79 protein-coding genes (1 of these 79 running past the window's edge) are annotated in these 88,462 nt (G+C 74.0%); 57 read left to right on the plus strand and 22 right to left on the minus strand.

The genetic code is table 11. The features are described 5' to 3' along the window. Positions 1-1,392 carry the 3' portion of a GTPase HflX gene (gene hflX, locus ACS5RC_RS14990; protein WP_478344662.1) on the plus strand. It extends 18 nt beyond the left edge of the window, so only the last 1,392 of its 1,410 coding nucleotides appear in the window; its start codon lies beyond the left edge, outside the window; its stop codon occupies positions 1,390-1,392. A gap of 9 nt (positions 1,393-1,401) precedes the next feature. Continuing rightward, the gene (locus tag ACS5RC_RS14995; RefSeq protein ID WP_478344663.1) at positions 1,402-2,667 is read left to right on the plus strand and encodes an adenylate/guanylate cyclase domain-containing protein; all 1,266 of its coding nucleotides are present in this window, start codon (positions 1,402-1,404) and stop codon (positions 2,665-2,667) included. A 28-nt stretch (positions 2,668-2,695) separates the two neighbouring features. Here the strand turns inward: ACS5RC_RS14995 and ACS5RC_RS15000 are convergent, their stop codons facing one another. Continuing rightward, positions 2,696-4,249 carry an OpgD/OpgG family glucan biosynthesis protein gene (locus ACS5RC_RS15000; RefSeq protein ID WP_478344664.1) on the minus strand — a complete coding sequence of 518 codons (1,554 nt, stop codon included), beginning with the start codon at positions 4,247-4,249 and terminating at the stop codon, positions 2,696-2,698. A 324-nt stretch (positions 4,250-4,573) separates the two neighbouring features. Between ACS5RC_RS15000 and glmU the strand changes: the two genes are divergently transcribed. From glmU to ACS5RC_RS15040, 8 genes are all read left to right on the plus strand, one after another. Beyond that, positions 4,574-5,959 (plus strand): bifunctional UDP-N-acetylglucosamine diphosphorylase/glucosamine-1-phosphate N-acetyltransferase GlmU, encoded by a 1,386-nt coding sequence (glmU, locus tag ACS5RC_RS15005; protein ID WP_478344665.1) that lies wholly within the window; start codon positions 4,574-4,576, stop codon positions 5,957-5,959. A 248-nt stretch (positions 5,960-6,207) separates the two neighbouring features. Continuing rightward, positions 6,208-8,034: a glutamine--fructose-6-phosphate transaminase (isomerizing) gene (gene glmS / locus ACS5RC_RS15010; protein ID WP_478344666.1), complete on the plus strand. Its 1,827-nt coding sequence runs from the start codon at positions 6,208-6,210 to the stop codon at positions 8,032-8,034. Positions 8,035-8,136: 102 nt separating this feature from the next. Beyond that, positions 8,137-8,412, plus strand: a complete 276-nt coding sequence (locus tag ACS5RC_RS15015) for a hypothetical protein (RefSeq protein WP_478344667.1) — start codon at positions 8,137-8,139, stop codon at positions 8,410-8,412. A 111-nt stretch (positions 8,413-8,523) separates the two neighbouring features. Next, positions 8,524-9,048: a GbsR/MarR family transcriptional regulator gene (locus ACS5RC_RS15020; RefSeq protein ID WP_478344668.1), complete on the plus strand. Its 525-nt coding sequence runs from the start codon at positions 8,524-8,526 to the stop codon at positions 9,046-9,048. 84 nt (positions 9,049-9,132) lie between these two features. Next, positions 9,133-9,498 carry a hypothetical protein gene (locus ACS5RC_RS15025; protein WP_478344669.1) on the plus strand — a complete coding sequence of 122 codons (366 nt, stop codon included), beginning with the start codon at positions 9,133-9,135 and terminating at the stop codon, positions 9,496-9,498. After that, complete coding sequence (locus tag ACS5RC_RS15030; RefSeq protein ID WP_478344670.1) at positions 9,495-9,953, plus strand: thiol-disulfide oxidoreductase DCC family protein; 459 nt, start codon at positions 9,495-9,497, stop codon at positions 9,951-9,953. Before ACS5RC_RS15025 ends, ACS5RC_RS15030 begins: the two co-directional genes overlap by 4 nt. Continuing rightward, positions 9,950-10,504, plus strand: coding sequence for a DUF4166 domain-containing protein (locus ACS5RC_RS15035; protein WP_478344671.1), 555 nt, complete (start codon positions 9,950-9,952; stop codon positions 10,502-10,504). Before ACS5RC_RS15030 ends, ACS5RC_RS15035 begins: the two co-directional genes overlap by 4 nt. A 162-nt stretch (positions 10,505-10,666) precedes the next feature. After that, positions 10,667-11,449 carry a DUF502 domain-containing protein gene (locus tag ACS5RC_RS15040; RefSeq protein WP_478344672.1) on the plus strand — a complete coding sequence of 261 codons (783 nt, stop codon included), beginning with the start codon at positions 10,667-10,669 and terminating at the stop codon, positions 11,447-11,449. Between the two features lie 254 nt (positions 11,450-11,703). Here ACS5RC_RS15040 and ACS5RC_RS15045 read toward each other — a convergent pair whose 3' ends face one another. Then, positions 11,704-11,988, minus strand: coding sequence for a hypothetical protein (locus tag ACS5RC_RS15045; protein ID WP_478344673.1), 285 nt, complete (start codon positions 11,986-11,988; stop codon positions 11,704-11,706). A gap of 292 nt (positions 11,989-12,280) precedes the next feature. Continuing rightward, entirely contained in the window at positions 12,281-14,422 is a 2,142-nt protein-coding gene (recG, locus tag ACS5RC_RS15050; protein ID WP_478344674.1) for an ATP-dependent DNA helicase RecG, read from the minus strand. Between the two features lie 422 nt (positions 14,423-14,844). Here recG and ACS5RC_RS15055 point away from each other — a divergent pair, with 422 nt between their 5' ends. The 4 genes from ACS5RC_RS15055 to ACS5RC_RS15070 all read left to right on the plus strand — a co-directional run bounded on the left by ACS5RC_RS15055 (position 14,845) and on the right by ACS5RC_RS15070 (position 20,546). Then, on the plus strand, positions 14,845-15,141 hold the full coding sequence (locus ACS5RC_RS15055; RefSeq protein WP_478344675.1) for an FAD assembly factor SdhE: 297 nt from the start codon (positions 14,845-14,847) through the stop codon (positions 15,139-15,141). 237 nt (positions 15,142-15,378) lie between these two features. Next, complete coding sequence (gene mfd / locus ACS5RC_RS15060; RefSeq protein ID WP_478344676.1) at positions 15,379-18,993, plus strand: transcription-repair coupling factor; 3,615 nt, start codon at positions 15,379-15,381, stop codon at positions 18,991-18,993. A 183-nt stretch (positions 18,994-19,176) separates the two neighbouring features. Beyond that, positions 19,177-19,593 (plus strand): carboxymuconolactone decarboxylase family protein, encoded by a 417-nt coding sequence (locus ACS5RC_RS15065; RefSeq protein ID WP_478344677.1) that lies wholly within the window; start codon positions 19,177-19,179, stop codon positions 19,591-19,593. Further along, positions 19,590-20,546, plus strand: a complete 957-nt coding sequence (locus ACS5RC_RS15070; RefSeq protein ID WP_478344678.1) for a D-2-hydroxyacid dehydrogenase family protein — start codon at positions 19,590-19,592, stop codon at positions 20,544-20,546. Before ACS5RC_RS15065 ends, ACS5RC_RS15070 begins: the two co-directional genes overlap by 4 nt. Before the next feature lie 131 nt (positions 20,547-20,677). On the opposite strand, the gene ACS5RC_RS15075 is transcribed toward ACS5RC_RS15070, so the two are convergent. Further along, on the minus strand, positions 20,678-21,916 hold the full coding sequence (locus tag ACS5RC_RS15075; RefSeq protein ID WP_478344679.1) for a methyl-accepting chemotaxis protein: 1,239 nt from the start codon (positions 21,914-21,916) through the stop codon (positions 20,678-20,680). Between the two features lie 263 nt (positions 21,917-22,179). Then, the gene (locus ACS5RC_RS15080; protein WP_478344680.1) at positions 22,180-23,346 is read right to left on the minus strand and encodes a patatin-like phospholipase family protein; all 1,167 of its coding nucleotides are present in this window, start codon (positions 23,344-23,346) and stop codon (positions 22,180-22,182) included. A gap of 388 nt (positions 23,347-23,734) precedes the next feature. Between ACS5RC_RS15080 and ACS5RC_RS15085 the strand changes: the two genes are divergently transcribed. After that, the gene (locus ACS5RC_RS15085; protein ID WP_478344681.1) at positions 23,735-24,784 is read left to right on the plus strand and encodes an HpcH/HpaI aldolase/citrate lyase family protein; all 1,050 of its coding nucleotides are present in this window, start codon (positions 23,735-23,737) and stop codon (positions 24,782-24,784) included. A 43-nt stretch (positions 24,785-24,827) separates the two neighbouring features. On the opposite strand, the gene ACS5RC_RS15090 is transcribed toward ACS5RC_RS15085, so the two are convergent. Continuing rightward, positions 24,828-25,820 carry a GlxA family transcriptional regulator gene (locus tag ACS5RC_RS15090; RefSeq protein ID WP_478344682.1) on the minus strand — a complete coding sequence of 331 codons (993 nt, stop codon included), beginning with the start codon at positions 25,818-25,820 and terminating at the stop codon, positions 24,828-24,830. A gap of 488 nt (positions 25,821-26,308) precedes the next feature. On the opposite strand from ACS5RC_RS15090, the gene ACS5RC_RS15095 reads away from it, so the two are divergent. Together ACS5RC_RS15095 and hspQ are read left to right on the plus strand one after the other, a co-directional pair. Continuing rightward, positions 26,309-27,016, plus strand: a complete 708-nt coding sequence (locus tag ACS5RC_RS15095; RefSeq protein ID WP_478344683.1) for a DJ-1/PfpI family protein — start codon at positions 26,309-26,311, stop codon at positions 27,014-27,016. 46 nt (positions 27,017-27,062) lie between these two features. Then, complete coding sequence (hspQ, locus tag ACS5RC_RS15100) at positions 27,063-27,434, plus strand: heat shock protein HspQ (RefSeq protein WP_478344684.1); 372 nt, start codon at positions 27,063-27,065, stop codon at positions 27,432-27,434. Between the two features lie 214 nt (positions 27,435-27,648). On the opposite strand, the gene ACS5RC_RS15105 is transcribed toward hspQ, so the two are convergent. Then, complete coding sequence (locus ACS5RC_RS15105; RefSeq protein ID WP_478344685.1) at positions 27,649-28,401, minus strand: invasion associated locus B family protein; 753 nt, start codon at positions 28,399-28,401, stop codon at positions 27,649-27,651. Positions 28,402-28,868: 467 nt separating this feature from the next. Between ACS5RC_RS15105 and ACS5RC_RS15110 the strand changes: the two genes are divergently transcribed. Together ACS5RC_RS15110 and ACS5RC_RS15115 are read left to right on the plus strand one after the other, a co-directional pair. Next, a complete protein-coding gene (locus ACS5RC_RS15110) occupies positions 28,869-30,167 on the plus strand; it encodes an AMP-binding protein (protein WP_478344686.1) in 1,299 nt (432 codons plus the stop codon). A gap of 280 nt (positions 30,168-30,447) precedes the next feature. Continuing rightward, on the plus strand, positions 30,448-30,792 hold the full coding sequence (locus ACS5RC_RS15115) for a hypothetical protein (protein WP_478344687.1): 345 nt from the start codon (positions 30,448-30,450) through the stop codon (positions 30,790-30,792). A gap of 176 nt (positions 30,793-30,968) precedes the next feature. Here the strand turns inward: ACS5RC_RS15115 and ACS5RC_RS15120 are convergent, their stop codons facing one another. Next, positions 30,969-32,186, minus strand: coding sequence for a UbiH/UbiF family hydroxylase (locus ACS5RC_RS15120; RefSeq protein ID WP_478344688.1), 1,218 nt, complete (start codon positions 32,184-32,186; stop codon positions 30,969-30,971). Positions 32,187-32,478: 292 nt separating this feature from the next. Between ACS5RC_RS15120 and ACS5RC_RS15125 the strand changes: the two genes are divergently transcribed. Next, a complete protein-coding gene (locus ACS5RC_RS15125; protein WP_478344689.1) occupies positions 32,479-32,781 on the plus strand; it encodes a zinc ribbon domain-containing protein YjdM in 303 nt (100 codons plus the stop codon). Here the strand turns inward: ACS5RC_RS15125 and ACS5RC_RS15130 are convergent. After that, a complete protein-coding gene (locus tag ACS5RC_RS15130) occupies positions 32,727-33,038 on the minus strand; it encodes a pentapeptide repeat-containing protein (protein WP_478344756.1) in 312 nt (103 codons plus the stop codon). The genes ACS5RC_RS15125 and ACS5RC_RS15130 overlap by 55 nt on opposite strands. Before the next feature lie 45 nt (positions 33,039-33,083). Here ACS5RC_RS15130 and ACS5RC_RS15135 point away from each other — a divergent pair, with 45 nt between their 5' ends. The 3 genes from ACS5RC_RS15135 (at position 33,084) to ACS5RC_RS15145 (ending at position 35,041) form a co-directional block, all read left to right on the plus strand. Beyond that, the gene (locus tag ACS5RC_RS15135) at positions 33,084-34,058 is read left to right on the plus strand and encodes a quinone oxidoreductase family protein (protein WP_478344690.1); all 975 of its coding nucleotides are present in this window, start codon (positions 33,084-33,086) and stop codon (positions 34,056-34,058) included. 13 nt (positions 34,059-34,071) lie between these two features. Next, positions 34,072-34,704 carry a bifunctional nicotinamidase/pyrazinamidase gene (gene pncA / locus ACS5RC_RS15140; protein WP_478344691.1) on the plus strand — a complete coding sequence of 211 codons (633 nt, stop codon included), beginning with the start codon at positions 34,072-34,074 and terminating at the stop codon, positions 34,702-34,704. 136 nt (positions 34,705-34,840) lie between these two features. Beyond that, positions 34,841-35,041 (plus strand): hypothetical protein, encoded by a 201-nt coding sequence (locus tag ACS5RC_RS15145; protein WP_478344692.1) that lies wholly within the window; start codon positions 34,841-34,843, stop codon positions 35,039-35,041. Between the two features lie 31 nt (positions 35,042-35,072). Here ACS5RC_RS15145 and rimO read toward each other — a convergent pair whose 3' ends face one another. Beyond that, positions 35,073-36,413 (minus strand): 30S ribosomal protein S12 methylthiotransferase RimO, encoded by a 1,341-nt coding sequence (gene rimO, locus ACS5RC_RS15150; RefSeq protein WP_478344693.1) that lies wholly within the window; start codon positions 36,411-36,413, stop codon positions 35,073-35,075. 313 nt (positions 36,414-36,726) lie between these two features. On the opposite strand from rimO, the gene pabB reads away from it, so the two are divergent. The 4 genes from pabB to ACS5RC_RS15170 are packed head-to-tail and all read left to right on the plus strand — an operon-like array spanning position 36,727 to position 40,013. Beyond that, positions 36,727-38,118, plus strand: coding sequence for an aminodeoxychorismate synthase component I (gene pabB, locus ACS5RC_RS15155; RefSeq protein WP_478344694.1), 1,392 nt, complete (start codon positions 36,727-36,729; stop codon positions 38,116-38,118). After that, a complete protein-coding gene (locus ACS5RC_RS15160; protein WP_478344695.1) occupies positions 38,115-38,723 on the plus strand; it encodes an anthranilate synthase component II in 609 nt (202 codons plus the stop codon). Before pabB ends, ACS5RC_RS15160 begins: the two co-directional genes overlap by 4 nt. Further along, positions 38,710-39,573, plus strand: coding sequence for an aminotransferase class IV (locus tag ACS5RC_RS15165; protein ID WP_478344696.1), 864 nt, complete (start codon positions 38,710-38,712; stop codon positions 39,571-39,573). The genes ACS5RC_RS15160 and ACS5RC_RS15165 overlap by 14 nt, the downstream gene beginning before the upstream one ends. A 5-nt stretch (positions 39,574-39,578) precedes the next feature. After that, complete coding sequence (locus ACS5RC_RS15170; protein ID WP_478344697.1) at positions 39,579-40,013, plus strand: DoxX family protein; 435 nt, start codon at positions 39,579-39,581, stop codon at positions 40,011-40,013. 532 nt (positions 40,014-40,545) lie between these two features. Here ACS5RC_RS15170 and mazG read toward each other — a convergent pair. Next, positions 40,546-41,382 (minus strand): nucleoside triphosphate pyrophosphohydrolase, encoded by an 837-nt coding sequence (gene mazG, locus ACS5RC_RS15175; RefSeq protein WP_478344698.1) that lies wholly within the window; start codon positions 41,380-41,382, stop codon positions 40,546-40,548. Between the two features lie 912 nt (positions 41,383-42,294). Between mazG and ACS5RC_RS15180 the strand changes: the two genes are divergently transcribed. Next, positions 42,295-43,413, plus strand: a complete 1,119-nt coding sequence (locus tag ACS5RC_RS15180) for a replication protein RepA (RefSeq protein WP_478344699.1) — start codon at positions 42,295-42,297, stop codon at positions 43,411-43,413. A gap of 238 nt (positions 43,414-43,651) precedes the next feature. Next, the gene (locus ACS5RC_RS15185; protein WP_478344700.1) at positions 43,652-44,494 is read left to right on the plus strand and encodes a hypothetical protein; all 843 of its coding nucleotides are present in this window, start codon (positions 43,652-43,654) and stop codon (positions 44,492-44,494) included. Between the two features lie 106 nt (positions 44,495-44,600). Here the strand turns inward: ACS5RC_RS15185 and ACS5RC_RS15190 are convergent, their stop codons facing one another. Together ACS5RC_RS15190 and ACS5RC_RS15195 are read right to left on the minus strand one after the other, a co-directional pair. Further along, complete coding sequence (locus ACS5RC_RS15190) at positions 44,601-46,658, minus strand: OPT family oligopeptide transporter (RefSeq protein WP_478344701.1); 2,058 nt, start codon at positions 46,656-46,658, stop codon at positions 44,601-44,603. A 124-nt stretch (positions 46,659-46,782) separates the two neighbouring features. After that, positions 46,783-49,008, minus strand: a complete 2,226-nt coding sequence (locus ACS5RC_RS15195; RefSeq protein WP_478344702.1) for a putative bifunctional diguanylate cyclase/phosphodiesterase — start codon at positions 49,006-49,008, stop codon at positions 46,783-46,785. A gap of 328 nt (positions 49,009-49,336) precedes the next feature. On the opposite strand from ACS5RC_RS15195, the gene ACS5RC_RS15200 reads away from it, so the two are divergent. From ACS5RC_RS15200 to ACS5RC_RS15215, 4 genes are all read left to right on the plus strand, one after another. Continuing rightward, the gene (locus tag ACS5RC_RS15200; protein WP_478344703.1) at positions 49,337-49,675 is read left to right on the plus strand and encodes a hypothetical protein; all 339 of its coding nucleotides are present in this window, start codon (positions 49,337-49,339) and stop codon (positions 49,673-49,675) included. Positions 49,676-49,794: 119 nt separating this feature from the next. Then, positions 49,795-50,742, plus strand: coding sequence for an aldo/keto reductase (locus ACS5RC_RS15205; protein ID WP_478344704.1), 948 nt, complete (start codon positions 49,795-49,797; stop codon positions 50,740-50,742). A gap of 154 nt (positions 50,743-50,896) precedes the next feature. Next, positions 50,897-51,568: an NADPH-dependent F420 reductase gene (locus tag ACS5RC_RS15210; RefSeq protein ID WP_478344757.1), complete on the plus strand. Its 672-nt coding sequence runs from the start codon at positions 50,897-50,899 to the stop codon at positions 51,566-51,568. A gap of 80 nt (positions 51,569-51,648) precedes the next feature. Next, complete coding sequence (locus ACS5RC_RS15215; protein ID WP_478344758.1) at positions 51,649-52,947, plus strand: NTP/NDP exchange transporter; 1,299 nt, start codon at positions 51,649-51,651, stop codon at positions 52,945-52,947. A gap of 37 nt (positions 52,948-52,984) precedes the next feature. Here the strand turns inward: ACS5RC_RS15215 and ACS5RC_RS15220 are convergent, their stop codons facing one another. Beyond that, positions 52,985-53,167, minus strand: a complete 183-nt coding sequence (locus ACS5RC_RS15220) for a hypothetical protein (protein WP_478344705.1) — start codon at positions 53,165-53,167, stop codon at positions 52,985-52,987. Positions 53,168-53,348: 181 nt separating this feature from the next. Between ACS5RC_RS15220 and ACS5RC_RS15225 the strand changes: the two genes are divergently transcribed. The 7 genes from ACS5RC_RS15225 (at position 53,349) to ACS5RC_RS15255 (ending at position 57,056) form a co-directional block, all read left to right on the plus strand. After that, positions 53,349-53,978, plus strand: coding sequence for a hypothetical protein (locus ACS5RC_RS15225; RefSeq protein ID WP_478344706.1), 630 nt, complete (start codon positions 53,349-53,351; stop codon positions 53,976-53,978). Further along, positions 53,975-54,397 carry a hypothetical protein gene (locus ACS5RC_RS15230; RefSeq protein ID WP_478344707.1) on the plus strand — a complete coding sequence of 141 codons (423 nt, stop codon included), beginning with the start codon at positions 53,975-53,977 and terminating at the stop codon, positions 54,395-54,397. The genes ACS5RC_RS15225 and ACS5RC_RS15230 overlap by 4 nt, the downstream gene beginning before the upstream one ends. A 242-nt stretch (positions 54,398-54,639) precedes the next feature. Then, positions 54,640-54,903 (plus strand): hypothetical protein, encoded by a 264-nt coding sequence (locus ACS5RC_RS15235; protein ID WP_478344759.1) that lies wholly within the window; start codon positions 54,640-54,642, stop codon positions 54,901-54,903. A 111-nt stretch (positions 54,904-55,014) separates the two neighbouring features. Then, positions 55,015-55,482, plus strand: a complete 468-nt coding sequence (locus ACS5RC_RS15240) for a DUF2934 domain-containing protein (RefSeq protein WP_478344708.1) — start codon at positions 55,015-55,017, stop codon at positions 55,480-55,482. Between the two features lie 249 nt (positions 55,483-55,731). Beyond that, the gene (locus tag ACS5RC_RS15245) at positions 55,732-55,998 is read left to right on the plus strand and encodes a hypothetical protein (RefSeq protein ID WP_478344709.1); all 267 of its coding nucleotides are present in this window, start codon (positions 55,732-55,734) and stop codon (positions 55,996-55,998) included. 9 nt (positions 55,999-56,007) lie between these two features. Continuing rightward, positions 56,008-56,700: an HAD family hydrolase gene (locus ACS5RC_RS15250; protein ID WP_478344710.1), complete on the plus strand. Its 693-nt coding sequence runs from the start codon at positions 56,008-56,010 to the stop codon at positions 56,698-56,700. A 137-nt stretch (positions 56,701-56,837) separates the two neighbouring features. Next, positions 56,838-57,056, plus strand: coding sequence for a hypothetical protein (locus tag ACS5RC_RS15255; protein WP_478344711.1), 219 nt, complete (start codon positions 56,838-56,840; stop codon positions 57,054-57,056). Between the two features lie 255 nt (positions 57,057-57,311). Here ACS5RC_RS15255 and ACS5RC_RS15260 read toward each other — a convergent pair whose 3' ends face one another. The 3 genes from ACS5RC_RS15260 to ACS5RC_RS15270 all read right to left on the minus strand — a co-directional run bounded on the left by ACS5RC_RS15260 (position 57,312) and on the right by ACS5RC_RS15270 (position 58,674). Then, positions 57,312-57,536: a hypothetical protein gene (locus tag ACS5RC_RS15260; RefSeq protein WP_478344712.1), complete on the minus strand. Its 225-nt coding sequence runs from the start codon at positions 57,534-57,536 to the stop codon at positions 57,312-57,314. 109 nt (positions 57,537-57,645) lie between these two features. Continuing rightward, positions 57,646-58,077 carry a hypothetical protein gene (locus ACS5RC_RS15265; protein ID WP_478344713.1) on the minus strand — a complete coding sequence of 144 codons (432 nt, stop codon included), beginning with the start codon at positions 58,075-58,077 and terminating at the stop codon, positions 57,646-57,648. A 216-nt stretch (positions 58,078-58,293) separates the two neighbouring features. Then, positions 58,294-58,674, minus strand: a complete 381-nt coding sequence (locus ACS5RC_RS15270) for a DUF6481 family protein (protein WP_478344714.1) — start codon at positions 58,672-58,674, stop codon at positions 58,294-58,296. 921 nt (positions 58,675-59,595) lie between these two features. Here ACS5RC_RS15270 and ACS5RC_RS15275 point away from each other — a divergent pair. The 5 genes from ACS5RC_RS15275 (at position 59,596) to ACS5RC_RS15295 (ending at position 68,218) form a co-directional block, all read left to right on the plus strand. Continuing rightward, positions 59,596-61,539 (plus strand): autotransporter assembly complex protein TamA, encoded by a 1,944-nt coding sequence (locus tag ACS5RC_RS15275; protein WP_478344760.1) that lies wholly within the window; start codon positions 59,596-59,598, stop codon positions 61,537-61,539. Then, positions 61,539-65,939 carry a translocation/assembly module TamB domain-containing protein gene (locus ACS5RC_RS15280; protein ID WP_478344715.1) on the plus strand — a complete coding sequence of 1,467 codons (4,401 nt, stop codon included), beginning with the start codon at positions 61,539-61,541 and terminating at the stop codon, positions 65,937-65,939. The genes ACS5RC_RS15275 and ACS5RC_RS15280 overlap by 1 nt, the downstream gene beginning before the upstream one ends. Positions 65,940-66,004: 65 nt before the next feature. Next, a complete protein-coding gene (locus ACS5RC_RS15285; RefSeq protein WP_478344716.1) occupies positions 66,005-66,601 on the plus strand; it encodes a DUF2975 domain-containing protein in 597 nt (198 codons plus the stop codon). Then, positions 66,601-66,837, plus strand: coding sequence for a helix-turn-helix domain-containing protein (locus tag ACS5RC_RS15290; RefSeq protein ID WP_478344717.1), 237 nt, complete (start codon positions 66,601-66,603; stop codon positions 66,835-66,837). The genes ACS5RC_RS15285 and ACS5RC_RS15290 overlap by 1 nt, the downstream gene beginning before the upstream one ends. 73 nt (positions 66,838-66,910) lie before the next feature. Beyond that, a complete protein-coding gene (locus tag ACS5RC_RS15295; RefSeq protein ID WP_478344718.1) occupies positions 66,911-68,218 on the plus strand; it encodes a peptide-binding protein in 1,308 nt (435 codons plus the stop codon). A gap of 121 nt (positions 68,219-68,339) precedes the next feature. Here ACS5RC_RS15295 and ACS5RC_RS15300 read toward each other — a convergent pair whose 3' ends face one another. Both ACS5RC_RS15300 and ACS5RC_RS15305 read right to left on the minus strand, forming a co-directional pair. After that, positions 68,340-68,753, minus strand: a complete 414-nt coding sequence (locus tag ACS5RC_RS15300) for an EF-hand domain-containing protein (protein WP_478344719.1) — start codon at positions 68,751-68,753, stop codon at positions 68,340-68,342. 278 nt (positions 68,754-69,031) lie between these two features. Then, positions 69,032-69,283 (minus strand): hypothetical protein, encoded by a 252-nt coding sequence (locus tag ACS5RC_RS15305; protein WP_478344720.1) that lies wholly within the window; start codon positions 69,281-69,283, stop codon positions 69,032-69,034. A 347-nt stretch (positions 69,284-69,630) separates the two neighbouring features. On the opposite strand from ACS5RC_RS15305, the gene ACS5RC_RS15310 reads away from it, so the two are divergent. Further along, complete coding sequence (locus ACS5RC_RS15310) at positions 69,631-69,987, plus strand: DoxX family protein (protein ID WP_478344721.1); 357 nt, start codon at positions 69,631-69,633, stop codon at positions 69,985-69,987. 19 nt (positions 69,988-70,006) lie between these two features. Here ACS5RC_RS15310 and ACS5RC_RS15315 read toward each other — a convergent pair whose 3' ends face one another. Continuing rightward, on the minus strand, positions 70,007-71,320 hold the full coding sequence (locus ACS5RC_RS15315) for an outer membrane beta-barrel protein (protein ID WP_478344722.1): 1,314 nt from the start codon (positions 71,318-71,320) through the stop codon (positions 70,007-70,009). Positions 71,321-72,218: 898 nt separating this feature from the next. Between ACS5RC_RS15315 and ACS5RC_RS15320 the strand changes: the two genes are divergently transcribed. Together ACS5RC_RS15320 and ACS5RC_RS15325 are read left to right on the plus strand one after the other, a co-directional pair. Further along, on the plus strand, positions 72,219-73,460 hold the full coding sequence (locus ACS5RC_RS15320; RefSeq protein WP_478344723.1) for an alpha/beta hydrolase: 1,242 nt from the start codon (positions 72,219-72,221) through the stop codon (positions 73,458-73,460). A 321-nt stretch (positions 73,461-73,781) separates the two neighbouring features. Beyond that, positions 73,782-76,025 carry a TonB-dependent siderophore receptor gene (locus ACS5RC_RS15325; RefSeq protein ID WP_478344724.1) on the plus strand — a complete coding sequence of 748 codons (2,244 nt, stop codon included), beginning with the start codon at positions 73,782-73,784 and terminating at the stop codon, positions 76,023-76,025. Positions 76,026-76,050: 25 nt separating this feature from the next. On the opposite strand, the gene ACS5RC_RS15330 is transcribed toward ACS5RC_RS15325, so the two are convergent. After that, complete coding sequence (locus ACS5RC_RS15330; RefSeq protein ID WP_478344725.1) at positions 76,051-77,682, minus strand: acyl-CoA synthetase; 1,632 nt, start codon at positions 77,680-77,682, stop codon at positions 76,051-76,053. A gap of 329 nt (positions 77,683-78,011) precedes the next feature. Further along, entirely contained in the window at positions 78,012-78,572 is a 561-nt protein-coding gene (locus tag ACS5RC_RS15335; protein WP_478344726.1) for a PAS domain-containing protein, read from the minus strand. 340 nt (positions 78,573-78,912) lie between these two features. On the opposite strand from ACS5RC_RS15335, the gene ACS5RC_RS15340 reads away from it, so the two are divergent. The 9 genes from ACS5RC_RS15340 (at position 78,913) to ACS5RC_RS15380 (ending at position 88,256) form a co-directional block, all read left to right on the plus strand. After that, positions 78,913-79,551 carry a division plane positioning ATPase MipZ gene (locus tag ACS5RC_RS15340; protein ID WP_478344727.1) on the plus strand — a complete coding sequence of 213 codons (639 nt, stop codon included), beginning with the start codon at positions 78,913-78,915 and terminating at the stop codon, positions 79,549-79,551. Then, positions 79,535-79,858, plus strand: a complete 324-nt coding sequence (locus tag ACS5RC_RS15345) for a ribbon-helix-helix domain-containing protein (RefSeq protein ID WP_478344728.1) — start codon at positions 79,535-79,537, stop codon at positions 79,856-79,858. Before ACS5RC_RS15340 ends, ACS5RC_RS15345 begins: the two co-directional genes overlap by 17 nt. A gap of 363 nt (positions 79,859-80,221) precedes the next feature. Continuing rightward, complete coding sequence (locus ACS5RC_RS15350) at positions 80,222-81,625, plus strand: septal ring lytic transglycosylase RlpA family protein (protein WP_478344729.1); 1,404 nt, start codon at positions 80,222-80,224, stop codon at positions 81,623-81,625. Between the two features lie 214 nt (positions 81,626-81,839). Further along, the gene (locus ACS5RC_RS15355; protein ID WP_478344730.1) at positions 81,840-83,069 is read left to right on the plus strand and encodes a D-alanyl-D-alanine carboxypeptidase family protein; all 1,230 of its coding nucleotides are present in this window, start codon (positions 81,840-81,842) and stop codon (positions 83,067-83,069) included. Positions 83,070-83,076: 7 nt separating this feature from the next. Further along, a complete protein-coding gene (gene tmk, locus ACS5RC_RS15360) occupies positions 83,077-83,760 on the plus strand; it encodes a dTMP kinase (RefSeq protein ID WP_478344731.1) in 684 nt (227 codons plus the stop codon). Beyond that, positions 83,750-84,814 carry a DNA polymerase III subunit delta' gene (locus ACS5RC_RS15365; RefSeq protein ID WP_478344732.1) on the plus strand — a complete coding sequence of 355 codons (1,065 nt, stop codon included), beginning with the start codon at positions 83,750-83,752 and terminating at the stop codon, positions 84,812-84,814. Before tmk ends, ACS5RC_RS15365 begins: the two co-directional genes overlap by 11 nt. 47 nt (positions 84,815-84,861) lie before the next feature. Then, the gene (metG, locus tag ACS5RC_RS15370; protein ID WP_478344733.1) at positions 84,862-86,421 is read left to right on the plus strand and encodes a methionine--tRNA ligase; all 1,560 of its coding nucleotides are present in this window, start codon (positions 84,862-84,864) and stop codon (positions 86,419-86,421) included. Positions 86,422-86,569: 148 nt separating this feature from the next. Further along, the gene (locus tag ACS5RC_RS15375) at positions 86,570-87,409 is read left to right on the plus strand and encodes a TatD family hydrolase (protein WP_478344734.1); all 840 of its coding nucleotides are present in this window, start codon (positions 86,570-86,572) and stop codon (positions 87,407-87,409) included. A 43-nt stretch (positions 87,410-87,452) separates the two neighbouring features. After that, positions 87,453-88,256, plus strand: a complete 804-nt coding sequence (locus tag ACS5RC_RS15380; protein WP_478344735.1) for an MBL fold metallo-hydrolase — start codon at positions 87,453-87,455, stop codon at positions 88,254-88,256. Positions 88,257-88,462: the final 206 nt, after the last annotated feature.

Below are 88,462 nucleotides of genomic sequence, written 5' to 3' on the forward strand. Positions count from 1 at the left end.
TCCGGCGAGGCCCGGCTCCAGGCGATGGCCGCGCCCGAGGGCGAGATCGCCGCCGCCACCCATACCCTGGTGGTCGGCCCCTACCTCGCCCGTCCGGTCCAGGGCGCCAGCCTGCCCGCCCGCTCGACGCAGGCCCGGATCGAGGAGGCCCAGGGACTCGCCGCCGCGATCGACCTCGACGTCGTCGAGGCGATGCCCCTCAGCCTGCCCCGCATCCGGCCCGCGACCTATCTGGGCAAGGGCCGCGTCGAGGAGATCGCCGGCCTGATCACGGCCCGCGAGATCGGGCTCGTGGTGATGGATTGCGCCCTCTCGCCGGTGCAGCAGCGCAACCTCGAGAAGGCCTGGGGCGCCAAGGTGATCGACCGCACCGGCCTGATCCTGGAGATCTTTGGGCGCCGCGCCTCGACGCGCGAGGGCACCCTCCAGGTCGAGCACGCGCACCTCGCCTACCAGAAGTCGCGCCTCGTGCGCTCCTGGACCCACCTGGAGCGCCAGCGCGGCGGCTTCGGCTTCCTCGGCGGCCCGGGCGAGACCCAGATCGAGGCCGACCGGCGCATGATCCAGGAGCGCATGACCCGGATCGAGCGCGACCTCGACGCCGTCACCCGCACGCGGGGCCTGCACCGGCAGAGCCGGGCGCGGGTGCCCTACCCGATCGTGGCGCTGGTCGGCTACACCAATGCCGGCAAGTCGACGCTGTTCAACGCCCTGACCAAGGCTCAGGTCGTCGCCCAGGACATGCTGTTCGCGACCCTCGACCCGACGGCGCGCGCCACCAAGCTGCCGCACGGCGAGACCGTGATCCTGTCCGACACCGTGGGCTTCATCTCCGACCTGCCCACCGCGCTCATCGCCGCCTTCCGGGCGACGCTGGAGGACGTGATCGAGGCCGACATCCTGCTGCACGTGCGCGACGTCTCCCACGTCGATTCCGAGGCGCAGGCCGAGGATGTCGGCGAGGTGCTGCGCGAGCTCGGCATCGAGACCACGGCCGAGCGCGTCATCGAGGTCTGGAACAAGGCCGACCTGCTCGACGCCGACGAGCGCAACCGGCTGCTCAACATCAGCCAGAAGGGCGCCGAGTCCACCGGCCGCAACGACCGCGACAGCGCGGCGCCCGTGCTGGTCTCGGCGCTGACCGGGGAGGGGCTCGGGGCCCTCACCGCCCGGATCGAGGCGCGGATCGCGCGGGCGCGCTCGACCTTCGCGGTGATCCTGCCGCCCGAGGACGGGGCCTCGCTGCACTGGCTCTACGAGAACGCCGAAGTGCTCGACCGGCGCATGGAGGAGGGCGGCACACTCCACCTCGCCGTGCGGATCGCCCCCGAGAAGGAGCCGCGCTTCCTCAACCGGTTCGGCGGCGCGCGCCGGCTCGCCCGGGCCGAGTAGGACGGGCGGATGCGCCTGCCGGTGCGCGCCGCGCCGCGCGACGGCCCGCACCACCTGCGGGCCGCGCGGCGCCTGATGCAGGCGGCCAATGGCGGGCGCCTGCTGGCGCTCCGCGTCGTCGTCGTGCTGGTGCTGCTGATGGCGGCGCAGGCCTATGACGGCTCGCTCCATGCCTTCAGCCACTGGATCATCCTGGCCCTCTACGCGGGCAGCTCCGCCTGGTTCGCGCTCGCCGAGCGGGGCGGGGGGCGCCGGGCCGAGCGCTACGCCTGGGCCGGCACGCTGCTGAACGCGGGGCTCGCCGTCTACGTCATCGTCGAGCACCTGCTCGGCGGGGCGGCGGAGGCGGGAGCGGCCGACGCCGTCTCGCGCCTGCCGGCCTTCCTGCTCCTGCTCCAGACGGCCCTCAGCGTGCGCGTCCGGCACACGGCCCTGTTCTCCGGCGTCGTGGCGGCGGCCTGGGGCGCGGCGCTGCTCATGGCCTATCTGCGGCCGGACGGGATGCTCGGCCCGCACGTCGATCTGGGCGAGCAGGGGGCGGCGCTCGTCACCTTCACGGCGGCGAGCCTCGTCGTCATCGACGGCGTCTCGCGCCTGCGCCGGGCCGTGAGCGACGCGCTGCGGCTGGAGCACGAGCGCACCCTGCTCGCCCGCTTCGTCCCCGACGACGTGGCCGAGGACCTCGCCCGCGAGGGCGGCCTCGGCGCGGTGCGCCGCCGCCATGCCTGCCTGATGATCCTCGACATCCGCGGCTTCTCGCGGATGAGCGCCGAGCACCCGCCCGAGGCGATGGTGGAGGCGCTGCTGGCGGTCCGGGCCCTGGCCCAGGCCGCCGTCGCCGAGCAGGGCGGGATCGTCGACAAATATGTGGGCGACGCGGTGCTGGCCCAGTTCGTGGTGGGCACGCCCGCCGACCAGGCGCGGGCGGCGCTCGCCTGCGCCCGGGCGATCCGGGCCCGCCTCGCCGACCTCAACCGGACGCGGGCGGGGCAGGGGCGCTTCACCCTCCGGGCCGCGATGGCCCTCCACGCGGGCGAGGTGCTGGTCGGCGTCTTCGACGACGGGGCGCGGGCGGAGTACACCGTGCTCGGCCCCGCGATGAACACGCTGGCGCGCCTCGAGGCCCGCGCCAAGGGTGCCGACCTCGACCTCGCGGTCTCGGCGGATTTCCTGGCGCTGGCCGCGCCGCCGTCGGACGTCGCCGTGGCGGCGGTCGAGGATGGCGGCGCGCCGGGCCTGTTCGCCGTGCGGGAGGGGCGGCGCGTGCCCGCCTGAGGCGACCGCTCGGGGACTGTGCGCCGCCTCAGGGCGTCCAGCGGTACAGCCAGGTCTCGCTCGCCGGCTGGCCGCCGCGGGCCAGCAGCAGGCGCAGCTCGCTGGCGCGCTCGCTGCCCGGGTCGAGTTCGAACAGGATGCGGGCGGCCTGCGCCTCGGGATCGCTGATCAGTTGCTGCCGGATGATGCTGCCGGGCGCCGCCGAGAGCACCACGTCGAGCCCGCTGGTGCCGGCCAGCGCCGCGCCCGCGAAATCCACCCGGAACAGGCGGCGCGTGCCGCCGCTGCCGCGCCCGCCGCGGCTCGCCACGACCCGGGCGAGGGGCCCCGGATCCGGGCAGTCCCGGCACCAGTGCTGCCGATAGGCGACCCGGGTCTCGGCCCCGGCCGGCAGCGCCGCCTTCGGCCGCCAATAGGCCAGGATGTTCTCGTTGAGCTCGGAATCGCTCGGGATCTCGAGGAGCGTCACCGCGCCCGCGCCCCAATCCCCGCCGGGCTCGAGCCAGAGGGAGGGGCGCCGCTCCCAGTGCGTCGCGTCGTCCCCGTACTCGCGGAAGGCGCGGGCGCGCTGCATCAGCCCGAAGCCCTTCGGGTTCTCGTCCACGAAGGCCGAGATCTGCAGCGTGTCGGGGTTGTGGGCCGGGCGCCAGATCCGCTCGCCGGTCCCGGTGCGGATTGCCAGCCCGTCCGCGGCGTGGACGCCGGAGCGCACGTCGTCGACGTTGCGGCGGTCGAGGGGACCGAACAGGTAGCTCGCCTGGCAGCCGCCGAGGCCGAGATGGTCGAGGGGCTGGCGGGCGAACAGGGCGGTCTCGACGTCGGCCAGCGTCGCCTCGGTCCCGGGTGTCACGGCGATCCGCATCGCCGCCACCGCGGATTCGGATTCGATCAGGGCGTGCAGCACCAGCGGGCCCTCGCGCCCCGGCCGCTCGACGTAGAAGGCGCGAAACAGCGGGAACTCCTCGCCACGGGCATCGGCCGGGCGGAGCGTCAGGGCGCGGGCGGTGACGCCGAGATCCTGGCCGAGGGCCGCGAGGCGGAAGAATGAGGCGCCCTGGAACACGCCGAGTTCGGTCAGCGCGTCGCCCGCGCCCCGCGCGCGCAGACGGAACCCCGAATAGCCGGCCTCCGCGGGCAGCTGGCCGAGATCGATCCCCTCCGCCTGGAACCGCGTGCGATCGTAGGGCAGGGGGCGGATCGTGCCGCCCTCCACCAGGAAGATCTGCACCGGGGTGGTGAAGATCGAGCCGCGATGCAGGGGTTCCAGGGTGAAGCCGAGCCCCTCCCCGTCCCAGACCGCGCGACCGGGCGCCGTGCGGATCGCCCCGTAGGCCTCGCGCCCGAGCGTCTTGAGCGCGGCCGGCAGATCGTCCGTGCGCGGAGCGACGTAAGCGGACTTCGCCCGCTCCCGGGCGAGGGAGACCAGGGTCTCGTGGTCGAAACGGGTGCCCTCGCCCGGCAGCGCGGCCGGCTCGGCGGCCGCGGCCGGCCCGAGCCCGAGCCCGGCGGCGAGGCCGAGCCCGGCGCCGAGCAGCGCGCGGCGGGTCGGATCGTGCGGGCGGCGGGCGGATCCTTCGTCCACGGGATCGGGAGCGGAGCGTGCGTCGGGCGGCAAACGGGACCTTTCGGGCGTAATGATCGAGCGGCGCTCGGGAGACGGGAACGCGCCTGCCGGTGCGTCTTATCGCGCCTGCCCCTGAACCGGCCATTAAGGGTGCGCTGCGAAGAGAAGTTGCACAAAAGGGGCCGCGCGGGCCGAGCGCCATGCAGGCCGTTACTTGCAGGGCAACGCCTTGCAGGCCGCGACTTGCCCGGCCCCGACTTGCATGCGCGGCGCGGACGGCCCATCCGTCGCGCGACGACGGGACGAGGCCCCGGGATGGACGGGGACGGCGAGGGAGCGAGGATGAGCGCAACCGAGAACCAGCGGCGCAGCCTGACCGCCATCGTGCTGGCGGCGGGCAAGGGCACGCGGATGCGCTCGAACCTGCCCAAGGTGCTGCACCGGCTCGCGGGGCGGACCATGCTGGGCCACGTCCTGGCCGCCGCCGAGGCCGCGGGCGCCGACCGGATCGCCGTGGTGGCCGAGCCCGGCCGCGACGACGTCGCCCGCGAGATCGCCGCCCAGGCGCCCGGCGCCCGGATCTTCGGCCAGGCCGAGCGGCTCGGCACCGCCCATGCCGTGCTCACCGCCCGCGCGGTGCTGGAGGCGGGCGACGACGTGGTGGTGGCCTTCGGCGACACCCCGCTGATCACCGCCGCCACCCTCGCGCGCCTGCGAGCGCCGCTGGCCGAGGGGGCCGCGGTGGCGGTGCTGGCCTTCGAGAGCGCGACGCCGGCGGGCTACGGCCGGGTCCTGACCGAGGGCGGTCGCGCCGATGGCCGCGTCCTGGCGATCCGCGAAGAGAAGGATGCGAGCGCGGCCGAGCGGCAGGTGCGCCTGTGCAATGCCGGGCTGATGGCGTTGTCGGGCGCGCACGCGCTCGCCCTGCTCACCCGCATCGGCAACGACAACGCCGCGGGCGAGTACTACCTGCCCGACGCGGTGGCGCTCGCGGTGGCCGACGGCCTGCCCGTCGCCGTGGTGGCGGTGGACGAGGCGGAGGCACAAGGGGTCAACGACCGGGTGCAGCTCAGCGCGGCCGAGGCGGTGATCCAGGCCCGGCTGCGGCGCACCGCCATGCTGGGCGGCGCCACGCTGATCGCGCCGGACACGGTTTTCCTGAGCTACGACACGGTGTTGGGGCAGGATGTTCTGGTCGAGCCTCACGTGGTGTTCGACACCGGCGTGAGCGTGGCGGACGGCTGCGTGGTCCACGCCTTCGCGCACCTGAAGGACGTGCGGCTGGAACCCGCCGTCAGCATCGGCCCGTTCGTGCGCCTGCGCGGCGGAGCGGTGCTGGAGGAAGGCGCCGCGATCGGCAACTTCGTCGAGCTGAAGAACGCCCGGATGGGGCCGGGCGCCAAGGCCGCCCACCTGACCTACCTGGGCGATTCCGAGATCGGCGCGAAGGCGAATATCGGAGCCGGCACCATCACCTGCAATTACGACGGCGTCTCCAAGCACCGCACCACGATCGGGGCGGGGGCCTTCATCGGCTCGAACTCGGCCCTGGTGGCTCCGGTCCGGATCGGGGCGGGCGCCTATGTGGGCTCCGGCTCGGTGATCACCGACGACGTGCCCGACGGCGCCCTCGCCCTCGGCCGTGGGCGGCAGGCGACGAAGCCGGGCTGGGCGGAGACCAAGCGCGCCGCCCTCCAGGCCGCCGGGAAGGCACCACCGAAAGATTAACCACGTGAGGCGGTTCGGCCGAACCGTTCAGTCTTTCGGTGAGATCTTGGGTCCAGCCTCGCGCGGGATCGGGGCCGCCCCTATCGCGGGGGGCTGGCCCCGGACCGTCCCGATCCGGTACAAGCGCGGCCGTCGCGCGGCCGGCCCGGTCCTTGCCGGGACCGCCGGATCCGTCTCGGGGCGGGCTCGACATCGCTGGAATCTGCGCCGTGGCCTGCCCGCGGCGCGCAACGTTGAGGGCGCGCGGGATGTGCGGCATCGTCGGTATCGTCGGGCGTGACGCCGTCGCGGACCAGCTGATCGAGGCGCTGCGGCGCCTGGAGTATCGCGGCTACGATTCGGCGGGCATCGCCACCCTGGAGCGCGGGCACCTGGAGCGCCGCCGGGCCGAGGGCAAGCTCGCCAACCTGCAGGCCCGGCTCGTCGAGGCGCCGCTCACCGGCGCCACCGGCATCGGCCATACCCGCTGGGCGACGCACGGGCGCCCCAACGAGACCAACGCCCACCCGCACGCCACCGCGCGGCTGGCCGTCGTCCACAACGGCATCATCGAGAATTTCCGCGACCTCAAGCAGGAGTTGCAGGCCGACGGGGTCCGTTTCGAGAGCGAGACCGACACCGAGGTGGTGGCCCGTCTCGTCAGCCGGGCGATGGACCGGGGCCTCGGGCCCGTCGAGGCGGTGGCCGAGAGCCTGCCGCGGCTGCGCGGCGCCTTCGCGCTCGGCTTCCTGTTCGCGGGCCATGACGGCCTGCTGATCGGCGCCCGCCACGGCGCGCCGCTCGCCATCGGGTACGGCGCGGGCGAGACGTATCTCGGCTCCGACGCCCTGGCGCTCGCCCCCTTCACCGACGCGCTCACCTATCTGGAGGAGGGCGACTGGGCGATCCTCACCCATGACGGCGCCGAGATCCGCGACGCCGCCGGCCGCGTGGTCGAGCGCCAGCGCCAGCGCATCGCCACGCAGGCCTACCGCATCGACAAGGGCAACCACCGCCACTTCATGGCCAAGGAGATCCACGAGCAGCCCGAGGTGGTGGGCCGCACGCTCTCCCATTACGTCGACCTCGCCAACGGCCGCGTCGCGCTGCCCGAGGCCCTGCCCTTCGACTTCGCCGCGCTCTCGCGGCTGACGATCACGGCCTGCGGCACCGCCTATTACGCGGGCCTCGTGGCGCGCTACTGGTTCGAGAGCCTCGCCCGGATCCCCGTCGAGATCGACGTGGCCTCGGAGGCGCGCTACCGCGAGGCGCCCCTGGAGCGCGACGGGCTCACCCTCGTCATCTCGCAATCGGGCGAGACCGCCGACACCCTCGCCTCCCTGCGCTACGCCAAGAGCCAAGGGCAGCACACCCTCAGCGTCGTCAACGTGCCGACCTCGACCATCGCGCGCGAATCCTCCGCCGTGCTGCCGACGCTGGCGGGCCCCGAGATCGGCGTCGCCTCGACCAAGGCCTTCTCCTGCCAGCTCACCGTCCTCCTCTGCCTCGCCATCCATGCGGGCCGGGCGCGGGGCGTGCTGAGCCCGGAGCGCGAGAAGGCGCTGATCGACGCGCTGATCACCGTGCCGGGCCTGATGGCCGAGGCGCTCGCCCGCGAGGGCGAGATCGAGGGGCTCGCCCGCGAGGTCTCGAAGGCGCGCGACGTGCTCTATCTCGGGCGCGGCACCAGCTACCCGATGGCGCTGGAGGGCGCCCTGAAGCTGAAGGAGATCAGCTACATCCACGCCGAGGGCTACGCCGCGGGCGAGCTGAAGCACGGGCCGATCGCGCTGATCGACGAGAGCGTGCCGGTGATCGTGATCGCCCCGCACGACGCGGTGTTCGAGAAGACCGTGTCGAACATGCAGGAGGTGGCCGCGCGCGGCGGGCGCATCGTGCTGATCGGTGATTCGAAGGGCGCGGCCGAGCACGGCCTGGAGACGCTGGCCACGGTGACGATGCCGGACCTCGACGCCACCGTGGCGCCGATCGTCTACGCGGTGCCGGTGCAGCTCCTCGCCTACCACACGGCCGTCTTCATGGGCAAAGACGTCGACCAGCCGCGCAACCTCGCCAAATCCGTCACGGTGGAGTGAGGCGGGCCGCGCGCTTCAGGTCCGGTTCAGCCGGGCCGGCCTAGCTTGGCTGGCCTCGCGGGACCGGCCGCCCGATCGGGTTTCGACGGCCCCGCACGAGGCGTGCCGCGCACCCGTCAGGACGCCATGCCCGCTTCCGCGCTCGCCAGACCCGCCCCGCGCGCCGTCGATGGATGCGCCGGGCGCCCCATGGCCGCCTTCCTGCGCAGCGTGATGCCGGCCCTCGACCGCGCCTTCGGTCTCGAGCCCGAAGCGGCCTTTCCCGACAGCATCGCGACCCTCGTCGCCCGGCTGCATGCCGGCCCGCTCGGCCAGCCGGCGCGTCCGGCCCCGCGGATGCCCGACTGGGCGGCCGGCGTGACGGCCGAGGCGGCCTGAGGCACGGCCCGACCGGACACGACCCCTGGACCTGATGCGGGGTCTCGAGGCGGGACCTTGACGTTCCTCTGCTTTCCGTTATTTCTGTCTTTACAGAAATTAGAGGACGCGATGCTGGTCAGTCCGGTCATGGAGCGCTTCATCCTGCACTGGGGCGAGATGGGCTCGCGCTGGGGCGTGAACCGCTCCGTCGCGCAGATCCACGCGCTGCTCTACCTCTCCCCGGAGCCTCTGCCCGCCGACACGATCGCCGAGGCGCTGACAATCGCCCGCTCCAACGTCTCGAACAGCCTCAAGGAACTCCAGGCCTACAAGCTCGTCGGCGTGGTGCATGTGCGGGGCGACCGCCGCGACCATTTCCGGGCCGAGGTCGATCCCTGGGAGATCATGCTGCGGATCGCCGAGGAGCGGAAGAAGCGCGAGATCGACCCCGCGCTCGCGATGCTGCGCGATTGCGTCGAGGAGGCGGACCGGAACGGCGCCGCCGACGCGGTCGTGCGTGCTCGCCTCGCCGCCATGCTGGGCTTCCTGGAGGAACTCGACGGCTGGTACGAGCAGGTCCGGCGCCTGCCCCGCGCGACGCTGTCCGGCATCGTGCGGCTCGGCGGGCGGATCGCCGGCCTGATCGGCCGGTAGGGCAGCGACCACCGCCCCGACCGGCGGGTCTTGCGGTCAGGGGTTTCTGTTTTTTCAGACAAGACGGATGAAAGGGAACAGCGTATGACCCCGGCACTCGGCTTTCTCGTCGCCCTCGCCACCGCGGCCGGCAGCGCCGGCCTGATCCTCGCCGTGCTCTGGCGCCCGCTCCTGCGGGTGATCACCGACCTGTGCGGGACGGAGGATCGCGGGCGGTTCTGGACCACCTATACGGGCGTGATGCTGGTGCTGGCGCCGATCCTGGCCGTGAGCTTCGCGATGCCGCCCGCGGGCGCCGGCTGGAGCGATCCCGCCTTCCTGCGGCTCTGCGTGTTCTGGTCGGCGCTGGCGCTCACCGTCGCGCTCGCGATCTTCGGCTACGCGCTCTGGGCGCCGAGCAACCGCCTGTTCCAGGCGCGCCAGGCCGCGGGCGAGAGGGCGCCCCGATGAGCCGCGAGATCCAGCCCTACGGCTACCGGACCGATCCGGCGGTGCCGGACTTCCCCGACGACCGGCCGATCATCGTCTATGACGGCGTCTGCGCCCTCTGCACCGGCTGGGTCCGCTTCGTGATCCGGCACGATCCCGCCGGCCGCTACCGGCTGCTGCCGGCGCAGTCGCCGCTGGGGCAGGCGCTCTACCGCCATTACGGCCTCGATCCCACGGTGTTCGAGACGAACATCCTGCTCGAGGACGGCCGGCCCTGGTTCAAGCTCGAGGGCTCGCTCCGCATGGCGCGGGGCCTCGGCCTGCCCTGGTCGCTCGCGGGCGGGCTCGGTTTCCTGCCGCGGCGGATGGGCGAGGCGCTCTACGATTCTGTGGCGCGCAACCGCTTCCGCCTGTTCGGCCGGCGGGCGACCTGCCACAGGCCGGACCCCGCCGACGCCCACCGGTTTCTCGGGTGAGCCCCCCGGCCTCGCTCTATCGCGAGCTCCTGGGCGCGGCGTGGGAGCGGCTGCCGCCGGCCGTCCGCGGGTTCCACGCGGAGGCCGGGCTCCGGACCTATCGGGGGCGCGCGCGCGTGGAAGTCGGTCCCGGCCGCCGCGGCCGGCTCGCCGCCCGGCTGTTCGGGCTCCCGAGGGCCGGGCTCGACGTCCCGGTCGCGGTCGCGGTCACGGTCCGCCGCCGCGGCGAGATCTGGCGGCGCAGCTTCGCCGGCCGGCCCTTCGTCAGCCTCCAGTTCGCCGGCCGCGGGGGCCGCCTGCTGTGCGAGCGCGTCGGCCCAATCACGGTCGGCAGCGCCCTCGCGCTCGAGGGCGACCACCTGCGCCACACGATCCGGCGCTGGTCCCTGTTCGGAATCCCGATGCCCCGGGCCCTGGCGCCCGGCGGGGCGATCGTCGAGACGGAGGCGGCGGGCCGCTACCGTTTCGACATCGCCCTGGCCCATCCCTGGACGGGGCCGATCATCCGCTACCGGGGCTGGCTCGCGGCGGAGGCCGAGGACAGCCGATGACCGGGCCGCATCCGCGGGCGGGCCGGCCGCCTCAGGCCCGCGTGCGGCGCAGGGCGCGGGGTGGCGCCGCGGCCCCGGCCTTGAGGCGGGCAAGCGCAGCCGCTACCTGTCGCAAACCGGCCCTCCGGGACTAGACCGGGCGGGCCTTCCGAAAGGGCAGTCGTGGCGCCACCCATCCCGCCCATCCCGCCGCCGACCCCGGACGAGCTGGCCGGCCCGCGCAAGCGCGTCAGCGCGCGGGGACGGCTGCGCACCTACTTCCTCACCGGCATCATCGTGGCGGGGCCCTTGGCCATCACCGCCTACATCACGTGGTGGTTCATCGCGCTGATCGACGGCTGGGTGAAGCCGCTGGTGCCGGCGAGCTACCTGCCGGACCATTACCTGCCCTTCTCGATCCCCGGTCTCGGCCTCGTCATCGCCTTCATTGCGGTGACGCTGCTCGGCTTCCTCACGGCCAACCTCGTCGGGCGCTCGGTCATCGAGTTCGGCGAGGTACTGCTCGCCCGCACCCCGGTGATCTCCGGGCTCTACAAGGGCCTGCGCCAGATCTTCGAGACGCTGTTCTCGGCCAACGGCACCTCGTTCCGCACCGTGGGTCTGGTGGAGTTCCCGGTGAAGGGCACATGGTCGGTGGTCTTCCTCTCGGCGCCGGCCGCGCCCGAGGTGCAGGAGGTGCTGCCGAAGGGAGCGGGGCAGGCGGGCGCCCACGACTATGTCGGGGTGTTCCTGCCCTGCGCGCCGAACCCGACCACGGGGTTCTTCTTCTACCTGCCGCGCAGCGCGATCATCGAGGTCGGGATCAGCGTCGACGACGCGGCCAAGCTGGTGATGTCGGCGGGGGTGATCCAGCCCGAGGATCCCCAGGCCCGCCTCCACGCCATGGCGGCCGCGCTGCGGGCGGGCCAGGAATCGAACCCGGCGGCGGAGCGGGAGGAGGCGTGAGGGGCGGTGTCCGGGGCGACAGCCTGTTCGTCTTGCAGGAAGACCGACCCTCGCACCCCGATCCGTCCCACCCGCACCCTCATCCTGAGGTGCGAGCCTTGCGAGCCTCGAAGGACGGCTCCAGGGATCGCGGTGCTGTCCGGAGCCCTCTTTCGAGGCCGCTCGCGCGGCACCTCAGGACGAGGGGGGTTGGACGGGATGCCGTCCGGCAAGGCCCCTCGAAGATCGGTCGGGGGCTCGGCCGCGCCGTCCGCTTACGAAGCGCTGGCGGTGACCACCGGGGCCTTGGCGATGGGAGCGTGGTGGCCGCCCATCCAGCCGGTCGCCGTCTCGGCGGCGAGCAGGAGCGCCAGGGCGAGGCAGAGGCCGTTGGCGGCCATGAAGAGCGGGCGCGTGGCGCTGCGCACGGCCTCGGCGACCGCGTCGGTCGCGGGCTGAGCCTTGGCGTCGAGCCCGTCCGAGATCGGCAGCAGCCAGGGCTCCTGAGCGGTCCAGCCCTCGGAAGAGCCCGGCAGGCGTAGGTACGATCCGTTCAGCATCGGCTGGCCCTCCGTCGTGTCGATCGATTGACCCTATCCGTTCAGGCAATCGTTCATCTTGAGTTAAGATTGGCGCCTGAACCATGCAAGGGATCATGCGCCTTTCGCGGCTCCGGCACAACCCGGAACATGAACGGCACCTGAACCACCCGGGCGCCAGGACCGTTCCGACGAGTGGATCCTCAGCGATTCACGAGGCCGTGACAGGGCCGGGACGCGGCGATTCCGAGGCAGCGGCTTTTCGTTCAAGCGCCGTTCAGCCGGGCTCGCCGCCACGCCGCGCCGCCGTGTCTCATCCGGCCTCCAGCAGGCGGATCGCGGCCTCGCGCTCGAACAGGTAGAGCAGCACCCGCAGCGCCCGGCCGCGCTCGCTCCGCAGGGCGGGATCGCGCTCGACGATCATCCGGGCGTCGTCCCTGGCGGCCTCCAGCAGGTCGCCGTCGCTCTCCAGGCGGGCGAGGCGGAAGGCCGCGAGGCCGGATTGGCGGGTGCCCAGCACCTCGCCCTCGCCGCGCAGGCGCAGATCGGCCTCGGCGATGCGGAAGCCGTCCTCGCTCTCGCGCATCATCTCGAGCCGGGCGCGCGCGACCTGGCCGAGGGGGCCGCGGTAGAGCAGCAGGCAGGAGGAGGCGGCCGAGCCGCGCCCGACCCGGCCGCGGAGCTGGTGGAGCTGGGCGAGCCCGAAGCGCTCGGCATGCTCGATCACCATGATGGTGGCCTCGGGCACGTCGACGCCGACCTCGACCACGGTGGTCGAGACGAGGAGGCGGGTCTCGCCGGCCGCGAAGCGGGCCATCGCGGCGTCCTTGTCGGGGCCCGCCATCTTGCCGTGGATCAGCCCGACGGCGCCGCCGAAATGCTGCTGCAGGTCCTCGAACCGGGCTTCCGCCGCGGCGAGGTCGACGAACTCGGATTCGGCGACGAGGGGACAGATCCAGTAGGCCCGCTCGCCGCGCTCGAAGGCGCGCGCGAGGCCCGCCACCACCTCGTCGATCCGGTCGACCGAGAGCGTCACCGTGCGGATCGGCTGGCGGCCCGCGGGCTTCTCGTCGAGCACCGAGACGTCCATGTCGCCGAAGAAGGTCAGGGCCAGCGTGCGGGGGATCGGCGTCGCGGTCATCACCAGGAAGTCCACCGCCTCGCCCTTGGCGCCCAGCGCGAGGCGCTGATGCACGCCGAAGCGGTGCTGCTCGTCCACCACCGCGAGGCCGAGATCGCGGAACTGCACGCTCTCCTGGAACAGGGCGTGGGTGCCGACCAGCACGTCGATCTCGCCCGCGGCGAGGTCGCGCAGGGTGGCCTTGCGCTCGGCCGCGCGGTCGCGCCCCGTCATCAGGCGCAGGCGCAACGGGCCGGCGAGGGGGCCGAGGCGCTCGAAATGCTGGCGGGCCAGGATCTCGGTCGGGGCCATCAGGGCCGCCTGCCGCCCGGCCTCGACGGCCGACGCCACGGCGAGCAGCGCCACCGCGGTCTTGCCCGAGCCGACATCGCCCTGGAGCAGGCGCAGCATGCGCCGGTCGGCGGCGAGGTCGGCCCGGATCTCGGCGACCGCGCGCGACTGGGCGCCGGTGAGCCCGAAGGGCAGGGCGGCCTCGATGCGGCGGCTCAGGGTGCCGTCGCCCGCATTGACCCGGCCCGCCTTGCGGCGCTGGCGGGCGCGCAGGAGGGCGAGCGCCAGCTGCGAGGCCAGCATCTCGTCGTAGGCGAGGCGCCGCCGCGACGGGGTGGCGGGGGCGGGCTGGAGCGGGTCGGCGGATTTCGGGGGGGCCTCGCTCGGACGGTGCTCGGCCGCGAGCGCCTCGGCGAAGGGCAGCCAGGCGTTCCGCCGCAGCCAGGCCGGATCCTGCCACTCCGGCAGCACCGGCAGGCGCTCCAGGGCGGCGAGCGCCAGCTTGCCGATCGCCCGCGAGGTCAGACCCTCGGTGGCGCCGTAGATCGGCTCGACGGCGGGCAGGGCCGCCAGCCCCTCCGCGTCGGTGATGCGGGAGGGGTGCACCATCTGGCGCTGCCCGTCCCAGAGGTCGATCCGGCCCGAGACGTAGCGGTGGGCGCCCAGCGGCAGCATCTTCTCGATGCGGGCGGCGGGCATGCCGAAGAACACCAGCGTCACGTCGCCGGTGGAATCCTCCACCACCACCCGGTGCGGGCGCCGCCCGGCCCCCGCCTGCGACGGGCGGTGGCCCACCACCGTGACCCCGAGCGTCACCGGCTCACCGGGGGGCGCCTCGGCGATCGAGCCCTTGAGCTGGCGGGGGACGCCCCCCTGCGGCAGGTGGAACAGCAGGTCGACGATGCGGGCGGGCTGCTCTGGGGTGCCGAGCAGCCGCTCGATCATCGGCGCCATCTTCGGGCCGACGCCGGGCAGCCCGCGCGCGGGCGCGAAGAGCGGGTCGAGCAGGCTCGGGCGGAGATCGGGCGCGCGGTCGTCTGTCATCGGTCGGGGAAGGGTAGGGGCGGGGCCTTAACTATCCGCTCGCGCGCCGCGCGTCGCGGGCGGCGTGGCCGCAGCGCGGGCGGAGGATCCCCGCATCACGGGATCCCGTGATACCGTGATGCGGGGATCACAGGCCTTGCGCCTCGGGCGCCCGTGTCTCGGGCATCGGCGCTTGCCCCTTCAGCCGCAGGCGCTTGCCCCTTCAGCCGCAGGCGCTCGGGTCTACAGCCGCAGGCGCTCGCCTCTTCAGCCGCAGCGCTTGCGCCGGCGCGCCGCCGGACCGACATGGAGAGAGCCGGTGCCGTCGCGGGGACCGGCCTGGGACCGGGTGCGGCATTTCCAGGCCGCGCCCCGGCCGCTAGATGGGACCGGTCGCGCCGATCCTCGCGCACCCCGTCGAGCCCCGATTCGGAAGGCAGGCCATGTCCGGTACCACCCGCACCAGCGCGGACCTCGATCCGCGCCGCCGCCGCACCCTCTATCGCTCCTGGCACCGCGGCATCCGGGAGATGGATCTGATCATGGGCCGCTTCGCCGACGCCGAGATCGGCACCCTCTCGGAGGCGGAGCTGACCGAGTTCGAGGCCCTGATCGAGGTGCCCGACCGCGACCTGTTCCGCTGGCTCACCGGCGAGACCGCCGCGCCGGAAAACTACGACACCGCGGTCTACCGGCGCCTCAAGGCGTTCCACAAGCACGACGCGCCGATCCACGGCTAGGACGACGGATAGCCGCCGCGCGGCCCCGCCGCGCGTCTCCCTCCCCCTCTGCGGGGGAGGGTGCCGAACGAAGTGAGGCGGGAGAGGGGACGAGGTTTCCGGACGGAGTGCTGTCGGCGCGGCAGGGCTCGTCCGGAAGCCGGGCTCCCCTCTCCCGACCCCTGCTGACGCAGGGGCCACCCTCCCCCGCAGCGGGGGGAGGGCAGCGCGGGAACGATAGAGACACCTTCGGAATCGATGGCCAAACCCCAGCCCAAACCCGCCGCCCCTGCCAAGCCGCCGGCCAAGCCGCCGGCCAAGCCGCCGACGGCGCGCTTCGCCCTGCCGAAATCCGCGCCCCTCACCCGGGCGCTGGAGGCGATCCGGGCCGGCGACAGCCCGGTGCTCTCGGGCGTGCCGGACGGGTTCGACGCCCTCGTGGTGGCCGATCTCGCCCGGGTGCTGAGCCGCGGGTTCGAGGGGCCGGCGGTGCTGGTGCACGTGGCGCGCGATTCCGGGCGCTCGGCGGCCTTCGTCAACGCGCTGCGCTTCGTCGCCCCCGAGATCGAGGCGATGAGCGTGCCGGCCTGGGATTGCCAGCCCTACGACCGCACCTCGCCGACCCCCGCGGTGAGCGCCCAGCGCATGACCGCGCTGTCGCGGCTGACCCGCTCCCGCTCCTCCGAGGAGACGCCCCGCATCCTCTGCACCACCGTGAACGCCCTGGTGCAGCGGGTGCCGCCGATGAAGCGGATCGCGGTCGAGACCTTCTCGGCGGCGATCGGCAACGTCGTGCCGATGGACACGGTGGTGGCCTGGGTCGAGGCCAACGGCTTCCTGCGCACGGGCACGGTGCGGGACACCGGCGAGTACGCCGTGCGCGGCGGCATCCTCGACCTGTCGCCGCCGGGCCTGCCGAACCCGATCCGCCTCGACTTCTTCGGCGACACCCTGGAATCGATCCGCGCCTTCGACCCGGAGACGCAGCGCACGGTGGGGCAGCTCCGCTCCCTCGACCTCGTGCCGATGAGCGAGGTCCAGCTCACCACCGAGACGATCCGGCGCTTCCGCCAGGGCTACCTCGCGAGCTTCGGCGCGGCCACCCGCGACGACCGGCTCTACGAGACCGTGAGCGAGGGCCGGCGCTACGCCGGGCTCGAGCACTGGCTGCCGCTGTTCCACGACCGGCTCGACACCCTGTTCGACTACGTGCCGGGCGCGCCCCTGGTGTTCGAGCCGCAGGTGGAGGAGGCGGTCGCCGAGCGCATCAACCTGATCCAGGACTATTTCCAGGCCCGCGAGATCGCGCTGAAGACCCCGCAGGCGGGTGTGGCGCCCTACAAGCCGCTGCCGCCGCGCGCGCTCTACCTCACCCCGAACGAGTGGGCGGAGCGGGTTTCGACCAATCGCGTCGCCCAGCTCAGCCCCTTCTCCGAGGCGGAGGGCGCGCGCCCGGTGATCGATTGCGGCGCCAAGGCCGGGCGCAGCTTCGCCCCCGAGCGGGCCAGCGAGAGCGCCAGCGTGTTCGACGCGGCCGTGGCCCACATCCGCGACCTCCAGGCCGCCGGCCACCACGTGGTGCTCGGCGCCTGGTCCGACGGCTCGCGCGACCGGCTCTGCGGCGTGCTCGCCGACCACGGGATGCGGAAGCCCGTGGCGATCACCCGCCTGTCCGACGTCTACGCGCTCAAGCGCGGGGCCGACGCGGCGGTGGCGGTCTGGGGGCTCGAGGCCGGCTTCACCGCGGGCGAGCTCGCCGTCGTCTCCGAGGGCGACATCCTGGGCGACCGGCTGGTGCGCCAGAAGCGCAAGGCCAAGCGGCCCCAGGACGTGATCCTGGAGGTGCAGGCGCTCCAGCCCGGCGACCTCGTGGTCCATGCCGACCACGGCATCGGCCGCTTCGTCGGGCTGAAGACCATCCACGCCGCGGGCGCGCCGCACGATTGCCTGGAGCTGCAATACACCGGCGGCCTGCTGCTGCTGCCGGTGGAGAACATCGAACTGCTCACCCGCTACGGCTCGGAGGATTCCGAGGTGGCGCTGGACCGCCTCGGCGGCGGCGCCTGGCAGGCCCGCAAGGCCAAGATGAAGCGCCGCATCCTCGAGATGGCGGGCGAGCTGATCAAGGTCGCCGCCCAGCGCTTCGTGCGGCAGGCCCCGCGCCTGCATCCACCCGAGGGACTCTACGGCGAGTTCGCCGCGCGCTTCCCCTTCGACGAGACCGAGGACCAGGCGGGCGCCATCGACGCGGTGCTCACCGACCTCAACGCGGGCCGCCCGATGGACCGCCTCGTCTGCGGCGACGTCGGCTTCGGCAAGACCGAGGTGGCGCTGCGCGCGGCCTTCGCGGCGGCGATCTCCGGCAAGCAGGTGGCGGTGATCGTGCCCACCACCCTGCTCGCCCGCCAGCATTACCGCACCTTCGCCGAGCGCTTCACGGGCCTGCCCATCCAGGTGGCCCAGCTCTCCCGCTTCGTCTCGGCCGGCGAGATGAAGCAGACCCGGGCGGGGCTCGCCGCCGGCACCGTCGACATCGTGGTCGGCACGCACGCGCTGCTCGCCAAGACCATCGCCTTCAAGGACCTCGGCCTGATCATCGTGGACGAGGAGCAGCATTTCGGCGTAGCGCACAAGGAGCGGCTGAAGGCGCTTCAGGCCGACGTCCACGTGCTAACCCTTTCAGCCACACCGATCCCACGCACGCTTCAGCTCGCCATGACCGGCGTGCGCGAACTCTCCATCATCGCCACCCCGCCAGTGGACCGGCTCGTGGTACGCACCTTCGTGACGCCGTTCGACCCGCTCACCATCCGAGAGGCGCTGCTGCGCGAGCGCTACCGCGGCGGCCAGTCCTTCTACGTGGTCCCGCGGATCGAGGATCTGGCCGAGGTGAAGAGCTTCCTCGACCGCGAGATGCCCGAGACCAAGGTCGCGGTGGCCCACGGCCAGATGGCGGCGGGCCAGCTCGAGGACGTGATGACGGCCTTCTACGAGGGCAAGTTCGACGTGCTGCTCTCGACGACGATCGTCGAATCGGGCCTCGACATCCCGACCGCCAACACCCTCATCGTGCACCGGGCCGACATGTTCGGTCTGGCTCAGCTCTACCAGCTGCGCGGGCGCGTCGGGCGCTCCAAGGCGCGGGCCTACGCCCTGTTCACGACGCCGGCCAACCGCACGCTCACGGCCCAAGCCGAGCAGCGCCTCAAGGTGCTTCAGAGCCTCGATACCCTGGGTGCGGGCTTTCAGCTCGCCTCCCACGATCTCGACATCCGGGGCGCCGGCAATCTGCTCGGCGATGCGCAGTCCGGCCACGTCAAGGAGGTCGGCTACGAACTCTATCAGCAGATGCTGGAGGACGCGGTGACGGCGCTCAAGGCCGGCATCGAGGACGTGCCCGAGGAGGCGTGGTCACCCACCATCGCGCTCGGCGCGCCCGTCACTATCCCGGAGAGCTACGTCGAGGATCTGGGCGTGCGTCTCGCTCTCTACCGGCGCCTCGCCACGATCGAGAACGACGCCGAGATGGAGAGCTTCGGGGCCGAACTGATCGACCGCTTCGGGCCGCTGCCGCCGGAGGTGGAGCAGCTCCTGAAGATCGGCACGATCAAGCTCCTGTGCATGGCGGCCAACGTCGAAAAGGTCGAGGCCGGGCCGAAGGGCGTCGTGGTGCATTTCCGCGACCGCAGCTTCGCCAACCCGCAAGGATTAGTGGCCCTGGTGGCCGAGCAGGCCTCTTTTGCCAAGGTGCGGCCCGACATGAGCGTGGTGTTCATCCGCGATTTGGCTACGATCCCGGCCCGCCTCAAGACCGCAACCGAGGTCCTGCGCAGCCTCGCGGGCATCGCCCGGAAGGCCAAAAAGGCGGCGTGATCCGGCCTGCGCTCGTCGGACCGGAGGCGGATCACGCAAGCCCAGACGGCGCTCGAGCGACACCCGGATCCGCCATCCCGGAGGGATCGTCCGGATCCGGCATGACGGGCCGCCTTCGGGGAAGGCAGGCCCGGATTTCCGCGATAGACTCTCTTGCAGCAGACAGCATGCGGGAGAACGCCGATGTCCGACGAGGCCCTGTTCGAGAAGGGGTTGCCGATCCGCCGCGCGGTGCTGGGGGCGGAGTATGTCGACGCCTCGCTGGCCGGGGCCGACGACTTCATGATGGCGTTCCAGCGCGCCACCACCGCCTGGGCCTGGGGCTGGGCCTGGGGCGATCCGGCCCTTGACCACAGGACGCGCTCGCTCCTCAACCTCGCGATGCTCACCGCGCTGGGCAAGCCAGCCGAGTTGAAGCTGCACGTCAAGGGCGCGCTGACGAACGGCATCACCGTCGCGGAGATCAAGGCCGCGCTCCTGCACGCCACTGCCTATTGCGGCATCCCGGCTGGCCTCGAGGCCTTCAAGGCTGCCCACGCGGTGCTCCTGGCCGAGGGTGCCCTCGACGCCGCGCCGACCGACGGCGGGCCGGCCGCATGACCTCCTGTCTCATCCTCGATGACTACCAGGATGCGGCTCTGCACTGCGCCGACTGGAGCCGACTCGACGGCCGCGTCGCGGTCGGGCGCATCGGCGAGCCGCTGGCGGATCCGGACGCCCTCGTCGCCCGGATCGCCGGGGCCGAGATCCTGGTGATCATGCGCGAGCGCACGCCGTTCCCGGCCGCGCTCTTCGCCCGGCTGCCGAAGCTGCGGCTCCTCGTCACCAGCGGCCTGCGAAACGCGGCGATCGACCTCGCCGCCGCGCGGGCGCACGGGGTCACGGTCTGCGGCACGGAGAGCGCCGGCGCGCCGCCCACCGAGCTGACCTGGGCGCTGATCCTCGGCCTCGCCCGGCACGTGGCGACCGAGAGCGCGGCGCTGCGAGGCAACGGGCCCTGGCAGTCGACGCTCGGCACCGACCTCGCGGGCGCCCGGCTCGGCCTCCTCGGCCTCGGCAAGATCGGCGCGCAGGTAGCGCGGATCGGGCAGGCCTTCGGCATGGATGTCGTCGCCTGGAGCCCCAACCTGACGGAGGCGCGGGCGGAGACCGCTGGCGTCGCGCTGGCACCCTCTAAGGCGGCGCTTCTAGAGACAAGCGACGTCGTCAGCCTGCATCTCGTGCTCGGGCCGACGACGCGCGACCTGATCGGGGAGGCGGATCTCGCCCGAATGCGGCCGACGGCGCTCCTGATCAACACCGCTCGGGCCGGCCTTGTCGATCAGGCGGCGCTCGCCCGGGCGCTTGCCGAGAACAGGATCGCGGGGGCGGGGCTCGACGTGTTCGAGACCGAGCCGCTTCCGGCCAACAGCCCCTTCCGCAACCTGCCGAATGTGTTGGCCCTACCCCATCTCGGCTACGTCACGCGGGCGAACTACCGCACTTACTTTACCCAGGCCGTCGAGGACATAGAGGCTTGGCTCGCCGGTGCGCCGATCCGGGTGCTGGGCTGACGAGAGCCCGGATCGGCCTCAGCGTCGGACCAGATCCTGTCGATCCGTTCGGGATGGCAGACCAAGTCTTCGCTCGAACGCCACGCGGGCCTGTTTGATACAGGGCCCGGCCGGATCGACCGGAGCCCGCCTTAGATCTTCTTCACCTCGGCGAGGAACAGGGTCACCGCGGTGGTGATCTCCGCCATCTGCCGTTCGAGCTGGGCCGTCGCCGCGATGGCGGTCTCGGCCGAAGTCGAGGAGCGCTCCGCGTTCACCGCCACTGCCTCGATACTGCGGTTCACACTCCCGGTCTGGTCGGAAGCGGTGCGGGCGCTACGACCGATCTCGGCGACGGTTGCGACCTGCTCCTCGGAGGCGGCCGCTACCGCGCTGGTGTTGCGGTCGACCGTGGCGATGACAGCGGCGATCCGGTCGATCGCCTGCACGGTCCCGGCCGTCGCACCCTGGACGCCCGTGATGTGCTGGGCGATCTCCGCGGTGGCGCGCGCAGTCTGGGAGGCCAACTCCTTCACCTCGGCGGCGACGACGGCGAAGCCGCGGCCGGCCTCGCCGGCGCGCGCCGCCTCGATGGTGGCGTTGAGCGCCAACAGGTTGGTCTGGGATGCAATGGCCGAAATCATGCTGACGACTTCGCCGATTTTCTGCGAGGTGTCGGACAGGGTCTGGACGCTCGCCCGCGCCTCGGACGCCTCCGCGACCGCCTTCTGGGTGGCCTGGCTGGTCTCCCCCATCTGGCGTGCGATCTCGTCGTTGGCGGCCGTCATCTCCTCGACGGCGGCGGCCACGGACTGCACGTTGCCGCTGGTGAGGCCCGCGCCCGCGGCGGCGCTCGCGGCGGCGGTCGAGGTCTCCTCGGTGGCCAGGCGCACGCTCTCCGAGGCGTCCCGCATCGCGTGGGTGGCCTGCGCCGTCGCGGCGGTCGCGCTGCCCATGCTGGCGTCGAAGCCGGTGATCGCGTCGGCCAGCGCCGTCACGTCGGCCCAGGACAGGACGGCGGCGACGTAGGCTCCGGCGCGCGAGCGGACGGCGCTGACATGCAGGTCGAGGGTCTTGGGTCCGAGCCGGATCTTGGTGCGCCAGGGCAGGCGCTCGGGCGCGGAGACGATGGCGCGCTGGTGGCTCGGGTTCTTGTGGAACACGTCCATGGACGTCCCCACCATGGCCTCGGGCCGGACGCTCGGGGGAAGGTAGGCCTGGAGGGTGCGCAGGGTCTCGACGCTGCGCGGGTTGGCGTAGGTCACCATCGCGGTCTGCGGGTCGAGCAGCAGGACGTTGACGGGCAACGCGTCGAGCACCGCCTCGAAATCGACGCCCGCCGTCTCGGCCTCGCGCTGAGCGATCTCTGTCTTTCGTGCAAATCCGAACATATGCCGACCCCCGATGTTTTCGGGTGTCATGGTAACGCAATACACGATTAACGAGTCGTTACGGCGGCAGCGAAATCAGTTTATTCTCAATTCCTGGTGGAGATATGAATGAGTACAACGAAAATTTGTGCTCAGGCCGGGAAAACGGCCCCGACCCGGTCCTCGGCGACGCCGGAAGACCCGCGAAACCAGTGCGTCGGCGGCCTGCCGCCGAGCCGGCCCGCTCGGGCGCGCAGCGCGTCGGCGCCGCGTCGGCGGTCCGGTCAGCGCTTGGCCAGCGCCTGCGTCTCGCCCTGGATGCCGGCGGAGGGCGTCGCGAAGGCGGTGCCGTCGCGGCCGAGGGCCTGGCCGTGGGCGTAGAGCGCCTGCATGTAGCGCTGGTCGAAGGGGCCGGGCGAGACGGTCTTGAAGCGGCCGTCGATCTCGGCGACCGCCAGGTCGATGCCCTCGCGGCGGCTGAAGGCGCCGGCGAGCGCCAGCCCGTCCTGGATCTGCGCCTTGATCGCCGCGGAGAGGGAGCGGCCGAGCACGGAGAGCAGGGAGCGCCGGGCCATCTCGAAGGCGGGCGTCGGGCTGTTGTTGATCACGAGGTAGATCGTGCGGGTCGGCATCCGCACCGGCGGCGTGCCGGCGAGCGCCGCGGTCATGGCCCGCTTCGGCGCGAGGTAGAAGGGGGCCGTGGTGCCGCCGTCGGCGTGCAGTTCCTGGATGGCCTTGCCGCCGGGCAGGCTCGCCTCGACCGGGACGGGCGGGAACACGCCCGGCACCGCCGAGGAGGCCAGGATGACGGCGCGGAACAGGTCGAGGGCCTTGGCCTCGCTGCCCTTCCGCTGGGCGGCCGCGGCGATGGCGCCCATGTCCCAGAGCACCGGGCGGCCGGTATCGATCTCGGTGGTGGCGACCAGCAGGCGCCGGCCCTTGGCCTGCTCGGCGGCGACCGCCCTGAGCAGCGGGGCCGTCACCGCCCGGTCGATGCGGCGCTTCAGCGGCCACGTGTCGGTGAGCGCCACGTCCGAGCCGCCGAATTCGAAGACGTCGGCCGCCGTGATGGTGGTGTAGGCCTCGCGCAGGGGGGCGTCGCCCGACCGGCCGATGAAGGCGAAGGGGGCGATCAGGGCGCCCGTGCTCACCCCCGTGACCACTCCGAAGGCCGGCCGCGTCCCGGCCTCGCTCCAGCCGGCGAGCAGCCCGGCCGCGAAGGCGCCGTCCTCGCCGCCGCCCGACAGGACGAGCCAGGGCTCGGAGGAGGCGGAGGCCTCGTCGAGCAAGGCCTGGAAGGCCTGCGGGTCGTCGCCCGCGATGCGCACCCCCTCGAGCCCGGCAGGCCGGGCCGCGGCCGCGTCCTCGGCCGTGAAGGCGATCCGCTCGGCGGGGGCCTTGCCAGTATTGGAGCCGGCAAACGCGCCCCCGTGGACGCTCGTAACCAGCATACAGGCCGTCGCGAAAACGGCGACTGACCGTCGCGTCGATCCGGACATGGCTAATTCCCGCTCTGAGAGCACCCGCCTCGTCCGAAGAACGCCAGCATGACTGGGCCAGTTCCCGGTTCGATCCGGTCTGCGCCCGGCGCAGACGCATCGCTGTGCGGCGGCGCACGGAGTCAGACTTCCGGATCCCGCGGCGTCCGCAGAAAAACTCGGTGTCGGAGGAAGAAAAATTCAGCGTCGCCGGGCCGGATCCGGCCCCGCCCGCACCAAGGCACAGCTTTACCCGGGGCCGGGCCCTGCCATAACGGGACCGAAGCCGAGCCCGTCCATCGGGACTCCGTCGGGACGTCCCAATCGGACGTCTCCATCGTGCCTTCTGGGAACCCGAGCCATGAAACTGCCGCGCCGCTTCTTCCAGCCCCTCGCCACGGGCGCCCCGGCCCCGTTCCGGGAGCTTCCGGTCAAGCTCGAGCGGATGATCCACTTCGTGCCGCCCCACAACGAGAAGGTCCGGGCCCGGGTGCCTGAGCTCGCCGGGACGGTCGACGTGGTGCTCGGCAACCTCGAGGACGCGGTGCCGCTGGATCAGAAGGAGGCCGCCCGGAAGGGCTTCGTGCAGATGGCGCGGGCGACCGACTTCGCCGCCACCGGCACCGGCCTCTGGACCCGCATCAACGCCCTCAACAGCCCCTGGATTCTCGACGACCTGTTCGAGATCGTCGGCGCGGTCGGCGACCGGCTCGACGTGGTGATGGTGCCCAAGGTCGAGGGCCCCTGGGACATCCACTACATCGACCAGCTGCTCGCCCAGCTCGAGGCCCGGCACGGAATCGGCAAGCCGATCCTCGTCCACGCCATCCTGGAGACGGCGGAAGGCGTGGCCAACGTCGACGCCATCGCGGCGGCCTCGCCGCGCATGCACGGCATGAGCCTCGGGCCCGCCGACCTCGCGGCCTCCCGCGGCATGAAGACCACCCGGGTCGGCGGCGGCCACCCGGAATACCGCGTCATCGCCGACCCGGCGGGCGAGGCCCCGCGCGCCTCGGCCCAGCAGGATCTCTGGCACTACACCATCGCGCGGATGGTCGACGCCTGCATGGCCAACGGCATCAAGGCCTTCTACGGCCCCTTCGGCGACTTCTCGGACGGGGCGGCCTGCGAGGTCCAGTTCCGCAACGCCTTCCTGATGGGCTGCGCCGGCGCCTGGACGCTCCACCCCAACCAGGTCGCCATCGCCAAGCGCGTCTTCGCGCCGGACCCGGACGAAGTCGCCTTCGCCGCCCGCATCGTCGCGGCCATGCCCGACGGCACCGGCGCGGTGATGCTCGACGGCAAGATGCAGGACGACGCCACCTGGAAGCAGGCCAAGGTCATCGTCGACCTCGCCCGCCTGGTCTCGGCCAAGGACCCGGACCTCGCGGCCGTGTACAAGCTCGACTGAGCCGGCCTCCGCGCGCGGCTCTTGGGCCGGCTCTTGGGTCGGCTCAGGGTCCGGCCGACGCGCCGAACCGGTCGCGATACTCCTGCGGCGTCGCGGCCAGGTGCCGGAGGAAGCTGCGCCGCAGCGTCTCCTCCGAGCCGAAGCCGCAGCGCTCGGCGATCCGCTTCACGGGCAGGCGCGTCTCGCTGAGATGGTGGCGCGCCGCCTCCAGCCGCAGGCGCTCCACCCCCTTGGCCGGCGTCAGGCCGGTGGCCGCGCGGTAATGCCGCCCGAGGCTGCGCGGGCTCATGCCCGCTTGGGCGGCCAGGGCCGGCAGGGAGAGATCGCGCGCGAGGTTGTCCCGGATCCAGGCGTGGAGCGCCGCGAAGCGGTCGTCGCCGGCCTGGAGGGCGAGGCTCGCGCTGAACTGCGCCTGGCCGCCCGGGCGCTTCAGGAACATCACGAGGTGGCGCGCCACGGCAAGCGCCAGATCCCGGCCGAGATCGGCCTCGACCAGGGCGAGGGTCATGTCGATGCCCGCGGTGATGCCGGCCGAGGTCCAGATCGCGCCGTCCCGCACGTAGATCGGGTCCGGCTCGACCCGGGCCCGCGGGTAGAGCCGGGCCAGCGCCTCGCATTGCGTCCAGTGGGTGACGGCGCGGCGACCGTCGAGCAGCCCCGCCGCGCCGAGCAGGAAAGCGCCGGTGCAGACCGAGGCGACCCGCCGCGCCCGCGCCGCCCGCGCCAGCACCCAGGCCAGCACCGCCGGATCGGCGCAGGCCGCCCGGATCCCGGGCCCGCCCGCGATCACCAGCGTGTCGAGGGGCGCCTCGACCGGGGGGAGGGGCTCGGCCACCAGCCGCAGCCCGGCCGAGGCGGTCAGAGCGGGATCGCCCACCGTCACCACCCGCGGCGCGTAGGGCGCCGGGATGCCCCCGGCGGTCGCGGAGACGTCGTTGGCCGTGGCGAAGACCTGAAGCGCGCCCGCCACGTCGAGGAGCTGCACCCCCGGGAAGGCGAGGATCTCGACGGGCCGGCTCGCGGATTCAAACATCATCCGTTCCCCTCAAGCTTGCCCTGCAAGGGCGCGGGTTCTGCCCTCCCCCCTCTGCGGGGAAGGATGTTCACACATCTCGGATGGAGCCCGCGCGCTTCCCTCTCCCCTCTGCGGGAGAGGGTGGCCCGCGAAGCGGGTCGGCCGGGACGAAGTCCCGCAGAGAGGGGAGCGACGGTCCAGGATCGCGCTCGGCATCGACGCCGGGCCTCGTCCGAGAGCCGGGTTCCCCTCTCCCGCCTGCTCCGCAGGCACCCTCCCCCGCAGAGGGGGGAGGGAAGAACCCACGCCTCTGCAGTGCAAGCCAGAGCGTGAACCCGTGATGTGTGAATCCGCTAGCCTCTGCGGGGGAGGGAAGCGCGGGCTTCATCCGCGATGTGCGAACATCATAGACGGGTCGGCGGTTCTGGCTGGAAACGAGGGGTGTTTGGCATTCTCGCCAGACGATGGCGGCTTAGGCTGCCCGTGTCCAGAACGCGAGAGGCCCAACCATGATTCCGATCGAGACCCCGCTCACCATCGGCTCCCTCCTGTTCGAGGGGGTGGACCAGATCGACCTGACCGGGCCGTTCGAGGTGCTGGCCCGGATCCCGAACGCCACCTGCCGGATCTACGGAGCGGGCACCGCGACGGTGCGGGACGTGAACGGGCTGCGGCTGACCCCGGACGCCGCCCTCGCGGACGCGCCCCCGCTCGACGTGCTGCACGTCCCGGGCGGCTTAGGACAGGAAGCCCTGATGGAGGATGAAGCGGTGCTCGGCTGGATCCGGCGGCAGGCCGAGGGCGGCGGCCACGTCCTCTCCGTCTGCACCGGCGCGCTGCTCTGCGGCGCGGCGGGGCTGCTGCGCGGCCGGCGCGCCACGACGCATTGGTCGGCGTTCCACCTGCTCCCGCATTTCGGGGCGATCCCGGTGAACGAACGGGTGGTGGTCGACGGGCGCTACACCTTCGCGGCGGGCGTCACGGCGGGGATCGACGGCGCCCTGCGGCTCGCGGCCGCACTCCGGGGCGACGACGCCGCCCGGGCGATCCAGCTCGCCATCGCCTACGCGCCCGAGCCGCCCTTCGACAGCGGCACCCCGGAGAGCGCGCCGCCCGCGATCCTGGCGCACGCGCGGGAGGCGGTCGCCGGGATCACCGCGCGCCGCGCCGCGACGGCGGAGCGGGTCGGCGCAGCCCTCGGCATCGCCGCCCCGTGACCGGAACCCGATGACAGCGGCACGACTTGCGCCTATCTGAGGCGGCATGATGGATCAGACGGTACCGATGGATCAGGCCGTGGCGGCCCCCGCCATCAGGACGGCGAAGTTCGGGATCGGGGCGGTGGTCCGGCACCGGATCTACCCGTTCCGCGGCATCGTGTTCGATGTCGACCCGGTCTTCGACAACACCGAGGAATGGTGGCTCGCCATCCCCGAGGCGGTGCGGCCCCGCAAGGACCAGCCCTTCTACCACCTGCTCGCCGAGAACGCCGAGACGGAGTACGTCGCCTACGTCTCCGAGCAGAACCTCGTGCCCGACACCTCCGGCGAGGCCCTGCGCCATGCGGGGATCGGCGAGATCTTCGTGCGCGACGACCGCGGCACCTACCGGATGCGCGACCGCACCGCGAACTGAGCACCCCCGCCCCGACGCGGGAACGGCCGGGCTCGCCGCCCGGCCGTTCCCGTTTTCCCGTGCGCCGCGTGCCCGTGCGCGCCAAGTACCCATGCGCGCCGTGGGCCCGCGGGAGGCCCCCGTCCGGGGAGCCTCTCGCCAGCCTCTCGCCAGCCTCTCGCCAGCCTCTTGCGCTCGAGATGCCCGAGGAGCCTTGCGGCTTACTGGCGCTGCCTTACGGCTTGGGCGCGGTGTTGGCGGTGCCGGCCTTCTCGGCCTCGAGCTTCTTGCGCATGTCCTCGCTGCGCTTCTCCAGCTCGGCCTGGAGCTTCTTCTGCTGCTCCTCGAGCACCTTCGGGTCCATGGCCGGGCCGTCGAAGGCCTTGCCGAAGCCGGTGAGCGGCACCGCGAAGGTGACCTCGCGCTGGGTCTGGTTCTGCACCGAGACGTTGAGCAGGGTGCCCTTCTTCATCGCGCCCACGACGCCCGCATCGACGCCCCCGGCCTCGGCGAAGCAGCCGTTCGGGAAGCAGACGGCGAACTTGCCGGGGGTGGCCGACTGGCCGTCGATGTTGAAGCGGATGCCCGGCTGCAGCAGCAGCCCGAGCGGCAGCAGGTAGCGCACCACGCGCACCTCCTGCTTGGTCTGCGGATTCTTCATCTCGTAGACGGCGACCGCGAGGACCGGCTGGCCCTGGTCGGACACGAAGTCGCGCGTGGTGTAGCAGATGTCCGTGCCCGAGCCCTGATCCTTGCCGCAGACCTTGGTCCAGTCGGCCTGGCCGGGCTCGGACTTGACGTTGATGATCTGCGGGCCGGTCTGGGCCGTCTGGTTGGTGGGAGCGGTGGGCGCGGGCGCCGTCGGGGCGGGCGCGGTCGGGGCAGGGGCCGCCGGCTTCTTCGGCTGGGCGAGCGCCGGACCGGCAAGGCCCGCGATCGCGAGAACGGCGGCGGCGCGCAGCAGGTGCGCAGGGCGATTGGCGGACATCGGCTTCAGACCCCTTGGGTTTGGCGTAAGGCTTCTCGGTTCGTCGGATGACGAGACCGTGACGCGGTCGTCGAGAGGGTGCCGCCGTTTCTGGCAGGCGCCGCCGGCCCGGGCAGGCGCCCCCCGGCGGGAGCATCCGGCTGCGAGCCTCGGCCGGCACCCGCCCGGCAGGACCGGGGGCGCCGCGCCCGAGAGAGGCTCCCGCCTCCCCGCGATGACCGGGCGGCCTGCTTTCCCGGCGGAATGAGGCGAAGACATGACACCGGTGCCAGGCCGCACACGATCGGGCGGCCGCCCGCCCGCTCCGTGAACGGGCGGGGGCGTTAGCCGGCCCTTAACCATGCCGATCCATGGTCGGCGCCGACGGGGCGATCGGCGGAGGGGCATCGGTGCAGGCGCAGCCCAGAATCGCCCGGGACCCTGCCGCGCCGCCGCGTCCTTCCATCCCGTCCGTCCCCGCGCGCCCCATGCCCATGCTCGCCCCGTCCCGCGCGCCCGTGCCCGTGCCCGACCGGCCGGTCGCCCCGGCGGCGCCGGGCCGCCGGGCCGGCCTCGCCGCCCTGCTGGCCGCCACCGCGCAGCGCCACCCGTCCCGCCCGGCCCTCGTCGACCTCGCCGACCGGACCGGCTGGTGCGGCCGCCCGGCCATGACCTGGACCTACGCCGCCGCCGCCGAGATCGCGGCCCGCCTCGCCCGCGGCATCCGCGCCTGGCGCCTGCCGCCGGGCAGCCGGGTCGGCCTCTGGTTCGCGGGCGGCGGCGAGGGGCTGGTCGCCCATCTGGCGGTGGAGGCGGCCGGCCACGTGCCCTGCCCGATGCCAGCCGCCTGGGACGAGGCGCAGGCGGTGGCCGGCGTCGAGGCCGCCGGCATCGCCGCCGTCCTGACGCACGGGCGCCTCGGCGGGCGCCGCCCCGCCGAGACCCTGCGCCGCGTCGCGCTCCAGGTCTTCGGCCTGCGCTACCTCGCCGCCTTCGGCCCCGACGTCCCCGACGGGGTGATCAACCTCGACGCGCTGGCGCTGGAGCGGGGCGGCCGGGACGGCGCCGGGGAGGCGGGTCCCGAGAGCGGCGGCGGCCTCGTGAGCTTCGCCGGGCGCGACCCGGCCCGGCCGGTCCACAGGCCCGGGGAGGCGCTGCTCGCGGCGATCGCCGCCCATCTCGCCTGCGCCCCCGTCGGCCCGGGCGAGCGCCTTCTCAGCCTGATGCCGCCCGACGACCTGCGCGGGCTCGTGACCGGCCTCGGCGCCGCCCTGATGGCGGGCGCCACCCTGGAGACCCTGCCGGCCTTCGACGCGCGCAGCTTCGCGTCGGCCCTCGTGGCCGAGGCGGACCCGCGCGCCCTGCACCTCGCGGTCCCGGCCTTCCTCGAAGCGGCCCTGCGCGATGCGCCCCTGCCCGGCTGCCTGCGCACCCTCACCCTGGCCCACCGCGCCCCCGGCCGGCTGACGGACCGCCGCCTGGAGCGGGCGCCCGGCTACCGCATCCTCGACGCGATCGCCCTCGACGAGGACGCCGTGATCACCCGCGGCCGAGGCGCCGACGACATCGCCCTCGCCCTGGCCGATCCCGCCGGGTTCGCCCTGCCCGCCGGGCTGCTCGAACTCGGGATCGGCCCCGGCGGCGCGATCGCGCTGCGCGGGCGGGCCTGCCGGGCCGCGCCGCTCCGCCGGGGCGCCGCGACGCCGCCCGAGGCGGAGACGTGGCGCGCGGCGCCCTACCGCGCGACCTTCTTCGCCGGAACCGCGACGAGCCTCATCCGGGCCTGAGCCGGGGCGCGCCGGCCCGCAAGGGCGATTTTCCCATCCGGGAGACCGCGATCCGCCCGCCGGCCGCGAGAGTCCTCGGGCCCGCGCCCGGAGCCGTCGGCCCGATCCTTGCACCGTTGCGGGGGATCGCGCGGCGGCGCGGAGGGTCGGTTCATCCCCGGCTCATCCGGCCGCCGGCATCTTCGCACTGCAAACAGGCCGGCGAACCAAATCGGGATCCGGCGTGTTATCGGCTCGGGCCTCTTCCCTCGAGGCTTACGATGGGGTACCGCTCAAGCTTATGGGTGCGCTGCAACAAGTCCTCGTGGTGGATGACGGCGTCCGGGCCGTGGACCACTCGCTCGCCGGCGAACTCGCCGCCCTCGGCTACGCCAGCGTCACGGCCTCGCTCGACGCGGCCGACGACGTGCTCGCGGTGATCGCGCGGCCCGCCGCCGTCCTGCTCCAGAGCCCGGCCCGCCGCGATGCGGGATATCGGCTGCGCGCCGCCCAGCTGCGCCGCCAGCTGCGCGGCCAGGGCATCCCGGTCATCGATATCGAGGCCGGCCGCACCCAGCGCTCGGGCGGCCCCGTCGACCTCCAGAGCCGCATCGGCGCCTACGTCCTGCAGGAACCGGAGCGCTAGTCCGGATTCTCCGGGGCAGCCCCGCCCGCGGATCACGCCGCCGGACCGGGCGTGTCCTCCGGATCATCGCAGGTTCGCCCGACCCGCCAGAGGGTCCATCGGCAAGGCCGGCTCCCGCGCGATCGACGCGCCTGATCCGCCGCCGCCAGGTCTGAAAACCCAGGATTTCCGTCCGGTCAGCCGGCCTTCCGCATCAGCTGCGGGGCGCCGAAGCGCGGCAGCACGCCCTCGCGCATCACGGCGCGGCGGAGCGGCCCGATCGAGGCCATCGCGATCAATCCGAGCCCGCGCAGGGCATCCACCGGCAGGAGCGCGGTGAGCAGGCTGCGGTTGAGGCCGTCCACCGCCGCGCTGCGGAGCGCCGCGTCGCGCCGACGGGCGCGGGCGAAGCCGGCGAGCGCCGCGCGGGAGCCGGGATCGCGACGGTCGGCCGCCGCCGCCAGCACCGCGTCGCGCAGCGCCGCGGCGTCGCGCAGGCCGAGATTGAGCCCCTGCGCGCCGATCGGCGGGAAGACGTGCGCGGCCTCGCCGATCAGGGCGAGGCGGTGGGCGACGGGGCTGTGCGTCGCCAGCCCCCGCATCGGCACCTGACCGCGCGGCCCGTCGATCCGCATGGCGCCCAGCATGCCCTGGGCCTGCCGCTCGACCGCGGCGGCGAGCGCCGCGTCGTCGAGGGCGGCGAGCGCGGCGGCCCGCTCGGTATCCGCGACCCAGACCAGGCTGGAGCGCTGGCCGGGCAGGGGGACCAGGGTGAAGGGACCCTGCCGGGTGTGGAACTCGGTGGAGACGTCCCGGTGCGGGCGCCCATGCGCCAGGATCGTGGTCAGCGCGGCCTGGGGATAGGACCAGTCGCGCACGCCGATGCCGCTGCCCGCGCGCAGCCGCGAGCCGGCGCCGTCCGCCGCGACGACCAGCCGGGCCGCCACCGCGCCGCCCTCGGCGAGCGCGAGCCGGGCCTCGGCCTCGCCCGCCTCGCAACCCGCCGCGTCGCTCTCGACCAGGGTGAGATTCGGGGTCGAGCGCGCCAGGGCCCGCAGACCCTCCACGAGGCGGACGCTCTCGACGTTCCAGCCGAAGGCGTCGAGGCCGATCTCGTCGGCATGGAAGCGCACCGGCGGCGGCCGGAACAGGCTGCCGGTGTCGTCGATGATCTGCAGCACGGCGAGCGGCGCGGCCTGCTTCGCCAGCCCCACCCAGGCGCCGAGGGCGTCGAGGAAGCGCACCGAGCCGTCGAGCAGCGCCACGGTGCGCCCGTCCGCCACCGGGGCGTGCCGGCCGACCAGCGCCGTGGCGATCCCCGCTTGCGCCAGCGCCAGGGCCGCCGCGAGCCCGGCCGCGCCCGCGCCGACGACGGCGACCTCGAAACGGGGGGCGGGGCTCTGGGTCTGGGGCATCGGTGTCTCGTGCGCCTCGGGAGCCGTCCCCGGACGGCCTCGGCAGGTCGTCCGCGGACGGGCTCCCGATCAAGTGGATCCCGGCCGCCCCGAAGGCAATGCGGCCGACCGCCCGAGCCCGCCGCCCGAGCCCATCGCCAGCCCGAACGGCCGGGCCGAACGACGGAGCCGAACGACCGGGACCGGTGCGGTCTCGCGGGTGCGGTCTTTGGGGGTGCGGTCTTTGCGGGTGGGCCCCTTGCCGGGCCCGCGCGGGCGCGACAAGGCTGCGGCGCTCACGGAAGGGACCGGCATGGCCGACGACGACGCCTACATCTACGACGAAGCGACCGGGGAGTGGCGCCCCGCCGCCGAGACGGCCGAAGCGCCCGAACCCGGCCGCACCGCGGTGCGCGACGCGGCCGGAAACCTGCTGGCCGACGGCGATTCCGTCAGCCTGATCAAGGATCTGAAGGTCAAGGGCGCGAACCAGACCCTGAAGCAGGGCACGGTCATCAAGGCGATCCGGCTCACCGACGATCCGGAGGAGATCGATTGCCGCTACGAGGGCATCAAGGGTCTCGTCCTGCGCACCGAGTTCGTGCGCAAGCGCTGAACCGGATGCGCCGAGCCGGCACGCTGCCGCGGCAGCCATGCCCCCTCCCGCGGGGCCGGCCTCGTGCCGCGCCCCGATGGCCTAGGCAGGGGGCGAACGGCCGGCGGGCCGACCGGCGCGGCCGTGGAGGCCTGTCCGGGGGCGCCCTGTCCGGCGGCAGGATCGGATCGCGCGCCCCGAAGGTCCGCTTGGCGAAGGTCCGCCTGGCGAAGGTCTGATTGGCGAAGGTCCGCTTGGCATTGCCCCGGGCGCGCGATCGGTTATCTCGGGGCGGGGACGAGACGCGAACAAGGAACGAGACAATGCCGAAGGCGATCCGGGTTGAGGAATACGGCGGTCCCGAGGTGATGCGCTACGTGGATGTCGCGCGGCCCGAGCCCGGCCCCGGCCAGATCCGCGTGCGACTGACCGCGATCGGCGTCAATTTCATCGACATCTATTTCCGCTCGGGCGCCTACAAGGCGGCCCAGTTGCCCTTCACCCCGGGCAAGGAGGGCGCGGGCATCGTCGAGGCGCTCGGCGCGGGCGTCACCGGGTTCGCGGTGGGTGACCGGGTCGCCACTGCCTCGGCCGAGGGCAGCTACGCCGAGGAGATGGTGGTGCCGGCCGCGGGCTGCGTCCACATCCCCGAGGGCATCGAGGACGCCACCGCCGCCGCGATGATGCTGAAGGGCCTCACCGCCGAGTACCTGCTCCACCGCACCTACACGGTGAAGCCGGGCGACACGATCCTGTTCCACGCCGCGGCCGGCGGCGTCGGCCTGATCGCCTGCCAATGGGCCAAGCACCTCGGTGCCACCGTCATCGGCACGGCGGGCTCGGCGGAGAAGGCCGACCTCGCCCGGGCGCATGGCTGCGACCACGTCATCCTCTACCGCGAGGAGGACGTGGCCAAGCGGGTGCGCGAGATCACGAACGGCCGGGGCGTGCCGGTGGTCTACGACGGCGTCGGCCAGGCGACCCTGATGGGCTCGCTCGACAGCCTCGCGCCGCTCGGCCTGCTCGCGAGCTTCGGCTCGTCGTCGGGCCCGATCCAGGGCCTCGATCTTGGGCTGCTGGCGCCGCGCGGCTCGCTCTACGTCACCCGGCCGACCCTGTTCACCTTCGCGAGCCAGCGCCCGGTGCTGGAGGCGATGGCCGAGAACCTGTTCTCGGTGGTGAAGAGCGGCGCGGTGAAGATCCCGGTCCACGCCCGGCGCAAGCTCTCCGAGGCGGTGCAGGTGCACACGGATCTGGCGGGCCGCGAGACCACGGGCTCGACCGTGATGCTGCCGTGATGCGGGGCCGCGGATGCCGCTGAGCGCGCGCGACGCGCTCGTCGTCGTCGACGTGCAGGTGGATTTCCTGCCCGGCGGCCGGCTCGCCGTGCCCGACGGCGACGCCGTCGTCGGGCCGGCCAACGCGCTCCTGCGCGCCGCCCGGTTCGCCGTGCTGACGCAGGACTGGCACCCGCCGGGCCACGCCTCCTTCGCCGCGAGCCATCCGGGCCGGGCGCCGTTCGAGACCCTCGCGATGCCCTACGGCCCGCAGGTGCTCTGGCCGGAGCACTGCGTGCAGGGCTCCCCCGGGGCCGCCTTCGCGCCGGGCCTCGACACCGACCGGGCATCGCTCGTCATTCGCAAGGGCGGCACGCGGGAGGTCGACAGCTACTCGGCCTTCCTCGAGGCCGACCGGACCACCCGCACGGGCCTCGCGGGGGCCCTGCGCGAGCGCGGCATCGGCCGCGTGGTGCTCTGCGGGCTCGCCACGGATTTCTGCGTGGCCTGGAGCGCGCTGGACGCCCGCGCGGCCGGGTTCGAGGCCGTGGTGGTGGAGGACGCGGTGCGGGGCATCGACCAGGGCGGCTCCCTGGCGCAGGCCTGGGCACGGATGGCCGAGGCGGGCGTCGGGCGGGCGCGGCGCGCCGATCTTCTGGCCGGCTGACGCGGCCTCGCGCGAGGCGGATCCGCCCTCCCGACGCGATCATCCGGATTCGCTTAGGACGGGGCGAACCGACGCAGCCGCGCGACCCGATCCCGCCTCGCGCGGTTGACCTCGGCACCCAGCCACAGGAGGCCGCATGTCGAGCAAGCACCTGAAGACCGACACCCCGAGCGACGCCGACCTCAAGGGCAATCCCGGCATCGGCGCCTCGAAGGGCATGACCGGCCGCGATCCCGAGGACATCCAGGCCGATTCGACCTTCGAGGGCGACGTCGAGAACGAGACCACGCCCGAGGGCGGGGTGGATCCGAACCACCGCCCGCGCAAGAACGCCTGATACGGACGGCCGAGCGCCGGGCGCGGGGTCCCTAGACCACGCTGCCGCGCAGATCGTAGGCGTCGGCCTGCTCGATCTTCACCGTGACGATGTCGCCCGGGCGGACCGGGCGGCGGAAGACGGCGTGGACGCTGCCGTCGATCTCGGGCGCGTCGTACTTGGTGCGCCCGACCGCGACGTTGCCGCCGACCGAATCGACGATCACCGGCAGGCGCTTGCCGATCCGGGCCTTCTGCAGGCGGGCGGCCACGCCCTGCTGCGTCTCCATGAAGCGGCGCTTGCGCTCGGCCTGCACCTCGGGCGGCACCGCGTTGGCGAGGCCGTTGGCGGTGGCGCCCTTCACCGGCTCGTAGGTGAAGCAGCCGACCCGCTCGAGCCTGGCCTCGCGGATCCAGGCGAGCAGCTCCTCGAACTCCGCCTCGGTCTCGCCCGGGAAGCCGACGATGAAGGTCGAGCGGATGGCGAGGTCGGGGCAGATCTCGCGCCAGCGCCGGATGCGCTCCAGCTGGCGCTCTTGGTTGCCGGGCCGGCGCATGCGCCTCAGCACGCTGGGCGAGGCGTGCTGGAGGGGCATGTCGAGGTAGGGCAGGACCTTGCCCTCGGCCATCAGCGGGATGACCTCGTCGACATGGGGGTAGGGGTAGACGTAGTGCAGCCGCACCCAGGCCCCGAGCTCGCCGAGTTCCTTGGCGAGGTCGTAGAAGCGGGCGCGCACCGTCCGGTCGCGCCACGGGCTCTCCGCGTAGCGGGTGTCGACCCCGTAGGCGCTGGTGTCCTGCGAGACGACGAGCAGCTCCTTCACGCCCGCCTTGACGAGCTTCTCCGCCTCCCGGAGCACGTCGCCCGCCGGGCGGCTGACGAGGTCGCCGCGCAGCGACGGGATGATGCAGAAGGTGCAGCGGTTGTTGCAGCCCTCCGAGATCTTCAGATAGGCGTAGTGCCGCGGCGTGAGCTTCACCCCCTGGGGCGGGATGAGGTCGAGGAAGGGATCGTGGGCGGGCGGCACCGCCTCGTGCACGGCCGCCACCACCGACTCGTAGGCCTGCGGACCGGTGACGGCGAGGAGGTTGGGGTACTTGTCGCGGATCTCGTCGGGCTGCGCGCCCATGCAGCCCGTGACGATGACCCGGCCGTTCTCGGCCATGGCCTCGCCGATGGCGTGGAGCGACTCCGCCTTGGCCGAATCGAGGAAGCCGCAGGTGTTGACGATGACCACGTCGGCGCCGTCGTGCTTGCGCGCCAGCTCGTACCCCTCCGCCCGCAGATGCGTCAGGATCCGCTCGGAATCGACGAGGGCCTTGGGGCAGCCCAGCGACACGAAGGAGATCTTGGGTGCGCCGGCCTTGGCACCGGGGGCGGGGGTGGCGGTCATGTCGGGCTCACGGCGGCCGCATCCCGCGGGCCGCTCTGGACCGGCACGGTGATCGCGACGAGACTTCGGAATCGGCCCCGATATAGCGACATCGCGCGGCGCATGCGAGCCCGGCCCGCGCGGAGGGGCCCGGCGGCCGCTCGACGGGGCCGCGCACCCGCGGCCCCGCGCAGGCCAGGGTCTCGACGGGCCGGGGCCTCGCGCATGCCAGGGGCGGCACCGTGCCGCTTCCCCCGGAGCGGCGCCTGTGCGAGGCGTGGATGCGAGCCGGGTGCCCGGCCCACCGGAAGCGAGGACCGGACCGGAAGCGACCATGTGGACCCGTGAGATCCCGTTCGTCGATCCCGTCGCGGCCGCGGCGCGGCTCCGGCACCTGCCGGGCCTCGCCTTCCTCGACAGCGCGATGCCGCACGCGACGCTCGGCATCCGCTCGATCGTGGCGGCCGATCCCTTCGCGCGCTTCCGCTATCGCGACGGCTCCGCCACCCTCGACGGCGCACCGGTGCCGGGCGGCCCGATCGCGGCCCTGCGCGCCGCGCTCGCGCCGTTTCGCCTCGAGCCGGAGGCCGGCGTGGCGTTTCCCGGAGGCGCCATCGGCTACTTCGCCTACGATCTCGGCCAGGCGCTGGAGCGCGTGGCGGCGCCCGCCCGGCGGGCCGGCCTCACCGACGACGCCGCCGTCAACCTCTACGACACGGTCCTGGAGATCGACCACGCCGCCGGCACCTGCCGGCTGGTCGCCACGGGCTTTCCCGAGACCGAACCGGCCGCCCGCGCCGCCCGCGCGGCGTCGCGGCTCGCCCGGTTCTCCGACCTGCTGGGGGCGGGCGACCTCCCCCCGGCCGCCCCGCTCCCCGCCCTGACCTGGCGCTCGAACTTCGACCGGGCCGGCTACGAGGCCGCCGTCGAGCGGGTGCGCGCCTACATCCGGGCCGGCGACATCTACCAGGCCAACATCGCCCAGCGCTTCGAGGCCGACCTGCCCGCGGGCTTCGACGGCTTCAGCCTCTACCGCCGCCTGCGCGAGACCAACCCGGCCACCTTCGGCGCCTACCTCGCCTTCGAGGGCCTGACCGTGGCGTCGAGCTCGCCCGAGCGCTTCCTGAAGCTCGAGCGCGGCGCCGTCGAGACCCGGCCGATCAAGGGCACGGCCCGGCGCGTCCCCGATCCCGAGGCCGACCGGGCGCTCGCCGCGGCGCTCCAGGCGAATCCGAAGGAGCGGGCCGAGAACATCATGATCGTGGACCTGCTGCGCAACGACCTCTCGCGGGTCTGCTCGGCCGGCAGCGTGCGGGTGCCGGTCCTGTGCGGCCTGGAAACCTATGCGGGCGTCCACCATCTCGTCTCCGTGGTCACCGGCACCCTGCGGCCCGGCCTCGACGCCCTCGACCTCGTCGAGCGCACGTTTCCCGGCGGCTCGATCACGGGGGCGCCGAAGATCCGCGCCATGGACATCATCACCGAGATCGAGGGGGACGCGCGGGAGCTCTATTGCGGCGCCATCGGCCGCATCGGCTTCGACGGCGGGCTCGACACCTCGATCGCCATCCGCACCGTGTTCATGGACGGGAAAACGGCCGTGCTCCAGGCGGGCGGGGGGGTGACCCTGCTCTCCGAGCCGGGCCCCGAATACGACGAGACCCTGACCAAGGCCGCGCGGGTCTTCCAGGCCTTCGGGCCCTCCAGCGGGGGTGCGGCGCCGTGATCCTCGTCATCGACAACTACGATTCCTTCGTCTTCAACGTGGTGCGCTACCTCGAGGAGCTCGGCGAGACGGTCCGGGTCGCGCGCAACGACGCCCTCGACGTGGCGGGCATCCGCGCGCTGGCGCCCGACGCCCTGGTGGTCTCGCCCGGCCCCTGCACCCCGGCGGAGGCCGGCATCTCGCTGCCGGCGATCCGGGAGCTGTCCGGGCAGGTGCCGATCCTCGGGGTCTGCCTCGGGCACCAGGCGATCGGCGCGGCCTTCGGCGGCCGGGTCGAGCGGGCCATCCGGCCCCTGCACGGCCAGGCGACGCCGGTCGCGCATGCGGGGGAGGGGCTGTTTCGCGGGCTGCCCGCCCCGATGCAGGTTGGGCGCTACCATTCCCTCGTGGTCGCCCCGGCGCCCGGCATGGAGCGCCATCTCAGCGTCGACGCCCGCTCGTCCGAGGGCGAGGTGATGGCGCTCTCGCACCGGCGGCACCCGACCTACGGCATCCAGTTCCACCCGGAATCCGTGCTGACCGAGGACGGCCACGCCATCTTCGCGAACTTTCTCTCGCTCGCCCGCGACTGGCGGGCGCGGACGGCGCCCGATGCTGTGGCATGACGGGCGGCTCGTCCCGGGCAGCACCGCCCCCTTCGACCTCGCGGATCGCGGCCTGAGCCTCGGCGACGGGGTGTTCGACACGAGCCTCGCAATCGGCGGACGCGTCGCCTTCGCGCAGGCCCACATCGCCCGGCTGGTGGCCGCCGCGGCCGCCCTCGGCTTCGCCCTCGATCCGGCCCGGATCGCCGAGGCCATGCGGGCGCTCGCCGGGACGGGCCCGCGGGTCGCGGTCCGCCTCACCGCGACACGGGGCAGCGGCCCGCGGGGCCTGCGGCCCCCGCCCGCGCCGCGCCCGACCCTCTACGGCCTCGCGGCGGAGAGCGCGGCGGCGACCGCCTTCGCCGCGGTGAGCCTGTGGCCGACGGACATCGCCCGCAACGAGACCTCGCCCGCCGCGCGGCTCAAGACCCTGGGCTATCTCGACGCCGTGCTGGCCGCCCGGGACGCGGCGGCGGCGGGGTTCGACGAGGCGCTGTTTCGCAACACGCGCGGCGCCGTCGCCTGCGCGGGGACGGGCAACCTGTTCGTCCTCGACGGCGACCGGCTGGTCACGCCGCCGCTCGCGGACGGCGTGCTCGGCGGCATCGTCCGGGCGGAGATCCTGGACCTGGCGGGATCCTGCGGGTTCCGGGCCGAGGAGCGCTCGCTCGGGCTGGACGAGGTCCGTGCGGCCGAGGCGGTATGCCTCACGAATTCCCTGCGCCTGATCGCCCCGGTCCGGGCGATCGGCGACACGGCGCTGGCCAGCGCCGGGCATCCGGGCGTGGCGCGGCTCGCGGCCGCGCTGCGCCGGCGCGTGGCGGAGAGCTGCGGCGTGCCCGAGGCGTCCGTGGCGGGCGGGGCGGCATGAGAGCCATGCCGGACGCCCCCCCCGGCCGGGTCTGGCTGGCCGGCGCCCTCGCGCTCCTCTACCTCACCGTCGGCGCGGTCCATCTCGCGAGCCCCGAGACGCTGATGCCGATCATGCCCGGCTGGGTGCCCGAGCCGCGCCTCGTCATCCTGGCGACCGGCCTCTGCGAGATCGCCGGGGCGCTCGCCCTGTCGAGCCGGCGCCTGCGCCCGGCGGCCGCGCTCGGGCTCGCCCTCTACGCGGTCTGCGTCACCCCGGCCAACGTCAAGCACGCCCTCGACGGGATCCACGTCGCCGGCATCCCGAATTCCTGGTGGTACCACGGTCCGCGCCTCGCCTTTCAGCCGGTGCTGGTCTGGGCGGCGCTCTACGCGGGCGGCTGGACCGGGTGGCCGTTCGGCAGGGCGGCGCCGGGCGGGCCGGCGGATCCGCCGGCCTGAGCCGGATCAGGTCCGGCCCGAGTCCATCGACCGAGTCCATCGACCGAGCCCGCCGCCGGGCACAGCATTCGATGGGGACGGCATGGTCAATCGTTAGCCATACGGGGCCGAACGGGGGCTTATCGGCTGGACAGGACCTGCCGGCTCGGATTCAGATCGAACGGCCCCGTCCCCGGCGGCGTTGCCGTGCCGTTCAGATCCTGACGAAGACCGGGCTCCATGCCGAAAGACCGCGACCCGCCCCGATCGAAACCTTCGCGGCCGAAGCGCGGGCCGGCGTCGCGACCCGATTCCGCAGCGGTGCCGCCCGAGCAGGTCGACGTCGAGCGCGCGATCGAGCGCGTCCTCGACCGGCTGCGGCCGAAGCCTCCCGCGGGGCCGGGCAAGCAGGCGCCGGGCAAGTAGCGCCCGCCAAGTCGGGCCCGCCAAGCAGCGCCGGCCGAGCCGTCATCGTCCGAACCCTCATCGCCCGAACTCTCTTCGGCCGGGCCGGCGCCGGCCTCCGCGCGCCGGCCCGTCGCCGGCCGCCGGATCACTCCCCCCGCTCCGCCCGCTTCACCGCGGCCCAGGCCGCCTCCATCGCGGCCAGATCGCTCGTCTCCAGCGCGCGGCCGTCGGCCCGCAGCCGGGCCGCCATCGCGTCGAAGCGGCGCTCGAACTTGTCGGTCCCGGCCCGGAGGGCCGCCTCCGGGTCGATGCCCGCGTGCCGGGCGAGGTTGGCGACCGAGAACAGGAGATCGCCGATCTCCTCGGCGAGATGGGCCCGGTCGCCCCGCGCGAGGGCCTCGGCCGCCTCCTCGGTCTCCTCGCGGATCTTGCCGACCACCTCGGCCCCGTCGGCCCAGTCGAAGCCGTAGGCCGCCGCCCGCCGCGAGATCTTCTCGGCGCGGGCGAGGGCGGGCAGCGCCCGGGCGACGCCGGCGAGGGGGCCGGGCGCGGGGCCGGCCGCGGGGCCAGACGCCTTGGCCGCCCGCTCCTGCGCCTTGATCGCCTCCCAGGCCGCCGTCACCGCCTCCGGATCCCGGGCCGGGCTGCCCGGCGGCAGCCGGTTGCCGGACGCATCGAAGACGTGCGGGTGGCGCCGCACCAGCTTGGCACCGATCCCGCGGGCGACGTCCGCGAAGGTGAAGGCGCCCGCCTCCTCCGCCATGCGGGCGTGGAAGACGACCTGGAGCAGCAGGTCGCCGAGTTCCTCGCGCAGCTCTCCGAGGTCGTTGCGGGCGATCGCGTCGGCGACCTCGTAGGCCTCCTCCAGGGTGTAGGGCGCGATGGTCTCGAAGCTCTGGGCGACGTCCCAGGCGCAGCCGCGCTCGGGATCGCGGAGCTCGGCCATCAGGCGGAGCAGGGTCTCCATCGGGGTCTCGCTCATGCGGGTCGTGGGCTCCTGAGGGGTAGGCGAGGGGGTGAGAGGCGCCGGGCTGTGGAGAAGGCCGGCTTATTCCCTTCATTCCATGGGTAAGAAGAGGGGATCAGGCTCGTTCTCCGAAGCGAACGCGGGACCGCCGCCTTAGGAGAACTATCAGTAGGGATTCTCAGAAGAGTCTGTTCTGAGGGTTATAGGAGGGGCCGAATTCTCCTGCTCCGCCAAGCACTAAGGGGGTGATCGCGTATCCGACTCTGCGCGGTTGCGCATCGGACTCTGCGCGGGAGCGTATCGGACTCTGCGCCCGAAATCCGGGTCGGCGTATCGGATTCGGCGCATCCGCGCATCGGATTCGGCGTGGATCGGGCCGCGGCGCGGTGCAGAGCGGGGACAACCCGGGGCCATGGGGGCGTATCGAACTCTGCGCAGGGTCGGCCCCGGATCCGGCCCGTATCGAACTCTGCGCGGGGGCGGGGAGGGGCCCGGGCCATCCCGCCCGGATCCCGCCGGCAGGGTCCCACGCCCGCCGGAGACGGCCCCGGCCCGCTCCGGCCTGCCGGGGGCCGCCCAGAGGTCGCCTGGAGGTCGCCCGGACGCCCGTCCGAGGCCGGCGCGGCTGCCGGGGAGCCCCGCGGCCTGCCCGAGGCCGCCCGGGCCTGCCGGAGGCCGCCCAGACCCGCCGGAGGCCACCCGGGCCCGCCGGAGGCCACCCGAGCCCGCCGCAGGCCACCCGAGCCCGCCGCAGGCCGACCAGACCCGCCGGCCGGCGCCCCGAGCCCGGGGCGGGAAGCGTGGAAAGCCGGGATAACCCCGCCCCCTCCCCCCGGCCGGGCGACTCCGGGGGAGCGAATCGTGCCACGCATCGGTGTTGCTGTGGGCGGGATCCGCCCCCCTTGAAGAGACGGTCGCCGGGCACCCGTGACGGGCATCGAGCAGAAACTGGCCGGCATCCGCGACGCCGACCTCCTGGCGGAGGTCGAGGCGGCCCGCGGCGGCTTCCTGTTCGCCCAGATCGTCGAGCACATCCTGCACCGCCAGCGCGAGCGCGACGCGGCGGCGGCCGTGCAGGACGCCCAGGCCGCCCGCCGCGCCCGGATGGGCCGCGACCAGCGCCGCCGCGACGCGGTGCGCCTGGTGATCGAGACCCAGCCCGCCGCCCCCGAGAACCTGCAGCACATCCACTCGGTGCTGGCGCTGTGCGGCCTGCCCTATCGCGACCCCGGCGCGGAGCGCGAGTTCAGCCGCAGCTACGGCCGCAACTCCCTGAGCCTCACGGCCGGGCGGCTCAAGAACCCCGTGACGGGCGCCTGGGAGCCCCAGGGGCTGCCCTACGGGCCCAAGGCGCGGCTGGTGCTCCTGCACCTCTGCACCGAGGCCGTGCGCCAGCGCAGCCCCAGCGTGGCGGTGGCCGACAGCCTGTCGGGCTTCATGAAGGAGATGGGCTTCGCGGTGACGGGGGGCGAGCGCGGCACCATCCGGCAGTTCAAGGAGCAGGTGCACCGGCTCGCCGCCTGCTCGATGCAGATCGGCCTCTGGGACGGGCGCGGCGAGGCCAGCACGCTCAACGTGCCGCCCTTCCGCAGCCTCGCCCTCTGGCGGCCCGCCGCCGGGCCAGGAGAAGGGCAGGGCGAGACCGCGTGGGCCCGCAACGTCGAGTTCCACCGCGACTTCTACGACAACCTGATCCGCCACGCGCTGCCCGTCGACATCCGGGCCGCCCGAGCCTTCTCGGGCTCGGCGCGCAAGCTCGACCTGCTGTTCTGGGTCGGCTACCGCCTGCGGGCGCTGCACCGGCCCCTGCGGCTGACCTGGGAGAACCTGCACGGCCAGTTCGGGGCCGAGAACGCCAGCATCCGCAGCTTCCGCCAAGCCTTCAAGGCCGACCTCGCCCATCTCTGCGAGGTCTTCCCGAAGCTGCCCCTCAGCCTCGACGAGGGCGGGCTGGTGCTGCAGCCGGCCGATCCCGGCGCCCTGCTGGTGCCGCCGCGCAAGGGAACGGCCGGAGGCGCGATCCAGGGAACGAAGGCCCGGGCCTGAATTCCCTCGGATCGACGGAATAGAGAGGCCTATTCCGAGCGGGAGCCCAGGGAACGACGCGTTTCGAGACCGCCTCGTCGCCCGACACAGAGCACCGCCGGAATATTCCAAGCGTTGCGCCGATTGTTCCCGGACCTCGAAATTCCCACTAAAAGAATGGAACATGGAGTCTTCTATCTTCCGTTAGAAGATCCGGTCTGCTAGGCTCTGCATTCCCTGAACCGGATTCCGAGTCGCGATGATTCTGTCGGATGCCGAGATCGAGGCTCGCCTGACCGAGCTGCGCCGACAGCGCGAGGCGCTCGACCGCGCCATCGCCGATCACCTGCTCTATCTCGAGCTCGGCCGCCGCCTGCGCGGCGCGGCGCCGGAGCCTGCCGCATGGTGGGATCGCGCGGGGGGCCAGGGCGTGGGCGAGCCGGGGGGCGACGCTCCGGCCTGGGAGCCGCCCCGGGCCCCGGCCTCCGCCGGGCCGGCACCCGCGCGTGCCGCGCCGGATCGCGTTGCGCCGAACCCCGTTTCGCCGGATTCCGTTTCGCCGGACTTGGCCTCGCCGGACTTGGCCTCGCGCCGCGTCGCCCGGCCGGGCTTCGCGCCGCCGAGCCCGGCCCCGCCGGCCCCCACCCAGGCCCACCCCGCTGCGGCCCGGTGGGCTCCGCATCCGGGCGCGGCCGATCCGGGCTCCGCCGGGCCGCATGCCGGCCCCGCCGCGGCCGATCCGATGGGCGCCCGACCGGTCCCCGGCGCCGCCCCGGGCCCTGCCTTCGATCCGTCCTCGAACCCGGGCGCCGCGGCGGCCGTGCCCCCGCCGGTGGCCTTCGAGGTGGATCCGGCGGGGGCGCGCCGCTACGGCCGCGCCCTGGTCGAGGCGGTGCTGGCGATCCTTGCCGAGGCGCGCCGGCCGATGCATGCGGGCGAGATCCTCGAGCACCTCGCCGCCCGCGGCTTCGGCGTGCCGGGCCAGGACCCGGTGGCCGCCCTCAACACCCGCCTGTGGAAGCGCGCCAGCCCCGGCGGCCCGCTCCGGCGCCTGGGCGAGGCGGTCTACGACCTCGCCGACCCGGACGGGGCGGATTTTTGAGGGGCGCGCCCGCAGGGGGCCCGGGCCGTCGCCGCGCGGAGATCGCCCGGATCGGGTGTGAGACCCGGCGCCCCTTATCCCGCGCGGCGGGCGCCCGGTCCCGGCCTCACGCCGGCGGCGCCCGCGAGACCAGGCGGTAGAACACCCCGAGGCCGGCTAGGAACACCGCGAGCCCGAGCCAGGTGGCCGACGGCCCGTCGAGGCCGGGGATCGCCAGGGCGCCGGAGCGGCCGGCCAGCGTGTCGGCGCCCGCGAGCCCGACGCCGACGCAGCTCTCGCCCACGAGGAAGCCCGAGGCCAGCAGCACGCCGCGGCGGCGGGCCCGCTCCACCGCCGCATCGACGGCCTTCGCATCCCGCGCCGCCGGGGCCTGCGTCTTCGGATCTCGCGCGCGGCGCAGGTGCCGCTCGGCGAGCCAGCCGAGGATGCCCCCGAGGGCGATCGTCATCTCGACGCTGAGCGGGAGATACATGCCGATGCCCACCGTGAGCGCCGGGAAGCTGATGCCCCGCGCCCGCAGCTTGGCCTCGACCAGGACGAAGACCGCGCCGAGCCCGAGCCCGATCAGCACCATGCGCCAGGGCAGCGAGCCCTTGACGATGCCGTCGGCGATCTGCGTCACCAGGGCGGCCTGGGGCGCCGCCATCGCGTTGCCGGGGTTCATGCCCTCGCGGGGTAGGGCGCCGACGAAGCCGTAGGCCTCGTAGAGCAGGGACATCAGGGGCGCGATCACGACCGCGCCCACCCCCACGCCGAGGATCAGCACCGCCTGCTGGCGCCAGGGCGTGGCGTCCACGAGCTGGCCGGTCTTGAGGTCCTGCAGGTTGTCGTTGGCGATCGAGGCGGTGGTGACGATCACGGCGGCCACCAGCAGGGCGGCGGCCACCACGAAGCGCTCGCCCTCCGGCCCCGCCGCCCGCCCGAGCAGCAGCGGCAGCAGCAGGGCCACCGCCATCGTGGTGATGATGCCGATTCCCGAGATCGGGCTCGAGGAGGAGCCGAGCAGCCCCGCGAGGTAGCCGCAGGCCGCCGCCATCAGGAAGCCGAAGAGCAGCACGAACAGGGTCGCGGCCGCCACCAGCGCCGGCAGCAGGGCCCCGAGCCGCGCGTCGGCGGCGAACCACCAGATCAGGCCCGCCAGCGGCAGGGCGAGGCCCGCCGCCGCCGCGGCGACCCAGGTGATCGGCAGGTCGCGCTCCTGGCGGGGCAGGTCGCGCAGGCTGCGCCCGCCCCCGGCTTGGCCCGCCGAGGCCAGCGCCGAGCGGATGCTGGCGAGGATCGGCCCGGCGAGCGAGCCCACGGTCCAGACCCCGCCCACCGCGATGATGCCGGCCCCGATCAGCCGGACCTCGTCGGCCCAGACCCGCTGGGCCAGCTCGGCCGGGCCCGCGCCTGCGGGGTCGGCCAGCGCCGTCAGCGCCGGCACCGCGATGCCCCAGGCGATGACGACGCCGGTGAGCACCGCGAGGCAGGCCCCGATGCCCACGAGGTAGCCGACGCCGATCAGGGCGAGGGAGAAGCCGGTGCCGAGGCCGAACACCGCCCCGCCCGCGCTCAGCGCCGTGCGCACCCCGTCGGCCAGCACCCGGAAGCCGCTGGTGGCGAGGCCGATCGCCCCCGCCCCGGCCGCGGCCCAGAGCAGGGTGGCGAGCCCGCGCGCGCCCGCCTCCCCGTGCTCCTGGCCGGTGCGCAGCACCTCGGCGGCGGCGACGCCTTCCGGGTAGGGCAGGCTCTCGCCCATCACCAGGGCGCGGCGCAGCGGGATCGAGAAGGCGACGCCGAGCAGCCCGCCGATCAGGCAGACGGCCGCGGTCTGCCAGAACGGGAAGCCGTGCCAGTGCCCGATCAGCACCAGCCCCGGCAGGACCAGGATGACGTTGCACAGGGTGCCGGCGGCCGAGGCCTGGGTCTGCACGATGTTGTTCTCGAGGATGCCGGCCCCGCCCATGAGCCGCAGGCAGCCCATCGAGATCATCGCGGCCGGGATCGAGGACGAGAACGTCATCCCGGTCTTCAGGCCCATGTAGACGTTGGCCGCCATGAACACGACCGTGATCGCGGCGCCGAGGGCGAGGCCGCGGGCGGTGATCTCCGCGGCGTCCCGCGGGCGGGCGTCCCGCCCGTCCGTGGGGGCGCGGTGAACGGGCGGCGTCGGCTGGTCCATCGCGCTCCGGGAGCAGGCGGGGCGCCCGGCGCCCCCTCAGGCGTCGGCCTGTCCGGCAACAACCTGCAAGGGGCAGGCCCGTTCCGGCCGAGGGGGAGGGGCCGAGGGGGAGGGCGGCGCCCGCTCAGCCGGCCGCGGCGCGGCGCGCGCCCTGCCGGCCCCCGCGCAGTCCCGCCTGCCCGCGCCCCTGCAGCGCCTCTTCCCAAGCCTCTTCCCAAGCCTCTTGCCGCGCCTCTTGCCGTGCTTCCTGCCGAGATTTCTGCCGCGTCTCCCGGACGCAGGCCGCGGCATCGGCCTGCGCGATCCACGCGAGGGCGCGGGCCGGGGGCAGGGCGGGGGCGTAGTGATAGCCCTGCAGCACCGGGCATCCGAGCCGCCTCAGGGCCTCGACCTGCGCCGGCGTCTCGACGCCCTCGGCGACGACGCCGACCGCGAGGGCGCGGGCGAAGGCCAGGATCGCCCCGGTCAGGGCGAGATCCTGGCCCTCGGGGCCCGAGCCGGCCCCGCCGCAGATCCCGCCGATGAAGGTCTTGTCGATCTTGAGCGCGTCGAAGCGGATCGCCCGCAGGGCGCCGATCGAGGCGTAGGCCATGCCGAAATCGTCGATGACGATCGCCACGCCCATGGCCCGCAGCGCCGCGACCTCCGCCCCGGCGCGCCCGGCGACTTCCGCTCCGCCGCGCTCGGCCGCGTAGGCCGCCTCCTCGGTGATCTCGAGGGCCAGCCGGCGCCCGCCGAGCCCGTGCCGGGCCAGCGCCTCCGCCACCGCCTCGGCCACCATGCCGGTGCCGAACGCCTCCGGCGGGACGTTGATCGAGACGACGACGTCGCCGTGGCCGGCCGCCTCCAGAGCCGCGGCCATGCGGCAGCCCTGGCGCAGGACGTGGCGGAGGAGCGCCCGCGACAGGCCCGCGGCGGCGGCGGCCGCGACGGCGTCGGGCGGGGCGATCCGCCCGAGCTCCGGATGGCTCCAGCGCAGCAGCGCCTCCACCCCGCAGGGCCGCCCGGTATCGGCCGCGACCTGGGGCTGGAACCAGACCTCGACCGCGTCCGCCGCCAAGGCATCCTCCGCCAAGGCATCCTCCGCCAAGGCATCCTCCGCCAAGGCATCCGCCGCCAAGGCGTCCGCCGCCAAGGCGTCCGCGAGGGCCCGCGCGATCCCGGCGCCGGCCCTGGGACCGTGGTGCCGGGCCTCGCTGAAGCGCTGCCACGTGCCGCGTCCCGCGGCCTTCGCCGCGTAGAGCGCGAGATCGGCGCAGATCTGCAGGTCCTTGAGATTGCGCGCGTCGCCGGGACAGCGCGCGACGCCCACGCTCGCGCCGGCCCGCAGGGCGTGGTCCGCGACGGCGAAGGGCGCGGCCATGTCCCGCACGATCCGCGCCGCGATGGCCGCGTCCGCCTCCCCCATCGCCTCCCGGAAGACCAGGACGGCGAACTCGTCGCCGCCGAGGCGCGCGGCCATGTCCCCGGGTCCCAGCACCCCCCGGAGGCGGCGCGCCGCCTCGACCAGCACCGCGTCGCCCGCGGCGTGGCCGCAGCTGTCGTTGACGGCCTTGAAGCGGTCGAGGTCGATCAGCACCACCGCGAGCGTGCCCTCGCCCCGCTCGGCCCGGGCGAGCAGCGCCGCGAAGGCCCGCTGGTAGGCGGCGCGGTTGGCGAGATCCGTCAGGGGATCGTGGCTGGCGGCGTGGTCGAGGCGCCGCAGGGCCTCCTCGGCGGCGATGTTGGCCCGGGTGAGCGACGCGGCGAGGTGGCGGGCCTCGTGCTTCAGCCGCGCCGCGGTGAGGTAGTCCCGCTCCGCCCGGCCCGTGGCCCGCACCATCAGCACGGTCAGGAGCAGCATGTTGACGGCCATCAGCTGCGATTGCAGCGTCCCGAGGCCGAGGAGGACCAGAACCAGCAGGGCGCTGCTGGGCAGGATGAAGGCCAGGGTCGCCCCGCGGTTGGTGGTGCTCTGGATCACCGAGCCCGCGTTGATCCCGCAGAAGGCGAGCCCGGTCGCGACGGTGTAGGCCTGCCCCGCCGCCGCGCAGACGGCCAGCATCCAGGTCCAGCACAGGCCCGACAGCAGGGCGCCGATCCACGAGGCGATCAGGACCCGGTGCGGCGCCCGCTCGGCGACGCCCTGCGCCCTCTGGATCCCCGCGAGGGCGAGGCGCCCGGCGACGATCGCCGCGTTGAGCCCGACCCAGCCCAGGATCTGGCCGTGGTCCAGGGCGTCCCACATCATGACGGCGTAGGAGGCCGAGACGAAGACGTTCGACAGGAGCGTGAGCGGCAGCGCGGACAGGAAGGCCGCGACCTGATCGCGCCGCACGAGGAGGTCAACACTCTCTGGTTGTACCAGCATATCTATGCAGCCGACGATTACAGATCTGCGACGGGAAGCCGCGATATTGGACGCTCCGGAAAAGGTATTTCCAAGATCTTGACGAAAACCGAAGGTAGCCGACTTAATTGTCCGGCGCGGCGTGTCCGCGGTCTTGCGCCGCGGCCCGGGCGGGCCCGGGGACCATCTCGACGGGGGCCGCCTGGGGTCCACTCGACGGGCCCCGCCGGGATCCATCTCGACGGGCGCGCCCGGGGTCCGTCTCGACGGACCCCGCGGGAGCCTGTACCCCGGCAGCCCGGACATCCGCCCGTACCCGCGCCCGCACACCCGCCCGGAACACCCGCCGATGAAGCAGCTGGAGGCCATCATCGCCTGGACGCCCGCCCGCTGGGCGGAGCTGCGGCCCGACACCGCCGGGCAGGTCGCGGTGGTGGCTCTGCCCGACCCGGAGGGCGCGGCCAGGCGCTTCATGATGCGGGCGGGGGCGAGCTCCTCGGCCCTGCAGGCGCTCTCCGAGGAGGCCCGCATCGCCCGCCTGTTCATCGACTTCCAGACCCTCGTGGTGCGCGACGGCCTCGACCCGCAGGCGGTGCACCGGGCCTTCCTGGCCATCGACGAGTACCGCTGGCGCATCGCCCCCGACACCGAGGGTGCCGAGTTCGAGGATCCGCCCGAGGAGGATTGAGCCGCTCACGCGATCGGCATCGGCCTTTTTCCCGGCGGCCGGGGCCACCTTTCGGAACGATGCCCTAGTTGAGCCTTCCCGACACCCCTGCAACCGGGGGTTACGAAGGGAGGCCCGCCGTGCCGTCGACATCACCCCCGTCCCGGCCCCTGTCCCGCCGGGCCCTGCTGGCCGCGGGCACCCTCCTGGGCGCCGGGGCCCTCGCGCCGCTCGCGGGCCGGGCCGCCTTGGCCGAGGACGCGCTGATCCGGCGCCCGATCCCGAAATCGGGCGAGACGCTGCCGGCGATCGGCATCGGCACCTCGCGCCGCTACGAGGTCGAGCCGACGCCGGAGGCCGTCGCGCCGCTCGAGGCGGCGGTGCGCCGCTTCGTGGCGCTCGGCGGCTCGGTGATCGACACCGCCCCGAGCTACGGCACCGCCGAGGACGTGCTGGGAAAGATCCTCGCCAAGGGCGACCTGCGCGAGAAGGTGTTCCTGGCGAGCAAGGTCGACACCACCGGGGCGGAGGCGTCCCGCGCCGAGATCGCCCGCTCCCTGGCCCGGCTCGGCGTCGCGCGGCTCGATCTGATCGCCGTGCACAATCTCATCGACACCGCGAACAATCTCGCGGTGCTGCGCGACCTCAAGGCCGCGGGCAAGACCCGGTATGTCGGCGTCACGGTCTGGCGCGACGGGCAGTTCGACGGGCTGGAGCCGGTGATGGCGCGCGAGCCCCTCGACTTCGTCCAGGTCAACTACGCCATCGACAACCGGGCGGCGGCCGAGCGCATCCTGCCGCTCGCCGCCGACAAGGGCATCGCCGTGATGATCAACGTGCCGTTCGGGCGCGACCGCCTGTTCAAGGCGGTGCAGGGCAAGGCGGTGCCCGATTTCGCCCGGGCCTTCGGCTGCGAGACCTGGCCGCAATTCTTCCTGAAATACGTCCTCGGCCACCCGGCCGTGACCTGCCCGATCCCCGGCATGGCCAAGGTCGCCTACGTCGAGGACAACCTCGCCGCCGCCCGCGGGCGCCTGCCCGACCCGGCCGAGCGAACAGAGATGGAGCGCTTCATCGATGCGGTATGACGATCTCGTGCGCCCGGTCCCCGAAGCCTCGGGGCGCGGGCCTGCGCCGCAGGGGCGGCGGCGCGCAGTCGCGCTTGGCGCGGTTGCCGCGCCCGCCCGCAAGCGGGGGGGCGGGGGGCTCACCCGCCGCATCCTGCTCGCCGCCGCCGGCGTGATGCTCGCAGGCCCCGCCGCGGCCGAGCCGATCCGCATCGGCATCATCGGCGGCGGCCATATCGGGGGCACCATCGGCACGCTCTGGGCCAAGGCCGGGCACCCGGTGATGTTCGCCTCGCGCCATCCCGACGACCTGAAGCCGCTGGTCGAGGCGGCCGGCCCGAACGCCAAGGCCGGCACCCCCGAGGAGGCGATCCGCTTCGGCGGGGCGGTGTTCCTGGCCGTGCCCTACAAGGCCTATCCGGAGCTGTCGAAGAGCTCCGGCGAGGCCCTGAAGGGTAAGGTCGTGCTCGATGCCGGCAACGCCACCAAGGCGCGCGACGGCGCGCTCTACGACGAGGTCCAGGCGGCCGGCATCGGCGCCACCTCGGCCAAGTACTTCCCCGGCGCCAAGCTGGTACGGGCCTTCAACGCGGCGAACTACAAGATCTTCGAGAAGAACGGCGCCGATGGCGGGGCCGGGCGCAGCGGCGGCCGCATGGCGATCCCGATCGCGGGCGACGATCCGGAGGCCCTGCGCGTCGCCGAGGGTCTGGTGCGCGACGCCGGCTTCGACCCGGTGGTGGTCGGCGGCCTCTCGGACGCCGGCAAGTTCGCGATGGGTTCGCCCGGCTTCGGCCACGACCAGACCGCGCCGGAGCTGCGCCGGACCCTCGGGCTCACGCAGTGACGCGCCCGAGCGGGGCGACGGCCCCAGGCGGGGTCGCCGCCCCGGGCGGGGTCGCGCCCCCGCGCGCCCTCCTCGCCCGGCTGATCGACCTGCGGCCGGGGGAGGGGCCGGCGCTCGCGTGGTCCTGGGCCTACATCTTCTCGATCCTGGCCGCCTACTACATGCTGCGCCCGATCCGCGACCAGATGGGCGTGGCGGGCGGGCTCGAGAACCTGCCCTGGCTGTTCACCGCGACGCTGGTGGGCATGCTGGCGCTCAACCTCCCCTTCGCCTGGCTGGTGAAGCGCCTGCCGCGGGCGCGCTTCGTGCCGCTGACCTACCGGTTCTTCGCAAGCCACATCCTGCTCTTCGCCCTGGCGCTCTACGGCGCGCCGCCGGACTGGGACATCTGGATCGGGCGGGTGTTCTTCGTCTGGCTCTCGATCTTCAACCTGTTCGTGGTGTCGATCTTCTGGGCCACCATCGTGGACGTGTTCTCCACGGAGCAGGGCAAGCGCCTGTTCGGCTTCATCGCGGCGGGCGCGACGCTCGGCGCCATCGCGGGCTCGGGCACCACCGCGGTGCTCGCCCGCAGCGTGCCGACCTGGGGCCTGATGCTGGGCGCGGTGCTGCTGCTTGAGGCCGCGGTGTTCAGCATGCGGGGCCTCGCCCGCCTGTCCGAGCGCCTGCACCGGGTGCCGCATGGGCGTGCGGAGGCGGGGGGCGTGGACGAGCGGGGCGGCGCCATCGGGGGCAGCGCCTTCGCGGGCATCACCCGCACCTTCGCGTCGCCCTACCTGCTCAACATCGCCCTGTTCCTGCTGCTGTTCTCGGTGACCTCGACCTTCCTGTATTTCCAGCAGGCCGAGATCGCCAAGCGCAGCTTCCCCGACCGTGCCGCCCAGACGGCGTTCTTCGCCAGCGTCGACCTCGCGGTGAACCTGCTCACCCTCGGCATCCAGCTCTTCCTCACCGGCCGGATCACCAAGGCCATCGGCGTCGGGCCGACGCTCGCGATCCTGCCGGCCTTGAGCGTGTTGGGATTCGCGGCGCTCGCGGTCTCGCCCACCATCGCGGCGATCGTCGCCTTCCAGGTGCTGCGCCGGGCCGGCAACTTCGCGATCAGCCGGCCGGTGCGCGAGGTGCTGTTCACGGTGGTGCCGCGCGAGGACCGCTACAAGGCCAAGAACTTCATCGACACGGTGGTCTACCGCCTCGGCGACCAGGCCGGGGCGTGGTCCTACGCGGGCATCGGGGCGCTCGGCTTCGGCGCCACCGCGGTGGCGCTGACGGCGGTGCCGCTCTCGGCCGCGTGGCTCGCCAGCAGCCTCTGGCTGGGGCGTGCGCAGGCCCGCGCCCAGCGCGCCGCCGAGGCGGCGCCGGCCGGGGAGGGGATCTGAGACGCCGCGCGGGCGGGCGTCTCCGGTCAGGCGCGCGTCAGTGCGGGCGCCGCCGCACCCGCACCGGGACCGGCTGGGGCTGGCGCAGCGCCGGGCGCGCGGCCCGGAGCAGCGCCCCGAGCATCAGGCCGGCGAGCGCCCAGTTCTGGAGCGTCCAGTCCGGGAGCGCCCAGGTCCGGAGCGTCACGGCCGCGACGAGGTCCGTCACGAGGTGCGTCATGGAACCCTCCTCCGCCAGAATGTCAGGGTGCGAGGCTCGCCCCGTCATGGTTAATGAAGTCTGAAGGCCCTGCGCCCTCCGGCGCCGATCCGTTAGGGTCGGGTTAACCCTGTTGCCCGATCCCGGACGGGCCGCGACCGGGAGCGTCCGCCCGGAGAGGTCCCGTCCAGAGCATGGCAGCATGAGCAGCTCTGCGCCCCGCACCGGGCCTGCCGCGCCGGCGGGTCCCGCGCCCGCCCGCGCCGGGAGTCGGTCCGGCCTCGGGCTGGGGGCCGCCGTCCTGGTGGGCGCGGCGCTGGCCGGCGCGACCGCCGCGGCGCAGGAGCCGCTGTTCCTGCGCATCCGGCCGCCGGCCACGCCCGAGACCGGCGCGGGGGGCACCGCCGCCGCCGGGGCCCCGTCCGAGGCCGAGAGCGCGCGCCGGGCGCGCGAGGCCGTGTGGGAGCGTGCCGACCGGCGCGCCCGCATCGCCATCGCGTCGGTCTGCACCGGCTGCCTCAAGCCGCTGGCGCCCGCCCCCGGCTCGGCGCTGGCCGAGGCGGATGTCCGCGCGGCGCGGTCCGCGCTTGCGCAGGGCCCGGCGCCGGCGCAGGGATCGGCCGGCGCAGCGCCCGAACCCGCCGCGCCCGAACCCACCGCTCCCGACCGTGCCGCCCCCGATCTCGCCGAGCGGGAGCCGGCCGGGATGCTCGCCGCCCTCGTGCCGCCGGATTCCGCCGCTCTTCAGGGTGGGACCGCGGCGCCGGGTTCGCGAGCCCAGGCCGCCCCGATTCCGACTGCCCCGATCCCGACCGCAGAGGTGACTCCATGACCCAAGCGCATCCGACCAGCGCGGCCGAGCCCGACGCCACCTGCCCGGTCTCGCTGGAGCTGCTGGGCTCCGTCTACCGGGCCGACGAGTACGACCTGCCCGAGCTGCTGGAGACGATCCCGCCCCTGAAGCGGGCCCAGCTCGCGGCCTATCTCTACGGCAAGAGCCACATGCACCAGCTCGGCCTGAAGGTGGCCCGGGCCTGCAGCCGCGAGGATCTCGTGCGGGCGGCGGGCGAGATCGGCTCGGTGATCCACGGCCAGGCCCATCTCAAGCCCGCGGCCCCCACCCCCGAGCCGGCCGCCGAGGCCGGGGCGGGGCGCGGCCCGAAGGCGCCCCCCAAGAAGATCAGCCTCGGCGGCGGCGGCCAGAAGAAGATCAGCCTCGGCGGCGCGGGCGCCAAGGGCCGCTTCGACTGACACCGGCCGCTTCGACCGACGCGGGTCGCTTCGCCCGACGCGGGCCGCGCGCCGGGCACGGGGCTGCCCGGCGGGAACGGGCGCGGCGTCCCGCGGCTTGACGCTCAAGCCCGGCCGTGTCCGGTCCGGATCCAGTCCGGACCGGCCCAATGCCGGGCGGCCCCGATTCCGGGCCTGCCCCATGCGAGACCGGCCCCATCGGGACGAGGCCGGTCGTGACGAAGCCCTGCGAGGAGACCTGCATGTTCGGACCGTGGTGGAAGCTCAGCATGGACACCACCCTGCTGGCTTTCGAATCGCAGCAGGTGATCGGCATGCGCCTGATGATGCTGGCGGCCGGCGGCACCGCGGCCCAGGCCGAGGCGCAGCGCATGGTGAGCGAGAAGATCATGGCGGCGGGCGAGGCCGCGCTCCTGGTGGCCTCGGGCGGCACCACCGCCGGGGTCGTGGCCGGCTACCGCCGCAAGGTCCGGGCGAATGCCCGCCGGCTCTCCAAGGGCCGCTGAAGCCGGCCCGTCCCGCGGACGGCGCCCCGGGGTTTGCGGCGCACAACCGGTTAACTCCCTCTTAACCTTGCCCTTCCATCGTTCTCCCGGATCGGTTCAGGAGACCAGGGCATGGCGATGATGAGCGAGCATCAGGTGCGCGAGCGCGCCTATTACATCTGGGAGGGCGAGGGCCGGGTGCACGGCCGCGCCGAGATCCATTGGCTGCGCGCCGAGGCCGAGATGCGGGCCGTCGCGGCCCCGGCCGCCGAGACGGTCGCCGCGCCGAAGGCGGCCAAGGTCGTGACCAAGCCGGCGGCGAAGACCGCGGCGGAGAAGCCCGTCGCCGCCAAGCCGGCCAAGGCCGCTCCGAAGCCCGCCGCTCCGAAGGCCGCCGCGACCCCGGTCGCCGAGCCGGCTGCCAAGGTTGCTGCCAAGACCGCAGCTAAGACCTCTGCCAAGCCGGCCGCGAAGTCGGCCTCCGAGGCGGCGTCCAAGCCGTCCGCCAAGGTGGCGGCGCCCGCCGGTGCGAAGGCGGCGGTTACCGCCGGCCTCGTCAAGGCGAAGGCCGCCCGCGCCGCCGCTCCGGCCCTGCACTAGGCCGGGGCCGGGCCGGACAGGCCCTCGCCGCACGAATTCCGGTGTCGTGAATCGAGCCCGTCCCCGTCCCCGGGGGCGGGCTCGCGCCGTTCCGGGCCGGGGGCCTGCCCGGGTCCACACTCCCCGGGTGCTGCCCCCAGGTCCGGGAGGCGGCCCGGTTCCGGGCTCGCCCCCGGAACGGAGCGCAACCTGTGCCGTTGTCCACCCGATCCCGGGCCGCGGCGCGGGGCATGCCGCGGAGAACGCTCCATGAAGATCCGTCCCGTCTGCCTCGCCGCGCTCCTGCTGCTGCCGCTGCCCGCCGCGGCCCGCCCCGATGCGGGTTTCGCGGGCGCGCCGGTGCCGATCACCGTCGGCGGGCGGGCGCCCTGGGACGCGCCCTGGGCCTACGATTCGGGCGGGGACAACGACCGCCGTCCCGAGCTGCCCTACTACCAGCAGGGCCGCGGCCAGCAGACCGGCGGCCCCGCCCGCAATCTGCTGCCCGACGACGGCCTCCACATCGTTCCGCGCTGAGGCGGCGCCATGCGGGCGGTGATCTTCGACATCGACGGCACGCTGCTCGACAGCGTCGACCTCCACGCCGACGCCTGGGTCGCGGCCTTCCGGCATTTCGGGGTCGAGACCGAGCGGGCGGACGTCCGCGGCCAGATCGGCAAGGGCGGCGACGAGCTGATGCCGGTCTTCCTCTCGCCCGAGCGGCTGGAGCGGGAGGGCAAGGCGATCGAGGCCTACCGCTCCGACCTGTTCAAGCGCGACTTCCTCCCGCGGGTGCGGCCCTTCCCCGCCGTGCCGGCCCTGTTCCGGCGCATCCGGGAGGCGGGGCTCGCCATCGCGCTGGCCTCCTCGGGCAAGCGGGACGAGGTCGAGCGCTACCAGGAGATCCTGGGCATCGCCGATCTGGTCGACGTCGCCACGAGCTCCGACGACGCCGACCGCTCGAAGCCCCATCCCGACATCTTCGAGGCGGCCGTGTCCAAGCTCGGCGCGCGCTGCCCCGGCCTCGACACAGCGGAGATCGTGGTGGTGGGCGACACGCCCTACGACGCCGAGGCCGCGGGCAAGGCCGGGCTCGCCACGATCGGCGTGCTCTGCGGCGGCTTCCCCGAGGCGGATCTCGCGGCGGCCGGCTGCGCCTGGATCTACCGCGACCCGCAGGACCTCCTCGACGGTTTCGACGCCTCGCCCCTGGCCCCGCCCCGATCCGGATCAGGGTGACCGGAAAGACGCGCCGCGCGGCCCTCGTTTACGCGCCGGCTACCGATTTTTGCGCCGAGGGCTGGCGCCGGGCGCCCGAAAGGCGTATCCGCCCGCCCGTCGGGTTCAGAATCATTCCGAGAACGAGCGCATCCCCCATGGCTCTTTTGCTTGACGGCGTGCAGGGCCGGCCTGTGACCGAGAAGCCCCTCACCCAGCTGGTGGCGGAGGCGGTCCAGAGCCAGGCCACCCCGATCAGCCAGCTCCTGCGGCTGATGTGGCGGGTCGACGCCGAGGCGCGCTCCGGCGGCGAGAGCGCCAACGAGAACCTGCGCGCCCAGCTGCGCGCCCGCATCGGCGCGCCGCTGCGGGCCTGAGGCCGACCCGGTACGCCGGAGACGGCGCCACCACCTCGCGCGGCGATCCGAGAGCCGCTCCCGACCGCGCCGCGACGGCGGCTGCGCCAAACCCGCCTGGATGAGGGGCCCTCCGACGCCGAACCGGCATGCGGTTCGGCGCCGAGCGCCCGTGCGCGCGTTCCGACGACTCAGGTGGTCGGTTCGGCGACAGGACTGCGCGTCGCTCCGACGATCTCGGGACGCCGACCGGATGCGATCCGGTCGGCGACGGCTCTAGCGCCGCCGGCCCGTCGAGCGCCGCATGCAGGCGTGATAGATCTGCCGTCCGAGCACCTCGACGGGCAGGCCCCGCGGGTTGGGCGCCGAGAACACACGGCCCCGCGCCTCGTTGCGGCAGGCCGCGTCCTGAGGGCCCCGAATCGGCGGCTCGGCCCGGGCGGCGCCGGCGGCGAGCGCCCCCGCCAGCGCGAGACCCAGGCAGACACTTCGCGCGCGCATGCTCACCATCGTGGTCCGGTTCCTCCGTGGGCGCCCGGTCCGGCCGGGCTTGTGCCTCCAGATAGGGCAGGACCGGGAGCGGTGAAGGTTGCCGGGCCGCCGATCCGCCTCAGGGCAGCACCCAGACGCAGCCGCCGGACGGCAGGGCGAGGCACTCGTAGGGCGCGCCGCCGAACATCGCCCGCCGCTCGACCGCACCGACCGCGTCGCGCGCCACCGCGCGGCAGCCGGGCTGGCCGCCGGGTTGGTCGATGACCTGGGCGAGGGCGCGGGCGTGGTCCTCGCCCGCCTCGGCGGCGAGCTGGCGCAGGGCGACGAGGCTGTCGCAGGCCGCGACCCGCGCGTCGGGCCCCGGAGCGGCCTGGGACTGGGCCGGGGCTTGGGGCTGGGATTGGGCCTGGGCCTGAGTTTGGGATTGCTCCGCGGGCCGGGGCTGCGCCGCGGCGGGCCCGGCCGCGAGCAGGATCAGGAGGGCGGCCGAAGCCGATCCCGGGCGCAGCCGCGCGCGGTGGGCCGGGAGAGGGCGCGGAGCAGGGCGCAAGGGTCGGAGCAAGACTCGGGGCAAGACTCGGCGCAGGGTTCGGCGCATCGGGTTTCCTCCGGTTCGGATTTGGACACCCAGATGGCTTGCCCAGGGCCTCCGGCAACCCGCCCCGGACAGGAAAACGCCGCCCGCCCGGGGCGGGCGAGCGGCGCGATGGAGGGCCCGAGGCGGGCCGAAGCGGTGCGGGGCCGGGCGGGTGCCGGCCGATGCGCCTCAGCGCTTGGCCTTCACCTTGGCCTTGCGGGCGGCGTAGCGCGCGTCGCGCAGCGCCTTCTTGGCGGCGAGCTCGGCGGCCTTGCGCTCCTGCGAGGCGGCGAGTTCGGCCTCCTCGCGGGCGATCTGGGCAGCGAGCTCGGCTTCCTCGCGCAGGCGCTTCTCTTCAGCGGCCCTGCGCTCAGCGGCGATGCGGGCGGCCTCGCGCTCGCGGGTGCGCTCGTCGCGGGCGCGCGCGATCTCGGCGCGGGCCTGGGCCTTCGCCTGCATCTCCGGATCGTCGGGAGCGGGGCGGGCCTTGAATTTTGCCAGGAGGGCAGCCTTGGCGTTGGCGGAATTCTGGCGGCGGTCGTCGAAGTTCCTGTAGTCGAATGCGCTCATCTGACCTTTCTCGGGCGTCGTTAAGCTCGTGCTTCCCTGGCAGCACGGCCGGACCGTGAGGCCGGGCTGAACTGGCGTGGATGGCGGACCGGCGGGAAGCCTGACCGTTCTCGCGGAGGGACGGACCGGAGATGACCTAAGCGTCCACGCGACGCAACAGATGTCGGGGCCGAAAAACCCAGCCTCGGTAACATTCGCCGCGCACCGCGCCAAAGATTTCGCGAGGGGTGCGGAAATGTCTCAGGACGATCGGCCGGCGCGCTGGCCCGCGACGCGGAATCCAGGGCCCCGGCACACGCTGAGGTAGGTCCCGGCCGACCGCATGGCAAGGTCGGAAACCCGCCCCTCGCGCACGGAACCGCGCGGCGCGCGCGGACCTGTGCGCGAGCGCACGCGGGGAGGCGCTGGGGGCCCGGCCGAGGGGGACGCACGCGTGCAGCGGGCGGTCCCCGTGCGGCGGATCGGCCGCCGCGCGGAGCCTGTGCGCAACCGGGGGATGGCAGGGCCCGAGCCGTCTCCGGGCCCGGGTCTCGGGCCCGCCGCGGACCGCTCGAGGTTGCCGCGCCGGGCCTCAGCCGCTAGGCTTCCGTCGATCGCGGGTGGAGGGCACCGATGCGGGTCGGCGGGCGTCTCGGGGGAGAGGCCCGGCCCGCGCATCCTCCGGTCGCGGCCCGTCCGTGGCGTCCGCCGCGCCGTGCCGATACCTGAAGCGGGGGCTTCCGATGATCCAGACGCCTGCAGCACGCGCGGCGTGCGCGTCCGCCCACCGTCCGGCGCAGGGCGGTCCCGAGGCGTGACCCGATTCACCGCGTGATCCGGCCGCAGCGGGCCGTCGCATCGCCGGCCCGTCCGTTCGCGGCGGGGCCGGCCGCGTCGGCGCTCCCCCTGGCCTTGGCCGCGACGGCGCCCGCCCCGTCCCATCTGGCCTCCGCCCTGGCGCTCGCCGCCGGGCTGGCGCTGGGCTGCCCGGCACCGGCCGCCGCCTTCGACCTGTTCGGGTTGTTCGGCGAGACGGAGGAGCCGCTGGCGCCCCGCGCCGAGGCGCTGCCCTACGACGTGCGGATCCGCGGCGCCGACGACGACGCCCTCGTCACCGCCCTGCAGGACACCGCGAGCCTCTACCGCCTGCGCCGCGAGCCGCCGCCGGACGGGGAGGGGCTGGTGCGCCGGGCCGAGGCGGATCTGCGCCGCCTGCCCGAGGCGCTGGAGGGCTTCGGCTACTACGCCGGCCGGGTCGCGATCCGGGTGGAGGACGTCACGCTCACGGGCGAGGCCTCGCTGGCGACCGCCGCCCGCGCCGCCGAAGCCGCCCGCGGCCGCGCCCTCGTGCCGGTGAAGATCGCGGTCGATCCGGGGCCGCAATACCACCTGCGGCGGATCGTGGTGCGCGACCGCCAGGGCCGGCCCTTCGGCGCGGACGAGATCCCCGAGCGCCTGACCCGCATCGATCCCGATACGCCGGCCCGCTCGACCGCGGTGCTCGCCCGCGAGGCCGCCCTGGTCGACCGGCTGCGCAGCCGCGGCCACCCCTTCGCCAAGGTGGTCTCGCGCGATCCCGTGGTGGACGATTCCGCCCGCGTCCTGGACGTGACCGTCACGATCGATCCCGGCCCCGTGGCGGGCCTCGGCGCCGTGACGGTGCGGGGCACGCAGGACATCGACCCCGCGGTGGTGCGCTCCTTCATCTACGCGGAGCCGGGCGATCCCTATTCGCCCAAGGCCCTCGCCGACATGCGCCGGGCGCTGGTCAAGGTCGAGGGGCTCGGCTCCGTGCGGGTGCGCGAGGGCGAGGCGCTCGACGCGGCCGGCAACCTGCCGATCTTCGTCGACGTCACCGAGCGGGCCCGCAATCTCATCGGCGTCTCGGCGCGCTACTCCACCGTCGACGGGCCGGGCGTGCGCGCGACCTACGCCAACCGCAACCTGTTCGGCGGCGGCGAAACCCTGCGGCTCGACGCCGACCTCTACTACCTGGGCAACGACCTCTACGCGCGGCAGCGCAAGCTCGCGGGCATCGACTCGAACGGCCTCGGCGGCCGGCTCGCGGCGACCTTCGTGAAGCCCGCCCTCTGGGGCAGCCGCAACGACCTTGTGGCGAACGCCTTCCTGGGCCGCGAGGCGCAGCAGAGCTACGTCGCGGACGCGGCCGGCGCCACGCTCGGCGTCCGCCACCGCGTCTCCGACACGTTCTTCGCCCAGCTCGCCCTCGACGGGCAGGCCGGCCGCTCGCAGGACGCGCTGGGCAAGGTCGATTACCGGCTGATCGGCCTCGGCGCCTCGGTCTCCTACGATTCCACCGACAACCTGCTCGACCCGACCGAGGGCGTGCGCGCCACCGCCTCGCTCACCCCCTACGCGGGCTTCCTCGGCTCCGATCCCTCGATCCTGGTCGCCAAGGCGCAGGGCTCGACCTACTACGCGCTGGACGAGGACGCCCGGTACATCCTGGCCGGCCGCATCGGCTTCGGCTCGATCTCGGGGGCGCGCCTCGACGAGATCCCGGCCAATATCCGCTTCTTCGCGGGCGGCGGCGGCTCGGTGCGCGGCTTCCCCTACCGGACGCTCGGGCCGCGCGGGCCCTTCAACCTGCCGGTCGGCGGGCGCAGCCTGCTCGAGGCCTCCCTCGAGGCCCGCATCAAGGTCACCGACACGATCGGTGTGGTGCCGTTCTTCGACGCGGGCACGGCCTTCTCGGGCGAGCTGCCGGATTTCGACGAGCGCATCCGCAAGGCGGTGGGCATCGGCCTGCGCTACTACACCGCCATCGGCCCGATCCGCGCCGACCTCGCCTTCCCGCTCGACCGGATCAAGGGCAACCACGAGCGCCCGGTCGCCCTCTACCTCAGCCTGGGGCAGGCGTTCTGATGGCGGATCGGACCCGGGATCGAACCCGTCCCCAGCGCGCGGGGCGCCCTCTCTCGCAGGCGCGCCGCGGCGCCGTCCGCGCCGCGGCGGCCGTCCTCGTCGTCCTCGCCCTCGCCGCGCCCGCCTCCCGCGCGGCGGAGGAGGGCGAGAAGAGCGTGCTCGGCGGGCTGCTGTCGAAGGCGCTCTCCACCCCGTCCTCCCGCGTGGCGATCGGGGCGGTCGACGGGGCGCTCTCCTCGGACGCCACCATCCGCGACGTGGCGATCAGCGACCGCGACGGCGTCTGGCTGCGGCTCGACCGGGCCCGCATCGTCTGGCGCCGCCTCGCCCTGCTCTCGGGCCGGCTCGAGGTCGACAGCCTGGAGGTCGGCCGCGTCTCGGTGCTGCGCCGCCCGATCCCCGCCGCCCACCCGCCCACCGAGGAGCCGGACGGCACCCTGCTGCCGGATCTCCCGGTCAAGGTCGAGATCAAGGCCTTCCAGCTCGCCGAGCTGGCGCTGGGCGAGGCGGTGGCCGGCCAGCCGGCCCGGCTCTCCGCCAGCGGCCGGGCCAGGCTCGGCAACCCGGCCGAGGGCCTCGACCTGGACGTCGCCGTGCGCCGGCTCGACGCGGGCGGCGCCTTCGGCGCCCGCCTGCTCTACGTGCCCCAGGGCGCGCGGCTCGAGGTGAAGACCACGCTCTCCGAGCCCGCGGGCGGCCTGCTCTCGCGGGGCCTGGACGTGCCGGGCGCGCCGCCGATCAGCCTCGACCTCGACGGGCGCGGGACGCTCGACGCCTGGAACGCCCGCCTCGACTTCGACGCGGGCGAGGGCATCGGCGCCCGGGGCGGGGCCAGGATCAGCCGGATCGGGGCGGAGCGCCGCCTCGGCCTCGACCTCGCCGCCCGGATCGAGGGCCTGCTGCCCGGCCCCGCTGCGGCGGTGTTCTCGGGCACGACGAAGCTCGACGGCGCCCTGCGCTTCGCCGACAGCGGCAGCCTCGGCATCGACAGGCTGGAGCTGACCTCGCGCACCGCCCGCCTCGAGGCGCGGGGCAGCCTCGACGCCCAGCGCAACGCCGATTTCACCCTCCAGGCCCGCGCCGTGCCGACCGAGGGCGGGGTGACCCGCACCGAGCGCTCCGAGATCGCGAGCCTCGTCCTCGACGCCAGCCTGAAGGGCCCCTTGAGCCGGCCGCGGGTGCTGGGCTCGCTCCGGGCCGCGGGCCTGCGCGCCGAGGACAGCCGCCTCGACCGGATCGAGGCCGACATCCGGGCCGAGCCCGCGCCCGGTTCCGCTGCGGGCTCGACCGCCGCCGACCGCTTCACCCTCGCGGCCGACGCTCGGATCGAGGGTCTGGCGCTCGCCGACCGCGCCCTGCAGCGGGCGATCGGGGGCCGCGCCGGGCTGAGCTTCGCGGGCACGCTGGAGCCCGACAACAGCGTGGCGGTCGAGCGCCTGCGCCTCAGCGCGCCGACGCTGGAGGCGACCTATGCGGGCCGGATCGGCCGCAACACCCTGACGGGGAGCCTCGACGCGGCGCTCGCCGACATCGCCGCTTTCTCGGACCTCGCCGGGCGCCCGCTTGCCGGGCGTCTGACGGCGCGGGCCAAGCTCGCGGGCGATCCGGCCCGCAAGGCGGTCTCGGCCGATCTCGATCTCGGCACCGAGGGGCTGGCGCTCGGCACCCCCGCGCTCGACCGGCTGCTCGGGCGGGCTCCGCGCCTCACCGGCCGCCTGTCCCAGGTCTATGACGGCTACGGCTTCGAGGGCCTGCGGCTCGAGGGCCAGCGCATGATCGCCCGCCTCGACGGCCGCGCCACCGCCCGCCTCGCCGACGCCCGGCTCGACCTCGATCTCAAGGATCTCTCGGGCCTCGACGCCCGGCTTGGCGGTCGGGCGAACCTCTCGGGCCGCCTCTCCGGCACCCTGGAGAAGCCCGATCTCGCCGCCGTCCTGGAGGCGCCGGAGGCCTCGGCTCTCGGGCGCCCGGTGCGGGCCCTGCGCGCCGACATCGCCCTCGCGGACGCGCTGGGCAGCCCGGACGGCACGCTGCGGCTCGCCGGCAGCGTCGGCGGCAAGCCGCTCGCGGGCGACCTCCACCTCGTCCGCGCCGGGGACGACTGGTCCCTCGACCGCCTCGCCCTCGGCCTCGGCTCGGCGAGCCTGTCGGGGCAGGCGCGGGTCGGGGCGGCGACCTGGCTGGCGGAAGGGAGCCTCGCCCTCCGCGCCGCCGACCTCGACGACCTCTCGCCCCTCGCCCTCACCCGGCTCGGCGGCAGCCTCGACGCGGCGCTGACCCTCGCCCGCGCCGGGGGCCGCCAGGACGCGACCCTGCGGGCCAGGGCCGCCGCGCTGCGGGCCGGCGAGATCGGCCTCGCCCGGCTCGACGCGGACCTGCGCGGCAGCGACCTCCGGGCGGCGCCCCGGATCGACGGGCGGCTCGAGGCCGACCGGCTGACAGCCGCCGGCGAGAGCCTCGACACCCTGCGCCTCACCGCCACCGGGCTGGCGGGCGCGAGCGACATCGTGCTGACGGCCAAGGCCCGCGGCTTCGACCTCGACGGCGCCGCCCGGCTCCAGCCCGGCCCGCCGATCCGGATCGCGCTCTCCCGCTTCAGCGCCGCCCGCGGCCCCGACCGCCTCAGCCTCGCGGCACCCGCCACCCTGACCCTGGCGGACGGGGCGGCCTCGGTCGACGCCCTCGCGATCGCGGCGGGCACCGGCCGGCTCACCCTGTCGGGCCGCGCCGCCCGCGACGCCCTCGACCTCCAGCTCGCGATCCGGGCCCTGCCGCTCTCGCTCGCCCGCATCGCCAGCGAGGGCCTCGCGCTCTCGGGCAGCCTCGACGGCGAGGCCCGGGTGCAGGGCCATCCCGACCGGCCGGAGGGGCGCTACAGCCTGAGCATCGCCAAGCTGGTGACGCCCGAGACCCGCAAGGCCGGGCTGCCGCCGATCGAGGCGCGGGCCGCGGGCACGCTGGCCGACGGGCGCGTCGGCCTCGACGGCCGCGTCACGGCGGGCAGCGGCGTCGCGCTGACGGTCGGCGGCTCGCTGCCCGCCGCCGCCGGGGGCGCCCTCGCGCTCACCGCGCGCGGCACCCTCGACCTCGCACTGGCCAACAGCCTGCTCAGCGCCGGCGGCCAGCGCCTCGGCGGCCGGGTCGCCCTCGACGCCCGGGTCGGCGGCAGCCTCGCGGCCCCCCGCGCCGAGGGCGCGGCGACGCTCACCGGCGGCAGCTTCACCGACCCGCTCCAGGGCATCCGCCTCACCGACATCCAGGGTCGGGCGACGGGGCAGGGCGACACGGTGGTGCTGGAGCGCCTCACCGCCGCGACCCGCAACGGCGGCGCCCTGCGGGCGGAGGGCCGGGTGGCACTCCAGCCGGAGGCGGGCTTCCCCGGCTCCCTGCGGATCTCGGGCACGAAGGCGGAACTCGTCTCCAGCCCCCTCGTCACCGCGGTGGCGGGGCTCGACCTGACGCTCGGTGGGGCGCTCGCCCGCACCCCGAAGGTGACGGGCCGGGTCGACGTGGTCTCGGTCGACGTCGCGGTGCCCGACCGGCTCCCCGCCACCGTGCAGCCGCTGCCCGGCATCCGCCGGATCAACACCCCGCCGGAGGTGCGCGCGCGGCTCGCGAGCCGGGCCCAGCCGCGCGCCCAGCCGGCCGAGGCCAAGCGGGGTTCGGGCCGGCGCGGCCGTGCGGCGGCGCCCTTCGACGCCGCCCTCGACATCCGGGTCGAGGCCCCGAACCGCATCTTCGTGCGCGGGCGCGGCATCGACGCGGAGCTCGGCGGATCCCTGCGCCTCACCGGCTCCTCGCGCGACCCGGCGGCGACCGGCGCGTTCGACCTGCGTCGCGGCCGGCTCGCGGTGATCGGGCAGCGCCTCGATTTCACCCGCGGGCGCCTGACCTTCGGGGGCGAGCTGACCCGGCCCGACCTCGATTTCGTGGCCGAGACCAAGGCCACCGACATCACCGCCCGGATCGCCGTGACCGGCCCGGCCAACCAGCCGGCCTTCGAGATCTCCTCGGACCCGACCCTGCCGCAGGACGAGGTCCTCTCGCGCCTGCTGTTCAAGAAGGCCTCGGGCAGCCTCTCGCCGTTCCAGGCGCTGCAGCTCGCCCAGGCGGTGGCGCAGTTCTCCGGCGGCGCGGGCGGCCCGGACGTGTTCGAATCGGCCCGCAAGGGGCTCGGCCTCGACAGCCTCGACGTCTCCACGGGCACCAGCGGCGGCCCGGCGCTCGGCGCCTCGCGCTACCTCTCGGACCGCCTCAGCGTCGGCGTGAAGGCCGGCGCCAAGCCCGCCGACACGGCCGCCACCGTCGATTACGACGTCACCCGCCGGGTGAAGATCCAGGGCGAGGCCGGCAGCGACGGCCGCACCAGCCTCGGCGTCGGGGCGGAGTGGGAGTACTGAGGACTCTTATCGTCGTTTGACAAAAAATTATTGCTCGGCAATAACGATGCGGCTGCGGAGGCTGCATGTCGAACGTCGTCCCCCTCTCATCGCCCGCCGATGTGGCCGAGCTGCCGCATCCGGCCCTGCGCCGAGGCGGGCGTTGGCTCGTCCGTCTCGTCACCGGCCTGTTCGGCGCGACGGCGCTCCTCGCCACGACCGTGCTGACGCTGGGGCTCGCCGGTGGAGGCGGGTGGCTCTGGCTCGCGCCCGGCGCCGCTTATCTCGGGCCGGCGCCTGCAGGCGTCGCCGGCCTCGTCCGGTTCGGTGCGCTGCCCTGGCCGACGCGCTTGGCCTACGCGGCCACCTTCGCCCTCGATACGGCGCCGACCCTGCTCGTGCTCGCCGAGCTGCGGGGCCTCGCCGGCGGGTACGCCGCGGGCATCCCGTTCGGGGGCTGCAGCGTCGCCGGCCTGCGCCGCGTCGGCCTCTGGCTCGTGGCCTTCGCGCTCGCCCCGGCCGTCGGGCACGGGCTGGTCCTGCTCGCCGGGCACGGCGTCGACCTCGCTTGGCTGCATCCCTCCGCCCTCCAGGCGCTGGTCCTCGCAGCCGTCTGTCTCGTCCTCGCCGAGGTCATGCGGATCGGCCGCGCGGTCGAGCAGGATCGGGACGGCTTCGTCTGATGCCGATCGTCGTGCGCCTCGACCTGATGCTCGCCCGGCGCAAGCTCCGGTCCAAGGATCTCGCCCGGGCCGTCGGTATCACCGAGGCCAATCTCTCCCTCCTGAAATCCGGCAAGGTCCAGGGTGTCCGCTTCGCGACCCTCGAGGCGATCTGCCGGGAGCTCGACTGTCAGCCCGGCGACATCCTCGAATACCGGCCCGGCACGGACGCGGAGGACACCCGCCGGACGGGCTGACTTATCCGCCGCTCGAACCCCGAGACCTGACTTATCCGCCGCTCGCGTGAGCGGCGGACCGGAGACGCATGCCATGTCCCTGCCGCGATGGCTGCCCGCCCTCTGTCTTCTCGCGTCCTGGTTGCCGGCGGGCTGCCACCCGGCCCCCCGCGACGGCGCGGTCAAGGTGGCGTGGCAGGCCTCGGCCGGCATCGCGCCGGCACGGTCCGGTCCCGCCGGACCAAGGACCAGCACGGCCGCAGGCACCACCGTACCGTTCACCCTCGTGGCGTTCCGCCCCGTGATCGAGCTCATCGCGGCCCGGCCGGATGGCGGCATGCGGCGCGTGCGAGCCTGGGTGAACATGGGCGCTGCCGCACCGGTGCTATCGCGCGCCCTCTACCACGAACTCGGGCTCGACCAAGGCCGTGATCTCGCTGTCCGGATCGGGGACGTCGCGATCACGGTCGCCGCCGGGGCAGTGACGGCCGGGCCGGGAGAACTCGACGGACTGGACCTGCTGTCGCTTCTCTTCGCCCCGCAGGTGGTCGAGGCGGTGATCCCCGCCGGGATGCTGCGCCAATTCCAGGTCGTGCTGGATCCGGCGGCCCGGACCCTGACCCTCGCTCCGCCCGGCACGCTCGCCTTTGCGGGCGTGCCGGTGCCGATCCGCGTCGATCCCCGGACGGGCGTCGCCGCGGTCGAGGCCCGGATCGCCGGGATGCGCGTACCGCTCGTGCTCGATGCGGGCGCGCCCTACACGTGGCTGCGCGGCGAGATCGTGGCGGATTGGCTCCGCAGCCATCCTGACTGGTATCGCGCGAACGGGGCGGTGGGGCGCAGCAACCTCGCCCTGGCCGATCTCGGGCTCGAACGCGACGGCACCGTCATCCGCCTGCCGGACCTGCGGCTCGGCGATCTGGCCCTGCGTGACGTCGGAGCGCTCGGCACCGGTCCGCTCCTCGGCCGCGTCGGCGATGCCCTCCTCGGCGAGGTGTTCTGGGACCGCTGGCAGGCGGGTGCGCCCGGGCCGGTGGCGGGATGGCTCGGCGGCAACGTCCTTGGGGATGTCCGCTTGGCGATCGATTACCCGGCGGGCGTGAGCTACTGGCAACGCCAGCGCCCGGCCGACCCGCACGACCTCGACGGGATCGGTCTGACGCTCAGGCGCAGCGGCGGCGGCTACGCGGTCGCCGGGGTGGCCGAGCGGGACGGCCGGCCCTTGGTCCCCGGCGTCGAGGCCGGCGACCGGCTGGTCGCCGTGGACGGTCTGCCGCTCGACCATGCGCCGCCGGAGGCCGCGCTCGGCGCGCTCGCGGGCCGGCCCGGCACCCGGCGCCACCTGGATCTTGTGCGCGCGGGGCGCACCGTCCGGGTCGACGCGACGGCCGTGCCCTTCTGATCCGGGTCCGGATGATCCGCGCGGAGCCAGCATCGCCAAGCCCGCGCTGCGCCTGAGCGGCACCAAAAAGGCCGCCCCCTTTCGGGAGCGGCCTCGAACCGTCGGGCCCTGGGCGGGGCGCTTACTTGATCAGCGCGATCAGCGCCTTGCCGGCCTTGGAGTTCAGCTCCTTGGCGTCGAGGGTGCCGTCGCCGTCCGGGTCGGCGGCCTTGAAGCGCTCGGCCACCGCCGCGAGGTATTCCTTCTTGTCGAGGGTGCCGTCGCTGTCCGGGTCGGCCATCTTCACGCCCGCGGCGCTGAGGCGCCCCTTGAGCTCCTTCTTGTCGAGGGTGCCGTCGGCATCCTTCTCGAGCCGGTCGAAGGTGGCGGAGGCCACGGCCTCGACTTCCTTCATGTCGACCGTGCCGTCGCTGTCGGTGTCGATCATCTTGACGGCGCCGGCGCCGCCCATCGGCTTGGCGAGCACGGCCGGGGCCGCGAGCGTGGTGGCGGCCAGGACGAGGGCCGCGAAGCCGCTGGAAACACGAAGGGTCATTGCCACTTTCTCCCGAAAAAACCTGTCGGTTTTCCTAGCGCCCGCCTGTGCGGCGCACAAGGGGCGGGGAGGGCGGACGGCCGCGGCTGCGGCATTTTTCCCGGATTCGGGTCCCGGACGGGGGTCAAGCCGCGAGGCCGAATTCCCGGAAGGGCCGGCGGAGCGGCCCTTCCGCGGCGGCTTCGGGCGTGCGGCCCAGGGAGCCGCAGCCGCGGCGCTCAGGAGCCGTGGCGCTCAGGAGCCGTAGCCGCGGCGCTCAGTAACCGTAGCCGCGGCTCTCAGTAACCGTAGCCGCGGCGCATGGACCCGCGCGGGCGGTCGTCGTCGAAGCGCTCGCGGCGGTACATGTCGCGGCGGTCATAATCGCGGTCGCGGCGGACGTCGTCGCGGCGGAAATCCCGCTCGCGCTGACCGCGGGAGCGCAGGTCGAGGCTGGGGCCGCCGGGCCCGAGATCGATGCGCTGGGCGGAGGCGGGCACCACGCTGGCGATGGAGGCGGCGATCACGGCGCCGATCAGGATAGTCTTCATGCAAATCTCCGGGTTTCGGGTCTGAAGGCCAACACCTCCCGGCGATGATCGTTCCCCCTCGACTGTCGACCCGCACCGTGCCGGCAGGACGAATGCGCTGTTCTGCTCGGGGAGATCCGCGTTGATCCTGCCATCGGCACCAAGTCTTCGGCGCCAAATCTATCGCGGACCCCTATCGGATGCCGTGGAGGCCGACCCCCGCGAGCGGCGCGGTCCCGTCGTCGGGGCATTGATCGCGCGCGGGCGGGCACTCTAGGATCGTGCGGGCCGCAGCGACGATGCGGGCCGGTGCGACGGGGAGGCGCGGCGCGATGGGCAGGACGGGGCACAGGGTCAGGATCGCCGGGATGGTCCTGCGCGGCCTGCTCGGCGCGGTCTTCCTCGCGGCCGGCACGATGAAGCTCGCGGGCAGCGCCTTCGAGGTCGCGGGCTTCACCCGCTTCGGCTACGATCTGCGCCTGATGTACGCGGTGGGCGTGGTCCAGGTGATCGGGGCCGCGGCGCTGCTGTTTCGCGGCTACGCGGCTCTAGGCGCCGGGCTCCTGGCTCTCGTCATGGTCGGCGCCGTCGCGAGCCACCTGCGCGCGGGCGATCCCGTGCTCCTGGCGCTGCCGGCCCTGATCCTGCTCGCCCTGCTGCTGTTCGTGGCCTACGCCCAGCGCCGCCGCCTGCGCGCCGCCGCGCTCGGCCTCGCCGAATCCTGAGGGCGGCGCCGGCGCCGCCTTAGGGGTTCACCCGCACGCCGAGCAGGAAGGTGTTGTCCTTGTAGCTCAGCCCGGCGACCGTGCTGTCGTTCTGCTGGTAGATGTAGGTGCCCCGCAGGGTGAGCCAGCGGGTGAAGCGGTAATCGACCTTGGCGGTGGCGGAGAAGCCGGTCTCGCGGATCGACGAGCCCTGGTAGCTGTTCTGCAGGAAGGCGCCGCCGAGCGTGACCGAGAGGTTGCGCAGGAGCTCGTGCTGCACCTCCAGGGTCGTCGCCTGGGTGATGGCGCCGCTGGAGCCCGTGAGCGTGGTCTCGGTGACGCTGGTGACGGTGCCGAGGCGCACGGTGGTGAGCGGGCTCGCCGCCCAGGCGATGGCGGCGTTGAACAGCGGCGCGTCGAGATCGCGCAGGGCGGGATCGACGTAGGTGCGGTGCTGCAGGCCCGCCGAGATCTCGCCGGTGACGAAGGCCCCGAGGCTGAAGGCCGCGCCCGCGGTGATCGCGACGCCGTCGGAATCGCGCCGGAGGCCGCTGGAATCGCGGGCGGTGTCGTAGACGCGGGTGTCGGCCAGGAGGTCGACGAAGGGGCTGACCGCCGGGGAAATCTCGTAGGCGGTGCGCAGGCGCAGGCCGTACTGGTTCTGGTTGCGGTCGCTCTGGCGGATCACCGTGCCGTTGGAGAGCCGGGCATCCTCGAACTCGCTGCGGTCGACGAGGCCGCGCAGCGAGACCGAGAGCCGGTTGAAGCTCTGCGTGGCCCCGAGCGTGACGCCGTAGCCGGCGATCAGCGGCCGGCTGGTGGCGCCGGCGGCCTGGAGGTCGACGCTGTCGGTGCGCTGGCTGTCGACGAGGAAGCGGCCCTCGGCGTCGAAGCGCAGGTCGCGGCTGGCATCGACGCGCAGGCGGACGGCGCCCACCGCGCTCGGGCGGCTCGCCGGCTCGTTCTGGGGGAAGTCGAGATAGCTGCCGCGCAGGTCTCCGGCGAGCTCCGCGCCCGACCAGTCGCTGCGAAAGGCGAGCTCGCCCTCGCTGCGCAAGGCCGCCGAGCCCCGCGCCGTCTGGGCCGAGCGCTGGTCCGGGTTGCTGTCGTAGCCGAAGCTCTGGGTGAAGGCCGGCAGGACCGTGATGCTGCCGAGCTTGATCCCGAGCGGCGCGTAGGGGTCGTCCGCCGCGAGCGGCCGGCGCAGGCCGTTGGCCAGGAGCGCGCCCGGCGTCACCAGGCCCAGGAGGGGGCTGCCGCCGAAGGCCGCGAGCGAGAGCGGTAGCGGCACGCCGACGACCGGGTTCTGGACGACGGGGACGAGGCGCTGGGCCGCGGAGGGGATCTGCGTCACCTCCCGGACCGGGCGCTGCGTCGGCGAGGCGGCCCGCCGCGGCGGCGCGGCGGCGCAGGAGCGCCGAGAGCGCCCGGCTGCTCCCGCCGATGCCGCCGAGGCGCGCGGGCGTCCCGGGCCGGCCGAGCCCGGGCAGCCCGTCGGCGCCGGGCGGCCCGTCCAGGGCGGCGCCCTCCGGGCCGCCCGGATCCGCCCGGCCGTCCGCGGATCGTCCCGACCCGTCTGCGGATCGGCCTGATCCGTCCGCGGATCGTCCCGGCCCGGTCGCCGCGCCGGCGCGCGGCAGGCTCGAGCCGGTGGCGAGGGCCGGGGACCGTGCGGGCCCGAGGGGATTGCCGAGAGACTCGCCGAGCGGATTGCCGAGGGGGCCGCCCACGGAGCTGCCGAGCCGGGCGTCGCGACCGGCGTCCGGTGCGGTGCCGCCCAGGCCGGACCCGTCTCCGAGGCCGCGGCGCAGGCCCGGCATCGGCCCGGAATCGGAGGGATCGGACGGGCCGTAATCGGCGCCCGCGGCGTCGGCGTCGGGGCCCCGCCCCTGGGCGCCGGCCGGGCCGGGTGCGGCGAGGAGCGGGCCGACGAGGAGCGCGAGCGCCAGGATGCCCGCGCGCGGCCCCGTCCCGTTCCGTTCCGTGCGCTCGGCGCTCACACCCTGCACAGGCCCCGGCCTCTCCGCCAGCGGGGTGCGCCGACCGGGCGCGCCTCGACGACGGCGCGAGCCGTCCGCATGGTTAACCAGCGGTACGCAAACGGGGTTAATGCGCCGTCAACGGCCCGCCGCCGCGGATGCGCCGGGAGCGTTCAAAGGCGCGTCACCGTGGCGTGATCAGACTGGTCCGCAACCCGGTTTCCCGCGATAAGGCGCGGCCGGGGCAGCGCCGGAGCGGGGGGAACGAGAGCGATGTCGGACGCAGCCGCCGGACGCAGGCGCGCAGGGCGTGGGCTCGGCGCCGCGCTGGGCCTCGCAGCCTGCCTCGCGGGCCCCGCCGGGGCCGAGGGCCCGCAGGCCCGGCAGGGGGCGCCGACCGCCCAGGACGCCCCGGCCGGGCAGGGCGCAGCGACCGGGCCGGGGACACCGGCCGGAACGGTCACAGGGTACTTCTACATCGGCGGGCGCTACCAGCGCGTCGAGGACAAGACCGTGATGGTCGGGCAGATGTTCGTGCAGTCCCGGAGCCCGGCCCAGGTCACCCAGCCCTACCCGGTGGTGATGGTGCACGGCATCTCGCAGACGGGGGTCAACTTCCTGGGCACGCCGGACGGGCGCCCGGGCTGGGTCCAGCGCTTCGTGGAGCGCGGCTTCCAGGTCTACGTGATCGATCAGGTCGGGCGCGGGCGCTCGGGCACCAATCCCGAGGTCTACGGGCCCTATACCCGGATCTCGGCGCGCGCCCTGGAGGAGACCTACACCGCCCAGGAGGTCTACGACCTGTTCCCGCAGGCCAAGCTCCACACCCAGTGGCCGGGCGGGGCGGGGGTGCAGGGCAACCCGGCCTTCGACCAGTTCGTGGCGAGCCAGGTGCCCTACCTCGCCAACACGCAGCAGACCGAGGAGCTGATGGCGCCGGCGCTCGCGGCGCTGATCGAGAAGGTGGGCCCGGCGATCCTGCTCACCCACGGGCAGGGCGGCCTGTTCGGCTGGACGGTCTCGGACGCGCGGCCCGACCTCGTGAAGGCGCATGTCGCGGTGGAGCCCAGCGGGCCGCCCTTCTTCGACGTGCGCTTCCGCGGCGGCAAGGACTTCTACGAGCGCACCGGCGAGGGCCGCGCCCGCGCCTACGGCCTCACCCGCGTCCCCCTCACCTTCGCCCCGCCGGTGAGCTCGCCCGAGGACCTCGCGGTGGTCCAGGCCAAGGCGCCGAGCGCGGAGGGCCGAATCCGCTGCTGGCTCCAGGGCGAGCCGGCGCGCAAGCTCCCCAACCTCGCCCGGGTGCCGACCCTGATCGTCACGGCCGAGGCTTCGTTCCGGGCCGCGACCGACGATTGCACCGTGTCCTTCCTCACCCAGGCCGACGCGAAGCCCGACACCCTCCGCCTCGCCGAGGCCGGGATCCGCGGCAACGGCCACATGATGATGGGGGAGAAGAACAGCGATCAGGTCGCCGACGCCCTGATCGGCTGGATCGCCGGCCGGCTGCGCTGAGGCCGGACCGCGCAGGTTCGCCCCACCCCCGCGGAGCGGGGCGGGAGCCCGCGCGGATGGCCGCCGCGGGGTGCGGATCGGAACGGCCCGCGGACCGGGGAAGCGCCCCGGCCCGACCCATCCAGGGTTGTGCCTCCGCCGCCACACCGGCCGGAAACCCGGGCGGGAACGCTTGCGCGCGCGGCGGCCCGGCCGTAGGCCGGATTTCAGAAACGCCAATACTTCCAGAAGCTTAGCATTATTCTAAAGTGCCGCAGGCGCGGGTCCGGTCCCATCCGGGCGACGCTGCCGGCTGGCCGCATGGCAAGGTCTCCGCGTCCCATGTCCCCGTTCCCGCGCCCGCCCTCCGTCGCTCGCCCCGCCCTGCGGGGCCTCGCCCTGGCCGGCGTCTCGCTGGCCGCCCTCGCCGTCCCGCTGCCCCGGCCGGCCATGGCCCAGGCTGCGCCCGCGGCCGCGAGCGTGCGGCTCGACGAGATCAGCGTGGAGAGCCGCGGCGCGCCCGCGCCCGTCGCGGCCCCGGGCCCCGCTCCGGCCGCGCGGACCGTCGAGAGCCCGACCGGCCCGGTCGCGGGCTTCGTGGCCACCCGCTCGGCCACCGCGACCAAGACCAACACGCCCCTGATCGAGACGCCGCAATCGATCACGGTCGTCGGGCGCACGCAGATCGACGCGCAGAAGGCCCAGACCCTGACGCAGGCGACGCAGTACGTGGCGGGCGTCTATTCCGGCACCTTCGGCGCCGACACGCGCATCGACTACTTCACCCTGCGCGGCTTCGTGGCGAGCGATTACGGGGTCTACCGGGACGGGCTGCAGCTGCTGAACTACGGCTTCGGCTACTTCAAGGTCGAGACCTTCGGCATGGAGCGCATCGAGGTGCTGCGCGGCCCCGCCTCGGTCCTGTTCGGGGCTGGCACGCCGGGCGGCATCATCAACCAGGTCTCGAAGCGCCCGCCGCTCGAGCCGCTGCGCACCATCGAGGTCGGCGGCGGCTCGTTCGGGCAGGGCTACGCCGCCTTCGACCTCGGCGGGCCGGCGGACGAGTCCGGGCATTGGTTCTACCGCCTCACCGGCCTCGGGCGCGTCGGCGGCACGCAGGTGGACGGCGCGCCCGACGACCGCGGCTACATCGCGCCGAGCCTGACCTACAAGCCGGACGGGGCGACGACGCTCACCGTGCTGACGAGCTACCAGCACGACGCCACCGCGGTGACCTCGAACTTCCTGCCCTATTCCGGCACCGTGCGGCCGAACCTCTCGGGCCTGCGCATCCCGCGCTCGCTCAACGTCGGCGATGCCGGCCTCAACACCTTCCGGCGCGACCAGGCCTTCGCGGGCTACGAATTCGAGCACGCCTTCGACGCCACCTGGACCGTCCGGCAGAACCTGCGCTACTCGTACCTGGAGAGCTTCCAGAACTCCTATATCGGCCAGCTCGGCTACAGCGACGCCGCCGAGACGCGCCTCGCGCGCTACCAGTTCCGCGACAGCGCCCGGGTGAACCTGTTCCAGGTCGACAACCAGGCCGAGGCGCGCTTCTCGGACGGGTTCTTCCGGCACGACCTGCTGCTCGGCCTCGACTACAAGAACTACCAGCTGCACGACAACCAGGCCTCGACCTTCCCGGCGCCCGATCTCAGCATCCAGGCGCCGGTCTACGGGCTGCGCGTCGCCGCGCCGCTGCCCTATCTCGTCAACGCCGACACCTTCGCCCAGCTCGGCCTCTACGCCCAGGACCAGATCAAGCTCACCGACCAGCTCACCCTGGTGCTCGGCCTGCGCCAGGATTTCGCCGACAACCGGGTGCGCAACCTGCTCACCCCCTCGGCCAGCAACGGCCGCAGCGACAACGCGCTCACCTACCGCACGGCGCTGATCTACAACTTCGACTTCGGGCTCGCGCCCTACATCAGCTACTCCTCCTCGTTCCAGCCGCAGATCGGCAGCGACATCAACAGCCTCGCCTTCCGGCCCGAGACGGGCGACCAGATCGAGGGCGGCGTGAAGTTCGAGCCGCCGGGGCAGGGCTACTTCCTGACGCTCGCAGGCTTCGACATCGTCCGCCAGGGCGTGCTGACGCCCAACCCCGTCAACACCCTGTTCCAGACCCAGGTCGGCGCGGTCCGCTCCACCGGCTTCGAGGCGCAGCTCAACGTCAGCCTCGCCGAGGGCCTCAACGCGGTCGCGGCCTTCACGAGCTACGACCTCGTCACCATCAAGGATGCCGACCCGGCCCGGATCGGCCGCACCCCGGTCAACGTCCCCGAGACCTTCGCCTCGGTCTTCCTCGACTACACGATCCCCACGGGCGACTGGCGCGGCTTCGGCTTCGGCGGCGGCGTGCGCTACGTCGGGCGCTCCTACGCGGACGTCGCCAACAGCCTGAAGGTCTCGGACTACGTGCTGTTCGACGCCCAGGTGCACTACACGTTCGACAAGTGGCGCCTGGCCGTGAACGCCTCGAACATCGCCGACCGGCGCTTCGTCTCCTCCTGCCAGTCGGCGAATTCCTGCTTCTACGGCGACGCGCGCCGGGTGATCGCGAGCCTGAGCTACACGTGGTGAGGCCGCGCGGGCGGCCGCGCCCGTCTCACGCCTCCCGCGCCCGCTCGCGCAGAACGTATTTCTGCACCTTGCCGGTGGAGGTCTTGGGCAATTCGCCGAAGATCACGTGGCGGGGGAGCTTGTAGCCGGCGAGGTGCTCGCGGCACCACGCGATCAGGTCCTCGGCGCTCGCCGCTGCGCCGGGCTTCAGCTCGACGAAGGCGCACGGGGTCTCGCCCCACTTCTCGTCGGGGCGCGCCACCACGGCGGCGGCGGCCACCGCCGGGTGCTTGAACAGGGCGTCCTCGACCTCGATCGACGAGATGTTCTCGCCCCCTGAGATGATGATGTCCTTCGAGCGGTCCTTGAGCTGGACGTAGCCGTCGGGGTGGATCACCCCGAGGTCGCCGGTGCGGAACCAGCCGCCCCGGAACGCCGCCTGGGTGGCCGCCGGGTTCTTGAGGTAGCCGCGCATCACCACGTTGCCGCGCATCATCACCTCGCCGATCGTGGCGCCGTCGGCGGGGACCGGCGCCATCGTCTCGGGGTCGCGCACGTCGAGGCCCTCGAGCACGGGGTAGCGCACGCCCTGGCGCGCCTTCCGGGCGGCCTGCTCGTCCGCCGGCAGGGCGTCCCACTCCGCGTGCCACGCGTTCACCACCGCGGGCCCGTAGGATTCGGTCAGCCCGTAGAGGTGGGTGACGTCGAAGCCCGCCTCGCGCATGCCCGCGAGCACCGCCTCGGGCGGCGGCGCGGCGGCGGTGAAGAAGGCGACGCGCCGGGGCAGGGGGCGGCGCTCGGCCGCGGGCGCGTTGATCAGCAGCGACATCACGATGGGCGCGCCGCAGAGATGCGTCACCCCGTGCTCGGCCATCAGCGCGTACATCGCCTCGGCCCGGACCTGGCGCAGGCAGACATGGGTGCCGGCCACGATCGAGAGCGTCCAGGGGAAGCACCAGCCGTTGCAGTGGAACATCGGCAGGGTCCAGAGATAGACCGGGTGCTGGCCGAGCCCGCAGGTGACGACGTTGCCGATGGCAAGCAGCGCCGCGCCGCGGTGGTGGTAGACCACGCCCTTGGGGTCGCCGGTGGTGCCCGAGGTGTAGTTCAGGCTGATCGCGTCCCACTCGTCGTCGGGGAGCGCCCAGGCATGCTCGGGATCGCCCTCGGCCAGGAAGGCCTCGTAATCGAGGCTGCCGAGGCGTTCGCCGGGACCGGCATATTCCGGGTCGTCGAGGTCGATCACCAGCGGCGACACCCCCGCCCGCGCCAGCGCCGGGCCGATGGTGCGGGAGAATTCCCGGTCGGTGATCAGGACCTTGGCCTCGCCGTGCTCCAGGCAGAAGGCGATCGCCGCCGCGTCGAGGCGGGTGTTGAGGGTGTTGAGCACGGCCCCCGTCATCGGCACCCCGTAATGGCACTCGATCATCGCCGGGGTGTTGGCGAGCATCACCGCCACCGTGTCGCCGCGCCCGATGCCGCGCCGCGCCAGCGCCGAGGCGAGGCGGCGGCTGCGGGCGTAGAGCTCGGCGTAGCTCCGGCGCAGGGGGCCGTGGATCACCGCCACGTGGTCCGGGAACACCCGCGCCGCGCGGTCGAGATAGCCCAGCGGCGTCAGCGGCTGGTGGTTGGCCGGAACGCGGTCGAGGTCCCGGTCGTAGATCGTGTCGCGGCGCATCGCTCCCTCCGACGGCTCCAGGCGCAGACGCCCGAGCCTTTGCGGGCGACACTAAAGGGCTTTGCGCCGACGTCGATACCGGCTCGGCGAAAGAAAGCCCGCTCCCGCAACGGCCTGACGGGGCAAAGGTCCGTCCCGGCAGGAGCTCGGCAGGAGCTCGGCAAGGGCTCGACAGGAGCTCGGCAGGGACCCGGCCGGGCCGCGACGCGGACGGCTCCGAGCGGGCCCGCGGCAGCCGGCCGGCGCCGCCCCCGGCCGCGCGATCCGAGCCTGCGCGGGCCTCTAAATCTCAAGTTGCAGGAAGGACGATATTCCCGGTTCCGGCGGAATCAGTGCCGCGGGCCCTGCTCCGGTTCGCGCAGGTAGCGGGCCAGCTCGAAGCCGATCTCCATCATCAGCTTCTCCACGCGGGTCACCAGCTCGGGCCGGCGCAGGGCCTCGGCGAGGCTGCGCAGGGCGATGGCGTGCTCGGCCATCCGGTTCACGAGGCGCTCGGCCTGATGCAGGTCGGCGGCGCGGTTCTCGGTGAGATCGATGGCGATGCCGCGCCCCTGGGCGCTGCGGCCGGTCGCATCGCGCTCGATCCGGCCGCGCATCAAGAGCTTGCGCACGCCCTCGCGGGTGCCGCGGGTGCGGAACTCCGCCTCCAGCGGCCCGCCGGATTCGCCGACGACGTGGAGGTAGTTCTCGATTCGCGCCCGGTCCTCCGGATGCGTCCCGTCCAGGAAGGCGGCGAGCGGCACGCCCTGGGCCGCCGCCGCCGGGTCGAGCCCGAGCAGGTTCGCGAAGGGCGCCGAGAGCACGAGGCTGCCGGTCCAGTGATCGTGGATCCAGGCGCCGACGACTCCGGACGCATCGAGCATCGCCTGCGGGATCAGGGCTTCTGCCATGGATTTCCTCTGCCGCCCCGCCCCCGCCATGGAAACCTGAGGTTTATAATCGCCGGTCCCAGGCGAGCGGAGTGTTTCAAGTTATGACACAATGCGTTCCCGCGAAAGGGCCCGGCCCGGCTTTCGTGAGATTCAAAACCTCAGATTTAGAAATCGGACCTGACCGACCCCCCGAGGCCCCGGCAGCCTTAACCCTCCCTTAACCATAATCCCCGAGATCTCGGATCGCAGAATCCTTGGGTCACAGGACGCGCGTGGGCGCGGGATCCGGGAGCAAGGCCCGGCTCGCGGCGGGGCCCCGAGCGGGGGCCGGCCAGCGGGCATGCGGAGGGGGTTCGGGATGAAAGCGATCACGTTCGTCACCCAGAAGGGGGGCAGCGGCAAGAGCACGCTCTGCATCTCCCTGGCGGTCGCCGCGCAGGAAGCCGGGCACACCGTGTGCATCCTGGAGATGGACCGGCAGGCCACGGTCTCCGACTGGCTCGACCACCGCACCGCCGAGGGGCCCGAGGTCGCCCAGATCGACGCCACCCAGATCGAGGCGGTGATGGAGCGCCTGCGCGATTCGGCCTACGACTACGTCTTCATCGACACGCCCGGCGTCGATTCCGCCGGCACGCTCTCGGCGATCCGCGCGGCCGACCTCTGCATCATCCCGTGCCGCCCGACGCCCGCGGACCTGCGCGCCTTCAAGCCGACGCTCGCGGCGGTCTACCGCCTGGAGAAGCGCTTCGCCTTCGTGCTGAACCAGACCCCGCCCCGCTCCTACCGCATTCGCGACGCCGCGGACGGGCTCGCCGTGCTCGGCATCCTGCCCGACGTCAACATCGTGGCCCGCACCGACCACCAGGACGCCATCGGCCTCGGCCAGGGCGTCACCGAGTTCAACCCGAAGGGCCAGGCCGCGGGCGAGGTGCGCCGGCTCTGGAGCTGGATCGAGCGGCGGACGCAGGCGGTGAAGCATGTCAAGGCCGCCTAAGCTCAGCCTCGCGGCGATCGTGGCCTCGGCGACGCCGCGGCCCGGGGGCCAGCGCCCGGCCCAGGGCAGCGCCGACATCGTCCAGCTCGACCTGCCCCAGGCCCAGCGCCGGTCGCCCGCCACCCTGAAGGAGCGCGCGCGGCAGATGTCGGTCTATCTGGAGCCGCCGGTCTACGACCAGCTCCGCGACATCGCCCATGCCGAGCGCACCAAGATGCACGGCCTGATGCTGGAGGCCCTCGACCTGCTGTTCCGCCAGCGCGGCGCCCGCTCGATCGCGCAGCTGAACGATCCGGACGGGCATTGAGCCTTCCGGCAGTGGGGCAATGGTTTAGAGACGGTTCCTGAGAGGCCGCACGAGGATTCGCGACGTTCGCTGCCGCCGGAACGCGGCTCGCGGCGCCGGATCCTCGGCGGGCGGATCGCCGAGCCGGGATCCGCGAGGCGGCACAACGCGGTACGCGGATGTCCTCGCGCGCCGCATCATGACGGATCGGCTGTGGATCGCGGGGGTCGGGATCCGATCCGGCGGCGGCGTTCAGGCTTCCTTTACGGCGTCGCGACAATTCTCGGTGCGTCGGGCGGCCCGTTCCAGCGGCCGGCCGGACCGGGCGTCCCGTGTTCGTGGGGCGCCGGATCGCGGATCCGGGAGTGGGCCGAGTTGAGTGGCATGGCGCGAACGACGCTTCCGCGGGTGCCGGACGAGGCGCGCCCGGCCCTGACCCGGCTTCCCGGCGCGTCCCCGTACCGGCGCCCGCTCCTGCGCCTGCTGGCGGTCTCCGCGGTGGCGCTCGCCACCGCCAATTGCAGCACCAACCCGCAGAAATTCGCGGGCGGGCCGGCCGGCGACGGGCGCGACCCCAAATACGGCGTCAAGGCGAGCCCCCGCCTCTACAACGAGGGCGACGTGATCCCGAAGGGCGGCGGACGCCGCTTCTCCGGCAAGCCCTACGTGGTGGCCGGGCGCACCTACGTGCCGCGCGAGGATGCCCGGGGCTACGTCCGCGAGGGCGAGGCCTCGTGGTACGGCAGCGCCTTCCACGGCCGCATGACCGCCAACGGCGAGGTGTTCGACCGCCACGCGATCGTGGCGGCGCATCCCACCCTGCCGCTGCCGAGCTACGCCCGCGTCACCAACACCACGAACGGCTACTCGATGGTGGTGCGCGTCAACGACCGCGGCCCCTACCACGCCAACCGCGTCATGGACGTCTCCGAGGAGGTCGCCCACGCGCTGGCCTTCCACAACCGCGGCACCACCCACGTGCGGGTGGAGTATATCGGCAAGGCGTCGGTGGCCGGCAGCGACGACCGCAAGCTGATGGCGACGCTGCGCACCGACGGGCGCCCGCGCGGCAGCCGCAGCCCGGTGATGCTGGCCGATCTCGGACCCTCCGGGGACGAGGCGGCGGAGCGCTTCGCCAAGCCGGCCCGGGCACCGCTGGCCTTCCGGCCCGAGCCCGCCCCCGAGCCCGAGGAGGCGCCGCGCCCGGCGCGCCCGCCGGTGATGCTCGCCCGTGCCGCCGTCTCGGTCCCGGCGGCGCTGCAGCCGACGGCGCCGCGCGCCGCCGCGTTCCGGCCGACCGCGGTCGCCGCCCTCAACCCGGCCGAGACGGCCCGCGCCGGCTCCAGAAGCGGCGGCCTCGACGCCCGAAGCGGCGGCTTCGGCGCCCCAAATGGCGGCTCCGACGCCCGAAATGGCGGGGCGCGGATGATGGCGGCCGCGCCGGTGCGCTCTGGCTCCGCGCAGGGCGCCGCTCACGATGTCGTCGCCCAAAGAAGCGCCGCCCAGGCTGCCGCCCGGCCGGGCGGCCCGGCGGCGATGCCGGTCTCGGCCAGGCTCGCGATGGCGCGTCTCGCGGCGGTCCCGCCGGGCGGCCCGGCGGGCGTCCAGCCCGGCCGTGCCGGGGCGCAGGCCGGCAAGGTCCCGGCCGGCAAGGTCGCGGCCGGCAAGCTCCCGAGCGAGAAGGTCCCGGCCGGCCGGACGGTCGTCCAGGCCAACACCGTGGCGGGCAACCCGGCCCAGAAGGCCCTCGCGCCGCACCGGGGCGAACGGCTCGCGGGCATCTACTGAGGCGGGCCCGCGGCCGGCGCTTTTCCCGGCCCGTGCGGCGTTTTCCCGTTCGATCCGGCGAGGAAACCGCTTTATGGTCACGCTTGTTATCCGGCCATAGCACCGTGCGGGACGCCCGGCCGAGCCCGGCCCCGCGACGACCGGTGCGACAGGCGTTGAGACGCCGGGCGAGCGGGGCCATCCGGGCCCCCCGGCCGGCGCGCGGGAGACGGCGATGCGGACATCCCTCTGGACCATTCTGGCGGCGGCCTGCGCCCTCGCCCTCGCGCCCGTCCCGGCTCCGCGCGCGCAAGGCTTCCAGACCGCGGCGCCCCACGCGATCCTGATCGACGTGGATTCCGGCTCGGTGCTGTTCGAGAAGGCGGCCGACGAGCCCTTCGCCCCGGCCAGCATGGCCAAGCTGATGACCACCGACATCGTGTTCGAGGCCCTGAAATCGGGCCGCCTCTCCATGGACACCGAGTTCACGGTGACGGAGGACGCGTGGCGCCGGGGCGGGGCGGGGGGCGGGGGCTCCTCGATGTTCGCCCAGGTGAACAGCCGCATCAAGATGTCGGACCTGCTGCGCGGCCTGATCGTGCAGTCGGGCAACGACGCGGCGATCACCATCGCGGAGAACATGGCGGGCTCCGAGGAGGCCTTCGCCGGGATGATGACCCAGCGCGCCCGCGAGATCGGGCTGACGCGCTCGACCTTCCGCAACGCCACCGGCTACTCGGCGCCCGACCAGCGGGTGACGGCCCGCGACATGTCCAGGCTCGCCCTGCACCTGATCGAGACCTATCCGGATCTGTACAAGATCTTCGCCGAGCGCGAGTTCACCTGGAACAAGATCAAACAGCAGAACCGCAACCCGCTGCTGACCCTCGATATCGGCGCCGACGGGCTCAAGACCGGCTTCCTCGACGAATCCGGCTACGCGCTCACCGGCTCGGCGGTGCAGAACGGCCAGCGCCTGATCCTGGTGATCTCCGGCCTCAAGACCGCCCGCGACCGCGCCTCGGAGAGCCGCAAGCTGATGGAATGGGGCTTCCGCGCCTTCGAGCCGCGCCAGATCTTCGCAGCCGGCGAGACCGTGGCCGAGGCCTCGGTCTTCGGCGGCGAGACGGGCTCGGTGCCCCTGGTGGCGAAGAAGCCCGTGCGGGTGCTGCTCCCCCGCGGCTCCAGCGACCGCGTCACCGCCCGCGTCGTCTACCAGGGCCCGCTCGCCGCCCCCGTGGAGGAGGGCCAGGAGGTCGGGCGCCTGCGCATCATGCGGGGCGAGGCGGTCGCCCTCGACCAGCCGCTCTACGCGGGCGCGGCGGTGGGCGTCGGCACCCTGTCGCAGCGGGCGATGGACGCGGCGCTCGAGGTGGGCACCGACCTGTTCCGCCGCGCCCTCGACAAGGCCTCGGGCAAGGGGAGCTCGGGGGACAAGGCCCAGAAGGTGGCCAACCCCTCGTGACGCGGCGATGAATCCCGGCATCTTCATCACCTTCGAGGGCGGGGAGGGGGCCGGCAAGTCGACCCAGGTCGAGCGGCTGGCGCGGGCGCTCCGGCCGGCCCGCACCGTCACCGTCACCCGCGAGCCCGGCGGCTCGGCCCGCGCCGAGGAGATCCGCGAGGCCTTGCTCGCGGGCGTGGCCAAGCCCTACGGCCCCTTCGCCGAGGCGCTGCTGTTCTGCGCCGCCCGCATCGACCATCTCGACCGCCGCATCCGGCCCGCGCTGCGGGCCGGCGAGGTGGTGCTGTGCGACCGCTTCATCGACTCGACCCGGGCCTACCAGGGCGCCGCGGGCGGGCTCGATCCGGGCACGATCGCGGCGCTGGAGCGCGTCGTCGTCGGCCCGACCCGGCCCGACCTCACCCTGATCCTCGATCTCGACCCGGCCGAGGGCCTCGCCCGGGCGCGGGCGCGCGGCGCGGCCGGGCGCTCCGAGCCGGACCGCTTCGAGGCCGAGACCCTGGCCTTCCACCAGCGCCTGCGCGCCGCGTTCCTGGCCATCGCCGAGGCCGAGCCGGGGCGCTGCGCCGTGATCGATGCGGGGGCGGGGCCGGATGCGGTGGCGGGGCAGATCCGCGCCGTGTTGGCCCGGCGCCTGCCGGCGCTGGCCCCCCTGCTCGGCGTCCCCGGCGAGGCCGACGATGCGGCCTGAACGCGCCCCCGACGACGTCGAGGCGGGCGATCTCGCCGGGCTGCCGCGCCCGCGCGAGACCCACCGCCTCGTCGGCCACGCGGCGGCCGAGGCCGCCTTCGCCGAGGGGCTGCGGGCGGGCCGGCTCCACCATGCCTGGCTGATCGCCGGGCCCCCCGGCATCGGCAAGGCGACGCTGGCCTACCGGGTGGCGCGCCGGCTCCTGGCCGACCCGGAGGGGTTCGGCGCGGGCGACCTGCCTCCGGAGCACCCGGTCGCCCGCAAGGTCGCGGCCCTGTCCCACCCGAACCTCGTGGCGCTCCGCCGCCACCGGGCGCCGGGGCTGAAGACGCTGCCGACGCGCATCCCGGTCGACGCGGTCCGCCGCGCCCTCGAGCTGTTCACCGGCACCGCCGGCAATGCCGGCTACCGCATCTGCCTCGTCGACAGCGCCGAGGACCTCAACGCCAACAGCGCCAACGCCCTCCTGAAGATGCTGGAGGAGCCCCCGCCCCGGGCGCTGTTCCTGATCCTCGCCCACGCCCCGGGCCGCCTGCTGCCGACGATCCGCTCGCGCTGCCGGATGCTGGCGCTTCGCCCGCTGAGCGCGGGCGAGGTGGCCGAGGTGGTCTCGGGGTTTCCCCCGCCCTTCCCCGCGCCGGAGCCGGAGGCGCTCGCCCGCGCCGCGGCCATGGCCGAGGGCTCGGTCGCCCGCGCGGTGGCGATGCTCGACCCGGGCGTCGCGGGGATCGTCGCCGAGGCCTCGACCCTGCTCGCCCGCACCGACCACCCCGACTGGCGCCGGATCCTGGCGCTCGCCGAGCGGCTCGCCGGCCGCGACGCGGAAGCCCTGTTCGAGGCGGTCTCCGAGACGGTGCAGCGCTTCGTCTCGGCCGAGCTGGAACGGCGCCGCCACGAGCCCCCGGCCCGCCTTGCGGCCCTGGTCGAGGTATGTGACAAGTTCGCCCGCGCCGCCCGGGAGGCCGCGATCTACAACCTCGACCGCCGGCCCGTCCTCCTCGCGCTGTTCTCGGACCTGGCGGGCGCCACCGGCCCCGGCACGGCGCGCGGCTGACGGACCCGGTCCGGGCGCCGGTCCGGACCCCGCGAAACGGACCTGACGTGACGAACCAGAAGACCTTCGGGATCTCGACGGCGATCTCCTACCCGAATGGCGCGCCGCATATCGGCCACGCCTACGAGGTGATCGCCACCGACGCCATCGCGCGCTTCAAGCGTCTCGACGGCTACGACGTGCTGTTCTCCACCGGCACCGACGAGCACGGGCTGAAGATCCAGCAGGCGGCGACCCGGGCCGGCACCGACCCGCGCGCCTACGTGGACGGCACCGCCGCCCCGTTCCGGGCCATGGCCGACCGCCTCGACATCGCCTACGACCGCTTCATCCGCACCACGGAGGCCGGGCACTACGCCGCCGCCCAGGAGCTCTGGCGCCGGATGGAGGCCAACGGCGACATCTACCGCGCCACGTATGCCGGGTGGTACTCGGTGCGCGACGAGGCCTATTACGACGAGGCCGAGACGGTGCTGGCGCCCGACGGCAGCCGCCGCTCGGCCAAGAGCGACACCCCCGTCGAGTGGATGGAGGAGGAGAACTTCCTGTTCCGGCTCTCGGCCTACCAGGACCGGCTGCTGGCCCTCTACGCCGAGCGCCCGGATTTCCTCGGCCCCGACACCCGCATGAACGAGGTGGCGAGCTTCGTGCGCTCGGGCCTCAAGGACCTCTCGATCAGCCGCACCACCTTCGACTGGGGGGTGCCGGTGCCGGGCCATCCCGGCCACGTCATGTATGTCTGGGTCGACGCGCTCACGAACTATCTGACGGTCACGGGCTTCCCGGACGAGGCAGATCCGCGGACAAAATTCTGGCCGATGGACCTGCACGTGATCGGCAAGGACATCGTGCGCTTCCACGCGGTCTACTGGCCGGCCTTCCTGATGTCGGCCGGGCTGCCGCTCCCGAAGCGCGTCTTCGGCCACGGCTTCCTGCTCTCGAAGGGCGAGAAGATGTCGAAGTCGCTCGGCAACGTGGTCGACCCGATCGACCTCGTCGAGACCTACGGCGTCGATCCGGTGCGCTACTTCGTGCTGCGCGAGGTCCCCTTCGGCGGCGACGGCAGCTACAGCCACGAGGGCATCATCGCCCGCATCAACGCGGACCTCGCCAACGATCTCGGCAACCTCGCCCAGCGCTCGCTCTCGATGGTCGCCAAGAACTGCGGCGCCGCCGTGCCGGAGCCGGGGGACTTCAGCGCGGCCGACGCGGCGCTGCTCGCCGCCGCCGAGGCCCTGCGGGACAAGGCGCGGGCCGCGATGGAGGTGCCCGCGCCCCATATCGCGCTCGGCGAGATCTGGGCCGTGGTGGCCGAGGCCAACCGCTACTTCGCGGGCGAGGAGCCGTGGAAGCTCCGCAAGTCCGACCCCGCGCGCATGAGCACCGTCCTGTACGTCACCCTGGAGACGCTGCGCCTCGTCGGCCTCCTGGTGCAGCCCTTCGTGCCGGGCGCGGCGGCCAAGCTCCTCGACCTCCTCGCCGTCCCGGCCGGGCGCCGGACGCTCGCCGAGGCGGAGCCGGCCGCCCGCCTCGCCGCCGGCACGGCGCTGCCCGCTCCCGCGCCGATCTTCCCCCGCTTCGAGAAGCCCGAGGCGCCGGCGGCGTGAGGACGAACGGTCCGGTTTCGACAGGGCGAGACCTTTCGCGGGTGCAGGGTGGCGCCCTGCGGCATGGCCCCGCCACCTCGGGGCTCCGCCCCGAGACCCCGCCGACGGGTGGAACACCCGTCGGGATCCCTGAATTCCCAGGTCAACGATGCTGATCGACAGCCACTGCCATCTCGACTTCCCGGACTTTTCCGCCGACCTGCCCGGCGTGATCGCCCGAGCCGAGGCCGCGGGCGTGACCCGGATGCTCACCATCTCGACCCGCGTCGCCAAGGCCGACACCTACCGGGCGATCGCGGAGGCGCATTCACAGGTCTGGTACACGGTGGGCACCCACCCGCACGGGGCCGCCGAGGAGCCGGACGTCCCCGCGGAGACCATCGCGGCGCTGGCCGAGGCACCCCGCTGCGTCGGCATCGGCGAGGCGGGGCTCGACTACCATTACGCGGACGCCGCCCCCGAGGCCGTGCAGGAGCGGGTGCTGCGCGCCCATATCGCGGCGGCGCGGCTCGCCCGCCTGCCCCTCGTGATCCACGCCCGCGACGCCGACGCCCAGATGGAGCGGGTGCTCGCCGACGAGATGGGGCGGGCGCCGTTCCGGGCGGTGCTGCACTGCTTCTCCTCCGGCCCGCGGCTGGCGCAGGCCGGGGTGGAGCTCGGCCTCTTCGTCTCGTTCTCCGGGATCGTCACCTTCCGGCGCTCGCACGAACTGCGCGACATCGCCCGCGCCGTGCCCCTCGACCGGATCCTGGTGGAGACCGACGCGCCCTTCCTGGCGCCCGAGCCCCATCGCGGGCGCACCAACGAGCCGGCCTACACCGCCGACACCGCGCGCTCCCTCGCCCAGACGCTGGGCCTCGCCCCCGAGGCCTTCGCCCGGATCACCACCGACAATTTCCACCGGCTGTTCGACAAGGCTGCCCTGTCCGACCGAGCCGGCGACAGGGCCGACCCGGAGACGCCCGGCCGGGCGGGCGTCGAGGCGTGACAGGAGGCGCCCGCCCAGGATACCACCTTTGCGGGAGGTCCGGATGGCGACGCTGAACCTGCGCATCCTCGGCTGCGGCTCGTCCGGCGGCGTGCCGCGCGTCGGATACGGCTGGGGCGCCTGCGACCCGCAGGAGCCCCGCAACCGGCGCCGCCGCTGCTCGATCCTCGTCGAGCGGCGGGAGGCGGGGCGGACCACGCGGCTTCTCGTGGACACCGCCCCGGACCTGCGCGAGCAGCTCCTCGACGCGGGCGTCGCCCATCTCGACGCGGTGCTGTTCACCCACGCCCATGCCGACCACACCCACGGCATCGACGACCTGCGCCCGCTGGTGATCCAGATGCGCGCGCGCATCCCGGTCTACGCCGACGCGATCACCCGGGCGCTCCTCACCACCCGGTTCGGCTATTGCTTCGAGACCCCGCCGGGCAGCGCCTACCCGCCGATCCTCGACCTGCGCGATCTGGCGCAGCCCGGCGCGGTGACGATCCGGGGGGAGGGGGGCACGATCGGCGCGGAATCGCTTCCCGTCGAGCACGGCAACGAGGCGGCGCTCGGCTTCCGCTTCGGCCCCGCCGCCTACGTGCCGGACGTGAGCCTGATCCCCGCGGCGAGCGAGGCGCGGCTGCACGGCCTCGATCTCCTCATCATCGATGCCCTGCGCGAGACGCCGCACCCGACCCATTACTCGGTCTCGGAGGCGCTCGCGCTCATCGAGCGGGTGCGCCCGCGCCGGGCCGTGCTGACGAACCTCCACACCGATCTCGACTACCGCACCCTGGCCGGGCGCCTGCCGGACCACGTGGTCCCGGCCTATGACGGCCTCTGCCTCGATCTCGACCTGTAGCGACGGGCGGGGAGGGGCCGCGACAGGCCATGCGACGCCGATCGTCTCGCGGATGCGAGAAAGGTGTTGACGCCCCGGCTCGCGATCCGTATACCCCTGGTCATCGGCGCCGGCCGCGAGAGTGGACCGGGCGCCGACGCTTCTTCTGACAACGACGGACGGGATGCTCCGGTGAGAGCCGGGCGGTCCTCTGTTGTTGTCTCCAG

Source organism: Methylobacterium sp. HJ2, assembly GCF_056431005.1.

Coding starts and splice junctions, on each gene's coding strand:
- ACS5RC_RS15245 (WP_478344709.1), top strand. CDS start 55,732: ATGAAGATCCGTCCCGTCTGCCTCGCCGCGCTCCTGCTGCTGCCGCTG.
- ACS5RC_RS15170 (WP_478344697.1), top strand. CDS start 39,579: ATGCCGGACGCCCCCCCCGGCCGGGTCTGGCTGGCCGGCGCCCTCGCG.
- ACS5RC_RS15365 (WP_478344732.1), top strand. CDS start 83,750: ATGCGGCCTGAACGCGCCCCCGACGACGTCGAGGCGGGCGATCTCGCC.
- rimO (WP_478344693.1), bottom strand. CDS start 36,413: ATGACCGCCACCCCCGCCCCCGGTGCCAAGGCCGGCGCACCCAAGATC.
- mfd (WP_478344676.1), top strand. CDS start 15,379: ATGGCCAAACCCCAGCCCAAACCCGCCGCCCCTGCCAAGCCGCCGGCC.
- ACS5RC_RS15225 (WP_478344706.1), top strand. CDS start 53,349: ATGAGCAGCTCTGCGCCCCGCACCGGGCCTGCCGCGCCGGCGGGTCCC.
- ACS5RC_RS15240 (WP_478344708.1), top strand. CDS start 55,015: ATGGCGATGATGAGCGAGCATCAGGTGCGCGAGCGCGCCTATTACATC.
- ACS5RC_RS15200 (WP_478344703.1), top strand. CDS start 49,337: ATGAAGCAGCTGGAGGCCATCATCGCCTGGACGCCCGCCCGCTGGGCG.
- ACS5RC_RS15230 (WP_478344707.1), top strand. CDS start 53,975: ATGACCCAAGCGCATCCGACCAGCGCGGCCGAGCCCGACGCCACCTGC.
- ACS5RC_RS15335 (WP_478344726.1), bottom strand. CDS start 78,572: ATGGCAGAAGCCCTGATCCCGCAGGCGATGCTCGATGCGTCCGGAGTC.
- ACS5RC_RS15280 (WP_478344715.1), top strand. CDS start 61,539: ATGGCGGATCGGACCCGGGATCGAACCCGTCCCCAGCGCGCGGGGCGC.
- ACS5RC_RS15120 (WP_478344688.1), bottom strand. CDS start 32,186: ATGCCCCAGACCCAGAGCCCCGCCCCCCGTTTCGAGGTCGCCGTCGTC.
- ACS5RC_RS15375 (WP_478344734.1), top strand. CDS start 86,570: ATGCTGATCGACAGCCACTGCCATCTCGACTTCCCGGACTTTTCCGCC.
- ACS5RC_RS15110 (WP_478344686.1), top strand. CDS start 28,869: ATGCCCATGCTCGCCCCGTCCCGCGCGCCCGTGCCCGTGCCCGACCGG.
- pncA (WP_478344691.1), top strand. CDS start 34,072: ATGCCGCTGAGCGCGCGCGACGCGCTCGTCGTCGTCGACGTGCAGGTG.
- hspQ (WP_478344684.1), top strand. CDS start 27,063: ATGATGGATCAGACGGTACCGATGGATCAGGCCGTGGCGGCCCCCGCC.
- ACS5RC_RS15045 (WP_478344673.1), bottom strand. CDS start 11,988: ATGCTGAACGGATCGTACCTACGCCTGCCGGGCTCTTCCGAGGGCTGG.
- ACS5RC_RS15115 (WP_478344687.1), top strand. CDS start 30,448: ATGGGTGCGCTGCAACAAGTCCTCGTGGTGGATGACGGCGTCCGGGCC.
- ACS5RC_RS15310 (WP_478344721.1), top strand. CDS start 69,631: ATGGTCCTGCGCGGCCTGCTCGGCGCGGTCTTCCTCGCGGCCGGCACG.
- ACS5RC_RS15295 (WP_478344718.1), top strand. CDS start 66,911: ATGTCCCTGCCGCGATGGCTGCCCGCCCTCTGTCTTCTCGCGTCCTGG.
- ACS5RC_RS15025 (WP_478344669.1), top strand. CDS start 9,133: ATGACCCCGGCACTCGGCTTTCTCGTCGCCCTCGCCACCGCGGCCGGC.
- ACS5RC_RS15125 (WP_478344689.1), top strand. CDS start 32,479: ATGGCCGACGACGACGCCTACATCTACGACGAAGCGACCGGGGAGTGG.
- glmS (WP_478344666.1), top strand. CDS start 6,208: ATGTGCGGCATCGTCGGTATCGTCGGGCGTGACGCCGTCGCGGACCAG.
- ACS5RC_RS15020 (WP_478344668.1), top strand. CDS start 8,524: ATGCTGGTCAGTCCGGTCATGGAGCGCTTCATCCTGCACTGGGGCGAG.
- ACS5RC_RS15235 (WP_478344759.1), top strand. CDS start 54,640: ATGTTCGGACCGTGGTGGAAGCTCAGCATGGACACCACCCTGCTGGCT.
- ACS5RC_RS15340 (WP_478344727.1), top strand. CDS start 78,913: ATGAAAGCGATCACGTTCGTCACCCAGAAGGGGGGCAGCGGCAAGAGC.
- tmk (WP_478344731.1), top strand. CDS start 83,077: ATGAATCCCGGCATCTTCATCACCTTCGAGGGCGGGGAGGGGGCCGGC.
- ACS5RC_RS15300 (WP_478344719.1), bottom strand. CDS start 68,753: ATGACCCTTCGTGTTTCCAGCGGCTTCGCGGCCCTCGTCCTGGCCGCC.
- ACS5RC_RS15145 (WP_478344692.1), top strand. CDS start 34,841: ATGTCGAGCAAGCACCTGAAGACCGACACCCCGAGCGACGCCGACCTC.
- ACS5RC_RS15165 (WP_478344696.1), top strand. CDS start 38,710: ATGCTGTGGCATGACGGGCGGCTCGTCCCGGGCAGCACCGCCCCCTTC.
- ACS5RC_RS15325 (WP_478344724.1), top strand. CDS start 73,782: ATGTCCCCGTTCCCGCGCCCGCCCTCCGTCGCTCGCCCCGCCCTGCGG.
- ACS5RC_RS15080 (WP_478344680.1), bottom strand. CDS start 23,346: ATGCTGGTTACGAGCGTCCACGGGGGCGCGTTTGCCGGCTCCAATACT.
- ACS5RC_RS15350 (WP_478344729.1), top strand. CDS start 80,222: ATGGCGCGAACGACGCTTCCGCGGGTGCCGGACGAGGCGCGCCCGGCC.
- ACS5RC_RS15105 (WP_478344685.1), bottom strand. CDS start 28,401: ATGTCCGCCAATCGCCCTGCGCACCTGCTGCGCGCCGCCGCCGTTCTC.
- ACS5RC_RS15255 (WP_478344711.1), top strand. CDS start 56,838: ATGGCTCTTTTGCTTGACGGCGTGCAGGGCCGGCCTGTGACCGAGAAG.
- ACS5RC_RS15095 (WP_478344683.1), top strand. CDS start 26,309: ATGATTCCGATCGAGACCCCGCTCACCATCGGCTCCCTCCTGTTCGAG.
- ACS5RC_RS15270 (WP_478344714.1), bottom strand. CDS start 58,674: ATGAGCGCATTCGACTACAGGAACTTCGACGACCGCCGCCAGAATTCC.
- ACS5RC_RS15030 (WP_478344670.1), top strand. CDS start 9,495: ATGAGCCGCGAGATCCAGCCCTACGGCTACCGGACCGATCCGGCGGTG.
- ACS5RC_RS15075 (WP_478344679.1), bottom strand. CDS start 21,916: ATGTTCGGATTTGCACGAAAGACAGAGATCGCTCAGCGCGAGGCCGAG.
- ACS5RC_RS15210 (WP_478344757.1), top strand. CDS start 50,897: ATGCTCGCAGGCCCCGCCGCGGCCGAGCCGATCCGCATCGGCATCATC.
- ACS5RC_RS15185 (WP_478344700.1), top strand. CDS start 43,652: ATGATTCTGTCGGATGCCGAGATCGAGGCTCGCCTGACCGAGCTGCGC.
- ACS5RC_RS15055 (WP_478344675.1), top strand. CDS start 14,845: ATGTCCGGTACCACCCGCACCAGCGCGGACCTCGATCCGCGCCGCCGC.
- ACS5RC_RS15085 (WP_478344681.1), top strand. CDS start 23,735: ATGAAACTGCCGCGCCGCTTCTTCCAGCCCCTCGCCACGGGCGCCCCG.
- recG (WP_478344674.1), bottom strand. CDS start 14,422: ATGACAGACGACCGCGCGCCCGATCTCCGCCCGAGCCTGCTCGACCCG.
- ACS5RC_RS15135 (WP_478344690.1), top strand. CDS start 33,084: ATGCCGAAGGCGATCCGGGTTGAGGAATACGGCGGTCCCGAGGTGATG.
- ACS5RC_RS14995 (WP_478344663.1), top strand. CDS start 1,402: ATGCGCCTGCCGGTGCGCGCCGCGCCGCGCGACGGCCCGCACCACCTG.
- ACS5RC_RS15090 (WP_478344682.1), bottom strand. CDS start 25,820: ATGATGTTTGAATCCGCGAGCCGGCCCGTCGAGATCCTCGCCTTCCCG.
- pabB (WP_478344694.1), top strand. CDS start 36,727: ATGTGGACCCGTGAGATCCCGTTCGTCGATCCCGTCGCGGCCGCGGCG.
- ACS5RC_RS15250 (WP_478344710.1), top strand. CDS start 56,008: ATGCGGGCGGTGATCTTCGACATCGACGGCACGCTGCTCGACAGCGTC.
- ACS5RC_RS15320 (WP_478344723.1), top strand. CDS start 72,219: ATGTCGGACGCAGCCGCCGGACGCAGGCGCGCAGGGCGTGGGCTCGGC.
- ACS5RC_RS15285 (WP_478344716.1), top strand. CDS start 66,005: ATGTCGAACGTCGTCCCCCTCTCATCGCCCGCCGATGTGGCCGAGCTG.
- ACS5RC_RS15065 (WP_478344677.1), top strand. CDS start 19,177: ATGTCCGACGAGGCCCTGTTCGAGAAGGGGTTGCCGATCCGCCGCGCG.
- ACS5RC_RS15290 (WP_478344717.1), top strand. CDS start 66,601: ATGCCGATCGTCGTGCGCCTCGACCTGATGCTCGCCCGGCGCAAGCTC.
- ACS5RC_RS15190 (WP_478344701.1), bottom strand. CDS start 46,658: ATGGACCAGCCGACGCCGCCCGTTCACCGCGCCCCCACGGACGGGCGG.
- ACS5RC_RS15070 (WP_478344678.1), top strand. CDS start 19,590: ATGACCTCCTGTCTCATCCTCGATGACTACCAGGATGCGGCTCTGCAC.
- ACS5RC_RS15195 (WP_478344702.1), bottom strand. CDS start 49,008: ATGCTGGTACAACCAGAGAGTGTTGACCTCCTCGTGCGGCGCGATCAG.
- ACS5RC_RS15355 (WP_478344730.1), top strand. CDS start 81,840: ATGCGGACATCCCTCTGGACCATTCTGGCGGCGGCCTGCGCCCTCGCC.
- ACS5RC_RS15330 (WP_478344725.1), bottom strand. CDS start 77,682: ATGCGCCGCGACACGATCTACGACCGGGACCTCGACCGCGTTCCGGCC.
- ACS5RC_RS15380 (WP_478344735.1), top strand. CDS start 87,453: ATGGCGACGCTGAACCTGCGCATCCTCGGCTGCGGCTCGTCCGGCGGC.
- ACS5RC_RS15220 (WP_478344705.1), bottom strand. CDS start 53,167: ATGACGCACCTCGTGACGGACCTCGTCGCGGCCGTGACGCTCCGGACC.
- mazG (WP_478344698.1), bottom strand. CDS start 41,382: ATGAGCGAGACCCCGATGGAGACCCTGCTCCGCCTGATGGCCGAGCTC.
- ACS5RC_RS15345 (WP_478344728.1), top strand. CDS start 79,535: ATGTCAAGGCCGCCTAAGCTCAGCCTCGCGGCGATCGTGGCCTCGGCG.
- glmU (WP_478344665.1), top strand. CDS start 4,574: ATGAGCGCAACCGAGAACCAGCGGCGCAGCCTGACCGCCATCGTGCTG.
- ACS5RC_RS15260 (WP_478344712.1), bottom strand. CDS start 57,536: ATGCGCGCGCGAAGTGTCTGCCTGGGTCTCGCGCTGGCGGGGGCGCTC.
- ACS5RC_RS15305 (WP_478344720.1), bottom strand. CDS start 69,283: ATGAAGACTATCCTGATCGGCGCCGTGATCGCCGCCTCCATCGCCAGC.